This window comes from Geobacillus sp. C56-T3 (assembly GCF_000092445.1).
Classification (GTDB): Bacteria; Bacillota; Bacilli; order Bacillales; family Anoxybacillaceae; genus Geobacillus; species Geobacillus thermoleovorans.
In genome coordinates, this window is sequence record NC_014206.1 from 2,906,658 (window position 1) to 3,022,000 (window position 115,343).

Annotated in this window: 115 protein-coding genes, 3 pseudogenes and 1 riboswitch (2 of these 119 cut by a window edge); of the genes and pseudogenes, 44 read left to right on the top strand and 74 right to left on the bottom strand. The window is 50.1% G+C overall.

Annotated features, from left to right (window positions below; genetic code table 11):
• Together moaA and modB are read right to left on the bottom strand one after the other, a co-directional pair.
• A protein-coding gene (moaA, locus tag GC56T3_RS14335) for a GTP 3',8-cyclase MoaA (protein ID WP_013146099.1) crosses the window boundary here: on the bottom strand, positions 1–94 show its 5' end (the start). The gene continues 932 nt to the left of window position 1, outside the view; 94 of the gene's 1,026 nt are visible here — the first part of the coding sequence; its start codon is at positions 92–94; its stop codon lies beyond the left edge, outside the window.
• 53 nt (positions 95–147) lie between these two features.
• On the bottom strand, positions 148–810 hold the full coding sequence (gene modB / locus GC56T3_RS14340) for a molybdate ABC transporter permease subunit (protein WP_013146100.1): 663 nt from the start codon (positions 808–810) through the stop codon (positions 148–150).
• Positions 811–1,027: 217 nt separating this feature from the next.
• Between modB and GC56T3_RS14345 the strand changes: the two genes are divergently transcribed.
• The gene (locus tag GC56T3_RS14345) at positions 1,028–1,726 is read left to right on the top strand and encodes a Crp/Fnr family transcriptional regulator (protein WP_013146101.1); all 699 of its coding nucleotides are present in this window, start codon (positions 1,028–1,030) and stop codon (positions 1,724–1,726) included.
• Positions 1,727–1,877: 151 nt separating this feature from the next.
• On the opposite strand, the pseudogene GC56T3_RS14350 reads toward GC56T3_RS14345, so the two are convergent.
• The 5 genes and pseudogenes from GC56T3_RS14350 to GC56T3_RS14370 form a co-directional block, all read right to left on the bottom strand.
• Positions 1,878–2,564, bottom strand: a pseudogene (locus tag GC56T3_RS14350) (multicopper oxidase domain-containing protein); the annotation flags it as partial.
• Between the two features lie 243 nt (positions 2,565–2,807).
• Positions 2,808–3,983, bottom strand: coding sequence for a nitrate/nitrite transporter (locus GC56T3_RS14355; protein WP_013146103.1), 1,176 nt, complete (start codon positions 3,981–3,983; stop codon positions 2,808–2,810).
• A gap of 279 nt (positions 3,984–4,262) precedes the next feature.
• Entirely contained in the window at positions 4,263–5,342 is a 1,080-nt protein-coding gene (locus GC56T3_RS14360; protein WP_013146104.1) for an ABC transporter permease, read from the bottom strand.
• On the bottom strand, positions 5,329–6,285 hold the full coding sequence (locus tag GC56T3_RS14365; protein WP_013146105.1) for an ABC transporter ATP-binding protein: 957 nt from the start codon (positions 6,283–6,285) through the stop codon (positions 5,329–5,331). Before GC56T3_RS14365 ends, GC56T3_RS14360 begins: the two co-directional genes overlap by 14 nt.
• Before the next feature lie 2 nt (positions 6,286–6,287).
• On the bottom strand, positions 6,288–7,454 hold the full coding sequence (locus tag GC56T3_RS14370; RefSeq protein WP_013146106.1) for an NEW3 domain-containing protein: 1,167 nt from the start codon (positions 7,452–7,454) through the stop codon (positions 6,288–6,290).
• A 134-nt stretch (positions 7,455–7,588) separates the two neighbouring features.
• Here GC56T3_RS14370 and GC56T3_RS14375 point away from each other — a divergent pair, with 134 nt between their 5' ends.
• Together GC56T3_RS14375 and GC56T3_RS14380 are read left to right on the top strand one after the other, a co-directional pair.
• Entirely contained in the window at positions 7,589–8,170 is a 582-nt protein-coding gene (locus GC56T3_RS14375) for a sigma-70 family RNA polymerase sigma factor (RefSeq protein ID WP_013146107.1), read from the top strand.
• Positions 8,148–8,909, top strand: a complete 762-nt coding sequence (locus GC56T3_RS14380) for an anti-sigma factor (RefSeq protein WP_013146108.1) — start codon at positions 8,148–8,150, stop codon at positions 8,907–8,909. Before GC56T3_RS14375 ends, GC56T3_RS14380 begins: the two co-directional genes overlap by 23 nt.
• 419 nt (positions 8,910–9,328) lie before the next feature.
• Here the strand turns inward: GC56T3_RS14380 and GC56T3_RS14385 are convergent, their stop codons facing one another.
• The 8 genes from GC56T3_RS14385 to GC56T3_RS14420 all read right to left on the bottom strand — a co-directional run bounded on the left by GC56T3_RS14385 (position 9,329) and on the right by GC56T3_RS14420 (position 17,122).
• Complete coding sequence (locus tag GC56T3_RS14385; protein WP_013146109.1) at positions 9,329–10,447, bottom strand: TIGR04053 family radical SAM/SPASM domain-containing protein; 1,119 nt, start codon at positions 10,445–10,447, stop codon at positions 9,329–9,331.
• Positions 10,448–10,532: 85 nt separating this feature from the next.
• Complete coding sequence (locus GC56T3_RS14390; protein WP_013146110.1) at positions 10,533–10,901, bottom strand: hypothetical protein; 369 nt, start codon at positions 10,899–10,901, stop codon at positions 10,533–10,535.
• Positions 10,902–10,922: 21 nt separating this feature from the next.
• On the bottom strand, positions 10,923–11,576 hold the full coding sequence (locus GC56T3_RS14395; protein ID WP_041468528.1) for an ABC transporter ATP-binding protein: 654 nt from the start codon (positions 11,574–11,576) through the stop codon (positions 10,923–10,925).
• A gap of 25 nt (positions 11,577–11,601) precedes the next feature.
• Positions 11,602–13,584 carry a hypothetical protein gene (locus tag GC56T3_RS14400; RefSeq protein ID WP_013146112.1) on the bottom strand — a complete coding sequence of 661 codons (1,983 nt, stop codon included), beginning with the start codon at positions 13,582–13,584 and terminating at the stop codon, positions 11,602–11,604.
• 156 nt (positions 13,585–13,740) lie between these two features.
• The gene (locus GC56T3_RS14405) at positions 13,741–14,379 is read right to left on the bottom strand and encodes an ABC transporter ATP-binding protein (RefSeq protein WP_013146113.1); all 639 of its coding nucleotides are present in this window, start codon (positions 14,377–14,379) and stop codon (positions 13,741–13,743) included.
• Between the two features lie 15 nt (positions 14,380–14,394).
• Entirely contained in the window at positions 14,395–15,891 is a 1,497-nt protein-coding gene (locus GC56T3_RS14410; protein WP_013146114.1) for a hypothetical protein, read from the bottom strand.
• Entirely contained in the window at positions 15,884–16,663 is a 780-nt protein-coding gene (locus tag GC56T3_RS14415; RefSeq protein WP_013146115.1) for an ABC transporter permease, read from the bottom strand. The genes GC56T3_RS14410 and GC56T3_RS14415 overlap by 8 nt, the downstream gene beginning before the upstream one ends.
• Positions 16,664–16,744: 81 nt before the next feature.
• Positions 16,745–17,122, bottom strand: coding sequence for a hypothetical protein (locus tag GC56T3_RS14420; protein ID WP_013146116.1), 378 nt, complete (start codon positions 17,120–17,122; stop codon positions 16,745–16,747).
• 308 nt (positions 17,123–17,430) lie between these two features.
• Here GC56T3_RS14420 and GC56T3_RS14425 point away from each other — a divergent pair, with 308 nt between their 5' ends.
• On the top strand, positions 17,431–18,033 hold the full coding sequence (locus tag GC56T3_RS14425) for a response regulator transcription factor (protein WP_013146117.1): 603 nt from the start codon (positions 17,431–17,433) through the stop codon (positions 18,031–18,033).
• A gap of 9 nt (positions 18,034–18,042) precedes the next feature.
• Positions 18,043–18,306, top strand: a pseudogene (locus GC56T3_RS14430) (transcriptional regulator); the annotation flags it as partial.
• On the opposite strand, the gene GC56T3_RS14435 reads toward GC56T3_RS14430, so the two are convergent.
• The 3 genes from GC56T3_RS14435 to GC56T3_RS14445 all read right to left on the bottom strand — a co-directional run bounded on the left by GC56T3_RS14435 (position 18,288) and on the right by GC56T3_RS14445 (position 19,496).
• Complete coding sequence (locus GC56T3_RS14435) at positions 18,288–18,566, bottom strand: hypothetical protein (protein WP_041468532.1); 279 nt, start codon at positions 18,564–18,566, stop codon at positions 18,288–18,290. The pseudogene GC56T3_RS14430 and the gene GC56T3_RS14435 sit on opposite strands and share 19 nt — an antisense overlap.
• 10 nt (positions 18,567–18,576) lie before the next feature.
• Entirely contained in the window at positions 18,577–19,155 is a 579-nt protein-coding gene (locus tag GC56T3_RS14440; protein ID WP_227456659.1) for a molybdenum cofactor guanylyltransferase, read from the bottom strand.
• 107 nt (positions 19,156–19,262) lie between these two features.
• Entirely contained in the window at positions 19,263–19,496 is a 234-nt protein-coding gene (locus GC56T3_RS14445; RefSeq protein ID WP_013146119.1) for a DUF2249 domain-containing protein, read from the bottom strand.
• Between the two features lie 129 nt (positions 19,497–19,625).
• Here GC56T3_RS14445 and GC56T3_RS19735 point away from each other — a divergent pair, with 129 nt between their 5' ends.
• Both GC56T3_RS19735 and GC56T3_RS14450 read left to right on the top strand, forming a co-directional pair.
• A complete protein-coding gene (locus GC56T3_RS19735) occupies positions 19,626–19,793 on the top strand; it encodes a hypothetical protein (protein WP_013146120.1) in 168 nt (55 codons plus the stop codon).
• A gap of 456 nt (positions 19,794–20,249) precedes the next feature.
• Positions 20,250–21,212, top strand: a complete 963-nt coding sequence (locus GC56T3_RS14450) for a hypothetical protein (protein WP_013146121.1) — start codon at positions 20,250–20,252, stop codon at positions 21,210–21,212.
• 324 nt (positions 21,213–21,536) lie between these two features.
• Here the strand turns inward: GC56T3_RS14450 and GC56T3_RS14460 are convergent, their stop codons facing one another.
• A complete protein-coding gene (locus GC56T3_RS14460) occupies positions 21,537–23,900 on the bottom strand; it encodes a nitric-oxide reductase large subunit (RefSeq protein ID WP_013146122.1) in 2,364 nt (787 codons plus the stop codon).
• A gap of 367 nt (positions 23,901–24,267) precedes the next feature.
• On the opposite strand from GC56T3_RS14460, the gene GC56T3_RS14465 reads away from it, so the two are divergent.
• From GC56T3_RS14465 to GC56T3_RS14490, 6 genes are all read left to right on the top strand, one after another.
• Positions 24,268–24,960 (top strand): Crp/Fnr family transcriptional regulator, encoded by a 693-nt coding sequence (locus GC56T3_RS14465; RefSeq protein WP_013146123.1) that lies wholly within the window; start codon positions 24,268–24,270, stop codon positions 24,958–24,960.
• Positions 24,961–25,197: 237 nt separating this feature from the next.
• On the top strand, positions 25,198–25,437 hold the full coding sequence (locus tag GC56T3_RS14470; protein ID WP_013146124.1) for a DUF2249 domain-containing protein: 240 nt from the start codon (positions 25,198–25,200) through the stop codon (positions 25,435–25,437).
• Positions 25,434–25,643, top strand: coding sequence for a DUF2249 domain-containing protein (locus GC56T3_RS14475; RefSeq protein WP_013146125.1), 210 nt, complete (start codon positions 25,434–25,436; stop codon positions 25,641–25,643). Before GC56T3_RS14470 ends, GC56T3_RS14475 begins: the two co-directional genes overlap by 4 nt.
• The gene (locus tag GC56T3_RS14480) at positions 25,640–26,890 is read left to right on the top strand and encodes a hypothetical protein (protein ID WP_013146126.1); all 1,251 of its coding nucleotides are present in this window, start codon (positions 25,640–25,642) and stop codon (positions 26,888–26,890) included. The genes GC56T3_RS14475 and GC56T3_RS14480 overlap by 4 nt, the downstream gene beginning before the upstream one ends.
• A gap of 22 nt (positions 26,891–26,912) precedes the next feature.
• Positions 26,913–27,215, top strand: coding sequence for a metal-sulfur cluster assembly factor (locus GC56T3_RS14485; protein ID WP_013146127.1), 303 nt, complete (start codon positions 26,913–26,915; stop codon positions 27,213–27,215).
• 191 nt (positions 27,216–27,406) lie between these two features.
• Entirely contained in the window at positions 27,407–28,153 is a 747-nt protein-coding gene (locus GC56T3_RS14490) for a Fic family protein (protein WP_013146128.1), read from the top strand.
• Positions 28,154–28,252: 99 nt separating this feature from the next.
• Here the strand turns inward: GC56T3_RS14490 and GC56T3_RS14495 are convergent, their stop codons facing one another.
• From GC56T3_RS14495 to GC56T3_RS14510, 4 genes are all read right to left on the bottom strand, one after another.
• Positions 28,253–28,498 carry a hypothetical protein gene (locus GC56T3_RS14495; protein WP_013146129.1) on the bottom strand — a complete coding sequence of 82 codons (246 nt, stop codon included), beginning with the start codon at positions 28,496–28,498 and terminating at the stop codon, positions 28,253–28,255.
• A 239-nt stretch (positions 28,499–28,737) separates the two neighbouring features.
• Positions 28,738–30,867 (bottom strand): heavy metal translocating P-type ATPase, encoded by a 2,130-nt coding sequence (locus tag GC56T3_RS14500; RefSeq protein ID WP_041468536.1) that lies wholly within the window; start codon positions 30,865–30,867, stop codon positions 28,738–28,740.
• The gene (locus GC56T3_RS14505; protein WP_013146131.1) at positions 30,851–31,222 is read right to left on the bottom strand and encodes a metalloregulator ArsR/SmtB family transcription factor; all 372 of its coding nucleotides are present in this window, start codon (positions 31,220–31,222) and stop codon (positions 30,851–30,853) included. Before GC56T3_RS14505 ends, GC56T3_RS14500 begins: the two co-directional genes overlap by 17 nt.
• Before the next feature lie 201 nt (positions 31,223–31,423).
• Entirely contained in the window at positions 31,424–32,191 is a 768-nt protein-coding gene (locus GC56T3_RS14510; RefSeq protein WP_013146132.1) for an alpha/beta fold hydrolase, read from the bottom strand.
• 116 nt (positions 32,192–32,307) lie between these two features.
• On the opposite strand from GC56T3_RS14510, the gene GC56T3_RS14515 reads away from it, so the two are divergent.
• The 4 genes from GC56T3_RS14515 to GC56T3_RS14525 all read left to right on the top strand — a co-directional run bounded on the left by GC56T3_RS14515 (position 32,308) and on the right by GC56T3_RS14525 (position 34,861).
• On the top strand, positions 32,308–33,114 hold the full coding sequence (locus GC56T3_RS14515) for a Cof-type HAD-IIB family hydrolase (RefSeq protein ID WP_013146133.1): 807 nt from the start codon (positions 32,308–32,310) through the stop codon (positions 33,112–33,114).
• A gap of 328 nt (positions 33,115–33,442) precedes the next feature.
• Positions 33,443–33,595, top strand: coding sequence for a hypothetical protein (locus tag GC56T3_RS19740; protein ID WP_013146134.1), 153 nt, complete (start codon positions 33,443–33,445; stop codon positions 33,593–33,595).
• A gap of 2 nt (positions 33,596–33,597) precedes the next feature.
• A complete protein-coding gene (locus GC56T3_RS14520; RefSeq protein WP_013146135.1) occupies positions 33,598–33,798 on the top strand; it encodes a DUF3813 domain-containing protein in 201 nt (66 codons plus the stop codon).
• Positions 33,799–33,997: 199 nt separating this feature from the next.
• Positions 33,998–34,861: a DegV family protein gene (locus GC56T3_RS14525; RefSeq protein WP_013146136.1), complete on the top strand. Its 864-nt coding sequence runs from the start codon at positions 33,998–34,000 to the stop codon at positions 34,859–34,861.
• A 56-nt stretch (positions 34,862–34,917) separates the two neighbouring features.
• Here GC56T3_RS14525 and GC56T3_RS14530 read toward each other — a convergent pair whose 3' ends face one another.
• Complete coding sequence (locus tag GC56T3_RS14530) at positions 34,918–36,012, bottom strand: Fic family protein (RefSeq protein ID WP_013146137.1); 1,095 nt, start codon at positions 36,010–36,012, stop codon at positions 34,918–34,920.
• Between the two features lie 234 nt (positions 36,013–36,246).
• Between GC56T3_RS14530 and GC56T3_RS18895 the strand changes: the two genes are divergently transcribed.
• The 6 genes and pseudogenes from GC56T3_RS18895 to GC56T3_RS14555 all read left to right on the top strand — a co-directional run bounded on the left by GC56T3_RS18895 (position 36,247) and on the right by GC56T3_RS14555 (position 40,225).
• Positions 36,247–36,378, top strand: coding sequence for a DUF3941 domain-containing protein (locus tag GC56T3_RS18895; protein ID WP_013146138.1), 132 nt, complete (start codon positions 36,247–36,249; stop codon positions 36,376–36,378).
• A gap of 202 nt (positions 36,379–36,580) precedes the next feature.
• Positions 36,581–37,072, top strand: a complete 492-nt coding sequence (locus GC56T3_RS14535; RefSeq protein WP_013146140.1) for a YajQ family cyclic di-GMP-binding protein — start codon at positions 36,581–36,583, stop codon at positions 37,070–37,072.
• A 73-nt stretch (positions 37,073–37,145) separates the two neighbouring features.
• Positions 37,146–37,715: pseudogene (locus GC56T3_RS14540) on the top strand (peptidase M48 Ste24p); the annotation flags it as partial.
• A 135-nt stretch (positions 37,716–37,850) separates the two neighbouring features.
• A complete protein-coding gene (locus tag GC56T3_RS14545) occupies positions 37,851–38,576 on the top strand; it encodes an ABC transporter ATP-binding protein (RefSeq protein ID WP_013146142.1) in 726 nt (241 codons plus the stop codon).
• A gap of 152 nt (positions 38,577–38,728) precedes the next feature.
• Positions 38,729–39,361 carry an ABC transporter permease gene (locus tag GC56T3_RS14550; protein ID WP_369769995.1) on the top strand — a complete coding sequence of 211 codons (633 nt, stop codon included), beginning with the start codon at positions 38,729–38,731 and terminating at the stop codon, positions 39,359–39,361.
• A 360-nt stretch (positions 39,362–39,721) separates the two neighbouring features.
• Positions 39,722–40,225: a DUF1572 domain-containing protein gene (locus tag GC56T3_RS14555; protein WP_013146143.1), complete on the top strand. Its 504-nt coding sequence runs from the start codon at positions 39,722–39,724 to the stop codon at positions 40,223–40,225.
• 122 nt (positions 40,226–40,347) lie between these two features.
• Here the strand turns inward: GC56T3_RS14555 and GC56T3_RS14560 are convergent, their stop codons facing one another.
• Positions 40,348–40,668, bottom strand: a complete 321-nt coding sequence (locus GC56T3_RS14560) for a hypothetical protein (RefSeq protein ID WP_013146144.1) — start codon at positions 40,666–40,668, stop codon at positions 40,348–40,350.
• A 466-nt stretch (positions 40,669–41,134) separates the two neighbouring features.
• On the opposite strand from GC56T3_RS14560, the gene GC56T3_RS18900 reads away from it, so the two are divergent.
• The 3 genes from GC56T3_RS18900 (at position 41,135) to adh (ending at position 44,241) form a co-directional block, all read left to right on the top strand.
• Positions 41,135–41,467, top strand: a complete 333-nt coding sequence (locus tag GC56T3_RS18900; protein ID WP_227456660.1) for a hypothetical protein — start codon at positions 41,135–41,137, stop codon at positions 41,465–41,467.
• On the top strand, positions 41,421–42,431 hold the full coding sequence (adhP, locus tag GC56T3_RS14565; RefSeq protein WP_013146145.1) for an alcohol dehydrogenase AdhP: 1,011 nt from the start codon (positions 41,421–41,423) through the stop codon (positions 42,429–42,431). Before GC56T3_RS18900 ends, adhP begins: the two co-directional genes overlap by 47 nt.
• Positions 42,432–42,723: 292 nt before the next feature.
• Positions 42,724–44,241, top strand: a complete 1,518-nt coding sequence (gene adh, locus GC56T3_RS14570; RefSeq protein ID WP_013146146.1) for an aldehyde dehydrogenase — start codon at positions 42,724–42,726, stop codon at positions 44,239–44,241.
• A gap of 35 nt (positions 44,242–44,276) precedes the next feature.
• Here adh and GC56T3_RS14575 read toward each other — a convergent pair whose 3' ends face one another.
• The 3 genes from GC56T3_RS14575 to GC56T3_RS14585 are packed head-to-tail and all read right to left on the bottom strand — an operon-like array spanning position 44,277 to position 48,538.
• Positions 44,277–45,731: a sigma-54 dependent transcriptional regulator gene (locus GC56T3_RS14575; RefSeq protein WP_013146147.1), complete on the bottom strand. Its 1,455-nt coding sequence runs from the start codon at positions 45,729–45,731 to the stop codon at positions 44,277–44,279.
• Positions 45,732–45,743: 12 nt separating this feature from the next.
• Entirely contained in the window at positions 45,744–47,384 is a 1,641-nt protein-coding gene (locus GC56T3_RS14580; protein ID WP_013146148.1) for a GAF domain-containing sensor histidine kinase, read from the bottom strand.
• Positions 47,385–47,389: 5 nt separating this feature from the next.
• On the bottom strand, positions 47,390–48,538 hold the full coding sequence (locus GC56T3_RS14585) for an iron-containing alcohol dehydrogenase (RefSeq protein ID WP_013146149.1): 1,149 nt from the start codon (positions 48,536–48,538) through the stop codon (positions 47,390–47,392).
• A 251-nt stretch (positions 48,539–48,789) separates the two neighbouring features.
• On the opposite strand from GC56T3_RS14585, the gene GC56T3_RS18905 reads away from it, so the two are divergent.
• Positions 48,790–49,137: a DUF1572 family protein gene (locus tag GC56T3_RS18905; protein ID WP_083778791.1), complete on the top strand. Its 348-nt coding sequence runs from the start codon at positions 48,790–48,792 to the stop codon at positions 49,135–49,137.
• Here the strand turns inward: GC56T3_RS18905 and GC56T3_RS14590 are convergent.
• The 9 genes from GC56T3_RS14590 to GC56T3_RS19745 form a co-directional block, all read right to left on the bottom strand.
• A complete protein-coding gene (locus tag GC56T3_RS14590; protein WP_013146150.1) occupies positions 49,072–50,145 on the bottom strand; it encodes a PotD/PotF family extracellular solute-binding protein in 1,074 nt (357 codons plus the stop codon). The genes GC56T3_RS18905 and GC56T3_RS14590 overlap by 66 nt on opposite strands.
• A complete protein-coding gene (locus GC56T3_RS14595) occupies positions 50,146–50,949 on the bottom strand; it encodes an ABC transporter permease (RefSeq protein ID WP_013146151.1) in 804 nt (267 codons plus the stop codon).
• Complete coding sequence (locus GC56T3_RS14600) at positions 50,946–51,755, bottom strand: ABC transporter permease (RefSeq protein WP_013146152.1); 810 nt, start codon at positions 51,753–51,755, stop codon at positions 50,946–50,948. Before GC56T3_RS14600 ends, GC56T3_RS14595 begins: the two co-directional genes overlap by 4 nt.
• Positions 51,752–52,813 (bottom strand): ABC transporter ATP-binding protein, encoded by a 1,062-nt coding sequence (locus GC56T3_RS14605; RefSeq protein WP_013146153.1) that lies wholly within the window; start codon positions 52,811–52,813, stop codon positions 51,752–51,754. The genes GC56T3_RS14600 and GC56T3_RS14605 overlap by 4 nt, the downstream gene beginning before the upstream one ends.
• Positions 52,814–52,939: 126 nt before the next feature.
• Complete coding sequence (locus GC56T3_RS14610; protein ID WP_013146154.1) at positions 52,940–53,590, bottom strand: ABC transporter ATP-binding protein; 651 nt, start codon at positions 53,588–53,590, stop codon at positions 52,940–52,942.
• Positions 53,591–53,630: 40 nt separating this feature from the next.
• Positions 53,631–54,140: a stage II sporulation protein M gene (locus tag GC56T3_RS14615; RefSeq protein ID WP_013146155.1), complete on the bottom strand. Its 510-nt coding sequence runs from the start codon at positions 54,138–54,140 to the stop codon at positions 53,631–53,633.
• A gap of 13 nt (positions 54,141–54,153) precedes the next feature.
• Positions 54,154–55,542, bottom strand: coding sequence for a hypothetical protein (locus GC56T3_RS14620; protein ID WP_227456661.1), 1,389 nt, complete (start codon positions 55,540–55,542; stop codon positions 54,154–54,156).
• A gap of 298 nt (positions 55,543–55,840) precedes the next feature.
• Positions 55,841–56,071, bottom strand: coding sequence for an uberolysin/carnocyclin family circular bacteriocin (locus tag GC56T3_RS14625; RefSeq protein ID WP_013146157.1), 231 nt, complete (start codon positions 56,069–56,071; stop codon positions 55,841–55,843).
• Positions 56,072–56,100: 29 nt separating this feature from the next.
• Complete coding sequence (locus GC56T3_RS19745; protein WP_013146158.1) at positions 56,101–56,277, bottom strand: hypothetical protein; 177 nt, start codon at positions 56,275–56,277, stop codon at positions 56,101–56,103.
• Positions 56,278–56,576: 299 nt separating this feature from the next.
• On the opposite strand from GC56T3_RS19745, the gene GC56T3_RS14630 reads away from it, so the two are divergent.
• The 3 genes from GC56T3_RS14630 (at position 56,577) to metH (ending at position 62,498) form a co-directional block, all read left to right on the top strand.
• Complete coding sequence (locus tag GC56T3_RS14630; protein ID WP_013146159.1) at positions 56,577–56,960, top strand: zinc ribbon domain-containing protein; 384 nt, start codon at positions 56,577–56,579, stop codon at positions 56,958–56,960.
• A 113-nt stretch (positions 56,961–57,073) separates the two neighbouring features.
• A riboswitch (SAM riboswitch) is annotated at positions 57,074–57,176 on the top strand.
• A 71-nt stretch (positions 57,177–57,247) separates the two neighbouring features.
• Complete coding sequence (locus tag GC56T3_RS14635; protein WP_013146160.1) at positions 57,248–59,095, top strand: bifunctional homocysteine S-methyltransferase/methylenetetrahydrofolate reductase; 1,848 nt, start codon at positions 57,248–57,250, stop codon at positions 59,093–59,095.
• A complete protein-coding gene (gene metH, locus GC56T3_RS14640) occupies positions 59,088–62,498 on the top strand; it encodes a methionine synthase (RefSeq protein WP_013146161.1) in 3,411 nt (1,136 codons plus the stop codon). The genes GC56T3_RS14635 and metH overlap by 8 nt, the downstream gene beginning before the upstream one ends.
• Before the next feature lie 143 nt (positions 62,499–62,641).
• On the opposite strand, the gene GC56T3_RS14645 is transcribed toward metH, so the two are convergent.
• Together GC56T3_RS14645 and GC56T3_RS14650 are read right to left on the bottom strand one after the other, a co-directional pair.
• Positions 62,642–63,061, bottom strand: coding sequence for a PIN domain-containing protein (locus GC56T3_RS14645; protein WP_013146162.1), 420 nt, complete (start codon positions 63,059–63,061; stop codon positions 62,642–62,644).
• A 24-nt stretch (positions 63,062–63,085) separates the two neighbouring features.
• Positions 63,086–63,379 (bottom strand): AbrB/MazE/SpoVT family DNA-binding domain-containing protein, encoded by a 294-nt coding sequence (locus GC56T3_RS14650; protein ID WP_013146163.1) that lies wholly within the window; start codon positions 63,377–63,379, stop codon positions 63,086–63,088.
• Between the two features lie 230 nt (positions 63,380–63,609).
• Between GC56T3_RS14650 and GC56T3_RS14655 the strand changes: the two genes are divergently transcribed.
• Complete coding sequence (locus GC56T3_RS14655; RefSeq protein ID WP_013146164.1) at positions 63,610–64,473, top strand: SDR family oxidoreductase; 864 nt, start codon at positions 63,610–63,612, stop codon at positions 64,471–64,473.
• 173 nt (positions 64,474–64,646) lie between these two features.
• On the opposite strand, the gene GC56T3_RS14660 is transcribed toward GC56T3_RS14655, so the two are convergent.
• The 4 genes from GC56T3_RS14660 to GC56T3_RS14675 form a co-directional block, all read right to left on the bottom strand.
• Positions 64,647–65,957, bottom strand: coding sequence for a dihydrolipoamide acetyltransferase family protein (locus GC56T3_RS14660; protein WP_013146165.1), 1,311 nt, complete (start codon positions 65,955–65,957; stop codon positions 64,647–64,649).
• Between the two features lie 29 nt (positions 65,958–65,986).
• Positions 65,987–67,006 (bottom strand): alpha-ketoacid dehydrogenase subunit beta, encoded by a 1,020-nt coding sequence (locus GC56T3_RS14665; protein WP_011230214.1) that lies wholly within the window; start codon positions 67,004–67,006, stop codon positions 65,987–65,989.
• Between the two features lie 27 nt (positions 67,007–67,033).
• Positions 67,034–68,020 (bottom strand): thiamine pyrophosphate-dependent dehydrogenase E1 component subunit alpha, encoded by a 987-nt coding sequence (locus tag GC56T3_RS14670; protein WP_013146166.1) that lies wholly within the window; start codon positions 68,018–68,020, stop codon positions 67,034–67,036.
• Positions 68,021–68,220: 200 nt separating this feature from the next.
• Positions 68,221–70,152 (bottom strand): sigma-54-dependent Fis family transcriptional regulator, encoded by a 1,932-nt coding sequence (locus tag GC56T3_RS14675; protein WP_013146167.1) that lies wholly within the window; start codon positions 70,150–70,152, stop codon positions 68,221–68,223.
• A gap of 412 nt (positions 70,153–70,564) precedes the next feature.
• On the opposite strand from GC56T3_RS14675, the gene GC56T3_RS14680 reads away from it, so the two are divergent.
• Positions 70,565–72,232, top strand: coding sequence for an IS1634 family transposase (locus GC56T3_RS14680; RefSeq protein WP_041468282.1), 1,668 nt, complete (start codon positions 70,565–70,567; stop codon positions 72,230–72,232).
• Between the two features lie 204 nt (positions 72,233–72,436).
• On the opposite strand, the gene GC56T3_RS14685 is transcribed toward GC56T3_RS14680, so the two are convergent.
• The 7 genes from GC56T3_RS14685 to GC56T3_RS14715 form a co-directional block, all read right to left on the bottom strand.
• Positions 72,437–73,267 carry an alpha/beta hydrolase gene (locus GC56T3_RS14685; RefSeq protein WP_013146168.1) on the bottom strand — a complete coding sequence of 277 codons (831 nt, stop codon included), beginning with the start codon at positions 73,265–73,267 and terminating at the stop codon, positions 72,437–72,439.
• Positions 73,268–73,324: 57 nt separating this feature from the next.
• Entirely contained in the window at positions 73,325–73,870 is a 546-nt protein-coding gene (locus GC56T3_RS14690) for an MFS transporter (RefSeq protein WP_369769987.1), read from the bottom strand.
• 252 nt (positions 73,871–74,122) lie between these two features.
• On the bottom strand, positions 74,123–75,025 hold the full coding sequence (locus GC56T3_RS14695; protein WP_013146169.1) for an NAD(P)-dependent oxidoreductase: 903 nt from the start codon (positions 75,023–75,025) through the stop codon (positions 74,123–74,125).
• A gap of 27 nt (positions 75,026–75,052) precedes the next feature.
• A complete protein-coding gene (locus GC56T3_RS14700; RefSeq protein WP_013146170.1) occupies positions 75,053–75,778 on the bottom strand; it encodes a 4-carboxy-4-hydroxy-2-oxoadipate aldolase/oxaloacetate decarboxylase in 726 nt (241 codons plus the stop codon).
• Positions 75,778–76,506, bottom strand: coding sequence for a PIG-L deacetylase family protein (locus tag GC56T3_RS14705; protein ID WP_013146171.1), 729 nt, complete (start codon positions 76,504–76,506; stop codon positions 75,778–75,780). The genes GC56T3_RS14700 and GC56T3_RS14705 overlap by 1 nt, the downstream gene beginning before the upstream one ends.
• 49 nt (positions 76,507–76,555) lie before the next feature.
• Positions 76,556–77,461, bottom strand: a complete 906-nt coding sequence (locus tag GC56T3_RS14710) for a DUF6282 family protein (protein WP_013146172.1) — start codon at positions 77,459–77,461, stop codon at positions 76,556–76,558.
• 583 nt (positions 77,462–78,044) lie between these two features.
• A complete protein-coding gene (locus GC56T3_RS14715; protein WP_013146173.1) occupies positions 78,045–78,695 on the bottom strand; it encodes a GntR family transcriptional regulator in 651 nt (216 codons plus the stop codon).
• Positions 78,696–78,905: 210 nt separating this feature from the next.
• On the opposite strand from GC56T3_RS14715, the gene GC56T3_RS14720 reads away from it, so the two are divergent.
• Entirely contained in the window at positions 78,906–79,877 is a 972-nt protein-coding gene (locus GC56T3_RS14720; RefSeq protein ID WP_013146174.1) for a catechol 2,3-dioxygenase, read from the top strand.
• Positions 79,878–79,944: 67 nt separating this feature from the next.
• Here GC56T3_RS14720 and GC56T3_RS14725 read toward each other — a convergent pair whose 3' ends face one another.
• From GC56T3_RS14725 to GC56T3_RS14785, 13 genes are all read right to left on the bottom strand, one after another.
• Entirely contained in the window at positions 79,945–80,283 is a 339-nt protein-coding gene (locus GC56T3_RS14725) for an antibiotic biosynthesis monooxygenase (RefSeq protein ID WP_013146175.1), read from the bottom strand.
• Between the two features lie 35 nt (positions 80,284–80,318).
• A complete protein-coding gene (locus GC56T3_RS14730) occupies positions 80,319–80,687 on the bottom strand; it encodes a hypothetical protein (RefSeq protein ID WP_013146176.1) in 369 nt (122 codons plus the stop codon).
• A 4-nt stretch (positions 80,688–80,691) separates the two neighbouring features.
• Complete coding sequence (locus GC56T3_RS14735; protein ID WP_013146177.1) at positions 80,692–81,387, bottom strand: O-methyltransferase; 696 nt, start codon at positions 81,385–81,387, stop codon at positions 80,692–80,694.
• A 64-nt stretch (positions 81,388–81,451) separates the two neighbouring features.
• The gene (locus tag GC56T3_RS14740) at positions 81,452–82,723 is read right to left on the bottom strand and encodes a cell wall metabolism sensor histidine kinase WalK (RefSeq protein WP_013146178.1); all 1,272 of its coding nucleotides are present in this window, start codon (positions 82,721–82,723) and stop codon (positions 81,452–81,454) included.
• Between the two features lie 9 nt (positions 82,724–82,732).
• On the bottom strand, positions 82,733–83,410 hold the full coding sequence (locus GC56T3_RS14745) for a response regulator transcription factor (RefSeq protein ID WP_013146179.1): 678 nt from the start codon (positions 83,408–83,410) through the stop codon (positions 82,733–82,735).
• Positions 83,411–83,552: 142 nt separating this feature from the next.
• Entirely contained in the window at positions 83,553–84,722 is a 1,170-nt protein-coding gene (locus tag GC56T3_RS14750; RefSeq protein WP_013146180.1) for an ABC transporter permease, read from the bottom strand.
• Positions 84,700–85,404 (bottom strand): ABC transporter ATP-binding protein, encoded by a 705-nt coding sequence (locus GC56T3_RS14755; protein ID WP_013146181.1) that lies wholly within the window; start codon positions 85,402–85,404, stop codon positions 84,700–84,702. Before GC56T3_RS14755 ends, GC56T3_RS14750 begins: the two co-directional genes overlap by 23 nt.
• A 19-nt stretch (positions 85,405–85,423) precedes the next feature.
• A complete protein-coding gene (locus tag GC56T3_RS14760; RefSeq protein ID WP_033024830.1) occupies positions 85,424–86,389 on the bottom strand; it encodes an efflux RND transporter periplasmic adaptor subunit in 966 nt (321 codons plus the stop codon).
• 200 nt (positions 86,390–86,589) lie between these two features.
• Positions 86,590–87,609 (bottom strand): LacI family DNA-binding transcriptional regulator, encoded by a 1,020-nt coding sequence (locus tag GC56T3_RS14765; protein WP_013146183.1) that lies wholly within the window; start codon positions 87,607–87,609, stop codon positions 86,590–86,592.
• A gap of 18 nt (positions 87,610–87,627) precedes the next feature.
• Positions 87,628–89,163 carry an alpha-amylase family glycosyl hydrolase gene (locus GC56T3_RS14770; protein ID WP_013146184.1) on the bottom strand — a complete coding sequence of 512 codons (1,536 nt, stop codon included), beginning with the start codon at positions 89,161–89,163 and terminating at the stop codon, positions 87,628–87,630.
• Positions 89,164–89,235: 72 nt separating this feature from the next.
• Complete coding sequence (locus GC56T3_RS14775) at positions 89,236–90,078, bottom strand: sugar ABC transporter permease (RefSeq protein ID WP_013146185.1); 843 nt, start codon at positions 90,076–90,078, stop codon at positions 89,236–89,238.
• A complete protein-coding gene (locus tag GC56T3_RS14780) occupies positions 90,078–91,358 on the bottom strand; it encodes a carbohydrate ABC transporter permease (RefSeq protein ID WP_013146186.1) in 1,281 nt (426 codons plus the stop codon). The genes GC56T3_RS14775 and GC56T3_RS14780 overlap by 1 nt, the downstream gene beginning before the upstream one ends.
• A gap of 69 nt (positions 91,359–91,427) precedes the next feature.
• The gene (locus GC56T3_RS14785; RefSeq protein ID WP_013146187.1) at positions 91,428–92,699 is read right to left on the bottom strand and encodes an extracellular solute-binding protein; all 1,272 of its coding nucleotides are present in this window, start codon (positions 92,697–92,699) and stop codon (positions 91,428–91,430) included.
• Positions 92,700–92,951: 252 nt separating this feature from the next.
• On the opposite strand from GC56T3_RS14785, the gene GC56T3_RS14790 reads away from it, so the two are divergent.
• Positions 92,952–94,718 (top strand): alpha-glycosidase, encoded by a 1,767-nt coding sequence (locus tag GC56T3_RS14790; RefSeq protein ID WP_013146188.1) that lies wholly within the window; start codon positions 92,952–92,954, stop codon positions 94,716–94,718.
• Positions 94,719–94,778: 60 nt separating this feature from the next.
• Here GC56T3_RS14790 and GC56T3_RS14795 read toward each other — a convergent pair whose 3' ends face one another.
• On the bottom strand, positions 94,779–95,639 hold the full coding sequence (locus tag GC56T3_RS14795) for an AraC family transcriptional regulator (RefSeq protein WP_013146189.1): 861 nt from the start codon (positions 95,637–95,639) through the stop codon (positions 94,779–94,781).
• A 124-nt stretch (positions 95,640–95,763) separates the two neighbouring features.
• On the opposite strand from GC56T3_RS14795, the gene GC56T3_RS14800 reads away from it, so the two are divergent.
• Positions 95,764–97,116, top strand: coding sequence for an MATE family efflux transporter (locus GC56T3_RS14800; protein ID WP_013146190.1), 1,353 nt, complete (start codon positions 95,764–95,766; stop codon positions 97,114–97,116).
• 40 nt (positions 97,117–97,156) lie between these two features.
• Here GC56T3_RS14800 and asnB read toward each other — a convergent pair whose 3' ends face one another.
• Positions 97,157–99,004 (bottom strand): asparagine synthase (glutamine-hydrolyzing), encoded by a 1,848-nt coding sequence (asnB, locus tag GC56T3_RS14805; RefSeq protein WP_013146191.1) that lies wholly within the window; start codon positions 99,002–99,004, stop codon positions 97,157–97,159.
• Positions 99,005–99,246: 242 nt separating this feature from the next.
• Here asnB and GC56T3_RS14810 point away from each other — a divergent pair, with 242 nt between their 5' ends.
• A complete protein-coding gene (locus GC56T3_RS14810; RefSeq protein WP_013146192.1) occupies positions 99,247–99,795 on the top strand; it encodes a DUF2777 domain-containing protein in 549 nt (182 codons plus the stop codon).
• Between the two features lie 153 nt (positions 99,796–99,948).
• Here GC56T3_RS14810 and GC56T3_RS14815 read toward each other — a convergent pair whose 3' ends face one another.
• From GC56T3_RS14815 to GC56T3_RS14825, 3 genes are all read right to left on the bottom strand, one after another.
• Complete coding sequence (locus tag GC56T3_RS14815; RefSeq protein WP_013146193.1) at positions 99,949–102,792, bottom strand: EAL domain-containing protein; 2,844 nt, start codon at positions 102,790–102,792, stop codon at positions 99,949–99,951.
• Positions 102,793–102,915: 123 nt separating this feature from the next.
• Entirely contained in the window at positions 102,916–103,269 is a 354-nt protein-coding gene (locus GC56T3_RS14820; protein ID WP_013146194.1) for a YisL family protein, read from the bottom strand.
• Positions 103,270–103,413: 144 nt separating this feature from the next.
• Complete coding sequence (locus GC56T3_RS14825) at positions 103,414–104,316, bottom strand: fumarylacetoacetate hydrolase family protein (RefSeq protein ID WP_013146195.1); 903 nt, start codon at positions 104,314–104,316, stop codon at positions 103,414–103,416.
• 300 nt (positions 104,317–104,616) lie between these two features.
• On the opposite strand from GC56T3_RS14825, the gene GC56T3_RS14835 reads away from it, so the two are divergent.
• Complete coding sequence (locus GC56T3_RS14835) at positions 104,617–104,799, top strand: aspartyl-phosphate phosphatase Spo0E family protein (protein WP_020278948.1); 183 nt, start codon at positions 104,617–104,619, stop codon at positions 104,797–104,799.
• 10 nt (positions 104,800–104,809) lie between these two features.
• Here GC56T3_RS14835 and GC56T3_RS14840 read toward each other — a convergent pair whose 3' ends face one another.
• The 3 genes from GC56T3_RS14840 to GC56T3_RS14850 form a co-directional block, all read right to left on the bottom strand.
• Positions 104,810–105,976 carry a DUF418 domain-containing protein gene (locus tag GC56T3_RS14840; protein WP_013146197.1) on the bottom strand — a complete coding sequence of 389 codons (1,167 nt, stop codon included), beginning with the start codon at positions 105,974–105,976 and terminating at the stop codon, positions 104,810–104,812.
• A 137-nt stretch (positions 105,977–106,113) separates the two neighbouring features.
• Positions 106,114–107,709 (bottom strand): fatty acid--CoA ligase, encoded by a 1,596-nt coding sequence (locus GC56T3_RS14845; RefSeq protein WP_013146198.1) that lies wholly within the window; start codon positions 107,707–107,709, stop codon positions 106,114–106,116.
• Between the two features lie 212 nt (positions 107,710–107,921).
• On the bottom strand, positions 107,922–108,146 hold the full coding sequence (locus GC56T3_RS14850; RefSeq protein WP_013146199.1) for a spore germination protein: 225 nt from the start codon (positions 108,144–108,146) through the stop codon (positions 107,922–107,924).
• Positions 108,147–108,296: 150 nt separating this feature from the next.
• Between GC56T3_RS14850 and GC56T3_RS14855 the strand changes: the two genes are divergently transcribed.
• From GC56T3_RS14855 to GC56T3_RS14880, 7 genes are all read left to right on the top strand, one after another.
• Entirely contained in the window at positions 108,297–108,521 is a 225-nt protein-coding gene (locus GC56T3_RS14855) for a spore germination protein (RefSeq protein ID WP_013146200.1), read from the top strand.
• 70 nt (positions 108,522–108,591) lie between these two features.
• Positions 108,592–108,813, top strand: a complete 222-nt coding sequence (locus GC56T3_RS14860) for a spore germination protein (protein ID WP_011230193.1) — start codon at positions 108,592–108,594, stop codon at positions 108,811–108,813.
• Positions 108,814–108,828: 15 nt separating this feature from the next.
• A complete protein-coding gene (locus GC56T3_RS18915) occupies positions 108,829–109,041 on the top strand; it encodes a spore germination protein GerPB (protein WP_013146201.1) in 213 nt (70 codons plus the stop codon).
• Between the two features lie 83 nt (positions 109,042–109,124).
• The gene (locus tag GC56T3_RS14865; protein WP_011230191.1) at positions 109,125–109,721 is read left to right on the top strand and encodes a spore germination protein GerPC; all 597 of its coding nucleotides are present in this window, start codon (positions 109,125–109,127) and stop codon (positions 109,719–109,721) included.
• Between the two features lie 2 nt (positions 109,722–109,723).
• Complete coding sequence (locus tag GC56T3_RS14870; protein WP_013146202.1) at positions 109,724–109,915, top strand: hypothetical protein; 192 nt, start codon at positions 109,724–109,726, stop codon at positions 109,913–109,915.
• A complete protein-coding gene (locus tag GC56T3_RS14875) occupies positions 109,912–110,310 on the top strand; it encodes a spore germination protein GerPE (protein WP_013146203.1) in 399 nt (132 codons plus the stop codon). The genes GC56T3_RS14870 and GC56T3_RS14875 overlap by 4 nt, the downstream gene beginning before the upstream one ends.
• Positions 110,310–110,531: a spore germination protein gene (locus GC56T3_RS14880; protein WP_013146204.1), complete on the top strand. Its 222-nt coding sequence runs from the start codon at positions 110,310–110,312 to the stop codon at positions 110,529–110,531. The genes GC56T3_RS14875 and GC56T3_RS14880 overlap by 1 nt, the downstream gene beginning before the upstream one ends.
• A gap of 236 nt (positions 110,532–110,767) precedes the next feature.
• On the opposite strand, the gene GC56T3_RS14885 is transcribed toward GC56T3_RS14880, so the two are convergent.
• The 3 genes in view from GC56T3_RS14885 to addA are tightly spaced (at most 20 nt apart) and all read right to left on the bottom strand, a layout consistent with a single transcriptional unit that may run on beyond the window.
• Positions 110,768–114,112, bottom strand: coding sequence for an SbcC/MukB-like Walker B domain-containing protein (locus GC56T3_RS14885; RefSeq protein WP_013146205.1), 3,345 nt, complete (start codon positions 114,110–114,112; stop codon positions 110,768–110,770).
• Positions 114,109–115,287, bottom strand: a complete 1,179-nt coding sequence (locus GC56T3_RS14890) for an exonuclease SbcCD subunit D (RefSeq protein ID WP_013146206.1) — start codon at positions 115,285–115,287, stop codon at positions 114,109–114,111. Before GC56T3_RS14890 ends, GC56T3_RS14885 begins: the two co-directional genes overlap by 4 nt.
• A 20-nt stretch (positions 115,288–115,307) precedes the next feature.
• Positions 115,308–115,343, bottom strand: partial view of a helicase-exonuclease AddAB subunit AddA gene (gene addA / locus GC56T3_RS14895; protein ID WP_013146207.1) — the 3' portion only. The gene runs 3,693 nt beyond the window's last position; the window shows 36 of its 3,729 coding nt (coding positions 3,694–3,729); its start codon lies beyond the right edge, outside the window; its stop codon occupies positions 115,308–115,310.

Genomic DNA, 115,343 nt, shown 5'->3' on the forward strand with positions numbered 1-115,343 from the left:
AGCGAAAATTGCATTGGTCGGTGACCGACAACCGCAAATCGCGAAGCGGGCGGGCGAGGCGGTCGGTGATCTTCACCCGGTCGCGCTCTTCCATGTCGCTCCCTCCTTTCCCTTTCATGGGCCGCGTGATGTTAAACGGCCTGCTCCTTATCGCTGCCAACGGCCTAGTTTCGCCGCACAGGACAATAAACTAAACGACAATCCAATGGTGACCGCCACCCATGCCCACGCCAACTCCATCCGCCCCGACTCCATCGCCATATAGACAGCGGTGGGGATCGTTTGCGTTTTTCCCGGAATATTCCCGGCAAACATCAACGTCGCGCCAAACTCCCCGAGGCTACGGGCGAACGACAGCACCGCCCCGGACAACAAGGCGTTTCTAGCGAGCGGCAGCGAAATATGCCAAAACACTTGGCGCTCATTCGCCCCGTCGATGCGCGCCGCTCCTTCAATGGTTGGATCAACGGCTTCCAGACCCGCTTTGGCCGCCTGGTACATGAGCGGAAACGACACAACAACCGCCGCCATCACCGCCGCGCCGGGTGTAAACAGCACCGTTGTGTGAAACCACGTTTCCATCAACTGTCCGATTGGGCTATGCCGCCCAAACAGCACAACAAGCAAAAAACCGACAACCGACGGCGGCAGCACCAACGGCAGCATAAACACCGTCTCCATCGCCGTCTTCCCGCGGAACCGACGGCGCGCCATCCACCTTGCTGCCGCTGTTCCAAGGATTGCGACGATCAGGCCGGCGAGAAGCGATACGTTTATCGATAACCATACCGGTGACCAAAACTCTTCCATCGACGAACCTCTCTCTGTTCCGTCTCCCTTTTACCATACGAAAACAAACAGTAGAATGCTGTGATGCTACTCACATTGTAACATAGAAAAAGGAAAAACCAATTTAGAAAAAATTGTGACGCCTCGCACAAAAAACAGTAACCGGTGATTTTTTTCACTCTCTCTCGCTGTGATGATTTTTACAATAGAAATAGCTGAATGAATGGAGGTGCTATCGATGGAAGCTGCAGTGAATGGATATTTTCCCCATTTGCGTTCTTTGTTGCAATCGTCGAAAAAAGTGATTCCACTTCGCAAGCACTCCTTTTTGTTCCAAGAAGGGATGCCGGCCAATGAGCTGTACTTGATTCTTTCCGGCAAAGTGCAAGTGAGCAAAATTTGTCCGGACGGAAAAGAAATGTGCTTCCGCATTTGCGGAAGCGGGGAAATCGTTGGTGAATTGACGCTGTTTACGAACGATGCACGCTACTTGTTGACGGCCAAGGTAATAGAGCCAGGCGAAGCGGCAGTCATAAACAAAGAGGAACTGGAACAGCAGCTGCTGATCAATCCGCCCCTTACCCTTGAATATATGCGCTGGATCAGCAAGCATGTCCGGCGGACGCAGACGAAATTCCGCGATTTGATTATGAACGGAAAAAAAGGTGCGTTGTATTCTACGCTCATTCGCCTTTGCAACAGTTATGGCGTCTCGCTTGAGGATGGAAGCATTTTGATCGACGTCGCATTGAAAAACCAAGACTTAGCCAACTTTTGCGGCACGACGCGCGAAAGCGTCAACCGGATGCTCAATGCGTTAAAGCAAGACGGAATCATTTCCATGAAGCGTGGAAAAATTACCGTCCACGATTTGAACTATTTAAAAGCGGAAATTCAATGTGAAGATTGTCCGGAGGATATTTGCTGCATTGAGTGAGCAAAACGCCAAGGACAACAAAACGGATCGAGCCGTCTCAGGACACTGATGAAAAAAGCGCCCGGCCGTCCGTTGTTCTCGGCACGCCGGACGCTCTTTTTTTCTTGTCGGTTGTGATGCGAATCACTTCTGTTTCTTTTCACCGCCGTATCGTCGAGAAAACGACGTAGCTTGGCACCCCGTTTTGGAAATCATTCATATCGTTATATTTGTACCACTCGTTTTGGATCAGCACATATTCGCGGTCGACTTCCTTGTCGGTCGGATAACCGTTTTTCGGCTTGACAATGATCACGCCGTGCATGCCGTTGGCGATATGCTGCAACACCGGCTTCGTGCCGCAATGGTACATAAACACGCCGGGGTTGTTCGCCGGATACGTGAACGTTCCCGACTTGCCCGGCATCACGTCAACAAAGTCTTTCGACGGAGCGGCATGGACGGCGTGAAAATCCATGCTGTGTGGAATGGCAGGATCCATATTTTTCAGCGTAAAATGGATCGTATCCCCTTCATTGACGACAACGAGCGGCCCTGGCGCTTGGCCGTTGAACGTCCAAGCTTTATACGTTTTCCCTTTGTCGATTTCAATGTCAGTGACTTGCGCCGTCATTTCAACGCGGACATCATGCGGGCCGATCCGCTCCATTTTCAACGGCATTGGCGCTTGGTTGACGCCTTGGTGGGCGGCTAACACGTTTTCGGCAGACTGTTGCGCAGAGGCCGCTGCTCCGTTTTTCTTCTCCGCCTTTGCCTCTCCTCCTCCCCCATTGCTGCATGCGGCCAGAAGCGAAGCGGCTAACGCGACGGACAATAACGAAGACATCCTTTGTTTCATCGTTCTCCCCCCTTAGATGATTTGATTTACACCTTTAACGTACGGCATTTTCACTTCTTCCCTGGTGACTTGTATCACCAACAGACAGCCATGTTTGAATGATTTGTGAAATAATGAGCAATATATTTTAATCATGTAACAATAGTGAAACGCATACTCACATTGAATAACAGAAAAACACGCCCAAATAAAAAAAGATGCTAAAAGCGAACAAGCTTTCAGCCTCTCTATACGGTATTCCATTCAAGAAGCGAACCGCTTCGCCGGTTCGCCGGCTTTTTTGCCAAATACGAGCCGGTTCAGCAAGAAGCAAATAAGGGTAAACAAGCTAAGGAGCAGAAAACCGAGCACGTACGAACCTGTTGCATCTTTAATGATCCCCATGACAATCGGCGGAAAAAAGCCGCCAAGTCCGCCCCAGGCGCCGACAAGGCCGGTGACGGCGCCCGTTTCGGCTGGGAACAGCTGCGGCACGAGTTTGAACACCGCACCGTTGCCCAGCCCAGACATCACGGCCACAAACAAACAAGCCGCTGTCATCACCCAAATATTTTCCATTCCAAACGCGATCACCAACGCGCCGATTGTCATTCCAGCGTAGACGAACGTCAACACCCGTTCAGCGCCGATTTTATCGCCAAGATAGCCGCCGACTGGCCGCGCAAGCGTAGCGAGTACAGTAAACCCAGCCGCGCGCATCCCAGCATCCACCGGCGTCAACCCATACAAGTCAACGAGCAGCGACGGCAAGTAAATGCCGAAAGCGACAAACGCCCCGAACGTAACGAAGTAAAAGAGCGACAACGTCCACGTATGTTTATATTTCAATACCGACAGCGATTCACGCACCGTTTTTTGTTGTTTCGGTTTCGGCATATCCGGTGTGAAAAACCAAACGAGAACGAGCATGACGACAACCGGAATGATCATCCCCCAAAAAGCCCAAGGCACACCAAACGCTGCGGCAATCGATGGAACGGAAAACGCAGCAACCGCCGTGCCGAAGTTGCCCATCGCGTTAATCCCAAGCGCCGTCCCTTGCTTTTCCGGCGGAGTCAAGCGGGAAACGAACGTCACCGAAATGGCGAACGACGTTCCGGCCATGCCGATGAAAAACGCCCAAAACAGAAGCATCGCATACGAATCTGCAAACCCTGCGCCAACAAGCGGAATGACAAGAAACAAGAGCAGCAGCGAAAACAGCCTGCGCCCGCCGATCCGGTCCGTCCAAATGCCAAGCGGCAACCGCATCACCGAACCGAGCAAAACGGGAATGGCGACCAAAATGCTTTTTTGCGTCGATGTCAGCCCGTACATTTGTTGAAACGTACTCGCAAGCGGCGAAAACACGGCCCACACGGCGAATGAAAACATCATGGCGAACGTCGTAATCGGCAGCAGCGCCTTTTGTTTATTCATGAAAAGCCCCTCCCAAACTTTCAAAATTTGTGACGTTGTTTGTACTTCCATCATACGCAGGAGAAGGAAACGGATTTGTGAGGTTGATCACATTCTTGCCTGTTGTCACCATTTTGCCACAAGCGTTGTCACGGTTTTGTCACATCCAAAAAAAGAAAAAGCCCGTCCCCAAAAGGAACGGACACGATTTGGCAAAACGTTTTTCACATACGAACGATAAGAAACGCTGTTGGGCGCACACATCTCTTCCGCCCCGTCTACGGCAAACAACTTGTTTTCTCACCCACTCGCCCGTATCTCCTGCCTCATAAACAACCAATACGCGATCGCAAAGCAGATGAGAGTGGCGGCAATGAGCGCGGTCGCCTGCGGCCAAATGAGCAGCAAACTTTGCGAGAATGGCAAGGGGGCCGCAACAGCGCCGGCCGTTTGCTCCACCGTGACGATCCCTAGCGTTCGGACGTCCGGCGAAAGCAAGGCGGTTGTTGATTCATTGAACAAGTAGCTCGGCGACAATCTCATGAGACCAAGCACCAACTCTTGACGGCCGACCGCCTGCTCGACGGACGTAATGGCGTCAGACTGCAAAAACGATTTCGCAAATACTTCCACGATCATCGAGTAGAAAAGATTGAAAAACAACCAAACGGCCATCGACGACAACGCGGATGTCGCAGCCTGGCGGAAGACAACAGAAAACAAAATGCCGAGATTCAGCCAAAAGGCGATATACACAAGACATAACAACAAAAAGCAGACCATGCGGGCAAACTCTTCGAAAGTAGGCGGAATCCCCAAGACCAAAATGCCCAACGCCATCACGAGCAGGCCGAGCGAAAGAAACAAAACAGCATTCAACAACAGCGCAGCGACAAACTTGCCATTGATCACATAATCGCGCGGAATCGGCTGGGCCATGAGCCGGCTTAACGTCCCCCGATTCCGCTCCGAATTGATGGCGTCAAATCCAAGAGCGATGCCGAGCAGCGGCCCGAGAAAGCTGACAAACGTCAGAAACGAAGGCAACGTTCCGTCCGAGACGGTGAATAATTTTAGAAACAAGTAGGCGCCTTTCGCGATTTCCTTGGCCTCTTCCGAGGAATCCAACGCGTCCCGGATCGTCGTCATCGCCGTATATAGCGAGCCGAAGCAAGTGAGCAAGATGAGGGCGATTAAAATGATCATGCGCCAACTCGTCAAATAATCGGCCAGTTCTTTTTTGACAATGGCCGAAAAGGCGCTGTTTGCCCCTCTTGCCCGTTTCTTCTCATCAAGCGCACCCGCCTTCAGCCGTTCGCTCCATCTTTTCACATATGAAAGGACATCGTTTGCCCATCGCTCTTCCTTACTGGCCTTCACGTACATCCCTCCCTTCAAAATAGCGGTGATAAATCTCATCAAGTCCAAAATCTCGCCGGCTGAGATGGAACAGCGAAGATCCTGATTCGATGATCGTCTGGCTGATGGCGGCGCTCACATCCGTTTGGCAATACACATCCCATCCATTTTCCGTTTGCTCCACTTTGTTGACGCCCGGAATCGCCTCGATTTTGGACCGTAAGGAAGCGTCAAGCGGTGAAGCGACCACATGGATGACATAGGCATCCTGCAAAAACAGCTGTTGCGCCAGGCGCTCGATATTCCCTTCGGCCAACAACCGGCCGCCCACGAACAAGCCGACTCGGTCGCAAATTTGCTGCACATGGTGCAATTGGTGCGAGGACAATAGAACGGTGATGCCTTCATGGCGGCTCAAATTGCGGATCAGGCGAAGCAGCTCGCGCACTCCCTCAGGGTCGATGCCCAACGTCGGCTCATCCAAAATGATCACTTCCGGGCGCTTCATCAACACATCAGCCAAGCCGAGCCGCTGCCTCATTCCCCGCGAGTATTTCCCCGCTTTTTTATGGGCCGCATCAGTCAAATTCACCTTCTCGAGCAGCTCCCACGCCCGCTTTTCCGCCTCGGCGCGGGGAATGCCGTTTAACGCTGCCGTATACAACAAGTTCTCCAAGCCTGTCATGTGATGGTAAAAGCCGACATCATCCGGCAAGTACCCGACTTTCCGTTTCACCTCAATCGGGTTTCGCACCGGATCGATCCCGCATACCCTCACCGAACCGGACGTCGGTTCGGTGAACCCGAGCATCATCAAAATCGTCGTCGTCTTTCCCGCCCCGTTCGGGCCAAGAAGGCCAAAAATTTCCCCTTTTTGAATCGAAAGCGACAAATGGTCAACCGCCCGATGGTCCCCATACGTTTTGCACAAGTTGTCAAGCTCGATGACGGCGGGTGCTGCCATGCTTACCTCCTCCCGTATGTTTTGATCAAATAGTACAGCCCTCCGGCCACCCCAAGAATGATCAACACCGCCACCACGCCCCAAACGGTCGACGTTTTGACCGAGATGCGAAACGCCGCCTCCGCCGACGTTTCCGCCGTTTGCGCCTGGAAGTTGACGACATAATCCCCAGCGATCGCTTCATCCGACGCTTTCACTTTCGCCTTGACTGTTTTGGAATCGCCCGGGTTCAGCTGGGCGATCGTGCTTTGATCGAATTCCACTTCCCAATCAGGCGGAGCGTCAGCCGTCATATTGATGTTCAAAAGCGGAGCGCTTCCGGTGTTTTTGACGACAAGATCGATCACCCGTTCATGCCCCGCCGTCACATCGGTGCTTAAGTTTCCTGACGGCGTCGTCAGTTTGAGCGCATACGTGCCCGTAATGACCGCTTCTAACGTCAGCTCAGCCGACGTATCGCTCGTTTGCGCTTTGATCGGGATTTTGTACGTGCCCGCTTTCACATTTTCCGGCGGTTTGACCTCTACGGTAATGTCTCTTGATTCATTCGGCTCGAGTTTCACCGACGTAACGGAATTGCCTTCCGATTTGAACGTGACTTGCCAACCTTTTTCCGCCGCCGAACTTAACGCGTAATTTTGCGTCTTGGCGGTTCGGTTTTTCAGCGTGACATCATACGTGAAGCTCGAATCCGCGTGCCCCTCGAGGTTCGTTTGTTCCGACGTCAGTTCCGTTTTAAACGATCCTTGTTCCGTCACGCGGACAAGCAGCGGCAATTTCGATGAACCACTCTCCCCTTTCGCGACGAGCCAAAAGCGGTAATCCCCTTTGTCGGCATCCAGCGGCACGGTCACTTCCAACGTGACCTCTTCTTCTTTTCCGCCTCGGACGGACAGCTGCTCAATCGTTCTCCCCTCAGCGGTAATCGAAGTCGCCCATCCTTTCGGCAGGTGGTCAAACGAGAAGGTGACGTTTTCAATGTTGGAACCGTTGTTGATGACATTGACCGTATAGTCGATTGTTTCCCCCGGCGTCACGGAAAGCCCGGTGTATGGCGTGAAAAGAACAACACCGCTTGCCGCCGATGCCGGGCGGATCGGAAGAAGAAGCGAAAAGAGTGTCAAGATCATGGCGAACATCATGATGACCCTGCTTCGCACGACGTTCACTCCCTCCTTCTGTTTTCACTTCGTATACGCCAGAAATGGATCAATGGATTTGTTTTGCAGGAGAAAAATGAAATTGTAGAATAGATGCAGCAGGGGCAACAATTCCATCAAGCATGTGTCGGGAGGTGGGCAAGATGGAAGATCGACGGGAAGACATGGAACTGCTCGAGAAGATCGCCGAAGGCTCGCGCGCCGCCTTTGACCGTTTTTACGAAAAATACGCTCCGATGGTCTATCATATCGCTCTTCGAATCGTCGGCAACGAGGTGGAGGCGGAAGATGTCAGCCACGATGTGTTTCTCGAAATCTTGCAAAAACCGCACCAATTTGATCCAAAGCGGGGAAGCGTTCAAGCCTTTCTTGCCGTGAAAACGAAAAGCCGGTCGCTCGACCGCCTGCGCAAGAAACGGGATTTGCTAGTGAGCCGCCTTGAGGAAGCGGCTTTAAAAGAAAAGGGGGCGGAATTCTACTTTCTCCGCCAACTGGAACAACAAGTCATCCTCGATGCGTTAACCCATCTCCCCGAGGAGCAGCGGCAAGCGATCATTCACTTTTACTTTCACGGGGAAACCCAGCGGGAAATCGCCGCCGCGATGAACAAACCGTTAGGCTCCGTCAAGTCGCTCATCCGCTACGGCTTGCGCAATTTGCGGAAACAAAAAGAGCTGTTCCACTGGATGGAGGCTGGCAGAGGTGAAGAACAGCATGAAGCATAGCCATATTTCGGAAGCAAAAATCGTGGACTGGCTGTTAGGCATGCTGCCAGAGCAAGAAAAAGAAGACGTGTCCAACCATCTTAAGCACTGCCTTGAATGCCAACGCCTGCTTGAAGCGTGGAAAGACATTGGGCTTAAAGAGGCAGCCCAATATGAAGCACCGCCCCTTTCTCACAAAGAGCGAATTTGGGCCCAAGCGGAAGCGCAAAGACAAACAGCGCGCGCGCAGCGAAAGGTCCGCATCGCTTCGGGATTGATCGGCGCCGCTTTGGCCGTCTTCCTTTTCGCCTTGCGCCTTTCCGCTTCGAACGACGGGCCGACCGCTTCCCATGACGGATCGGATGAGCCATATCGATACCAGATTGTCGAACAACATACCGACATTCCAATCGAGCGAATCATCCATAATCCCAAAACGAAACAAATTCCGATTGAACCATCGGCGCTCTTTCAACAGATGGACGGCACGATTTGGCTCAATGACGATACGAAGGAAATGCTGATGGAAATTGAAGGATTGCTGCCGTTTGCGACTCGCGATTATCAATTGTGGATCATTTACACCAACAACGAGGTCAAAGGGGAACTGTTGACGATCCGCCACGGAGCGGCGCGCATTTTGATCACCGGCGAGGATGTCAAACAGTTCAAGCAAATTAAAGCGAGCCTCGAACCAAAGGGAGGAAGCGCGGCGCCGACCGGGCCGGAGACATTTATTGTCGATTTGGACCACGAATGATCTTTCAACATTGAACGCTCTCCCACCTACGCTTGAGCTTTGAGGTGGGAGATTCTTGGGAACACCCGCCCCACAGCAGGCTGTCCACCAAGCCATCCCCGTGCGTCCCACGGTTCTTTACACCTTCTGTTCTGTGGAAGCAAGAGGAAGAATGACGGCAAATCCCGATTCATCCCCCACTTACGCTCACGCGTGGAAGTGGGGGACTCGGTTCAGGATGATGAAAACGGGGAAGGTTCAGGCGGTTCCGCAACAGCAAGTGCCGCCAGCTCGGTTCAGGATGATAAAAACGGGGAAGGGCGCCTGCTCCTTCCCCGTATGTTTTGAACACACATCCAACATCCGCCGCATGCGCCCGGGCAACCGTCTCACGAACGCCGTAGCGCCGTCATTTTAAGCGGCCGTTTTTCACCGCCCTCTTACCGTTGGCTTCGCTCTTTTGTCCGCAGCGCCTTTGGAATGTAAACACAATACGGCTCGCTTTCCAAATAGTCTCCCGTCACCGCGTACGCCCGCGAGCGTGAGCCGCCGCACACATATCGGAACTCGCAGACGCCGCATTTTCCTTTATATTTGTCCGGATTGCGCAAGTCTTGGAAAATCGGCGAGTGTCGGTAAATGTCCGCCAGCGGCGTTTCCCGGACGTTCCCTGCTTTGACCGGCAGCAGCCCGCTTGGGTAGACATCGCCGATATGGGAGATAAAAACAAAGCCGTTGCCGTCGTTTACTCCTTTCGGCGCGCGGCCGAGCCCGTCGACTTGTCCGGTTAAGCCTTTGTTCAACACGTCTTCGTAACGGATGCCGCCTTTTGCCGTTTTTCCTTCGCGCATTTTCGCCTGCAGCACGACGCAGCGGTAATGCTGGCCCGCCGTCGTTTTGATATCAAACGGAACGCGCTTGCTCGTTTCATACAACCAGCGGAACACCCGCTCATGCTCGATGGGGGAAATCATATCCTCCTCCTTCCCCCTGCCTGTCGGCACAAGGAAAAAGACGCTCCAAAGGACGCATTTCAGCTTCTCCACCAACGCCGCCATCTCGTCAAGCACATGAACGTTGTATCGCGAAATGACGGTGTTGATTTGCACGGGAATGTCGAGCTCATGCAAGTATTGAATCGCACGGATCGTCAAATCAAACGAGCCGCTCACGCCGCGGAAATGGTCGTGAATCTCGGCGTTCGGCCCGTCAAGGCTAAACGCCCAGCGCGACAAGCCGACCTCTTTTGCTTTGCGGATCGCTTCTTTCGTCACGTTCGGCGTCGCGCTTGGCGTCATTGACACGCGCAATCCTTTATCGATCGCATATTTCGCTAAATCGTACACATCCGGGCGCATGAGCGGATCGCCGCCCGTAAAGACGAGCATCGGCTGATCCATCTCGTAAATCTCATCGATCAGTTTTTTCCCTTCCTCAAACGTCAACTCGCGCGGATCGCGATGGTATTGCGCTTCGGCGCGGCAATGAAGGCACTTGAGTTGACAAGCTCTCGTCAATTCCCAAATCACAATAAACGGATTTTCATTAAAATCGCGCATTGCGGCCCCCTCCTTGGCCTCCATTGTACCGCAACATTCAGGCGCGTTATGTGATATGGATCACATTTAGACCTCAGCGCTCATCTTATCTTTCGATTAGCTCAACTGGAACTCCGAAACTGTGGTCAGCCAAAATGGAGGAAACTGCATCCCGTTCCTCCTTTGTATGATAAACAATGCGGATGAGCGCTTCATCCGCTTGATCTCCGCACGGCGCCTCCACCTTCACGCTTACTCCCTTTCCTACGCGCTCCAAGCGAGCTGCGAGATCCCGATGCTGACTCAACGCCTCTCTCACTTCCGATCGGCTCGGCAGTTTTCCGCATTCAGGACGAGCAACGTCCTGTTTGCCTGGGAACGGGATAAGCGACAAACCAATCCCCCCTCCCGCTACTAAAAGTCCGCCGACCAACACAATGGCAACGCCAATGCCCCACCATCGTTTTTTCGTCATCTTGATTCGCCCCCTTTCTTCTCATCTGCCATGCCGCATTCCCTTTAGCGCATGCTCAGCATGGGCGGCTCGCATCATTTTCTCATCGTGGGTCGCGACAATAACCGTTCTCCCTTGCTTCGCCAATAATTGAAGCAGCTCAATGACGCGATCGCCATTGGCCTCATCAAGAGAAGCCGTCGGCTCATCCGCCAAAATGACTTGTGCGTCTTTATAGAGAGCGCGTGCGATCGCCAAGCGTCGCTTTTCGCCTCCACTTAGACGGGCGGCCAGTTCTCGTTCTCTTCCATCCAACCCTGTTTCCGATAACACTTTGCGCACCCGCTCCTCATCGCCGACAACTTTCGAACGAAACAAACTCGAAGTCATCGTGATATTAAACGCAACTGATTCTTCCTCCATAATTCCGTAATCTTGGAGAATGAATGCCGCATGGTGTTTCCAAAACAGCCGCCGCTGCTTCGCTCCCCAACTCGTTGTATCGACACCATCAATCAATACACGACCGTTTGTCGGCCGCAAAAGCAATCCAAGCACATGGAGAAGCGTCGTTTTGCCCGCTCCGCTTGGACCAACAAGCGCCGTCAAGGCTCCAGGGGAGCATACGACACTTTCGTTCTCCATAATCGTTCGCTCATTGATAATCATCGTCACTTGATCGGCCTCAATTCTCATGGCAGTCAAGCCTTCCTCCTTCTTTCTACAACTGACGCAGGGAGTTTTTCGCAAACACCCAAGCTGCCGCACCAATATGTACGAGCGGCAAAGCAAGCAGCACAAGCGCCCCCGTTAGACAAACCGGCAACCAGCCGTTTATTCCTTGCAACAGCATAATCAGCATGACCACGATTCCCCCTAACACCCACTCTTTCACGATTCGCCCGCGCGACACCGCCCACCAAGATGCCCCAGCAAGCCGAAGAGGAAAATCGCGTTTTGCTTTTAACACAGCCATAATAAACGCACTAATGGCGGAGGCAATAGCCAAGGCCGCTAAAAGACCAACAATCGATCCAATTCTAAGCCACACGAAATAGGCATAAAGCTGCGCGCGCAAAATTCCTTCCTCCGCCATATAGTTGACGCGGATCCGGTTCTGAAGGCCGCGTTCAGCTACGAGTTTCTGTGTTTCCTCTAGTCCGACAAAACTCAACTCCGACGAAGAAGCGACAGAGATCAAAAAGTTGTCATTGAATAATGAATGGACATGAGGGGCAACCAACAATAACACCTCCTTCGGCCGGGCAAACTCAAGCTGTCCGCCAAAGCGGACAAATGGAAAAGGGGACGATCCGGTCAAACGACACATCTTGACCTCATGCCATATGGCTTGAGCCTGTTGCTGGTTTCTTACATATAACGGGATGGAGAGTTCGACAAATTGTCTCACGTCCTTTGGAATCTGTTCCAGCGCAAGAGGAACCAAAGATAGCCCTTTGTTCTTTTTGCGAACGATATCCAACCATCGCTCATTCACGATAACCATGTAACGGTACGGCGCAATGGTCATGCCATCGATGGCGAAATCGTCTTCCGTCCACGCTTTCGATAACACTACGCGATCGTCGGCCTCCGCTTGTCGAACCATGTCCCCCACCGATGGTTGCAACATCTGAAACAACTGCTCGATTTCCGCTCCCCCCGCTCTTCCTGGACGGGACGGGAACACCAACACCGCTTGATCAGCCAACGACTTCCACATGATTTGTTCCTGTGCTGTTTTTCTAGCATTCGTATAAGCTGAAACCGCCGGTGAGACAGCGGAAAGGACGAAAGCAAATACAGCGAGTTTCAATACAGCCGAACTTCTGGCCAAACGCTTGACAGCAGGTTCGCGCATCGCCAACATCTCTGGATTCGGCCATGAGGCAACAGAAAAAATCAACGCGCAAGCCATTGTCAAAGAGATCACCATCGCCTCAGCCAAAAGCAACACTTTACTATAGTAAGGCACGAATCCCCATCCATAGACAAAGCCGACATAAAGAGCGGCCAAGACGTCCAATATAGCGGCGGCCAAAACCATAGCCAGCAAAAAGTGGCTGAAATCCTCGCATTGGATGCGCGACGTCGGAACTCCCGCCAACACACGCAACGCGCGCCCTTTCGCTTTGACCGCCAGCCAGTATAAAGCTAATGACACCATCAGCGCCGAAACAGCCAACAGCGCCACACCAAAATCGCTTTGCACGATCAAAAATTGGAGAATGGTCAACAGAGTCTCTTCGTTCCACTTCTGATCGACCCGATGCGACGCCAGCCAATGTTTCAACTCGTCTATATGATCGGTTTTCCCTGTCACCAAATAATCGCCATTGGCAAACGAATGGGCCAACGCGCGGCGATCGCGGATCTCCGCATCTGGCTCATGGCCAAAACGCTGAATTCTCTTTGGAAAATCCCCTTTCTCCCCCACTTGAACAAAGATCTGTCCCGACTGATCCCCCCGTAAATCTGGCGCGATTTTCATCAATCCTAGTTCCCATCGATCGCTCATCGCCCCCAACTGTTGAAACACATCTTCCTGACGCAAATCAGACTGGCTAAAATCCAATGTCACTTTCGCTTTCACATCCAGCTGTTCCGGAAAAAAGCGGTCATGGACATCCGAAACAACAATCGCTACGAAAGCTAAGAGAAGAAACTGCACAGCGGAAACAGCGACCACGATTTTTTTATGCATGAGCCTCATTCCTTCCCTAATCCATCATCCCCCGGAAGAGAAAGACCCCATCCCGCTCGGGAAGGGGTGAAAGAAAAGCTTCCAGTCAAACAGATTCATTATTTGCAAATTCTAATCGTAATAGGCGTCATCGGACCATGGAAAATTTAGAGCCTATTACTTCACTTTTTCAAGTTTAAAACGGTTGATTCTGTAAACTTCATCGCAAAGAACATCAACGTCCTCTTGATTGTGGCTAGTAAGCAAAATCGTTCTCCCTTCTTCCCTGAATTTCCGAAGCAAATTGCGGATATTTTCAACGCTGTCAGCATCTAGAGCATTGAATGGTTCATCTAAAATAAGTGTTTGTTGATCTTCCATAATGGCTTGAGCAATAGCAAGCTTTTGTTTCATTCCAAGTGAGTAATGTTTTACCTTTTGTGTCAATTCTGGATTTAAACCAACCATCCTCATCGTCTGCTTTATTTTGTCATCATTGATTTTGTTTCGAATGAGAGCTAATGCTTTTAGATTATCAAACCCTGTCTTTCCCGCTATATACCCAGGCCGATCAATGATAATTCCAAAATTACTGGGAAATCGTTTATTGGCACCCAGCTCTTCCCCGTCCACGATCACGCTGCCGTGATCAGGGAACATAAATCCGCATATTAGTTTAAATAATACGGACTTTCCTGAACCGTTAGGACCAATAATTCCATAAATTTTCCCCTTTTCCACTGCAAAATTCACGTTTTCAAAAATTGTTGCTCCTTTAAAAGATTTACTGACTTGACTCAGTAGGATATGCGACAACTTCCTCACTCCTTTTTAGAAATCAAGATCTTGTTTATGAAAGACATACAGCAAGAAAACAATCTCTAAAACATTCCATAAGGATAGAACTATGCTTATGCGATAAACCGAGTAATCTGCGAATAAATACGCCATGCTATTCAATCCGGATGGAACTATCCCCCAATTATTAAGACCCGGTAACATAAAGAATGAAAGTATGGCGAGCCCCACTAAACTATAAAACGTTTCTTTACTCAACCAAGAAATAAGAAACACAAATAGTACATAAAATGAAATTTGAAGATAGCCATTGACAAAAAAATGATAAAACACCTCAAGCAACGTGACCGAGCGATCAATCGAAACATAGAAGTCAAAAGAGAAACGCTTCAAAGAAGAAATGAATAAAGCAAGCAATGCTAAGGCGAATAAGTATAATCCAATATATAACATGATCTTATGATACCATCTCCAAAACCATCGGGTGATAGACTGATAACGCAAAAGCTTGTAATACCCCATTTCCGACAATTCCTTCTGCAAGTACAATTGGACCCAATAGATGAATCCAAAATACAGAACCCAATAACATAAAAACGACTTGAAATAGAACGCTTGATTGGAACCACCTATAAACATGAAAAGAAATTGGTCCCAAATAGTTTGTCCCACGTTTTCTCGCATTCCGGACCATAATGCCATGACAATCAAGGCAATAAAAGCGGCATATCTCCAGCTGTATCCTTTCACATTCAAATCCAGTCGATTGGCAATCGATATGAGCAGGATCATCCATCCTATGACCATCACAAAAGATCCCCATAGATTTCCGAACTGCGCAGCCCCCGAATGCAAAATCAAGTAATGGCACAAATTAAACAAGGAATGGGGAGGAAGAAGTTTAAATGACACTCCGCCATACACCCATATGAACACCGCGGCAAATACGACAATGCCCTTGTTTTTCCACTTTACATAAAGGATGGCCAAAACAAGGTGAATACAGCTGAAACTTAAAACAAGCAACGTCAAATGCAGCAACAATGCTGAAAAGGGACTGTCTATAAATTTTTGCAAGATTTGCGTTTCACTTAAAGATGCATCCAGCTTACTAAACGGACTCCAGCCAGCAAAAGAAGGAGCACCGATTGACAAAACTCCGCTCACTGCCCCCCAAACGATCATGGATATGCTGAGGCTTTGAATAAATCGAACTAATGTTGCATACACCCAACTTCGATAAGAACCAAATCGTATCAAAACCGTATAATCAAAATCAGATATAATAATCGAAATAGAACGATATAGAAAAACGGGTAAAATGAAATACAAAATAAGGTAAATATTACCGAAGAAGCTATGTAACAAATCCCATTTATTCAACAATAGTTTTGTTTGAAACGAAGCAACATACATATGCTCTTTCGCTCTTAATCCATATATGTAAATAACTGCTCCAAAGAGAATCCATTTGAATGTCAGTAATTCATTTACAAAATCCTTCCATTTATTCTTTACTGTCCTAGTCATGATGCTTATGCAACCTTTCCTTTAGATAGAACATCAATAGAATCACAACGAAACATAAGACGATAAATGGCACGAATACTGTCCATAACGGTTGCTGTTGTATACTAAAAGGAAAAATTGTATAAGTAGGGGAAAATTGATCATATCCAAAAACTTGCGTGATAAAATTTCCCAACAAGTAATAGACAAACGGAATGGAAAACCCTACAAAAGGCTTCTCTAAAATCATGACGAGCAACAATCCCATTGTCGCATACATCATTCCATTCAGCCCTACCCATAGTGAGTAAAGAATTCCATATGGCAACGTGCCAAGGGCAAGCAGCTGCTCAAACGTTGTATAAGGGATAGGATTGCCATCTGTTGGATATAAACGAACAATTCCTAAATAAGGTTCAATATACATAGAAAATACAAAAGGGACGAATACGATCAAAAAGGCGAGCAAAAAAGACAGGATCGCATTGACGATCAATTTGCTAAAGAAGTAAGTCGTCAAAGGGATGCGGATACGTACATATGGAATAAAATGATTTTTCTGTTCACTTGGAAAAGAAATCGCATACACGAGAACCATGATGATCGGAAAAAGCAGCGGCACAAAATTCGAATTCAAACGCAGAAAAAGATCCAATTGTCTATAGTAAAGGTAATGATCCTTTATCAACATAAATTGGATGGCAGGCAGGACCAACACTAATGCAGCCCAAACCATACATTGACGCCAGGTAAAGACTCTGATGAATTCAACTTTCACTTGATGGCCCAACATTTTTTACACCCTTTCCCAGGCTCGTTTTCATGTTTAAAGAGAATGGACCATCCAAACAGTTTAGCCCATTCTCATGATGAATCAATTGCTTCTCCACTCCCCTTTTACTCTTACATCTACCAATTGAGTAAGATCCGAACTAAACTCAACTCTCGCATCCTTGCCTGCTTTGATCGAATTAGGCAGTTTGAATGGGCCCCCAACCGTTGCGATACGGACCCAAGGTCCAGTTCCTCCGCTATAAGAATACACTCTTGCATCCAGTGCTTTTCCCAGTATCGATACTTTCAAATCTGCTGACGCGCCGGTAGTCGACTTCGTTTGTTGAGGAGTAAACGCATTATCATTGAAACCTGGGACAATCACGTCATAATCATCATACGTCGTTCCTGCCTGAGCTACGCCTCCTACAGCAAGAAGCCCCGTTGCTAAAGCAAGCACGGCAAATTTCTTCTTCATTGAGCATCATCCTCCTCATTATTTCAGAGATCACCGGCCGGCTTCACCCTTACTGTACCAAAATAACATTGAAAAAACATCCGTATTTTCCGCAAATTTCATTGCGGAAAATACCTATTTTTTGAAATTTCGTTTACAGAGATTGATCGATATTGTAAAATTTTAACGAATGAAGTTGAGAGAAATGGCCTTATGGATCAAAACAGCACATCACTCATCCCCTGTAAAACTCCATGTTTCACCGCAACGTGTGTTCCAACCAAATGCGTCGCTACTCGCTGCGTTTTACGGGGGGAGGGGGAGAGACAATGGTGAAAATCAACATTTTGATCATAGGGGATCATGGCCTTGTCATGGATGGCATCCATCAGCTTTTGGAACGCGAGCCCGACTTGGAAGTAGTGGGAGCCGTCTTCTCTCCAGCCGAACTAGAGAAGGAGATCGCTCACTTCCAGCCTGATATCATTGTCATCGATGCTACGAGCCAAAGAGAAAACTACCTCATTTGGACAAAGAACATCTCATCACGATTCCCTGCAAGCAAAGTGGTCATGTTATCGGGGGATGCCAGCGCAGAATATGTACAGGCCGTCCATGAGGCAGGCGCCTATGCTTTTGTATCCAAATGCGATTCTGCCGAAACCCTGATTCACGCCATTCGGGAAAGCTATCGCGGGGTGAAATCGTTCCCGACTGATCTTGCTTTCCATGATGGCTCGCCTCTGACCGACATGGAGTTGGCCGTTCTCGATCTCATTGCTAGAGACAAAACAAATCGCGAAATCGGCGAACAACTGAACATCAGCAAACGAACGGTGGAACACCATGTGTCTTCCATTTTGCGAAAACTTCACGTCAAATCGCGGGCGGGAGCAGTCGGAAAAGCGTTTAGGCTCGGATTGCTTGAGTAACCACGTTTGGACAAGTTTATTGACCCGCCATACGCCCAAAAAGTAAAGGAGTGGATGAAAACGAATAAAGTCTTTCGTTTGCTCGTAGAAGATCTAGAACAGGAAAAAGAGAAAGCGGTCAAACAAACCGAAAAACAAAAAGCCATCGAAATCGCGAAAAACTTGCTTGACGTTCTGCCTATTCACGAAGTCGCGAAACGAACGGGGCTGACCGTCGCCGAAGTAGCGGACCTGGCGAAGGAAATGGACCAAAATCAACCTCCAGTCCAATAACGCAAAAGAGCCGAGGCCGTGCGGTTCTTTTTTCTTCGCACTGTTGCCGTTTCATAAAATTCAAGGTCATCATCAAAAGATGCACTTGACCTTTTATTGACAGTTATTGTACAGGCGAAATCATTTTTCACTTGCGTATCATGAGCGTCTTCCTGCATCAAGTGCATTTTGTGGTGAAAAGCCGGGAAAAAGAACCATTTCGTGGTCAAGGATGGCCCTTCTGATTGAAAAAAAGTGTATGCTGTGTCTGCTTCGGCCACAATCCCCCCTTCACCGGTACTCTTCCTCCGTATTGACATTGCGCCATACGTCTCCATCCGCGGCAAGCTGCTCGACATCCACCCAGCGGACGCGGATGCGGTCAAGGAGCGAAATCATCCGCCGTTCGCCGGCGTCAAGCAGCTCGGCGATCGCGTCGCGAAGCCGACGGTGGTATAAAGCAACCAACGGTTCGGGACGGCTGCCATGGAGCGGGACGATGGCGTCAAACGTCGGATCGATATGGGAAGCAAGCCGTTCCGTCACTTCCCGCCGCATGTACGGCATGTCGCACGGCAGGACGAATACCCAGTCGGCTCGGCTCTGTCCCATGACGGTGTAAAGGCCGGCAAGCGGCCCACAGCCGCGGCAGCGCTCCACATCGAGCAGCACCGGGATGTCCGTTTGCCGGCGGAATTCATCGATAAGCGACGGGTGGCTGACGATGTACAATTCATCGGCGACGGATCGCAACGCCGCGACGGACCAAGTGAAAAACGGAGCTCCTTCGTGCAACGCAAACGCCTTCGGCCGCCCAAACCGGCGCGACTGGCCGCCGGCGAGCACCGCTCCGGCAATCGTTTGTTTCATCATGCTTCCCCTTTCCGGACATCCATCGTTTGTTTTTACCGTACCATACCAACCGGCGAAAAAAAAGATTTCCGCCTGCAGACGGAAATCCCAATGGAGCGGATGATTTATTTTTTGCCGATGGCCACCCGCCATACGTCCGGCCCTTCCTCTAAGTACTCCCATGTAAACTGATCCGGACGCTCCATCATGAATTGGTATTGCAGCGGAAGCGGGTCATGGTCATTCGTCAGCTCCATCACTTCCCCCGGCTTCAAACTGTCAAACAGCCGAAAAATTGCCGGATGGCGGTCGCGCGGCGGATAGTCCGGAGCGTGGATTTTGGCGGCAAATTGGTTCATAACATTGGCCTCCTTTGTAGTATAATGAATTATATACTTTATCATAACCGCTTGAACCTTGGGGGGGAGTGACGAGCGTCACAGCCCGAAGGTGAACATGTTCAATCCCCATGAAAGGAGAAATGGCGGTTGGAAGAGCTTGTTGGCTTTTGCGCGCAATGCGGCAAGCCGATCCATTGTCTGCATGGGTTTTTAAATGGCGTCGTCAGCCGAGAAACAGAGACGTTGTACTGCTTTCCGTGCCATGACAAGCAAAAGGAAAACGAACACACCACGCCGGACAAATGCCACAAGTGATTGAAAACGTTCACAAATGAAAGGGGGCTGACCCAAAAATCCACTAACAAGTGGACTTTTGGAGCCAGCTCTTTCTTTTTTAAATCGTACATTGATCATGAACGATTCCGATTAAATCCCTTGTTTCTCCTTATATTATAAAGAAAGGAAGTTCGATTTTCTTAAAAACAATGTCGCTGCCGGGATTAACATGACCGTACGGGCTAAAACGCACTCCTTTTCCTGGACGGATACAAAGCGACAATGACACAAAACGTTATTTTCAAATTTCTACGAATCATTTATAATATGAATGGGGAACGATTATCCTCATTTGTTCTGCGCTACAATCCCATCCCTTTCCTCAACCACTTACTCTACACGCTCGTTTCCCCAGTCCTCATAAAGAAAGAAGCGATTCATCATCACTCGCTTTTCCAGGAATGCTATATATCTTATTAGAAGGGAGGATTTCCCTTGGAAGCGATATTGAAACAAATTTTGGACAAGCTCCAAATTATCGAACATGAAGTAAGCGACGTCAAAACAAACATGGCAACGAAACAGGAACTCGAAGAAGTGAAGCAAAACTTCACAACAGAGCTTGAGGATATTAAAGCCAACATGGCAACGAAACAAGAACTTGAAGAAGTGAAGCATAGTTTCACAAAAGAGTTCGAAGACATTAGAGCCAACATGGCCACCAAACAGGAGCTCGAAAAAGTAAAACAAAGCTTCTCAAAAGAACTAGAAGATATTAAAGCTAACATGGCCACCAAACAAGAACTTGAAGAAGTGAAGCATAGTTTCACAAAAGAGATCGAAGACATCAAAGCCAACATGGCTACCAAGCAAGAACTTGAAGACATCAAAGCCAACATGGCTACCAAGCAAGAACTTGAAGATATCAAAGCCAACATGGCTACCAAGCAAGAACTTGAAGATATCAAAGCCAACATGGCTACCAAGCAAGAACTTGAAGATATCAAAGCCAACATGGCTACCAAGCAAGAACTTGAAGATATCAAAGCCAACATGGCTACCAAGCAAGAACTTGAAGATATCAAAGCCAACATGGCTACCAAGCAAGAACTTGAAGATATCAAAGCCAACATGGCTACCAAGCAAGAACTTGAAGATATCAAAGCCAACATGGCTACCAAGCAAGAACTTGAAGATATCAAAGCCAACATGGCTACCAAACAGGAGCTTGAGGACGTAAAGAACAACCTAATGAAAGAATTAGATCATGTCAAAGCCAATATGGTCACGAAGCAAGAGTTTGTTTTCATCCAACAAGCAGTGCTTGAAACAAATGAAATCGTTAAGAAAATAGAACAAAACATGGAAAAGCACGAACGGATTTTAGATCTTCTTTCTAGGCGTTCGATTGAACAAGAAGCGGCAATTTCCAGCATTCGTCTTATTAAGGCACCATAAGCAAGGAGAGAGCATCCCTCCCTACCTTTCTTAGGTGTGGCCGCCTTTTATAGTAAGGAAGAAACGTCTCCATCGGAATGCGCTTGACGATTTCGTAAACTACATGAGCCATATGATCCACTGGAATGATATCGATTGGCAACGTGGAGGGCCACGGTACACTCTTCAAAAATATGATGATATGTCTAAAAGAATCGCTCCTTTTTCGGTGATAGTGGTTTATGGTGACTCTATTCTGCCAGAAAACGAACGATTCTCTTCTATTTTCGTGTAAAAACGGGCTAATCCCAAAACACATTCGCATTTTGGGTCAGCCCGTTTTTGTTATTCTTCCTCCGCCAAATTCGCCACCGGCAGCTCTTCTCTCTCTCCATGCGTCGGTTTGCGCAAATGGAACATCGCTTTGATGGCAAAGACAAGCAAGGCGGCGACGCCGATTAAAAAGATCGTATCCGGAACGAAGCGGACAAGCAGCAAGTTTTGTACGACGTCTTGTTGCAAGAACGAAGGCGAACGCGACGCCCAATAGCCGTGTTCAAACGCTTCTTTGATTTGCAGCACCCCAACCGGGAGAAGCGTGATGAGAACCATGCCAGCCAGGCCGATGTTCAGCATCCAGCAAGAGAATTTCAGCCATTTGTCGTTCCATGCTTCCGGTTTGACGATGTTGCGCAGCGAGTAAAGAAGCACGGCGATCGCAAACATGCCATACACGCCCATCATCGCCGCATGGCCGTGGGTCGGCGTTAAGAATTGCCCGTGTTCAAAGTAGCTGACCGCCGGCAAATTGATGAGAAAGCCGAACACCCCGGCGCCGACCAAGTTCCAGATCGCTGTGGAGATCAAAAACCAGAATGTTGCTTTATACGGGAAGTTGACTCCGCCGTCGCGCATCATTTTGTATTGCTCGTACGCTTCCAAAATAAGGAGCGTGAGCGGAATCACTTCGAGCGCCGAGAACACGGCGCCAAGGGCGATCCAGATTTCCGGTGAACCGTTGTAGTAATAGTGGTGGCCGATGCCGATCACACCGCTGCCCAATAAAATCGTAAATTGGAAATAGAGAGCCCGGACCGTCGATTTTTTCGTCACGAGCCGCAGCTGGACGAGCAAAAACCCGATGACGACAACGGCGAACACTTCGAAAATGCCTTCGACCCATAAGTGGATGATCCACCAGCGCCAAAAGTCGGCCATCGTAAAGTTCGTATCCGGCTCGATAAAGAAGGCGAAGATGTAAAAGAACGGAACGGCGATGGCCGAATAAAACAGCAAGTGAATGAGCCCGCCTTTGTCGCTTTCTTGCTTCAGCCCGCGTTTGACGCCGCGGAAGACGATGAACAGCCAAAGCAGCATGCCCACGACTAAAATGATTTGCCAAACGCGGCCTAGCTCAATGTATTCCCAACCTTGGTGGCCAAACAGGAACCATTCGTTTCCTAAATAGCCGTTGACGCCGAGCCATTGGCCGATCATGCTGCCGCCGACAAGCACGACAAGCGCCCAGAAGAGCAGATCGACAAGCAGCCCTTGCTTTTTCGGCTCTTGCCCGCCGACAAGCGGCGCGATGAAAATCCCCATGCCAAGCCAAGCGGTGGCGATCCAGAAAATCGCCAGCTGCAAGTGATACCCTTTGGCGATGTTAAACGGCAATAGGTCATGGATCCATTTGATGCCAAAGAAGCTGTCCGGTTCCGTATAGTAGTGGGCGAGCAACGCCCCGAACATCGCTTGCACGAAAAAGAGCGCGGCGACGACAACGAAATATTTGTCCGCTTTCACTTGCGACGGAGTAAGCGGCTGCCGCCGCAAGTCGATGACCGGAAACTTCCCTTCTGCATACGCTTCTTGCATGCTTAACTGATAGCGGTGGAACACGTACAAAATGATCCCGATGAACAAAATCAAAATCGTGACGCTCGCGCCGCTCCACCATACCGCGGAAAATGACATCGTATTGCCGGCGTCTTCATAGTACGGCCAGTTGTTGGTGTATGTGATCTTGTCTCCAAGTCTTGGCGTGCTGGACAGCCAGGCGGTCCAGAAGAAAAAGTCGGCAATTTGTTGGATTTGATCGCCATCCGCCACCCAAGCACGGTTCGATTTTGGCATGTCACTTTCTTTGATCAATCCTTTTTTCAATCCCCAACCGTCGCCATTGGTGAACACGTCGCGGTAGTAGTCGCGCACTTTTTCCAACCCGTATACTTGCGCATCCGTCAGGACGAGAACATCCGTAACCGGATTGTAGCGGTTTTTCCGCATTTCTTTCATCACTTGTTCGCGGATGATCGTTTTCTCATCGGCGGTTAAATCGGCAAACGGTTTGTGATACCGCTCTTTTGCTTTGTAATCTTGCATGCCTTCCGTATAAATTTTCAACGCTTCCGCCGTATAGTCCGGCCCCATATACGACCCGTGTCCAAGCACGGTTCCGTAATCCATCAGCCCGTATTTTTGGAAGACGGCCTGCCCGCCGATGATCGTTTCTTTCGTCATCAACACTTGGCCGTCTTCACTGCGCACTTCCTTCGGCCTTGGCGCCATTTCTTTAAAAATCCAATACCCGCCGACAAGCAGGACGGTAAAGCTGATCAAAATGGTGAAAATGAGAATCGATTTGAGAAAACTGTTGGTCGTTTGCCGCCCCGGCCGCACGTTGGGGCGAACGGATCGATGAACTTCCATATGAGACAACCTCCTTCTCGTTTGTTCGCCCCCATTGTAGCGTGCTGAACCGAGGACGGTTTGTGAGCCGGGGCAAATGTCTGTTATGATTTATATCACAGCTTTATGGCGTGGGAATGTATACAATGAAGGCAGAAAAGGCCAAACGGAGCGGATGTTCAAAAAGAGAAAAGCATCGATGCTCTGTTGACAGCCGCCACACTTTTGTCACATTTCCAAAGGAGAGAACGCCATGAAGGCTGGTGAAAAACAACGGATTCGCTTGGTTTTTGAGAAATCGAAAGGAATGAAGTTATGGTGTTGCAAGGTTTCTCAATTTGAGAAACGCTGTTGGAGATCAGCACTTCCTTTTAAATCACCAGCCTTCATGGCGAACCATTGGATGAAAGACCGCTTAAAAGCTGTTCCGTTGTTTCGTGAACTGTCCGATTACGAGCTTGATTCGCTGGTTGCCATTTCCCACGTGCGCGTTTACAAGCCGCGGACGTTTGTCTTTATGCAAGGCGACCCGCTCGAGCGAGTCTACTTCATTCATTCCGGCACAGTGAAAATTTACAAAACAGATGTAAGCGGAAAAGAACAAATCATCTCGATTTTGCAGACGGGAGAAATGTTTCCGCATGCCGGCTTTTTCTTAAAAGGCACCTATCCGGCCCACGCCGAAGTGGTCGAGGAAGCGACATTGATCGCGATCCCGATCCACGATTTCGAACAAGTGCTGATGGCGAGCCCTGAACTTTGCATAAAACTGTTCCGCGTCATGGGCGAAAAAATCGTCGACTTGCAAAACCGGCTTGAGGCGCAAGTGCTCCATAATACGTACGAACAAATCGTGCTGCTTTTGTTGCGGTTGACGCGCACGAACGCCGTCAAGCAAGGGAAATGGCATCGGCTCACCGCCCATGTGACGAACCGCGAGCTGGCCAACATGATCGGCACCGCCCGGGAAACGGTGAGCCGCACGTTGAGCCAGCTGAAACGGAAAGGGCTGATTGACGTCGACGAACACGGCTTTTATTTGATTGACCGCGAAGGGCTCGAACAAGAAATCTTTTTCTAACTCCTTTTTCCCCATCGTCCGGCACCGGTCGGGATTCGCAATGGAGCTGATGGGGTTTCCTTTCAAACACTTGGGCAAGCCCATCTTTCTGAAACATGCTATTCCGCCCTTTCAAACGAAGACGAAACCTTTTTTCCAAAGTGGAATATGTCATGTTTCGGCCGAAAGATGTGAGCTATATCACAACATTCTGCAGTGAAAATGATTATCATGATAGTCAAAAAGGAGGGAAAGCGCATGGGTGTGACGATTGAACTCGATGTGCGCGAAGATTTGCGGCAGAAACGTGAGCCGTTTGAAAAAATTATGAACGCCATTAAGCCGCTCAAACCGGGCGATACGTTCATTTTGCACGCTCCATTCAAGCCGCTGCCGCTGTTTCCGATTATGAAAGCGAAAGGATTTACGTACGAGGCCGAACAAATCGAGAAAAAACATTGGAGAGTAACGTTTGTCAAACAGGGGGGAGACCGATGATCCTCGATAACCGCGGACTCGAGCCGCCGCAGCCGATGATGCGGACGCTAGCCGCCCTCGCGAAGCTGAATCCTGGGGAGACGCTGACGATCATTAACGACCGCCGCCCGATGTTTTTGTACGAGCAGCTTGATGAGCTCGGCTACCGGCACGAGACGGTCGCACGCGAAGACGGCAGTTTTGAAATCCGCATTACGAAAGGATGAGCAACGTGTTTCCTACTCGCACGGGGACGGAAACAGACGTCCGTCTTCCGTTCTCGTTTATCATGTTCGCCGTGTTGGCGTTCGCCGCGTCGCAGCTTATGTTGCTTGGAGCGATTCCCTCACTTAGCAGCGGCGCGTTCCGGTTGCCGTTCGTGTGGGCGGCGGCCCACCTGGCGTTGCTTGGCTTTGCGTTGATGACGTCCATGGGGGCGATGTATCAGCTCGTTCCGGTCGCCTTTTTGACGCCGATTTGGAGCGAGCGGCTCGGCTTTTGGCAATTTGCGGTGACAGCGGCCGGCATTGTCGCATTTGCCGTAAGCCTGGCGGCGGCGCCAAACCGGGCGTTTCTTCCCAGCTTGTTGCTTTTGCTTGGCATCATCTTATTCGTCTGGCAAATGGCGATGACGTTAAGAAAACAAGAAACGAAAAATATCATGACGCTCTTTGTCGCCACGTCACTGTTGTTTTTGCTGCTGACGGCGGCCGCCGGAGGGCTGCTGGCGTTTCACTTTTTCGCCGCCAAAGGCGCTAACAATCATGAAGTGGTGTTCGGCTTGCATGTGCTGTTCGGGCTGTGCGGCTGGTTCACACTGCTCATCATAGGCTTTTCGTACAAAATGGCGCCGATGTTCTCGCTCGCCCACGGCTTTTCGCTGCGGCCGGCGCGTTACGTCTATGCGCTGTACATCAGCGGGATTGCGGTGGCGTTCGCCAGCTTATTCTTGCGAAGCCACGCATGGCTTGCAGCCGGTGCAGCCTTGCTCATGAGCGGATTCGTTGTTTTCGCCTGGCATATCCGCGCCATTTTGCAAAAGCGGATGAAAAAAACGCTTGACCGCCCGTTCCGCTTTTCGCTTTCGGCCATCGTCATCGGCCTTGTGCTGCACGCAGCTGCCGTCATCGCCATCATAGCCGGCAACGGACGGTGGCTCGGCATCATCCTCTATCTTTCTGCGATCGGCTGGATCGGATTTAGCATTATCGGCTATTTGTTCAAAATCGTGCCGTTTTTATGGTGGACGCATCGCTACAGCGAAAAAGTCGGCCAACAAAACGTGCCGACGTTAAGGCAAATGATGAATGAGCGAGCCGTCACCGTCCAATGCCGCCTATGGCTCATCGCCCTCGCGCTGGCGGCTGTTGCGCTTGCTGTCGCGAGCGTGCCGCTGTTCGCCATCACTCAAGTGCTGTTGGCTGGATTAAGCGTTGCCTTTGCCGGAACGATTTTAACGGTCTTCCGAAAATAAGCGAATGAGGAGGAAAAGAACGATGGATGTCCGCGAACTTGCCATTCAACAGCTGAAAACAGTCCTTGATCCGGAGCTCGGCATTAACGTCGTCGATTTAGGGTTGATTTATGACTTAAAAATCGAAGATGGGCATATCAATGTCCTGATGACGCTCACGACCCCGGGCTGCCCGCTTCACGACTCGATCGCCGGCGGCGTCAAACGGGCGCTCGAGCAAATCGACGGCGTCCGCGACGTGCGCGTCCAAGTGACTTGGAATCCGCCATGGACGCCGGAGCGAATGAGCGAAGAAGCGCTCCGGCAGCTTGGACATTTTTCCTGAAACGGTCCACTTTTCCATCCCCTTTTAGCTGTTCGCCCGCGTTGGGCGGGCGGTTGTTTCATTGTCCTGCAACTGCTGAACACTCCCCGCCCTTTATTTTTGTATCATATAGAAAAAACGAGAGCCATCGCTTGGCTATTTAAAGGAAAAACGAATCGAGGCCGCGAATCATATACCAAGAGGTGAGAGCGATGTTTGCTAAAATCGACGAGCTGAAACAACGGTTGGATGCGTTGCGCCCTTTGCCTCCAGGGTTGGTGAAAAACTTGCGGGAATCATTTCGGATCGAATGGACATACCATTCTAACGCCATCGAAGGCAATACGTTAACCTTGTTAGAAACAAAGCTAGTCGTAGAAGAAGGGATTACCATTGGTGGAAAACGACTCAAGGAACATTTGGAAGCGATTAACCATGCGGAGGCGATTGACTTTATTGAAGAGTTAGTCGCAAACAAAGAACATTTGACCGAGCACGTGTTGAAACAGGTCCATTATTTAGTATTAAAGAGCATTGACAATGAAAATGCCGGGAAATATCGAACATACAATGTGCGCATTTCCGGCAGCTCGTACACCCCCCCTCACTTTTTGCATGTACAAGATGAAATGAATCGATTGTTTTCTTGGTATGAAACGAATCAATATGCTCTTCATCCAATCGAACTGGCGGCTCGTTTCCATTTTCAGCTCGTATCCATTCATCCATTTGCTGACGGAAACGGACGAACCGCCCGCTTAATGATGAATTTCATTTTAATGCAGCATGGCTATCCGCCCGCTATTGTGAAAGCAAACCCAGAACAGCGCCGGAAGTATTACGAAGCGCTGGAAAAAGCGAGCGTCGAAGGCGAGGTCACTCCGTTCATTCAACTGATCGCCGCATGTGTCGAAGAAAGTCTGCGCCATTACTTGCACGCTTTAGGCATGGAGGACTGACAAAACAGCACAAACACAAAACGACACGGAACGACGGGCATTTCCGTGTCGTTTGTTTTTCTCCTCCATGAGACCCGCCTCCGGTTGGCGTTTGATCGGCTATTCAAGCAACACGTTCCACAACCATGCCATCAAAGGAACGATGACAAAAAAGGCGAAGGCGATGTATCCGACATATCGAATCCACCGGGGAAATCCTCGCCAATCGAGGGCTTCCCGCTTCATCGCCCCTCCCGCGGCGATCCGATCCAACTCTTCGGTCGGCGAAAACACCAGGTCGTCCACCCGTTGAATCTCCTCTATCCGTTGCGTTTCATGCCTCTCTTCTTCTCGAGATCCCTTCATGACGCCCCCTCTTCCCCATGATTTTCACGAACAGACCAAAACGATGTTTCTATCTAACATCCAGCATCCTCAAACGTTCGACCTAATCAGCGGTTGATGTTTTCCTCTTCATTATACCGTCTCTCATCGTCAGAAAGCACCCATATTTTCCACGCCTTTCATGAGAGAGGACAAATGCACTCCTTCTAAGTTGGACGATGTATCGAAACGGTCTGTTCCTCGCTGCCCGGAGCCTCCGCTCATTCCTTCACCCGCAACAGGCGCATGCTGTTGAGTGTCACCATCAGCGTCGCGCCCATATCGGCGAACACCGCGAGCCAAAGGGTGAGCCAGCCCGGGACGGCGGCCACGAGTGCCAGCACTTTAAGCCCTAAGGCGACGGCGATGTTTTGCCGGATGACGGCAAGCGTTCTGCGCCCAAGGTGGACGGTGTACGGCAGCTGGCGCAAATCATCGGCCATGAGCACAACATCGGCCGTTTCCAAGGCGGCATCCGTCCCCGCCCCGCCCATCGCCACACCAATATCGGCCGCGGCCAAGGCAGGGGCGTCATTCACCCCGTCGCCGACCATGGCGGTCATGCCGCAACGTTCTTTCAGCTCGCGGATCGCCGCCAGCTTCTGTTCAGGAAGGAGCTCGGCGCGAATATCGGATACGCCCGCTTGACGGCCGATGGCCTGTGCGGTTTGCTCGTGGTCGCCCGTCACCATCACCACTTCCGCCACTCCAAGGCGCCGCAGCGCGGCGACCGTTTCCGGTGCGGACGGCCGCAGTTGATCGGCCGCGGCGATAAGACCCAACAGCCGATCGGCCGTGCCGACGTCCATCACGGTTTTTCCTTCGTCTCGGAAGGCAGAGATTTGCTTTTCCGCTTCATCGGGCAACTTCCCGATCAAACTGGTGAACAAGGCGGGGCTGCCGATATAGTACGTGTTCCCCGCAATCACCGCCTTCACTCCTTGGCCGGTGAGCGATTGAAACTCGACGGCCACATCAAGAAACGGTACTCCCTCTTCTTCCGCTTTGCGGACGATGGCAGAAGCCAAAGGGTGCTGCGACCGTTTTTCGATGGCGGCGGCGATGGCCAACAGCTGCTCACGTGTTCCTTCATACACGACGACATCGGTCACGGCTGGTTTCCCTTTCGTCAACGTCCCGGTTTTATCAAAGGCAACGGCACGCAGCCGGCCGATTTGTTCGAGATGCACGCCGCCTTTGATGAGCACGCCGCGCCGAGCCGCGTTTCCGATGGCCGTCACAATCGCCACCGGGGTGGAGATGACGAGCGCGCACGGGCAGCCGATGACAAGAACGGCAAGACCGCGGTAAATCCAATCAAGCCACTCCCCGCCCATCACGAGCGGCGGAACGATGGCGATCAGAAGCGCGGTCACGATAATAAACGGCGTATAATAGCGGGCAAACCGGTCGACGAACGCTTGCATCGGAGCCCGCTCCGCTTGCGCCTCTTCCACAAGATCAATCATTTTCGCCAATGTCGTCTCGTCCGCCCGTTTTGTCACTTCAACTTCGAGGAATCCTTCTCCATTCAGCGTCCCGGCAAACACTGCGTCTCCCACTGCTTTTTCCACCGGCAGACTTTCGCCGGTGATCGCCGCTTCATTCACTGTCGAGGCGCCGCTTATGACAATGCCGTCCAAAGCGATTTTTCCACCTGGTTTGACGATCATGACATCCCCGACGCGAACGTCTTCGACCGGAACGGTCATTTCCTCCGTGCCGCGCCGAATGATCGCTTCAACGGGCGCCATCTCCATCAACGAAGCGATCGACCGCCGCGCGTTCTCCATCGAATAGCGCTCGAGCGCTTCACTGATGGCGAATAAAATGACAACAGCCGCCCCTTCCTGCCATTCCCCGATCGCCGTTGCACCGAGAATGGCGATCGTCATTAATGTTTTCATATCAAACTGCCAGCGGACCAAATTCCGGAGCCCCGTCCAAAACAGTGAGTAGCCGCCGATCACGATCGCCGCCAAATACATAGCGACCGCCAGCATCCCCTTGTCTGCCGCATCCGCCGCAACGCCAAACAGAAGCAGTGCCACAGAGGCGAAGACATTTCGATTTTCTTTTCGCTTCCAAAACGGCTCCCGCCTGGCCGGGCGTTCGCGTTCTTCACGAATGGTCAACTGTTCAAACGCCCCCGCTTGTTCAAGTTCATCAATCGTCGCCTCGCCCCAAACGGTGAGCTTGGCGGCTCCGAAATTCACTTTCGCCTCTTTCACGCCGGGCAAAGATTTCACGTTTTGCTCAAACTTAGCTGCGCAGTTTGTGCACGTCAGTCCTTGCACGTGGTATGTTTTTGCCTCAAGCCGATCCAATGTTTGTTCATTCCCCACGACCATCCCCCTCTTTCTGATGGGCGAGCGCGACAAGCAGCAGCTCGCGGATATGGTCATCATCAAGTGAGTAAAAGGCAAGTTTTCCCTCTTTCCGGTATTTCACGATTCCTTGTTTGTACAAGATGCGCAAATGATGCGATGTCGTCGCCACCGTCGCCCCGATCACGTTGGCCAGATCGCAAACGCACAGCTCTCCCTCACTGCACAGCGCATACACGATCTTCGCCCGATTTTCGTCGGCAAGCGCCTTGAAAAACGGCACGATCGCGGCAATGTTTTCATCACGAAGCCGCCGCTGAACCCGCTCGACCTTCTCTTCGTCATAACAGTAAACGTCGCACACATCATGACGGTGCATTCCTTCTCGCTCCTTGTCAATATTCAAATATTCATTTGAATATAGAATAGCATATCTCCCCCTTATATTCAAATATTCATTTGAATAAAAAATGTGCTCAAACGAAAAATCCGCCTTTTTGTTTTTAAAAGGCGGATTCCCTCTTGTGAAGCACACTTTAGCTGACCGCAAACATGTTCGTTTCCTCATTGCCGATTTTGCTTACACATGCTCGCGAAACCAGCGCACCGTCTCCAAAAACGCTTCACGCGTCACTTTATGGCCGGCGTGCGGGTCGGCGATGAATTGGAGTCGGTCTTCGTTTCCTTCATAAAGTGGTTTAATTTGCTTGTAAAACTCATATGTATAAGCATACGGGACGACTTGGTCGGCTTTCCCGTGCCAGATGAACAGCGGCCGCCCGGCGAGTTTTTCCGGCTGCTTGGATAAATCGTAGCGGGCGAGCTTTTCTTTTTCGAGCGCAAGCAACGTCGGCGGCAGCGGAATGTCGATTTGGCGCCGCTTTCCTTCTTCAATCATCTCATCAAAAAAGGCGCTGTAGTTCGGGCAGCCCATAAGCGCCACCGCCGCCTTCACCCACGGATAGACGGCGAGCGCGCCGAACGTGACGATTCCGCCCATCGATGTCCCAGCGAGCCCAATCCGTTCTCGGTCAGCCAGCCCGCGGCTTACAAGGTCGTTTTTCATCTCCTCGATTTCGGTGATCGTGCGCACGACAATGTCCCAAAACGACAGCTGCAATTTTCGTTCGCTCAAGCCTTCGTCCCGTTCACCGTGAAACAGCGCGTCGGGAAGCACAGCGCGGTAGCCCGCCTCCGCAAGCAAGTAGCCGAAATGCAAATTATGTTCTTTGGCGCTCGTAAAGCCGTGGATAAAGAAAATCAGCGGCAGCCGTTCGCTCCGCTTTTCCGGCTTGACAACGTGAAGAACCGGCACGCCGGCCAACTGTTCCTGTTCAATGATCACCATGGTTGCACAAACCCCTTTTCTTTTTCCATCGCTGTATAGTTTACCATATGGACAGCGATTTTGGAAAAGAGTTACACTATGTAGTGTAAAGAATAACGAGGGCAAAGGAGTCGGACATGAAGCCGTATTTAATCGCGTTGGATTTGGATGGAACGTTGCTCAAAGAGGATAAAACGATTTCTCCATTTACCAAAGACGTCATCCGCCGCACCATCGACACCGGCCATTTTGTTGTCATCGCCACCGGCCGCCCGTACCGGGCAAGCTCCATGTACTACGAAGAACTTGGCCTTGCAACGCCGATCGTCAATTTCAACGGCGCGTTTGTCCACCATCCGCGCCAGCCGTCGTGGGGCATGCACCATTACCCGCTGCCGCTTGCGGTCGTCAAAGACATTGTTGAAATCAGCGAATCCTATGGAATCAAGAATATGATGGCCGAAGTGTTAGACAATGTTTATTTTCACCAACATGACGAAGTGTTGCTTGACATCGTCCGCCTTGGCAACCCGACCGTGGAAATCGGCGATTTGCGCCGCTCGCTCGGCAAAGATCCGACGAGCGTGCTCGTGTACACAGACGATGATCATATCGAGCGGATTCAATCACACTTAGCGAATGTGTACGCCAACGTCATCCACCAACGGCGTTGGAGCGAACCGTGGCATGTCATTGAAATCATCCGCCATGGCGTCCATAAGGCCGCGGGCTTAAAACAAGTCGCCGACTACTTCGGCATCCCAAGGGAGCGCGTCATTGCTTTTGGCGATGAAGACAACGACCTCGAGATGATCGACTGGGCCGGTCTCGGTGTTGCGATGGGCAACGCCATCGAACCGTTGAAAACTATTGCCGACGATGTGGCAAAAACCAATGAAGAAGACGGCGTCGGTGTATATTTGCAGGATTTGCTTCGTTTGTAGTTTCCATCGCGGCGGTTTCCGAGCCGCCTTTTTTGACGCCGTCCATTAAGATGGATGAAAAAGCGCGTTTCTCCAAAAAAGAACCGTTTCGATGCTGCTTCGTTGGCGAACGCTTTGCCGGAGCGTTTTCCTCGCTCTATCGCCAGCCTTATCTGCTTCCTACAATCTAAACGCTGGCTGATGCTCCTCTTTTCACCTTTCTCCAACCGCCTTGCCGTTTTGTAGAGCGACTTGTGTTGTAACGAATTTCCTTACTACTGTTCCCCCCGTGCGGTTACACTATACGTGACGCAACGCGCGTCTTCATATTTTAAAGGGGGAATCCGTCATGGGCAAACGAAACAAATCGAAGCGTTTCGTCCAACAAAGCATCGATGCGGTTGAACGGCATGACAAGCGAATCCCTTACCATTTAACGTACGCCGAGGCGGAAGCGCGCAAAGCGGAAAAAGCGATGGAAACGTCGCTTGGAGGAGCGTAGCGATGGGCAACCGCCTGTTCCAAGAGGCGCGCAAAGCGGTCGCGCAGGCGAAACAAGCGGCCAATGGCGAAATCGACATGAGCGTCGACCGCGCCATTGCCATCGCCAAAAACGCCTTGTCATCTGCCTATGCGCATTCCAACACGGCGGAAAAAGCGCAGTTGCGTCAATTTCAAGCCGAGCTGGACGAGCTCACCCACTAAACGGCTGCGGGCTTCCCGCAGCTGTTTCTTTCGCCCGTTGCCGATTTTCCATTGTATTCCGTCCGGAAAACCGCTACACTAAGCATAGATGTGAATCGTTATTCATTCTCCAAGACCACCGGCCGATGCGGACGAATGAAACGCCGTTCGTTTCAACAAGAATCCACTTGGATTTCTATAAGAAAGGGGAAACGGAAACATGCCCATTCAAATCATCACCGACAGCGGAGCGGATTTGCCGCAGTCGTACATTCGCGAGCATCAAATCGCCTTTTTGCCGCTTGTCGTTCATTGGAACGGCCAAGATTACGAAGACGGCATCACAATCGAGCCGAAGCAAGTATATGACGCCATGCGCCAAGGGCATACGGTGAAAACGGCACAGCCAAGCCCGCTGGCGATGAAGGAACTGTTTTTGCCATACGCCAAAGAAAACCGGCCATGCCTTTACATCGCCTTTTCATCGAAATTATCCGGTACATACCAAACGGCGATGGCCGTGCGCAGCGAACTGCTTGGTGAATATCCGGAATTTCGCCTGACAATCATCGACTCGAAATGCGCCTCTCTTGGCCAAGGGCTCGCCGTCATGAAGGCAGTCGAGCTGGCGAAACAAAACACACCGTACAACTTGCTTTGTGAAACGATCGAGGCGTATTGCCGCCATATGGAACACATTTTCACCGTTGACAACTTGGATTACTTGGCGCGCGGCGGCCGCATCAGCAAAACCGCCGCGGCCTTTGGGGGCTTGCTCAACATCAAGCCGCTTCTCCATGTCGAAGACGGGGCGCTTATTCCGCTTGAAAAACTGCGCGGGCGAAAAAAAGTGTTAAAGCGCATGGTCGAGTTGATGGGCGAGCGCGGCGACGATCTGCAAAAGCAAACGATCGGCATCAGCCATGCCGATGACGAAGAAACCGCCTTGGAGCTGAAACAAATGATCGAAGAAACGCACGGCTGCACGCGCTTTTTCCTCTCCGACATCGGCAGCGCCATCGGCGCACACGCCGGACCGGGTACGATTGCCCTCTTTTTTCTGAACAAATATATTGAGATCTGACGCCTTTCACGCCGGACGAAACACGGGCGCCTGCACAACACAGGCGCCTGTCCTCATCACCGAAGTTGATCAAGAAGGTTGTAGTAGTAGTACGTTTTGGACCGCATCCGGCCATCCGAGAAAATGAGTTGCTGTTCCTCAAACCGATTCAAATAGCGCCGAACCGTTGCTTCCGGCAAACCGGTCAACTCCGCCATCATGTTCGCGGTAAAAATCGGGTGCTGGAACATGACATTGACAACGGTTCGAATATTATGGCTGTTCACAAGCGCACTTGCCTTTTCCAAATCTTCTTCATACAAATCGTTTACTTTTTGAATCAATCGAACATTTTGTTTCGCTTGTAAATGGACGCATTGCAAGAAAAACTGAATCCATTGCGTCCAGTCGCCTTTGTAGCGGGTATCATTCAAATAGCGGTAATACTTGTGCTTATCCCGTTCAAGCACATCGCTGACAAAAAAGTTCGGGTAATCGATGACACCCTTACTATACAAATAGAGCGGAATCAAAATTCTTCCAATCCGACCGTTTCCGTCAAGAAACGGATGAATCGTTTCGAACTGCGCATGAATTATGGCTACTCTCACTAATTCATCATAATCATCGTTCGGTTCATGAATGTATTTCTCTAAATTTGACATATACTCATTGACAAGATGCGGCTCCGGAGGAATGTAAGTGGCGGTTTCAATCGTGCATCCTTCCGGACCGAGGAAATTTTGCACCCTTCGGAATTCCCCTGGCGACCGATGGGATCCGCGTACATCGTTTGACAACAAAATTCGATGCAACTGCTTAAACAACCGAGTCGAAATGGGGATCTCTTTCAGCGCATCCATCCCTGCCACTAATGCTTCATAATAGTTTAATGCTTCTCGCACATCGCTGTTCGCTTTTCTGCTTTGTGCTTCAGTCTCCATCACTTCATCCAATGTCACTTGTGTCCCTTCAATTTTCGTCGACTGCACCGCCTCCTTCAGCATGATCGGCCTGAGCAGAAATCGAGGGTGCAGCTTTGAATGCCGCAGCATCGTTTGATACTCAACCATCGCCTTATTCGCTTCGATCAATTCGCGAAGAAAACGCATTTGATTCACGACATCTTCGCTAAGAGGAAGCTTGAAGGGGACAAACGGTTTTCGTTTCATTTTTCATTCCCCTTTACGAACATTTTAGATAAAAAATGATCGTTAAACACCTATATTTACCCTATTACAAACATTTATCTCTATTTTTGTACTTAATTATACTCTGAAGCGAACCATTTGTTAAGAAAAATTCTCCATTTATCTTTCCACAAACTACCTTCCCCTATTTCCACATAGTTCATTTCCATTTGCCGCATACTAATGATGGACGATCGAAACAAGGGAGGGCTACCGATGCCAAACACGAGCGACAACGACAAAAAAGCGCGGGAGAACCAAGCGAAGCGCCATGAGAAAAACATGATGCGCGAGAAAAACCGCGAATCCGGGAAGTTCGCGTATTCGAAGAAGACGGATCATTTGTGAGCAAAATGACAAAAAGGCGGCCGAAACACCGCCTTTTTCACATTGTTCCCCCTGCACCAAGTCCCCGCTTTCAGCACGGCGCTACATGCCGGCCTCTTCCGGCTAAAAGACGAAACTAACCTTCTTGCCTCTTTGATCATTGTTGTCTTTCCTCCCACCTTTTTCTATAATGAAAGTACATCACACGCCCGGGAGGTTGCTTATGTCCAAAGAAAGTTCGTTTGATATCGTATCCAAAGTCGATTTGTCGGAAGTGGCAAACGCCATCAACATCGCCATGAAAGAAATCAAAACACGCTACGACTTCAAAGGAAGCAAAAGCGACATTTCACTGGAGAAAGACGAGCTCGTTCTCATCTCCGACGACGAGTTTAAGCTTGAGCAGCTGAAAGATGTGCTCATCGGCAAGCTCATTAAGCGCGGGGTGGCGACGAAAAACATCCAATACGGCAAAATCGAGCCGGCCGCAGGCGGCACGGTGCGCCAGCGTGCCAAGCTCGTCCAAGGGATCGACAAAGAGAATGCGAAAAAGATCAACACGATCATCAAAAACACTGGCTTGAAAGTGAAAAGCCAAGTGCAAGATGACCAAATTCGCGTCAGCGGCAAAAGCAAAGACGACTTGCAAAAGGTGATCGCCGCCATTCGCGAAGCCGATTTGCCGATTGACGTGCAGTTTGTGAACTACCGCTGAAACAGGCAGAAGCGCGCTGCCTGTTTTTTCATAAATAGAAGAGTGATGTTTATAGGGGGAGGAAGCCGTCCATGTCAAAAAGCGGGACGTTTTAACTGCGCAGCTGTTGCAGTTTGCCTTCATCATGGTGATTTCCTCCATCATCGCTGGCGTGTACGAAGCAGCCGCCCATTGGTTGGAAACACATCGCGCCGCAACGTTTTTGATCGGTTGGACGCTCATCGTTCTGTTGTATCCCGCTTTCCGTTCATGGCTTGTGCAGTGGATGGAAGTGCGCGCTGATCATCTCGGAGCGACGCTGCTTGATGGCGGCAACGACCAGATGGCCAACGCCTTAGCCATTCTTTCAAAAAATCAAGACCAAGCCATCGAGCAAGCACATCGCTACCACATCGATGCGAAGGAAAAAGACGATGAGGAGGAAGATGCATTTGCCGAGGACGGTTCTTTCACTTTCGAGAGAGAGGACTGGTTTTCACGCTTTTCCAAATTTCAACTATCCCCCCATCCGCCGATGTATTGGCGCATTCATTCGCTCCGCACGACCGAAACCGGATGGAGCACGCAAAAACTTCGATTATGGTGGCGCGACTGTTGGCGCGAATCGCTTCCTGATTTTGTGAAAGAGTGGCTGCATATATAGATGCAATGAAATCGTTTCACATATCTTTGACGGAAGACCGAACAACAACCTGGAAGCGGCGTTGTTCGTCCACCCGACAGCCGGGTGCAATGACCAGCAAAAGCGATAAATGTTAAATGGAAAGGGTAGAAAAAAATGATTGCCGTGCAAGACGTAAACAAAATCTATCCGCCAAACCGCCAAGTATTGCATCATGTTTCCCTTGAACTGGTTGAAGGGGATCGACTTATTCTTTTAGGGCCGAATGGAGCCGGAAAGACTACTTTAATAAGGTGCATCATCGGGCTTACTGCACCAGACAGCGGCAGCATCTATGTCAATGGAGTAGATGTTGTCCGCCATCCAGATGAAGCGCGCGAGTCGATTGCGGTCGTATTTGAAGAAGCTGACAACTCCTATTCCTATTTAACTGTTTTGGAAAATCTCTTATACTTCGGCTTGCTGAACAAATGGAGTCGTGCTGAAGCAAAACGAAGAGCCGAACGAATGATGGCCGTGTTGAATCTAACCCCATACGCTGAGCGTCTTACCCAAACCCTTTCACGTGGGATGAAACAAAAACTGGCATTTGCGATCGCCTTAATGAAAGGAGCGCCGTTTTTGTTCCTTGATGAGCCGACTCTTGGCCTTGATGTTGAGTCGCAGCATCATATCCGAACCATGTTAACGGACGAAAAACCATGGTGGAAAGCCGTTCTCATCACCACCCACGACATTCCTTTTGCCCACGCCGTTGGAAATAAGTTTGTCTTTATCCAAGGCGGAAAAATCGTTTGGAGCGGCACGAAAGAACATTTTTCAACTCCAGCCGACCTTGAAACTCATTTTTTGGCCGCTATTCGTTCCAACCTATCCGTCTAAGGAGGTGAGTCGGTTGTCCCCGCAAATTTTGAATGTAGTATTGGCTTCCTTTTTGAAAAAAAAAGGCAGAGTATCGTCGGTATTGGTTCGATTTTACCGTTGGGCTTATCATTAAATTTGTCTTTTTTCTCGGTACGCTGTACGCAAGCCCGATACAGACCGGAAAAGAAGCGACGGTCAAACTGTTCGGTTTCAGCCTTTGGTACTTAAGCGCTCATTTGATCTCGAAGCTCGGCAACACGGTGATCGAAGAAGCGTATCTCGGCACCGCCGAGCAAGTGCTTTCCACCAAGACTGCTCCATGGAAAATTTTGATCGGCGTGGTGATCGCTGAAGTCGCGTTATCGTCCATGTGGGTGACGCTCTTTTTCGTTTGTGCGGCTTTGATGATCGGATTTTCCGAAATTCTCTCGGGAATCGTATCCATGATAACGGAGATCGTCGTATTTGGCGGCGTAAGCCTCATCGGGATGACGGGAATCGGCGTGTTCATTTTAGGGCTGTCCCTTCGCTTAAAGCAAGTGGGAGCCGTTACCGAGGTGCTGCTTTATTATTTATTGATCTTCTCAGGATTTTTTCTATCTTCGAATGTATTGCCGACAGCGTTTCATATTCTCAACTACTTTTCTCCCCTTTCTTGGGCCGTGCAAGGAGTGAATGAAGGATGGCCCGTATTCTTTCCTGCTCTCGGCATTTCGCTATTATGGCTGGCCATGGGCTCATTGGTCTTGAAGCAACAATGGCATTGGGCGAGAAAAAACGGAAAAATCGGAAGCTACGTATAAAAGAGCGGACGTTATCCCTCACATTTCGCACCCTTTCGGCGAAAATCGAGAGGATGTTTTCGCGACCATGCCGAATGCATCTTCGACAATCAAGGAAAGCAAAGGAGGTTTCATAACACGGACGTCTTGCACGAAGGGGACTCTCTTTATTACGACGCCGCCTGCGAACATCAGTTGATCAACACGGGCAAAGAAGCGTGCCGCTATGATCTGATTATTCACTCGCCTGCTTCGAAAACATGACCCATAGTCATGTCCGCCCAAGGCGTTGCTTTTTTTGCTTTTGGCCGTCACATAGAAAGAAATCACAGCATCGACGGCGAATAAAAGAGATGGCATTTCTTTGACGGAGGTGTGTGAATGAACATCGGCCAAGAATATTTGCGAGTGGTGCGCGCACGCTTTGTTGACATGAAAAAGACCGCCGAACGGGCTATGGACCAATGTTCGGAGGAACAGCTGTTCCATTGCTTTCATGAGGAGGCAAACAGCATCGCCATCATTGTCAAACATATGAGCGGAAATATGGTGTCGCGCTGGACAAACTTTTTGTCGTCGGATGGGGAAAAACCGGACCGAAACCGCGATGATGAGTTTATTAACGACTTCCATACGCGCAAAGAAGTGCTGGCTTGCTGGGAAAAGGGGTGGTCTGCTTTCTTTCAGACGCTGAACGAACTGCAAGAAACGGATTTGTTGCGGACGGTCACGATCCGCGGCGAACCCCATTCCGTCATCGAAGCCATTGAGCGGCAAATGTACCATTATTCGTATCATATCGGACAAATCGTCTATATCGCGAAACAGCTGAACCGAAACAACTGGAAAACACTGACCATACCAAGAAATCGAAAAACAACATAAGCAGCTTCTGATTCGAATGATCATGCAAACGCCATCCGCCCCTCGGAACCGTCAGCCGATCAAGGCGGATGGCTTTTTGGCGGCCTGGCGTTTCTCTACAATCATATCGATCGGGATCGCATTCATCGTCTGGAAAGTTTCACAATACCGACCAACAAACAAACCATCCCCACTCCCCATGCCAATCCCGCCTTGCCAAGAAGGAGGGAGATTTCTTCGGATGCCTGCGCATGGGTAGGATCAAAAGAAATGGCTCTTAACGCAAAGTAGGCGGCAATAGAGAGCAGCAGAAAATGAGCAAAAATCCAATGGAATGCCAAACGACGCGTCCGATTCTTCCGCCAAAGGGAAACGACCGTCATGGTGGCGATCAACATCACGACGGAAAAACCGCCAATGAGTAAATCCATCACTTCCTCTTCCATCGGCAAATGTTTATGCATGTTTACAGCCCCTTTCATCAAGGTAAGGTGATATTTCTTCTATACTTCTCTTTCCATTCCTCCTCTTCCTTTTTAATATTGGCTCTTCACCACAAAATGCACTTGACAAAGAAAGATGTTCATAATAAAAAAAATCAAAATAACGTTTTTCCTTTTTACTCACATTTCGCACCCTGAATAAAAATTTGAAATAAGCCCGATTTGACCGAATAAAAATTAATTATTTTACAATTTTTGTATAAAAAATTATATTTATGCGAATATTCTGGTCGTTTTTTGTATATTATGCAAAGGTTGCGAAATATGAGTTTTTATACAATTTACCTCATTTGAGCAACATTACTTTCTTTTTTCACATATAAAGCAGCCGCCATGTTTCATATCCTAACGTACAATATTGTTCTGCAACAAAGAAACAAGTCATCAAGACTTTGTGAAAACTTTCTCATCAAAATATGACAATTTTTTGAACAAACTTGCCGAACATTCGGAGAAAATGGACGAAATCTTGGCACATTTCCCCTATAAAATCTCTTTAGGCGCTGGCGAAACACATTTATTTCTTCTCAACCGCTTATTCGCCAATCCTAAAGAAGAAGGCGGCCGTATTGCTTTTCAAACTCAGAAACTTGCTTGCTTGAAAAGTTCTTTCACTTTACCACCGGTCCCTTTTCCCCATCACTATTGCTTGGCACGATTTTTGCTTTTCATAGCAGGTGAAACAAAAAAACTTTATAAAGGAGATGGTGAGAATGAAAGCCGCCGTTGTTCACAAATTCAAACAAAAACTTCAAATTGAAGAAGTGGAGAAACCAAAACTAGGGTATGGCGAAGTGCTTGTGAAAATTGAAGCTTGTGGCGTCTGCCATACCGATTTGCATGCGGCCCATGGAGATTGGCCGGTAAAACCGAAACTTCCGCTTATTCCTGGTCATGAAGGAGTAGGAATCGTTGTTGAGGTCGGCGAGGGAGTGAAATCAATCAAAATTGGCGACCGTGTTGGCATTCCATGGTTATACTCGGCATGCGGTGAATGTGAATATTGTTTAAGCGGTCAAGAAACACTTTGTCCACATCAATTAAATGGTGGATACTCTGTCGATGGCAGTTATGCAGAATATTGCAAAGCCCCGGCCGATTATGTCGCACGAATTCCTAAAAATCTCGATCCTGTACAAGTTGCTCCTATTCTTTGTGCTGGAGTCACAACGTATAAAGCATTAAAAGTTTCAAATGCCAAGCCTGGTGAATGGGTCGCTATTTATGGAATCGGGGGATTGGGCCATATTGCTCTTCAATATGCCAAAGCAATGGGATTAAATGTCGTTGCTGTTGATATCAGTGATGAAAAGGCAGAGCTTGCAGCAAAGTTAGGAGCTGATATTACAATCAATGGCCTGCGTGAAGACCCCGTAGCAACAATTCGTGAAAAAGTAGGCGGAGTGCATGCAGCTATTAGCGTTGCTGTAACGAAAAAAGCTTTCGAACAAGCCTATCAATCCGTTCGACGCGGTGGTTGCCTTGTCATCGTTGGACTGCCTCACGATGAACTACCGATCCCTATTTTTGACACTGTATTAAATGGCGTTACAATAAAAGGTTCGATCGTCGGTACACGAAAAGATATGCAAGAAGCTTTAGATTTCGCCGCACGCGGAAAAGTTCGCCCCATTGTGGAAGCGGTACCATTAGAAAAAATTAACGAAGTATTTGAACGGATGGAAAAAGGCCAAATCAATGGCCGCATTGTTTTAACAATGTAACACAAAGCGGCAGAAGAACAATCCTAAATTTTCTAGGGGAACGGAGAAAAATGGCGATTTTTTCAGCATTGCCTGTTTTTAGTTTAGGCACAGATCGATATCATAAAGTTTCTCATTTTGAGAAATCGACCGGTTCAACCACCAGTGCCTAATAAATCACCTGCTTTCTAGTATTACGAAAAGTGCTATCCGATTATGTCAAACTCTTAGGGGAAGATTCCCCTTCCCCTAAGAGCATATCTGAAGGAAAATAGCTTAATTTAAACATCTTTATTACACAAGGAGGATGCAAATGATTTACAGCAAACCAGGCGAAAGAGACGCAAAAGTTCAATTCAAAGCAAGATACGATAACTATATTAACGGAGAATGGGTGCCGCCTATTTCAGGCCAATATTTCAAAAATATCACGCCCATAACAGGAGAAGTATTTTGTGAAGCAGCACGCTCGCAGGCTGAGGATATTGAATTGGCATTAGATGCCGCGCACGCGGCAAAAGAAGCTTGGGGAAAAACATCCCCGGCTGACAGAGCGTTGATTTTAAATAAAATCGCTGATCGCATGGAAGAAAACTTGGAAATGTTAGCGGTTGCCGAAACATGGGATAACGGCAAACCGATCCGTGAAACGTTAAACGCCGACCTACCCCTAGCCATCGATCATTTTCGTTATTTCGCTGGAGCCATACGCTCCCAAGAAGGAACAATCAGCCAAATTGATGACGATACGATCGCGTACCATTTTTATGAACCACTCGGCGTTGTCGGGCAAATTATCCCATGGAATTTTCCATTATTGATGGCAGCATGGAAAATTGCTCCTGCGCTTGCTGCCGGAAACTGCATTGTGCTAAAACCAGCTGAACAAACTCCGGCATCGATTATGGTGCTTATGGAGCTGATTGGCGATCTGTTGCCTCCTGGAGTGCTCAACGTTGTCAATGGGTTCGGATTAGAAGCTGGCAAACCATTAGCTTCTAGTTCACGTATCGCCAAAATCGCGTTTACCGGTGAAACAACGACAGGGCGGCTGATTATGCAATACGCTTCACAAAATATTATTCCTGTTACACTGGAATTGGGAGGCAAATCCCCAAACATCTTCTTTCCTGATGTAATGGAAAAAGACGATGACTTTTTAGATAAAGCGATTGAAGGATTTGTCATGTTCGCTTTAAACCAAGGCGAGGTTTGTACGTGCCCTTCTCGTGCTCTCATCCATGAGTCCATTTATGACGAATTTATGGAGCGCGCTCTTGAACGCGTGAAAAAGATTCGAACAGGAAATCCGCTTGATACAAGCACAATGATGGGAGCACAAGCTTCAGCAGAACAAATGGAAAAAATTCTTGCATACATTGATATTGGAAAACAAGAGGGCGCCGAATGCCTAATCGGCGGCGAAAAAAACATAATCCCTGGATTCGAAAACGGGTATTATATCAAGCCAACCGTATTTAAAGGACATAATAAAATGCGCATTTTCCAAGAAGAAATTTTCGGTCCAGTAGTCTCAGTAACAACGTTTAAAGATGAACAGGAGGCTTTGGAGATTGCTAATGATACGTTGTACGGCCTTGGTGCCGGGGTATGGACGAGAAACATCAACTTGGCTTATCGTTTCGGAAGAGGCATTCAGGCAGGAAGAGTTTGGACAAATTGCTATCATGCTTATCCGGCCCATGCTGCTTTTGGAGGATATAAACAATCTGGGATCGGTCGTGAAACCCATCATATGATGTTAGCGCACTATCAACAAACGAAAAATTTACTCGTTAGCTACAATCCAAAACCATTAGGATTTTTCTGATCAATCAAGCAACAAAAAGCTGATCCGAAAGCCATTTACGCTTTTGGATCAGCTCCTTTTTCTTTTAATAAATATCTTAATGTTCGTACGGTGATATTTAACCGTTCTGCTGCTTCTTTACGATTTCCTAACGTTTCTTTTAACATTTTCAGTACAAAAGATCGGCCGATTTTCGTTTCTAGTTCTTTCACTGAAGATAATACATGTTCAAGATCTAACCGATCACTGTTTCTCCATAGTGCTAGCACACCATTCATCCATTCTTGCAAATAGGCTTCTAAGTCTTCTACTCCATCTTTTGGACTTCGCACGCTATTCGATACTTGCCCTAAATGCAACGGAATCTTAAGCTTCTCCGGCAAATAGTCAAGGGTGATCACCTCTGTTTCTCCTTCCGCTAAAGTTACCGCCCTTTTAACAACATTAAACAATTCTCTCACATTCCCCGGCCAATGATACTGTTTCATCTGGGAAATACAGTCCTCTGAAAACGATAGAGGTGTATTTAGTTTTTTTAAAAAATAATCAATCAAAATTGGAAGATCTTCGAGCCGTTCTCGAAGCGGAGGAATGGTAAGTTTCACAACATCTAATCTGTATAATAAATCCTCTCTAAACGTCTTCTCCTCGACTGCTTTTGCCAGATTGACATGCGAAGCAGCAATAATGCGTGTATTCGTTTTGCGGATCGTTTCACCCCCGACGCGAATATACTCCCCTGTTTCCAGCACTCTTAACAGTTTTACTTGCGTTGCAAGAGACGCTTCTCCAATTTCATCTAAAAATAACGTGCCACGGTTAGCAATTTCAAAAATCCCCTTTTTTTCTTTTACCGCTCCTGTGAACGCCCCTTTTTCATGTCCGAACAATTCGCTTTCTAACAGTGTTTCCGAAACAGCGCCACAATTCACCCCAATAAAAGGCTGATCATAGCGCATGCTCGCGTTGTGGATAAAATGAGCGAGCACTTCTTTTCCAGTCCCAGTCTCTCCTTCAATCAACACATTCACATTTTTTTTCGCAATTTTATAAGCTAATTTAAGCAAATCATTCATCTCTTTATTTGTTCCAACGATGAAACCGAGCGTCTCAGCCAACTTATACATATCATCTTGGGATGAAAGAGGACCATCACTTAATAATTCATCGATTAATCGCTCTAACTGTTCAATATCGTCAAACGGTTTTTCAATATAGTCGTTTGCCCCATGTTTAATCGCTTCAACTGCTGTCTTTATTGTGCTATAGCCTGTCATTACAACCGCTTTGCAAGAAGGATATGAGCGTTTTAACTGTTTTAATAAATTTAAACCGTTTGCATCTGGAAGTTTCACATCGATGAAAGCAAGATCAAACTTGTATTGTTGAATCAACTGAAAAAAATCTTTCCCGCTAAATCCAAGCTTGACCTTGTTCCCTTTCCCTTCTAATAAATGTTGAAAAAACGTTCCTACTTCCCTTTCGTCATCAATAACTAAAATATTCCCCACTCATCTCCCCCCTTATTTCTTTTTTGGAAGTTTTAATATAAACTCACTTCCTTTACCAAGTTCGCTGACCACCTCAATCGTTCCACCGTGCGCCTCAGCAATCCCTAAACTAACAGACAGCCCAAGCCCGGTTCCCTTACCTGGCCTCTTCGTTGTAAAAAATGGATTAAAAATTTCCTGCAAATGTTGTTCTTCTATTCCTTTTCCGTTGTCACGGACCGATAGAACAACCCAATGTTCTCCGGCTTCAACGATCGACTTTGTTTCTATGACAATGATTTTCTCTGGAATATCCATCTCTTCAAGCGCATCTTTAGCGTTTATTAATAAATTTAAAATAACTTGGCTTATCTGTTGAAGGTTTCCTTCAATCAATTCAATGGAAGCGTCTAATCTTTTTTGAATACTAATATTTTGTTTGCAAATTTGATCACCAATTAACCCTAATACTTGTTCAACGGCATCATTTATAGAACAATCTTCAAACCTATATTCATCTTGTCTTGAAAATGTCAATAAATTTTGAATAATGGTTTTGCAGCGTTTCCCGCATGAATAAATATCAAATAGCAGTTTATATATACGATCATCTTTTGAAAAAGACCTCAACAACAGCTGGGCATTGCCAAGAATGGCGGTGAGAGGGTTATTCAATTCGTGCGCAATTCCAGCAGCCATTTCCCCAATTGCAGCTAACTTTCCTGATTGAACAAGTTGGGCTTCAATCTGCAATTTTTCAGTAATGTCATTAAGATACATAATCACAGCGTACATATTTTGTTTTTCATTCAAGACGGGATAAGAACGCAATTCGCATACCCTCTGCTGGATATGAATACGCCGATGAACAGATTTTTTTGTTTCTAAAATTTCCACGATCGGGCTTTCCTTTGGATTAATTGATAACAATTTACATATATCTTTTTTATACAAGTCAACTTGAAAAAACTCGTTAGCTGCATCATTATACCGTAAAATATTCCCTTCTAGGTCGACGAGGAATATCATTTCTGAAACAGCTCGGAATGTCTCTTCCCATTCTTTTTTACTGGTAAGTACCTCATTATAAAGACGGACATTTTCAATACAAACCGCCAGTTGGTCGCAAAATTGCTGAAAAAAGGACAGATCATCTTCATCATACACCACTTTTTCCTTGCTTCCTATACTCAGTACCCCGATCACCTTTCCTTTGCTAATAAGTGGGATCAATAATACACTGCGAACTCCTAAGGCGTTATATACAGCTGCTTCAACATACAAATCTTCGTCTTCTTCTATTTGATAAAAAATTTTTTCGAGCGATTGTACGACTTTCCAATAGAGCGACCTCTCTTTTGGCAAAACAAAACCAATAGGAAAATACAAAGAGTGAGCGGGATATACATTTGTTAACACTAATTTATGATTTTCACATAACGATAAGCTGATTCGTTCCACTGGAAAAATTGTTTTCAATTTATCCATACTATTTTTCATCATTTCATCCATTGATATATCAATATTGAAGCTTTTTGTAATATCATTAATAATCTCCAACTGCATATTTTTCTTTTTTAACTCTGTGACCATCTTTTTTAATTCTGTGTAATAACTTTTTTTCGAAGATTGAACTCCTGTTAAAAGGCTAATGAGTTGTTGCCGGTCATTCATTTTGTTTACCACGCCTTTCTGAATATTCCCTCAATTTCTTCTGCAGTGATATCACGAGGGTTGGTGATCATACATGCGTCATGAAAGGCGACCAAACTCATTTTCCGTATTTCTTCTTGTTTCACTCCTATATCAGATAATCGCTGCGGCACCCCAATATCCTCTGCCAATTGTTTTACATACTCAATCGCCTTTCTTCCCGCTTCCATATAGGACATGCCGCGAGTATCAATTCCGAGAAAATAAGCAATATCAGCAAATTTTTTCGGATTCGCCAACAGATTGAACTCCATCACATGCGGAAGCAATATAGAGTTTATATCCCCATGAAGAAGAGGATACCTTCCCCCGACAGCATGGGACATGGCATGAACAGCGCCTAAAATCGCGTTGGAAAAAGCCAATCCTGCCTGTAAACTCGCCATTGCCATATTTGCTTTTGCCTCTTGGTTGATTTTAGAGGCGACAGAAGGGCGTAAATATTTTCCTACTAAAGAAATAGCGTTTTGAGCTTGAACATCTGTAAGTGGTGTAGCTGCTAAGCTTACATAAGCCTCAATGCCATGCGTTAAAACATCTAATCCTGTTGAGGCTGTCAAATGAGCGCTTTTTGTCGATAATGTTTCTGGATCAATGATTGCAATATCAGGAATAAGAGATCGGGAAATGATCGTCATCTTTTTTTTCTCTTTTGTATCAACAATAACAGAAAATTGAGACACTTCTGATCCCGATCCTGCTGTTGTTGGAACCATCACTTGAGGAGGAAGGGGAAATTGAATTTTATCCACTCCCTCATATTCATGAATTTGTCCACCGTTTGTAGCAAGAATGGCGACAGCCTTTGCGGCATCAATAGAACTGCCTCCACCGATTCCAATGATAGAATCGCATTCATTTTCAAGATATGCTTCACAGCCTTTTGTCACTTCTTCATCCTTTGGATTTATTGTTACATCACAAAATGTCGCGTATTTTAATCCTACCTGCCTGCAACTCTTAATGACAACATCGAGCCAACCGGCTTCCGCAACACCTGGATCGCTGACAATCAACACATTTGTCGCACCAAGCCTTAGACAACTTTCCCCTACTTGATGAATGGAACCGTTGCCAAAAATCACTTCGGGCATCACGAACTTATGAATGTTCATCCTCGTGCCCCCTTATTGGCCATCTTCTTTTTATTGCTCAACAACTTTATGTTTTAAGCACTCATTCGACATCTGGATGAAAAATCCTCCTGATTTTCTGCACGAGAAGGAGAAATGAGAGATCAAGACGAAAATCCCTCTATGATTAATGACACACTTGGCAAACATGGTGAGCACTGCCTGCAAACAAAAATCCTGACACTGTCCGACCTTTATAGGACGCAACGCCCCGGATATGTTCGTTCTTCTCAATGTCGTTCCAATACAATCTCGTCTACATTCACCGACACATCATTTTAATACATCGCAACGGCTTTCTCACTTTTACCGTTACCGCACCACCTGTAGCACACCATTATTCATATCATATCAGACAAATCGTCTATATTACCAAACATCTGAACGCCGATCGCTGGGAGACACTGACCATCCCGAAAAAAAGAAGCCGCTCAGCCCTTCTGCCAAAAAAGCGAGCGCCAGTCCTCATGAATGAAGACGGCGCTCGCTTCGTTGGTAAAGGGGACATCGCTTGTTCACTTTTGCTGCATCTTAAACTCCAAAAACAGCTCGTTGTAGTAGGCGAGCATGTGTTTTCCTAAGTTTTCGTACACTTCGAGATGCCCTGCTGAATCCAAATCGGGGTAAAAGCGCCGATCGCCCGCGATGTCTTTTGGCAAATAGGCAAGCGCCTTTTTATTCGGCGTCGAATAGCCGACATACTCGGCGTTTTGCGCCGCGTGTTTCGGGTCGAGCATAAAATTGATAAACGCGTGCGCTCCTTCGATGTTTTTCGCTGTTTTCGGAATGACCATGTTGTCAAACCATAGGTTGGATCCTTCTTTCGGCACGACATAGTCGAGCTTGTCGTTTTCGGCGATGATTTCCGCCGCATCACCCGACCAAACGACGCCAATGGCTGCCTCTTCATTCGCGAGAAGCAGCTTGATTTCATCGCCGACAATCGCCTTCACATTCGGCATGAGTCGATCGAGTTTCCGCTTTGCTTCTTGCAAATGGGCTTTGTTCGTATCGTTAAGCGAATAGCCGAGGCTGTTTAACGCCATCCCCATCACTTCGCGCGCTCCGTCGACAAGCAAAATTTGATTGCGCAAGTCCGGGTTCCATAAGTCGTTCCAGCTTGTGATGGTCTTGCCGCCAAGCATATCGCGGTTGTAGACGATGCCGACCGTTCCCCAAAAATACGGCACTGAATACCGGTTGTGCGGGTCAAACGGCAAGTTGAGGAACCGCGGTTCGATATATTGTAAATTCGGCAGCTTGTCGTGATCGAGCGGCAACAGCAAGTTTTCCTCGATCATTTTGCTGATGGCGTAATCGGACGGAACGGCGACATCAAACGTCGCCCCGCCTTGGGCGATTTTCGCCATCATCGCCTCGTTGGAATCGAATGTTTGGTAAATCACCTTCCACCCTGTCTCTTTTTCAAACTCTCGAATGAGCGCAGGGTCGATGTAATCGCCCCAGTTGTAAACGGTCACCGTTTTGCCTCCGCCGTACCCTTCCGCTTCGTTCAACCGGTGGGTGATGAACATGAGGACGAACGCCGCGATGAACACGGCCGCAAACCCTTGGACAAGCCGTTTCACCTACTTTCGCCCCCCTATCCCGTACATTCGGCCGCCTTTTTGGCTGAGCACATAATAACCGATGACAAGCAGCATCGTAAATAAAAACAGCAGCGTCGACAGCGCATTGATCGATAAGGAAATGCCCTGGCGCGCCCGCGAATAAATTTCCACCGACAGCGTCGAGAACCCATTTCCCGTGACAAAAAACGTCACGGCGAAGTCATCGAGCGAATACGTAAGCGCCATGAAAAAGCCCGCCCATATGCTTGGCGCCAAAAACGGCAGCACGACGCTTGACAGCACTTGCCAAGGCCCTGCTCCTAAATCTCTAGCCGCATCAATCAGCGTCGGGCTCATTTCCTCGAGTTTCGGCAGCACCATCAACACGACAATCGGCACGCTAAAAGCAATGTGAGACAACAGCACGGACGTAAACCCGAGCTTGATGCCGGCCACCGTAAACAGCAACAAAAACGAAGCGCCGATGATGACATCCGGACTGACGATCAACACGTTGTTGAGAGCAAGAAGGGCGTTTTTCGTCCGCTGCCGCTTGACATAGTAAATGGCGAGCGCCCCGATGACCCCGAGTATGGTCGCGACTGCCGCCGACAGCAGCGCGATGACGATTGTATTCAAAACGATGATGAGCAAGCGGTCGTCGGACAGCACGTCGCGGTACCATTTGAACGTGAACGATTGAAAATCGTGCATCGTCCCGCCGCTGTTGAACGAATAATACATCAAATACACAATCGGCGTATACATCACGGCAAACACAACCAAAAGATACACGCGCCCCCACCAATGCGTTCGTTTCATCGGCTTCCCTCTTTCCTTCCGGTTCCTGTCAGGACGACGATAACCGCCATCGCGATCATTAACACAACCGCGATCGTCGCCCCCATTCCCCAGTTTTGGGTGACAAGAAAATGCTGTTCAATGGCGGTGCCGAGCGTAATGACGCGGTTGCCAGCGACAAGGCGCGTAATCATAAACAACGACAACGACGGGATGAACACCGCTTGGCAGCCGGCCTTCACCCCGCCAAGCGTGAGCGGGAAGACGACGCGGCGGAACGTTATCCAAGCCGAAGCGCCCAAATCGCGGGCGGCATCCATGAGTGACGGCGGCAATTCCTCTAACGCATTAAAAATCGGCAGCACCATAAACGGAATAAAAATGTACACCGATACAAACACAAAGCTGAAATCGGTAAACAACAGCTGACGCGCTCCAATGCCAAGCGTCTGCAAGAGGGCGTTGGCCAACCCGTACGTGCCGAGCAGCCCTAAAAACGCATACACCTTCAGCAGCAAATTCACCCACATCGGCAAAATAAGCAACAACAGCCATAACTGCTTGTGCCTCGTCTTTGTCAGCCAATAGGCGGTTGGATAGCCGATCAACAATGACACAAGGGTAATCAAAAACGCGTACCAAAACGAATACGCCATCATTTTCAAATAAATGGGCGTCAACACGTTTTCATAATTCGCCACCGTCCAATGTCCGTCTATATCCAAAAACGATTCATATAATAAAAAGACGATCGGAGCGATGACAAACAACACCAACCAAATGCCATAAGGGATTAAATACCAGTTTCGCCACGCCCGTTCCGTCATGCGCCCTCATCTTCCCTTTCGACTCGCATGACGTGAATCGCTTCCGGTTCAAAACGGAGGCCGACCGTTTCCCCGACTTCCGCCTTTTTCGTCGAATGGACAAGCCATTCGTTGCCGTTTTCATCATAGCCGCAAATTTCGTAATGGACGCCTCGGAATAAGAGCGAATCAACACGAATGACCATCTGGCCGTCTCCCGGCGCCACGAGTTCCAAATCTTCCGGGCGGATGACGACATCAACCGGTTCGTTCGGCGCAAAACCGCGGTCGACACACGCAAACCGCTTGCCGGCGAATTCGACGAGGAAATCTTCGATCATGCGCCCTGATAAAATGTTCGATTCCCCAATGAAATCGGCGACAAACCGGTTAATGGGTTCATCGTAAATCTCTTTTGGCGTCCCAAACTGCTGAATTTTCCCTTTATTCAGAACAAAAATGTAATCGGACATCGCCAGCGCTTCTTCTTGATCATGCGTGACAAAAATAAACGTAATGCCCAATCGGCGCTGCAGTTCGCGAAGTTCATACTGCATTTCCGTGCGCAGCTTCAAATCCAAGGCCGATAGCGGCTCATCCAAGAGCAACACTTCTGGCTCATTCACAATCGCCCGCGCAATCGCGACGCGCTGGCGCTGACCGCCGGACATCTCTTGAATGCGCCGGCGCTCATAGCCTTCCAAGTTGACAAACCGGAGCGCTTCGCTCACTTTTTGGCGGATGTCCGCTTCTTTCATTTTTTTAATGCGCAAACCAAAGGCGACATTTTCAAATACGTCCAAATGCGGGAACAAGGCGTAATCTTGAAAAACGGTATTGACTTGCCGCTTGTTCGGCGGGACGCTTTGAATCGGCTTTCCATGGAAATAAATCGTTCCTTGCGTCGGTTCGATAAACCCGGCAATCAGCCGCAAAATCGTCGTCTTCCCGCACCCCGACGGCCCAAGCAGCGTATAAAACTTCCCGCGCTCCATCGCAAAACTGACGTCATCCAATACGACCGCGCCGTCGTATTCCTTCGTCACTCGCTCGAAGCGGATGATCTCTTCTCCGTTCACTTCCAGCCCCCCGTCTTCTTTATGTTCACTATTGCTAATTAGAACACAGCAGGGATGAAAGTGCAACGGAAAAATGCCCGATCACGCCAATTAGAAACGAACTTTTTTCATCATAAGATCTCACAGTCATTTTTCCGTTTCGTTTCCGCCGCTTGGGCGTGCAAGCGACACGATGCGTGAATCGAGAAATCGCTCCTGATGAACGTGGGAAGCAATGAGATAAGCAGCCTGACGGTCGCATTGAATCCATTCGGCCAACCGATCGCGGCTTGACATGTCAAGAGAATTAAACGGCTCATCCAGCAAATACAATTCAGCGGGACGGGCTAAAGCAATCGCAATATGCAATTTTTGCCTTGTGCCCAATGAATACTGGTCAACTGGAAACGAGAGCATCTCCTCCATTCCCAGCAGGCGGCACAATTCTTCTGCTTTACGAACGTACTGTCGATCCAATTTCCATAAAAGGCGAAAACATTCAATGTTTTCATATCCCGTCAATTTCGAAAACATGACGGTCTCGGATGTAGCATAAGACAAATGAGCGCGCATGTCGGGAAGCTGAATCGGATTGCCTTTATAAAAGGCTTGATAATGCAACTCTCCTTTATCGAGCAATCCCGAAATAATATGCAAAAGAGTCGTTTTCCCCACTCCATTTGGTCCTGTGAGAAGCACGGTCTCCCCTGGGAAAATGGAAAATGAGAATTGCTGAAAAATCGTTGCCCCCCCATCATAGCGATACGTCAAGTTTTGCAATGAAAATAACGGTTCCATCTATTTCTTCCCCTTTTCCTGCTTTTTAGACCGTCTATTCTTATACATGAGACACTGTTGATTCCAACCATGCTGAGATGATGAGCAGCGCGACCGCCAGCACTAGCAAAAAGAGGATATCCCGTATATAGAGCGTTTCTTCTTCTCCTCTTGCTCTTTTTTTGACGATTTGAAGAAACCGCCATGTCTCGTACCCTAATGTACAAAACAAGATATGGCCGATGATTTCAGGAATCGCATGAGGAAAGACACCGGTCATCAACGGCTGCATGCCATATCCTGTGGCGACTCCTCTCACGATCACGCCTAGCATCGCTCCATTGTAACCGAGATAAAGGGTATTGGCCATTCCTAACGTCAGCCATCCGCCGACCATCAAAATGGCTCCAACCATCAAGTTGTGGCCTAAAGTGGTCCAAAACGCCATGGAAGTCGGATGAATGACAAGTCTTTGCGAAAAAATCCCCGCTCCCAACGCAAAGCAGACAACGTACACACCTAGCGACAATAGGAAATACGGCAAATGAGTGTGAATCGCTCGTTTGATCACCGCGAATGCCTCCTCACGTGCGCCGAGCATATTGAGAACTATTCCATAATACAAGGTAAAGCATCACGACAAACAAAACGCTGTAACATGCCCAACTCCAACCTTTCAAGAGCATAAAAAAGGCAGAAAGAAGCGATGAAAAAACGGTTATGTAAATCAATAAGCGATGAAACGAATGATTTCCGGCCGCAATCACCATATACCCTGCATAATCACGCGGAGATGTCAATGCCGCCTGCTCGCCGCTAGCTAAAACAAGACAAAACACTTCATAATCGGTGCGTAAAATCCGTTTGACAACAAACGAATAGGCGGGCATCATCACCACAGCCCCCATTGCCGCCCAAAGCCCTCCACGCACCCCCAATAATCCTATGTATTCGAGAAGCAGCAATCCTAATGCCATCATGCATGGGTAGACACCTAATCGCTCAAGCAACGTCGATTTCGCTTCGATTAACGGTACAAGAGGAGGCGGAGAAAGGAGCCGAAAAACGATGAGACGCTCCGTCTCGCTTTCAAACTGAAAAATGTCGCGAAAGACGTCGGTAATGGCTCGCAACGTCCCTGTCATGACCATATACATTTCAAACATAAACAAAAACAAAATGATCGACCCGTTATGAACGATCGGCAACAGAGCCAAATTCGCTCCCGCAACCAAAAACCATTCCCCCGGCAAAAATAGCGACCAAGGCGGTTTCGTCAACTCACGGGCTTGGCGTGTTAACAGACAAAGATCTTTATATAAAATTGCATTATTCGTGCTGCGAATTTTTAACGACTCAATGACACGTTGATGCCATGAATATAGCATGTACGCTGCCTTGTCAGAATGAGACGCACGAGTGAAAGGAAAGCAAATCAAAGCCAACAGAGCGAATCCAGCACCGATGAATGATAAAGTTGTACTTGAAAATGACCACCCTTCCCCCCAACTTGTCATGCGTTCATAAAACAGCTGTTGCCAATGAGCAACATAACCATCCATATACGCAAGATAAGAAAGCGACAGCCCATACATTCGAACCGCTTGGCGGGACAATTGCAGCAGCGGCACAATCGCCGCAAGCACGGCATAACCAATAGCGAATGATGCAATTCGAAAGAAAAAGGCAGAAAATGCGCCCATCGCTCTAAAAGTTGAGCCACGCACTATATGCGATGTCACATAAAGAAGCAACAACATCGTTTGTCCAAACCATACTAATGATGCGCCTGTGATCCCGAACATCACCATCAATCCAATTGAAGGAGGCAACCAAATCGGCAATAGCCGCAAAAGGGACACAGCATAGTGGATTTTGAGCAATCGCTGCCATACCTCGTCATCCCGCACCCCAGACAGACGCACATAATGATAATGATATTGACGTTGCAATGCCTCTTTGGATTCAAGCAAAACTCCTATTAAAGGACTGACAGACATAAAAAAGAGAAACGCCATGATCGCAGAAGGACGAAACATGATAAATGATCGAGTGCAAATGATCACAACCAATATCCCCGAAACAAGCCATTTCGCCGCTTCCACCAAGAACATGGTCATCTTCGGAGAAAAAGGCGATTTTTTCTGCAACGGCGCCAAACTACTTCGTTGTCGTTGTTGATATAACAGCCATACGAGTTTCACTTCTCTTCCCCCACATTGATTTACTCATTAGGAACGGCAGGGAGTTTTTCCCCTGCCGTTTTGCCTTTTACCATGCAATCGCCGCTGCTTTTCCTCGTTCAGCCACTATTTTTTTCACCGTCGCGACAAAAGCTGACCACCCAATTTCCAAAATGGCGTCGACTCCACCTGACAAAATAGCGGTGATCCCAAGAATAATAGAAATAAGCGTGGAGCCGGTCAGCACAATCGAAACAACCGTCGTAGCGACTGCCTGCGACACGCCGAGCGTCCCGGCAACAAGCGCTAGCAAACTCATAACCTATCACCTCCTTTCAAGAACATTCCTCATTTTATCTTCCGCAATAAACGGGAATACACCATCCCGTAGATCAAAACTGACGCAATCAACACCATTTTTTTCCATATTGGCGTCCCGGCCGCTTTTAAGCCAAAAGCAAGCACAATAAACACGACAAACGGCAGACTAATCAGAATAAAATACGGCCATGACCATTTTTTCACCCACTTCACTCCTGTCTGCGATGCGGTTTCTATTAAATTCCTTGTTAATATCATCCATTTTAATTATATACCTTGACTCTCACAAAAAAAAGAGAAACCGTTCGACGATTTTATCTTTTTTTAACACATTTCGACATATTTCGTGCTATTGGAATGAAACAGAGATGCTTTTAAGAGATTTGTACAAGGCAAGGGAGGAGATTCAATGATTCTTTTTTATTAGGGCATCCCATGTTCCCTACATCATCATATGGTATAATAATCCCAACCAACATGAAACGAATTAAGGAGGAATCCAGTTGAAAAGCATCAAACCCGGCCGCGGCCCGTCGATGCAAGGACTCTTCGGCAGCATCGCCGCTGTGTTGTTCGGCATCTTTTGGATGGTGATGGCATTCTCCATCACCGCGGACTCGCCGTTTCCCGCCGCCCGCTTTTTTCCGTTTTTCGGCCTTGTCGTCATCGCCATCGGCGTGTTTCAAGGGATTTACCATTACAAAAATGCGATGGGAAAACAACGCATGTCCTTATTGGACATTGTCGACAGCGAGGAAGAGCCCGACCCACTGAACGTCCGATTTGGAAGCCATAAACAGCCAAACAAGCATTGCCCTCATTGCGGCGGGCATGTGCAGCGCGATTTCCAATTTTGCCCCCAATGTGGAAAAGAGCTTCTCCGTTGATCCGAGAAATTCTTTTTTGAAATTTCCTTGCTTCACCGTATTGAATAATTTCGAAAAATACATTAAATTATATAGTAATCATCAAAACGCTGCCGAACAATTGCATACGGACATTCTTATCAAGAGAGGGGGAGGGACTGGCCCGGTGAACCCTCAGCAACCTGGCCCGCGGCCAAGGTGCTAAATCCAGACAGGCGGAAGCCTGGAAGATAAGAAGAAGCGAATGAAAAGTCTTCTTCTTATAGAAGGCTTTTTTCTTTTACTACGGAGAAACGGGGGAATCGAACGTGGGATTGCTGGATGAGTTGAAAGAGCGCATTCTCATCGCCGACGGGGCGATGGGAACGCTTTTATATTCGCACGGCATTGACCGTTGTTTTGAAGAATTGAATCTATCCAATCCAAATGAAATCGTCCATATTCATGAAGCGTATATCGCCGCGGGCGCCGACGTCATTCAGACGAATACATACGGCGCCAACTATGTGAAACTCGCCCGCTACGGCCTTGAAGATGAGGTGCCGGCCATCAACCGCGCGGCGGTGCGGCTCGCCAGGCAAGCGGCAAACGGACGGGCATACGTGCTCGGGACGATCGGAGGGCTGCGCACGTTAAACAAAAGCGTCGTCACGCTCGAAGAAGTGAAGCGGACGTTTCGCGAGCAGCTGTTTGTCCTGCTCGCTGAAGGGGTCGACGGCGTGCTGCTCGAGACGTATTACGATTTGGAAGAGTTGGAGACGGTGCTTGCCATCGCCCGCAAAGAGACCGACTTGCCGATTATCGCTCACGTCTCGCTCCATGAAGTCGGCGTCTTGCAAGATGGCACGCCGCTCGCGGACGCCCTTGCCCGCCTAGAGGCGCTCGGGGCCGATGTCGTCGGACTGAACTGTCGTCTCGGTCCATATCATATGCTTCGGTCGCTCGAGGAAGTGCCGCTGCCAAATCGAGCGTTTTTGTCGGCGTATCCGAACGCCAGCCTTCCGGATTACCGCGATGGGCGGCTTGTCTATGAGACGAACGCTGAATATTTCGAGGAAACGGCCAAAGCGTTCCGCGACCAAGGGGTGCGCTTGATCGGCGGGTGCTGCGGCACGACGCCGAAGCATATCGAAGCGATGGCAAAAGCGCTCTCCGACCGAACGCCGGTGACGGAAAAAACGGTGAAACGGCGCGCGGTATCTGTATCAGTGCAAGCGGAGCGGCCCGCCCCATCTCCCCTTCCCGAGCTTGCCCGCACGCGCCGCTCGGTCATTGTGGAGCTGGATCCGCCGAAAAAATTGGGGATTGACAAGTTTCTTGCTGGGGCGAAAGCGCTCCATGACGCCGGCATCGATGCGCTGACGTTGGCCGACAACTCGCTCGCCACGCCGCGCATCAGCAACGCCGCTGTCGCCACGATCATCAAGGAGCGGCTCGGCGTCCGCCCGCTCGTGCATATTACATGCCGCGATCGCAATTTGATCGGCTTGCAGTCGCATTTGATGGGCTTGCATACGCTCGGCATCACCGATGTGCTCGCCATTACCGGCGACCCGTCGAAAATCGGCGATTTTCCAGGGGCAACGTCCGTGTACGACTTATCATCGTTCGATTTGATCCGCTTGATCCGCCAGTTTAACGAAGGGCTGTCGTACTCGGGCAAACCGCTTGGGCAAAAAACGAACTTCTCGATCGGCGCTGCGTTCAACCCGAACGTCCGCCATTTGGACAAAGCGGTCGAGCGGATGGAGAAAAAAATCCAATGCGGCGCCCATTATTTCTTGACCCAGCCGATTTACTCGGAAGAGAAAATCGTTGAAGTGCACGAAGCGACCAAGCATCTTGACACGCCGATTTACATCGGCATTATGCCGCTTGTGAGCGCGCGCAACGCCGACTTTTTGCATCATGAAGTGCCGGGCATTACGCTCTCTGACGAGATTCGCGCCCGCATGGCCGCCTGCAGCGGCGACCCGGTGCAAGCAGCCAAGGAAGGCATCGCTATCGCCAAATCGCTCATTGACGCTGCGTTTGATTTGTTTAACGGCATTTATTTGATCACGCCGTTCTTGCGCTACGACATGACGGTCGAGCTTGTCCGCTACATTCACGAAAAAGAAGCGGCCGCCAAAGAAAGGAAGGTTGTTCATGGCTAACGTCACCTTAGAACAGCAACTGCAAAGAAAAATTCTTGTCATCGATGGCGCCATGGGCACGATGATCCAAAGCGCCAACCTATCGGCCGCCGACTTTGGCGGCGAGGCGTATGAAGGGTGCAACGAATATTTGACCCTCACCGCCCCGCATGTCATCCGCCGCATTCATGAAGCGTACCTAGAAGCCGGTGCTGATATCATTGAAACGAACACGTTCGGAGCGACACGCATCGTGCTTGACGAATATGGCCTCGGTCATTTGGCGCTTGAGCTGAACATCGAAGCGGCCAAACTCGCCAAACAAACGGCTGAGTCGTTCTCCACCCCGGACTGGCCGCGCTTTGTCGCCGGTTCGATGGGGCCGACGACGAAAACGTTGTCGGTGACAGGCGGCGCAACGTTTGAAGAACTCGTCGCCGCCTACGAAGAACAAGCGCGCGGACTGCTCTTAGGAGGCGTCGACCTTCTCCTACTCGAGACGTGCCAAGATACGCTGAATGTCAAAGCCGGTTTTCTCGGCATTTCGAAGGCGTTTGAAGCGGTCGGCCGCCGCGTGCCGCTCATGATTTCCGGCACGATCGAACCGATGGGCACGACGCTCGCCGGGCAGGCGATCGATGCGTTTTTCATCTCGGTGCGCCATATGAAGCCGATCGCCGTCGGCTTAAACTGCGCGACCGGCCCCGAGTTTATGACCGACCATTTGCGCACGCTCGCCTCGCTCGCTGACACGGCGGTCAGCTGCTACCCGAACGCCGGTCTGCCGGATGAGGAAGGCCACTATCATGAAACGCCGAATATGCTGGCAGAGAAAATCCGCCGCTTTGCCGAAAAGGGATGGATCAACATCGTCGGCGGGTGTTGCGGCACGACGCCGGATCATATCCGCGCCATTGCCGAAGCGGTGCGTGATCTCCCGCCGCGGGCGATTCCGTCTTCGTTTGATGTCCACGCCGTTTCCGGCATCGAGGCGCTCATCTATGATGAAACGATGCGTCCGCTCTTTGTCGGCGAGCGGACAAACGTGATCGGCTCGCGCAAATTCAAGCGCCTCATCGCCGAAGGGAAATACGAAGAAGCGGCGGAAATCGCCCGCGCCCAAGTGAAAAACGGCGCCCATGTCATCGACATTTGCCTCGCCGACCCAGACCGCGACGAACTCCATGACATGGAGCAGTTCGTCCGCGAAGTCGTGAAAAAAGTGAAAGTGCCGCTTGTCATCGATTCGACCGACGAGCGCGTCATTGAACGCGCCCTCACCTATTCGCAAGGAAAAGCGATCATTAACTCGATCAACTTGGAAGACGGCGAGGAGCGGTTTGCAAAAGTCGTGCCGCTGCTTCATCAATACGGCGCCGCCGTCGTCGTCGGCACGATCGATGAACAGGGAATGGCCGTCACCGCTGAGCGGAAACTTGAAATCGCCTTGCGTTCGTATGACTTGCTGGTGAACCGCTACGGCGTCCCCGAGCGCGACATCATTTTCGACCCGCTCGTCTTCCCGGTCGGCACCGGCGATGAGCAATACATCGGCGCGGCGAAAGAAACCATTGAGGGCATCCGCCTCATTAAAGAGCGGCTGCCTCATTGCTTGACGATGCTTGGCATCAGCAACGTCTCGTTCGGCTTGCCGCCGGCCGGACGCGAGGTGCTCAACTCCGTCTTTTTGTACCATTGCACGCAAGCCGGGCTCGATTACGCCATCGTCAACACCGAGAAATTGGAGCGGTTCGCCTCGATTCCGGAAGAGGAAGTGCGAATGGCTGAGGCGCTTCTTTTTGACACAAACGACGAAACATTAAACGCCTTTATCGAATTTTACCGAAGCAAAATCACCGCCGCCAAACCGGCGCAGACGAACTTGAGCTTGGAAGAGCGGCTCGCCCGCTACGTTATTGAAGGGTCGAAAGACGGGCTCATTCCCGATTTGGAAAAGGCGCTTGAGACCTACTCCGATCCGCTGTCCATCATCAACGGTCCGCTCATGGCCGGCATGGATGAAGTCGGGCGGCTGTTCAACAACAACCAGCTCATCGTCGCTGAAGTATTGCAAAGCGCGGAAGTGATGAAAGCAGCGGTCGCCTTTTTAGAGCCGTATATGGAAAAGAAAGAAGGAAGCACAAAAGGAAAAGTCATTCTCGCCACCGTCAAAGGCGATGTGCATGACATCGGCAAAAACTTGGTCGACATCATTTTAAGCAACAACGGCTACGAGGTGATCGACCTCGGCATTAAAGTCGCTCCGCAGCAACTCATTGAAGCGGTGCGCGAACATCAGCCGGACATCATCGGGTTGTCGGGCTTGCTTGTGAAATCGGCTCAACAGATGGTCGTCACCGCCCAAGACTTGCGCCAAGCGGGCATCTCGACCCCGATTTTAGTCGGCGGCGCCGCCTTGACGCGCAAATTTACGGAAAACAAAATCGCGCCCGAGTACGACGGCGTTGTCTTGTACGCGAAAGACGCCATGGACGGGCTCGCCCTTGCCAACCAAATCCAGCAGGGCGAGATTGACTACAAGAAAAAAGAAACGGCCGAAAGCGAGCCAACGCGGCAAACGACGGTGGTCACAGCGGTTAAATCGACCGTCTCGACCGACGTTCCCGTCTACATCCCGGCCGATCTCGAGCGCCACGTGCTGCGAAATGTGCCGCTTGACCACATTTTGCCGTACGTCAACTGGCAAATGGTGCTCGGCCACCACCTCGGCTTGAAAGGAAAAGTGAAACGGCTGCTGGAAGAGAAAGACGAAAAAGCGTTGGCGTTAAAAGCGGTCGTCGACGAACTGCTCGCCGAAGCGAAAGAGCGCCGCTGGATTCAGCCCGCCGGCGTCTACCGCTTCTTCCCGGCGCAAAGCGACGGCAACCGGGTTTACATTTACGATCCGACTGACGGCAAAACAGTGCTCGAGATGTTCGACTTTCCGCGCCAACCGCGGGCGCCGTATCTTTGCCTCGCCGATTATTTGAAATCGAAAGAAAGCGGCGAAATGGATTACGTCGGTTTGTTCGCCGTCACCGCCGGGCATGGCGTCCGCGAACTCGCCCAGCGCTGGAAGGAAGAAGGCGAATTTTTGAAAAGCCATGCCATCCAAGCGTTGGCGCTCGAGATTGCCGAAGGGTTCGCCGAACGAATCCATCAAATTATGCGCGACCGCTGGGGCTTCCCGGACGACCCGGATTTCACGATGGAAGAGCGCTTCGCCGCCAAATACCAGGGCCAGCGCTACTCGTTCGGCTACCCGGCCTGTCCGAACTTGGAAGACCAGGAGAAACTGTTCCGTCTCCTTCATCCGGAAGACATCGGCATCCGCCTCACCGACGGCTACATGATGGAGCCCGAGGCATCAGTTTCCGCGATCGTCTTCGCCCATCCAGAAGCGCGGTATTTCAATGTGTTATAAGCCGGAAACGAGCTGGACAATGTGCGGGCCAGCTCGTTTGCTTTTTTACGCACCTTGGCGTTTCCCGTTTTGCAGCAAAAAAGACGGGGGATTGGCGATCTGGGAAAATCGCGATGTTTGTTCACGTGCCAGCCATCATTGATTCAAATGATGGATTCAGGCATATAACATTCCCCGCCAAGCCGACGAAAATCTTTTTCGTTCCAGGTGATGATCCCTTGGATGGATGAAGTGTGCTGCGCCAGCGCCGAAAGATACGCATCAGCAAAATCGACGCTGCAGCGGGCGTAATCATCTAATGCCTTTTCAACAACTTCTTTGTCTGTCGTCTTAACACAGGAAGCCTCTATGATTTGCTTCAGCTTGCTTGCGATCTCTCCTTTCGTATACCCGTACCGTTTCGACTCAAGCACCCAGCAGCATTCCGCGACGACAAGAGGATGCAATAGGAACACAAACTCACCGTTGACCGCCTTTTCAAATACCCGATAGGCAACCGAAGATTGTTCTTCATCGTCATTGGCTAAAAAACGAATGATGATGTTCGTATCTAAAATATACACGTTTCATCCTCTTCTCCCTATCATCTACTCCTCGTTCTTTTCCCTTTTGGACATCCGTTCCTCTTTCGCCTGTTTGCGAATATCCGCCCATGCCATCGGACGGCTGTCTCCCCTAGGCGGCATGGTACCGAACAAAGATAGCAGTGCATCTTTCTTTTTCACCTTTAACGTCACCTCTTGATTTTCCCCATAAACAAACGCGACTTGGTCTCCCGGTTCTGCCCCAAGCACTTCTCTGATCTTCATCGGAATCGTCACTTGATGTTTCGAAGAAAGTGTGGAGTAATACGTGTACGTTTCATGTGAGGATGGCTTCATTACGATTCCTCCTTCCCTCTTTGATAATCATTTTATCTTTACTCAATCAAAAAGTAAAGATTATCTAATCCCTCAAGACTTCTATGGCAAGAAACGAAAAAACAGAAGAGAAAAACATGTTCCCCAAATTTCCAGATCTATTCAACAGCACGGTCCATCCCCTCTTCACACATAATTCCCCTCCTCCGTCCCATACTAACGATGACAATACATGCTAAGGAGGAACAAACATGGTCACAAAGCAACAAACGACGCTGCCCCCGCAGCACCAGACGCGCCAGCCCGGCCTGCAAACGGAGATGAACCCGCAGCCGGTCACCATCAAAGACACCTATAAAGGAAGCGGCAAGCTCGAAAACAGAGTCGCCATCATCAGCGGCGGCGACAGCGGCATCGGCCGGGCGGTCGCGGTCCATTTTGCCAAGGAAGGAGCCGATGTGGCGATCATCTATCTCAACGAACATGAAGACGCCGAAGAAACGAAACGGCTTGTCGAACAGGAAGGAAGACGGTGCCTGGCGATGGCGGGAGACATCGGGGATGAAGCGTTTTGCAAAGAAGCGGTGAAACAAACAATCGAAGCGTTCGGCAAGCTCGATATCGTCGTCAATAACGCCGCTGAACAGCACCCGCAGCCGAACTTTCTCAACATCACCGCCGCGCAGCTGGAAAAAACGTTTCGCACGAACGTATTCGGCTGCTTTTTCCTAACGAAAGCGGCGCTCCCGCACTTAAAGAACGGAAGCGCCATTATCAACACCGCTTCGGTCACCGCCTACGAAGGAAACGAACAGCTCATCGACTACTCGGCGACAAAAGGCGCAATCGTCACCCTCACCCGCTCGCTCGCCAAAGCGCTCGTCGGCCAAGGCATTCGCGTCAATGGCGTCGCCCCAGGCCCGATTTGGACGCCGCTCATCCCGTCGACGTTCAAAAGCGAGCAAGTCGCCACATTCGGCGCCAACACCCCGATGAAACGGCCCGGCCAACCGTGCGAAGTCGCCCCGTGCTACGTCTTTTTGGCGAGCGACGAATCGTCGTACATGACCGGGCAAATGCTTCATGTAAATGGCGGCAAGTTCATCAGCGATTGACCGCAGCCACCGCTGTTGCCAATCATTTTTAACAAAATCGCGTTACCTTTTCTCACAAAAATATGGCGTGATTGTAAAAAAACGAGTACGATAAAGCTACGATGTTCCTCTACTTCTTTACAAGGTGCCCCCTCTTCTCTCACCCCACCCCGGAATGGGGGCGGGGTTTTTTGTCACATAACAAGCAGCCAATCCGGTTCAGACAAGTACGTTTGACATTCATTTAAGGCGTGTTGAGCCATCATCCCATCAATAAGACGGTGATCGTAAGTAAGGGACAGCGGCATCACAGAAGCAATCTCAATCGAATCATCGACGACCACCGGTTTTTTCTCAACTTTCCCGATTCCTAAAAGACAAGACTGTGGATAATGAATAATCGGCGTGAACCACGAACCATTGGCCGAGCCGATGTTCGAAACCGTGCATGTCCCTCCGCTCATCTCCACCGCTTGAATCGTTCCCGCTCTCGCCTTCGCCGTCAATTCTTCAATTTCTTTCGCAATTTGGAACAACGATTTTTGATCCGCATCACGAATTACCGGGACGAGCAATCCACGGTCAGTGTCAACCGCAAACCCAATGTGAATGAATTCGTGAATAACGATTTCTTCTCGTTCCTCATCAAGCGAAGCGTTGAGCATTGGATACTTTTTCAACACCGCTGCCAGCGCTTTTACCACATAGGCTAAATAGGTCAGTTTTACCCCTTGTTGCTCGGCTAGCGGTTGGATCCGTCGGCGATGTTGAACAAGACGGGTCGCATCGGCCTCGCCAAAATGGGTGACTTGCGGAATGGTCCGCGTTGACCGCACCATCGCTTTGGCGATAGCCTTGCGGATGCCTGTCAGCGGCACTCGGCGCACTTTTTCCCGGCTTTCCTGCTTCTCTAAAATCTCAACACTGGCAGCAGCCTCATCTGTTGCTTTTTGCTGCCGAACCGACAATGCTGCTTCAATATCGCTTTTCAATATTCTTCCGTTCTTTCCGCTTGGAGTGATTTCCTCTAAAGACACGTTCTGCTCGCGGGCAAACTTTCGCACTGACGGGGCAGCCACGAATGTTTTTTGAGGAGTCCTTTGTTTTCCCGCGCTCGCCGCACGACGAATATCGTCTTCCGTGATTTTGCCATTCGCCCCCGTCGGTGTGACCGTACTCCAATCGACGCCAAGCTCCTTGGCCAGTTTTTTTACGCGTGGGGTGATCTTGATCTCTGTCTGCGGATCTCCGCCGTCCGGAGCAAACGTTTCGACGGCAATGACGGCCAGTACTTCGCCGACCTTGGCCGTATCCCCTCGTTTCTTTTTGATCTCTTTTACTGTTCCTGACTCGGGAGCGTGAATTTCTGAAACGGCCTTTTCTGTTTGCACTTCCACTAGCGTGGCTCCTTTTTCCACCGCATCTCCTTCGGAAACGTGCCAAAACGTAATGAAACTTTCATCATGGGAATCGGATAATTTGGGCAATGTCACTTCGACAACCATAAGCTGCCTCCCTTGGAACGAACTTTTCCTTATTCATTGACGAGTTGGATCGCCTCACGGAAAATTTTATCGGCATTTGGCAATACAAATTGTTCAAGCGGACGGCTATAAGGAATTGGCACATCCGGAACAGCAATCCGCTTCACCGGCGCCTCCAAATCATACAAACAATGTTCAGCGGCAATCGCGGCAATTTCCGCCGTCATCCCGTACGACAGATAGTCTTCATCAACAACAAGTAAGCGGTGTGTCTTTTTAACCGATTGAATGATCGTCTCTTTGTCCAATGGGACAAGAGAACGCAAATCGATCACTTCCGCTTGAATGCCTTGTTGTTCAAGTCTTTTGGCCGCTTCGAGCGCCTGATGCACTGTCATTTGAATACCGACAATGGTGATATCCGTTCCCTCACGCACAATATTTGCTTTCCCAAGCGGCACAGTATACGCCTCTTCCGGTACATGCCCGATCGAAGCATCAAGCTGATCCATCCAGCCGAGCCCTTGCAAGGTTTTATGGAACATAAAGACAACAGGGTTATCATCGCGAATAGCGGAAATCATCATCCCTTTTAAATCATATGGCGTCGACGGAGCGACGACTTTCATCCCAGGAAGATGGGCAAAGGTGGCGTACAACGTTTGCGAGTGCTGGGCGGCATCGCTGTAACCGCCTCCCACCGCCGTCATCAATACCATTGGCAGTTTCACCCTGCCGCCGGACATGTACGGAATTTTCGCCATATGGTTGTAAATTTGGTCCATACAAACCCCAAAAAAGTCGACAAACATCAGCTCCACGATCGGCCGCATTCCTTCCGCAGCGGCGCCGATGGCAGCACCGATGAACGCGGTCTCAGAAATCGGCGTATCGATGACCCGTTCCGGTCCAAACTTTTGGAACAATCCCTCTGTCGCTCCAAAAATCCCACCGTATACTCCGACATCTTCTCCCATCACAAAGACGTTCGGATCTCTCTCCATCTCAAGGCGAATCGCTTCAGCCAGCGCCTTATTTCCCGTTAACAGCCGCTGTTTTGTTTGTTGCATATGGCAAAACTCCTTTCTCCTATGAAATTAGACAAACACATCTTCCAATGCCTCTTCCGGCTTGGGATAATCGCTTTCTTTCGCAAACGCGTACGCCTGATCGACCTCAGATGTCGCTTTGTTTTCCAGCTGTGCAATCGTCTCCTCTGTTACCCCACATTCATTCAATAAATAGTTGCGAAGGCGAATAATGGGGTCTTTTTGGCGAAGCAACGTCACTTCATTTTTATCCCGGTATACTTCCGGATCGCCTTGGAAATGTCCTAAATAACGGTATGTTTCAATCTCAATAATCGACGGCCCTTGTCCAGTTCGTGCACGTTCAACCGCTTCTTTCGATACGTTGTACATATCAATCGGGTCGTTGTCTTTGACATAGTATCCTTTAATGCCATAGGCGGCTGCCCGTACATCATTCGAGGGAACCGCTGTAGACGCCGTTTTCGGCACAGAAATTCCATATTGATTGTTTTCAATGACAACAATGAATGGCAGTTTCCATAATGCCGCCATATTTAACGATTCATGAAATGCCCCTTGATTGGCGGCTCCTTCGCCGATAAACGCAACCGCCACCCAATCCGTCCCCCTTTTCTTGGCCGCCAGCGCCGCGCCAAGGGCATGAGGAATCCCAGCCCCAACGATCCCTCCGCAGGAAAATTTGACGTCAGGATCAAACAAATGCATATGGCCGCCCTTTCCTTTTCCTAGTCCAGTGGCTTTTCCGAAAATCTCTGCTGTCATCCGGTTCAAATCCACCCCTTTGGCAATCGCATGGTGATGCGGACGGTGAGGGGCAGTCACCGTATCTTCCTTTTTCAAGTGAACACACATCCCAGCTGCAGCCGGTTCTTGTCCAGTGGCCAAATGCATTTCCCCTGGCACCGGCCCCGCGCCGATATTAAACACAGGAGATTTCCCTTCGGCATACGCCTCCGCCATTTTGTCTTCATAGCAGCGAATTTTGTACATCGTTTCGTACATCCAAAGAAGATGATCCTTGGAAATGGCCAACTTCCTCTCCTCCTTCACTTGATTGGTACCGCTTTCATCATTTCTATAAAGCAAAAATCGTTCCAACGCTTGTTTCCTTTTCTTCGTCCGCCAAATTGTTTATCCAAAGCCGTCTTTTTGATCCAACCTAAACAAAAACAGCGACAAAGTGTTTCATTTTGTTTCACTTTGTCGCTACACTTTGATACAAAATGGGACAGTCAATACCGAATATTCCATTTATCCATTTGCCGGTAAAATGTGCTTCTCGATATGCCTAAATAACGGGCAGCTTTGGAAATGTTGCCGTTGCACTGCTTTAACGCCTCGATGATGGATTGCTTTTTTATCTCATTTCGGGAGATGTCTACGTTCTCCCTAACTTGAGGCAAGCGAAGAGGCCGAAAGATTTCTTCCGGCAAATCAGCCGCTGTCAATACCGGTTTTGTGCACTGATTCAGCACCCGCTCGATCATATTTTGCAACTCGCGAATATTTCCTGGCCAATCGTATTGCATAAGCGCCTCTAAGAAATCGGACCGTATCTCAGGAAACGGTTTATTTCGTTTGTGAGCCAGTCTTTCAATAAAATGACGGACGAGAAGCGGAATATCTTCTTTTCTTTTCCGAAGCGGCGGGAGAACAATCGGCATGACATTCAACCGGAAAAACAAGTCTTCGCGAAAGCTGCCTTTTTGCACTTCCTGACGAAGGTCTTTGTTGGTCGCTGCGATGATTCTTACATCAACAGGGATCACTTTGTGCCCGCCAATTCTCATCACTTCCTTTTCTTGAATAACGCGCAAAAGCAACACTTGCATTTCCAAGGACATTTCGCCAATCTCATCCAAAAAAAGCGTTCCCCCATTGGCAAGCTCAAACTTTCCGGCGCTTCCCCCTTTTTTCGCTCCTGTGAATGCCCCGTCCACATATCCGAACAACTCACTGCCAAGGAGATCACGCGGTATGCCTCCACAGTTAATGGCAATAAACGGTTTGTTTCTCCGCTTGCTCTCATTATGAATCGCCTGAGCCACCATCTCTTTTCCTGTTCCGCTTTCCCCTAATATTAACACGTTGGAATCTGTCGCTGCGGCGAGCCTCGCTTCGTTCATTTTCTCAATGAAACACGGGTGTTGCCCGATCATATCCGCAAACGTGATTTTCGCTTGGTTTCCCGATAGGTGGTTGACAAACTGGCGTACCTTTTCAATTTCTTTTACAATGATCATCGATCCGATTCGTTCTTTTTTCTCGTAAATTGGAATCTTGTCAACTAACACATGGTGCACCGCGTTTGAAGGCTTGACGCTTAGATGCAGCTCTTGATTTTGCAAATGAAGCGGGTGGTTCGAACAGATAGAGGGATCATTGAAAAGATCGTCGAGCTTTTTCTCTTCCAGTTGCAGTTGTGGTATACGGAACAGCTTTTTTAACTGGTTGTTCGCCTTTACGATCTTCCCATCGCGATCGATGATTAAAATACCTTCTTTCATATTGTTCGTTGTCGCTTCCAAAAACCGTTGCATCATCACGTTTTTTTCAGCATTCTCATGTAATTTTAGTTGGTACTCAATCGCCTTTACGGCTGATACAACCATTCCTAGCGTATGAGAGTGCACTTTTTCATAGGGTCCTGACATATTCAATACACCAATGATTCGGCCGTCGGGATCATGGATGGGGGCAGCGGAACACGTCCATGACTGGCATATTTTCGTGTAATGTTCCTCAGCAAACACTTGAATCGGACGATCAATGGCGATCGATGTGCCAATGGCGTTGGTCCCCATCACTTGCTCGCTCCAGTCCGCCCCCGCGATAAATCCGATTTCTTCCGCCCTCGCTAAAGGCTCGCGATCGCCAATCGACAAAAGCAACTGTCCGTTTTCATTGCACAGGATCACCAAAAATCCAGATCCTTTGACAATCGAATACAACCCTTCCATTAACGGCAATGACCAATCGATCAAGGAGCGGTACTTTTCATTGTCGATTTCTTTAATCCACCCGTACGTCCGAAACGGATCAACCATCGCTTTTTTCGACCGAAGCCAAGAGTCTCGAATCATGGGCGGCAAATCGGGATCGAGCTCGTTATGAAATACGAACTTTTCCCACATGATTTTCACTTGCTCGCTGGTCACGGCCATCTTATGTTCACCTCCGTGGTTGCTTTTGTTTTCTGTTTTCTCTTTCTCTCGCAGATTTCCTTTCTTGTATTTCGACGAAAGTGTAAAAAATGATCTTACATTCGTCCATGAGCATTTGTTAAAAATGACCAAAACTTTCGAGACAGGAGATAGGTACTGAACAGAGCTGTTGACCATGCCGCCTCGCACCAATTAGGCAGATATGGAGGCCTTTCTTCGTGCGTGAAACCTTTTATGTGTATATCCCGAGTTCGACAGTTTTGAGGTCATTTTAGGCAAATGGAAATGACCAAAATGCTGTTATATCAAGGGTTTCGTAATGCGGATCCTAGGAAAAAACGCCGAATTTCATAGGCACACGATTTATTAATTTTTTCTTTTAAAAATAAAGTTTATACGTTATAATATAGGCATGTACATACGACGAGTCACACGCAAAAACAAGGATGGAACAACCGTTGCTTATCTCCAGCTTGCTCACAATGAATGGGATCCAAAGGCCAAATATGCGAAAGCGAAGGTGATTTATTCGTTCGGGCGCGAAGACGAGGTGGATCGCGCCGTCCTGGAACGTCTGGCCAAAAGCATTTCGCGATTCCTTTCTCCTGAGCAGGCTTGGGAAGTCGAAACGTTGACAGGAGAAGCTTCCGATGACTTTCAATTCCAGTCATGCAAACACCTCGGCGGCGTTTGGCTCTTGGATCAGCTCTGGAGACAACTGGGGTTGGGAGAGATTCTCCACTCCTTGTTTACCTCCCGACATCACCAGATTTCGCTGGAACGGCTGATTTTTGCCATGGTGGCCAATCGCGCCCTTCATCCGTCAAGCAAGTTGGCGATGGAGGAGTGGGTGGAGAAAGACGTGTATATCCCTCACCTTCCTCAAGCCGCCAGCCACCAGTTGTACCGGGCGATGGATGAACTGCTGGCCGTGCAGCCGGAATTGGAACGTCAAGTGTTCCATGCCGTGGCCGATTTATTGAATTTGGAAGTCGACTTGATTTACTTCGATACGACTTCGTCGTACTTCGAAGTGGATCCCTCTGAAACACCGGAAGGAGAATCGCTTCGAAAACAAGGATTCTCGAAAGACAAACGCCCAGACTTGGTTCAAATCGTCATTGGGCTGGCTGTCACCCGGGAAGGAATCCCGATTCGCGCTTGGGTATGGCCTGGCAATACCATGGACATGACGGTCATCAAACAGGTGAAACAAGACTTGATTGGCTGGAAGCTTGGACGTGTGATCAGCGTCATGGACCGCGGCTTTTCCTCTGAAGAGAATTTGCGAATCTTGCAACAGGCCGGGGGACACTACATTGTCGGCGAAAAAATGCGATCCGGCAAAGCCGCCGTCGAAGAGGCCTTAAGCCGTCGCGGACGTTATCATGAAGTGGACGAGAATTTGCACATCAAAGAAATCATCGTCGGCGACGGAGAAGCGCGTCAGCGCTATGTTCTCGTGTACAATCCCAGCGAAGCCGAACGCCAACGCAAGGAGCGGGAAACGCTGCTCGAATCGCTGAAAGAGGAGTTAGAAGGGCTTCGCCAACTCCCAAACGAAGCCCATCATAAGGCGACCTGCCGGTTGCGTTCCCATCCGTCCTACGGAAAATACTTGCGCCAGTTGAAGGACGGAACCCTTCGCATCGACAAGCAAGCGGTTCGTGACGCGGAAAAGTACGACGGCAAATATCTCATCCGGACATCCGATGACACCTTGTCTGCCGAAGATGTCGCCATCGGGTATAAGCAGCTGGTGGATATTGAGCAGGCCTTCCGAACATTGAAGTCTACATTGGAATTGCGACCTATGTATCATCGCTTGGAAGACCGCATTCGGGCGCATGTGCTACTCAGTTGGCTTGCTCTCTTGTTAGTTCGGATCGTGGAGATCCGAACCCATGAATCGTGGCCGAAAGTAAGGGATGAATGTGAGCGTCTTATGCTTGGACATTTTTCTTCCAAAAACGGCGACCTTTATCAACGAACCGAACTGACGGCCAAACAGGCTCAATTCTTTGCGGCTCTAGGGCTGGAGCCTCCTCCGAAGATCCTAGGCATCCATCCTCGCGCCTAGATACACGCCCAAAGTGTGCCCAAATGTCTCTCGTCCCTTTTGCCTCAAGGGGCGAGAGGCATTTTGTTTGCCTAGTGACTGTCGAACTCGGGTATATACTGCAATAGAAAAGGTGTCCCGACCTTTTTGGGACACCCTCTTCCTTCATGAACAGACAAGCCTACTTTATCGCATAACATCCTTCATCGATTTAAAGATGCGATTTTATTTCAAACGCGCATCAAGAAAATCTAATACTTTTCTAATATTTTCTTCTGAATGAAATTCCGGCCCACCATGCCCCGCATTTTCAAACAGCTCGAGAATGACGTTTTCTTTTCCGATAACTGACTCCAATTTTTTAGCAAATTCAACAGATTGTAAATACGGAATGATATCATCTTTCATTCCATGCTGAATCAAAAATGGAGGACAATCTGGCGTAATATAGGTTTCTGGATTATGTTTGGCAACTAAATCTGGGATGAGAGTAATTTGTTGCCCCATCAATTTCGATTCAAATGAATCTGAGGAATTATGAATTTGACCTTCGATACCGATTTCAATAAATTGGTCATCCATAGTCAGAAAATTGATAGGCCCATACCAATCAACAACCGCTTGCACTCGGTCAGAGTATTCAACATATCCTATAGTAGGATTTTTAAACTCCGGAACATCCCCTGAAGTTCCAACTAATGCCGCTAAAGCCCCTCCTGCCGATCCGCCCCATACAGCGAATTTTTCTGAACAAAGCGAAAATTCATCAGCATGGGCACGCAAGAATCGAATCGCAGCTTTTACATCTTCAATATCGGCCGGAAACGTAGCTTCACCGCTCAAACGATAATTCACAGAAGCAATAGCATACCCTCGCTCCAATCCATGCAATGCAGCCTCGCAATCTGGGCCCTTTTTATCTCCGAAAGCAAATGCTCCTCCATGGATAGAAATAATGACTGGAAATGGCTTTTCCCCTTTCTCCGGTAAATAGATGTCTAACTTTTGTGATTCAGATAACGAAGCATATGGAATGTCAAAATACGTCTTTGTCATATTCATTCCCTCCCACAAATTGCAATAAGACTAAAAATTCTTTCCTTAGATACACCATTATTGAGCAATTGTCTTCGAAAATTCAAAATTCCTTTTGGCAGGGGCCGTTTCTTTTAACCCTAAAAATAGAATAAATGTAACAATTGTTGCTAACAACACGATCCATATAGGTGCAGCGATACCATAGCGATCAGCAAACATGCCGCCTAACGCTGGTCCTAACGTTCCCCCAATTACCTCTCCAACAAGATTCACAAGAGACATAGCCGTCGCTGCCGAAACAGGGGGAACAGATTCTCCAGTAATGGTAAAAAATGTTAAGGGAGCTAGGCATGATCCACAACTAAATGTAATAACAGCTAACACGATCATTCCGTGTATATTGTGGAAAAGCAAAAATGAGATGGGCAGCAACATTTGCACAAACATCACCGTTAACACAACAGGTTTACGACCAAAGCGATCTGAAAGCCACGGCATTAATGCTGACCAAACAAACTGGGCAATACCATAAATGCTGAAAATGGCTGCAGCTGCTGTTTGTGAAAACCCTCCTTCTTTCATTAAGTATAAAGGTCCAAAACCCCCATGTAAAGGCAACAATGGACATTGTCAAACCCAGCTGCGCATTGGTAAGCTGTAAATCATCAGCTATATTTGGGAAAATATACGTAATACCAAGTCGATCTAAAAAAATCAACCCCCATAACAATCCAAAAGATACCATAATGATATTTTCATATCGCCACCATTTCACTGCTCCGTGATTCATCGCTTTTCTCTCCCCTTTGAAAAATTCGCTTTTTGTGACCATGGCTTCACGCCATCAGTCAACTCTCTTTTATTTTCCTTTGCTTATGATTCTTTCTTCTCTTCCCCCTTGAGCATCGTCAGCAATTGATCATAACTTTTAGGCGGCTGGCCGTTCCATTGTTCACGTATTCTTTGATCGGCCAGCCATTGCAACTTTGCCTTCACCGCCTCAGACATCGTCGCATCAATGCCCAGCATGCCGAGCGTGGCCATCACTTCGCTCATTTCTGCCACCCGTCGCTCCGCATGAATAGCGGTGCGCGGCAGCAGCAAATCCGCTGTTTCTTGCAGCGGCCGTGCGGTTATCGATTCATTTAGAGAAGCCAGCACCGTCTCCTCAACCCCATATATTCGGCTTGCATGCAGCGTCTCAAGCAACAATGCCGAAACCCCTTTCATAAAAATGCTGCGAAACATTTTTATGGCTGACGAACTTCCAGGAGTTTCGCCAATGAATGTGACATTCATCCCCCATCCATTGGCTTCTTCTGCAAACCCGAGCGCCTTCGATCCGCTGACATAGATTGGCACTTTATGCTTTTTCAGAGGAACAGTGTCCATCACTGCCGCATCGATAAATGAGGCTCCTGTTTCGGCAATGCGTGCCGCCACTCGCTCCATTGTCATCGGAGAAGCCGCGTTCATATCAATGTAACAATGATCAGTATGCAAAAAGGGCTGAATGTTTTCCGCGATCATTTCCGCGACTTTCGCACTGGCCGTGCAAAAAAGATGTGTTGTGTTTTCGCAAAGTTCCTTCAAGGAATCCGTGAGCGGGATGCCGAGCGCCGCTGCCCGCTCGCGGATCATAGCTCCATATAAAGGATGGTCGCTGTTTATGTCATAGGCGAAAATAGAGGTGATCTTCTTTTCTTCCAGCAGCCCGCTTGACATGGCAAAAGCCGCTTCTCCAAATCCAATAAATCCAATCGATGGTGCTATCATTTTCCATCTCCCCATCGTTCAAAACGTTTATGTCGCCTTGATTCCAAAAGAATGCCGTTTTTGAAACGCTTCCTCGTTCTCGTAGTACACCACATTTTCTCTTTGCAATGTTGCTCGCAAATGGTAAAAATCTAAGCTCAACTCGCCTTTTTCAATTTTCTGCTTTGTTTCCGCTTCTTTGTCAACGCGTTTTTTTGCCGCCTCCAATGATGAAGCCGCCTCATCTTTGCGAATCACTACCACTCCATCATCGTCCGCCATGATGAGATCCCCTGGGTGGACGAGCACGCCAGCGCATACGGCGGGAGCGTTCACCCAACCGCCCCTCGCTTTTGTAGTGCCTTCCGGATGAACAGCTTTCGACCAAACTGGAAAGCCGAGTTCACGAATTTGTTTTACGTCGCGAATGCCAGCATCGATAATAAGCCCTTGTACGCCCCTCTTCATTAACGCACGCACAATAAGCTCACCAATCATCCCATGAATTCCTTCGCCAATCGTTGCGACGACAAGTACGTCTCCAGGCTGACACACTTCAATGGCGGCATGGATCATTAAATTATCTCCCGCGTAGCAAACGGCGGTCACTGCTGGCCCGCATATCGATATCCCCTGTTGAATCGGCTTCAGTTCAGGAGAAAGCAGCCCTTGCTTTCCTTGCGCTTCATACACGGTTGACACATCGTAATGTTTCAGTTCCTCGATGATTGACAAAGCTGGACGTTGAATGTTGCGAATGATGTATTTTTCCATCAGATAAGCTCACCCCCTACAAGAGGGAAAAAACGGCTAAACGCTTCCGCGTATTGATATTGTTGATTGCCCGAGCACCGGCGTGCATGGTTGCCGCGTAAAGCTGCTTTAGCTGCATAATAGTCAATTAAATGTTTTTGCGCCTTGAAACAATTCATCGCTGCATATTTTTGTTCATACGTATCGGTAATATCAACGATCACTTCCGGCTTGAAATCACTAATCTCCGATTGGTGCGGTTCAAAGCCAAACAGTTTCGGTTGCTTGATTTTCGGCAAATCGACATCGCGCACCCCAGCCGATGTCGCCAACACGGACGCTTCAAACACAAAACGGGAAACGGTTTCATGGTCGGGATTGAACGCATCACGCGGCCCATGTGTTAAAATCACATTCGGGCGAACCTCACGAATCTTTCTTACTAATTGCAACATCCGCTCCGGCGTGATGGTCATATGATAATCTTCGTAATCCCAAATCTCGTAATCCTTCACTCCCAAGCATTCTGCCGCGGCTTCGATTTCACTTCGGCGCACCGCTTTAACGTTTTCAAGCGTCTGTCCTTCCACCTTCCATAAATCGTTTGATTCACCACGCGCTCCATAGCTCAAAATCACAAGCGACACATTGGCTCCAGCCTTTACATATTTCGCAATCGTCCCGCCGCCCCGCCAAACAAAATCAGCAGCATGGGCGCTGACGACTAATAGGTTTGTGTGTTGATCCATGGCTTCTCCTCCTATCGAACACTTATTCTCTTTCTATAACCGGTTGCGCTTACACTTTCGAAGCGACTTCTTCCACGAGAATGGCTGTATTGATGACAGTCATTCGTTTGACTTCGTCCGGTGCAAAACCACCCTGCTCGATCAGTTGACGAACAAACTCGAGAAGCCCCTCATCGGGATAAACATTGCTTGGTTGCCCCAAATCGGTGGATAAAATGCAATGTTCGGGACCAACATACCGAATTTCCGCAAATACCGACTCCCACGTCGTCTTTCCTGATGCCGGTGTTGTAAAGCAATGTTCCATGATCGCTCCCATCTCAGCAAGCTCTTTTTGTTCCTCTTTGGACAAAGCGATCGATGGAAAGTTCGGATGGGTGATGACGATTTTCCGCACACCGACCGCACGAGCTTCTTTCACCAGTTCATAAATTTCCTGTTTGCCCACATGTCCCGTCGCCAAAATCAAATCGTATTTTGCCATCACTTCCAAACAGTCGTACACTTCTTTTTTCAAACGATGGTTTTCATCTAAAATTCGAATGGTTGGCAACGCCTTTCCTTGCGCCTCAAATTCTAGACGCAACTTCGCCCAATGTGGCAATTTCACAGGAGGGCTGTTGATGAAATGTTCTTGTTCGTTCGCAGCGTCAAACGTCGGCATCCACACGATTTTCGCTCCGTCTCTTGCCGCCATTTCCACCGCAACAGCGTTTAACCCTCCAACTGTATTGTTTAGGCAGATTGCTCCAACCGCTTGAAATCCGGGAAACTGGCGATTGACCAAAGCTGCTCGTTCAGCGGTGCAGAAATAATGGGACTTAATGCCGTATCCCTTCATGCCAAGCCGTTGAAGCCGTGCCGCCATCTCAAAATCATCCAGTTTTCTCGGCAACACGTCAGGTCCGGTATGAACATGAAGATCATATGCATCCTTCAGCAACTCTTCATACAAACAGCATCCCTCTTTCTTTAAACAATATTGTTAAACAATTTTGTTTATGATTGAATTATAAAATACTATTCTTCATCATGTCAACAAAATCATTCAAAAAATTCGTAAAAAAAAGCTGGTTTCAGCTTTGTCGCTGAATAAACCAGCATGTTCCTCCACTCTTACCAGACTTCTTTAACAATCTCTATACATGCTCATTAAAAAATTAACATTTGCCTTCTCCTGCAACGAACTGCCTTCCCCCATGGCTCAGCTCGCAGATTGAGCCTACAGGATCTTTGGAGGAAGTGCTGCAACGCTCAGGGTGTGCAGGATAACGGAGAGGTTAACTCTTCATGTTGCATGTATATCGTTGGAGGCCAGACCATTTCATCGTGGTAAACTACCTACCACTTACACTTCGCTGAGAAGTGGGGCTTCAAGCGACTTGTGCGTGTTCACCGAACAGCAAGCCACGCCCAAGAACCCTTTACGCTTCCCTTCGTTCCGAAGGTGTCCGTTCTAACCATATTCTAGGCTAAGCCAATCGAATTTCTCCTTCTTTTCCTTCGTTTCGAAGTGGGAGACTTCTTTCGGAAAGATGCTAAACTAAAAAGGCAAAGTGCTCTTCGATCGTTTTTCGGATATTGGCAATATGACGGCGAACAGCATTTTCCGCTTCCTCAGCATTTCGCTCTTTTAACGCGCGATAAATTTGCTGATGTTCTTTCGCTGAATTTTCCTTTCGTCCTGGAATCAAAATCGTCCGCAAATGGTAGCGAAGAAGTTGGCCTTTGATCAAGTTGACCATTTCCACCGCCTGTTGATTGTCGCTCGCTCGATAAATCATATCATGAAACCGTTTGTTAAGCTGTGAATATTCTTCAAAATCCCCCATATCTAAATATGTCTCCATCTTCTTACAAATATCTTCCATTTGTCGAAGGTCTTCTTCCGTCAACCGTTCCACCGCACTGCGGATGATCAGTCCTTCCAATGCCTCACGGATCTCAAAATAGTTGGAAACTTCTTTGACAGTAAATGATTTCACCGTTGCCCCTTTGTTTTCTTCCATGTCTACTAAATGTTCCTGCTCCAATTTAAATAACGCTTTTTTGACCGTATTTCGGCTGACGCCGATTTGCGCGGACAGCTCGCTTTCATTTAACTTTTGCGAAGGCAAAAACGTGCCGTTCATAATTCGTTCTTTAATATATTCATAAGCTACATCCATCGGTCTTTTGGCCATTGTCATCGCTCCATCTCCATTTTGTTTAACAATATGATTATACATTTATTTTCAATGATGAAATTGAATTCGTCAATGTTTCGCAAAACGTTTTCTCTGCGCACCATTTTGAAGCGGATGACAACTGAATATGAAAGCGCTTATTGACATAACTTTTTGTATTTTGTATAGTTGAATTGTTAAACAATAATGTTTAATTAGTGCGGAGGGGAGACCATGACAACAACAAAAAAGCTCGACTTCGATATCGCCCATCTTGGTCATGTAGAACTGTTGACGCCAAAATTCGAAGAAAGTGTTCATTTTTTTACTGATATTCTCGGAATGCAAGAAGTGTATCGAAACAGCCAGTCTGCATATTTGCGTTGTTGGGGGGATTACGAAGAGTATTCCTTAAAGTTGACAAAAGCTGAACATGCTGGAATCGGCCATACGGCATTGAGAACGATAAGCCTTGAAGCCTTGGAAAGAAAAGTGTACGCCATTGAAGAAACAGGACAAGGAATCGGATGGATTGACGGCGATGAAGGACACGGGAAAGCATACCGTTTTTACAGCCCGGACGGCCATGTGATGGAATTGTACTATGAGACTAATTTTTATGAGGCGCCCGATCATCTCAAGCCTTATTGGAAAAATCAGCCACAAAAATTCACTGGACATGGAGCCGCTGTCAAGACATTAGACCATATTAACTTTTTATCTTCCAATCCCGAAAAAGACGGGGAGTTTGCGGAAACGATCCTTGGTCTTCGTCTGACGGAACAAATCGTGATGAATGACGGCCGAAAAACAGGAATTTGGTATCGAGCCACGAACAAGTCGTATGATATTGTTTATACAAAAGATGCGACCGGATCAAGAGGACGGCTTCATCATATCGCTTTTGCTGTGGAAAGCATGGCCGATATCGTGAGAGCGGCCAATGTATTTGTAGATCACGGCGTTTACATCGAGCTTTCCCCAAGCAAGCATGCCATCAATCAAACGTATACGACATATGTGTACGAGCCCGGCGGCAATCGAATTGAAGTATGTTCCGGAGGCTATCTTGTCTTGGCTCCGGATTGGAAACCAATTACATGGACCGAAGAAGAGAGGAAACGAGGGCAGGCTTGGGGAAACAAAACAGTGGAAACATTCCATACGTACGGAACACCCAGCATTCCAAGCAACATAAAACCATAACCGCATTCAGCTCCTCTCAACGCCAATGCCATGAGCGAAAAGAGGAGCTCTTTTTCATTTCCCTTTTTCAATCTTCAGCCGACGCTGACTGTGCCGCTTGTTTCACCGCCTTCACCTCATAATGTCCGACTTCGACATTGAGGATGTACTCCGGCTTCGCTTCATTTCGTCTCTGTTTATGTCCGGCGATATGAGCGTCGCTTTTCTCCCATTTTTTCCAATGCTCCTCCGATTCCCATGTAATCAAAATGACGACTTCCTCATCACCGCGGCGCGCTTTCTTAACCAAAATTTTCAAATCAACAAACCCCTCTTGCTGTTCGATGATTCCAGGCTTTCGAAACCGCTCAGCCACTTGGTCGGCGAATCCTTCAGCCACTGTGATTTTACGCATTTGCACGAACATAAATCCTCTCCCTTTCTCTGTTGATGATGATGCGATTATTGTTCGCTGCTGTCCTCATCGTTGCGCTGTTCATCGATAGGGGCATCTCCGTCGCGGTTTTGAACTCCCCATATACTGCTCAGTTCTTCGTCATGAATATCAAACGACTGTATGAATTCATTGATCACCATCTCGATTGCTTTCAACTCTCCTGTCAGCACGGGATGAATCGATTGAAGCTCCGGCGATTGCAGTTGCTGTTTCAATGTCTCCCGTTTGACATAAAGCCGTGCTAAAAATTCGAGCGCCCGCCCGCGACGGAACGTTTTGGCGCCGCGATGCGGCCCTTTGTGCATATGCGCGCCTTTCCATGCGGGATGGCCTTCGAATGGATGTCCATGTCCATGAAAAAAATGTCCATGCATGCCGTCATCTTTCCTCCTTCGCCGCTTTCACTCTCGCCACCGTCACACCGTCCCCAATGGGGAGAAACAAGGCATCAAGCGCTGGATGCCGAGCAACGGTCTCATTGAACTGCCTCATGATTTCCCCGCGCCGTCCCAAGGCGCGCGGAGTGCCGATGCCGCTTCCTGCCATGGTGTTGTCCGCTGCGATGATCGCCCCTGGATTGGCGAGGCGGAGGCAATAATCGAGATAATGAACATAGTTTTCTTTGTCCGCATCAATGAAGAAGAAGTCGAAGCGCGAGCCTTGGGCAACAAGCGCTTCAAGGCTTTCCAAGGCTGGTCCGACCATATACACGACTTGGCTGCCGAAACCGGCTTTTTCCAGGTTCTGTTTTGCCAAGCGGGCATAGTCCTCCACAAGCTCAAGCGACGTCAACAATCCGCCCCGCCCAAGCCCGCGCGCGAGACAAACACCGCTGTAGCCTCCAAGCGCTCCGATTTCCAACACGTTTTTGGCGCCGGAGATGGCGACAAGCATCGTCAACAGCTTTCCTGTCGCCGGCGAAACAGAAATCGGCGGAAGGCCGTTTTCCTCCATTGAGCGTCGGATGCTGGCAAGCACTTCATCTTGCGGAGCAAACTGTTCATTCATGTAACGGTTTAATTGCCGAAACAACTCCCATCCTTCATGGCGATCGTGCGGATGCTTCGGTTCCATGCTTTCCCTCCTTCTGATCCTATTCGTATACAATTGTATACAAACATAAACAGAACGTCAATGTTTAATCCCCCGACCGCTTATATTTCCATCTCGCCGCCGGGAACATCACTTGAAACCGCGTTCCTTCGCCGAGTTTGCTTTCCACCTTCACCTTGCCATGGTGTTGATCAATAATCCATTTGGCGATCGCCAATCCAAGACCGGCTCCATCCGATTGCGAGCGCGCCTTGTCGCTTTGGTAAAAGCGGTCGAAAATGCGAGGGAGATCTTCAGTTGGAATGCCGATGCCGTCATCTTCAACTTCCACCACGACCGATGAGGAAAAACGATGGCATGCAAGGCGAATGTGTCCGCCTTCCGTCGTATATTTCAAGGCATTGTCAAGCAAAATGACGATCAATTGATGGATGCGTTCACGGTCGCCCACCCACTCAATAGGGATTTGCGCTTCGACGCTCATCGTTTTCTGTTGGTACGAAGCGATCTCGCTGTACTGTTCACCAATGTCGCGGACCAATTCATCCAGCCGAAACGCTTCTTTTTGCATTTCCAACTGATTCGAGTCTGAACGCGCCAAGGTGAGCAGTTGGGAAACGAGCCGCGACAAGCGGCGGCATTCTTTGGCGATCACAGAAATATCGACGCTTTTCTCTTCAATGGTTGCTTTCGGAGAACGAAAAAGCGCATCCGTTTTTGCCTGAATGACAGAAAGAGGCGTGCGCAATTCATGGGAGGCGTCGGAGACAAATTGCTGCTGTTTTTTCCACGCCGCTTGAATGGGAACGAGCGCCCGGCCAGCCAGAAAATAGCCTGCCGCGATGGCAAACAGAGCGCTCAGCATGCATCCTACTGCAATCATGAACATCAATTCGCCAAGCAGCTCGCGTTCAGAGTTCGTATTACGCAGCATTTGCACCGTTATCGGGCCAAACGCCGTATTCACTTCAACAGCCAACGTCCGAAAATAGAGATGGCCTACGTTCACCTCATACAGTTCATCAAGCCTTTCTGGGGGAGTGAGCGGCAGCCCGGTGAAAAAAGAAGCGTCGCGGGTCATGCCGACCATTTCTCCTTTCTCGTTCCAGATGACCACCAACAGCCGCGGGTCGCGCAACAGCGGATCATGAAAGAGCGGATCTCCTAACAGCGCATCATCCTTACGCCATGGCCCGCCCTGCCTAATCCGCTCCGCCAATCGTTCAAGCGGAACATCGGCCGCATGGTACAGACGCTCCTGCATATACACGTACAGCACGACGCCAAGCGCGCTAATCACGAAAAACACGACGAGCGAGTTGACGAATGTCAAACGCCAAAGGGTTTTGTGAAACATGGCACATTTTCACTCCTGCTCCCGCACCAGCATGTAGCCGATGCCGCGGACAGTTTGAATATCTGCATGATAGCCAAACGGCTCAAGCTTTTTCCGCAGCTGATGAACGAACACTTCGACAATGGAGATCGTCGTATCAGAGTCAAATCCCCAAATGCGGTCAAAAATTTGTTCCTTCGTTAAAATGACGCCTTGGTTATGAACGAGATATTCCAAAAGCTCGTACTGTTTGCTGGTCAATTTCAGCGGTTGACCGTCAACCACGACTCCTTTTTCTTTGCCAAACAATTCGATGCCGCGGTAGCGGATCGTCTGTTTCGTCGTCAGGGCGCCGCTGCGCCGCAAAAGAGCCCGCAGACGCGCCTTCAGTTCCGGAGACTGAAACGGCTTCACCAAGTAATCGTCCCCGCCAAAATCAAGTCCCTTCACCCGATCTTCAAGCGAGTCTCTCGCCGTCAGAAACAACACCGGCGTTTCGATTCCGTCTTCACGAAGACGACGGACGATGGAAAAACCATCGATGCCGGGAAGCATAACGTCCAAGATGATGGCGTCGTAAATGTTTTGCTGCGCTAAAAACAACCCTTCATCGCCGTCACATGCCCCATCAACCTCAAACTCATCCGCCAGCATCTCGATCATAGCCTCCCGCAAGTCGTGGTGATCCTCGACAACAAGCAGCTTCAACTATCTTCCCTCCTCTTTTTTAACCTATGGCTGTAAGGAACTTCCCTTCGCAGTGAAAGGCAACAGCTAAGCACCATACATGCCGTATCGGGAAAGGAAAAACAAAGCGCCGCATGATGCGAACGCTTTGTTTTTCTTTCTTTTATTCGTAGCGCAACGCTTGAATCGGGTCAAGCTTGGCCGCTTTGTTCGCTGGAAATACGCCAAACACCACTCCGACCAACAAAGAGAACAAAAAGGCGAGCAATGACACGGAAGGGGAATAGGAGATTGTCATCCCCATCACCGACTTCAGCACTTGGCCAACACCAAATCCAAGAACGACGCCAATGGCTCCACCGCATGAGCTGAGCACCACCGCCTCAACAAGAAATTGAAGCAAAATGTGGCGGCGTTTGGCGCCGACCGCTTTGCGGATGCCAATTTCTTTCGTCCGCTCGGACACCGAGACGAGCATGATGTTCATAATCCCGATGCCGCCGACAAGCAACGAGATGCCGGCGATGCCGCCAAGCATCAGCGTCATCGTATCGGCTACGGAACTGACCGTTTCCATCAAATCCTGCTGATTAAAGACGCTGTAGCTGTCTTCATTGTTTGGGAACAAATGGGCAAGAAGCCGTTTTGCTTCCACCATCACGAAGTTGACGTCTGAAGCCTTGTCTGCCTGGATATACACGGTTTGGATGTTCATCGTCTTTGTCAGGCGCTGGGCGGTCGACAGCGGCATCAAAATGACATCGTCCCCGCTTTGTCCAAGAGAACCGCCTTTGGACGCCAAAACGCCGACAACTTTAAACGATGTCCCATCGATTTGCACGTACTGGCCAACCGGATCCCCGAATCCAAACAACGTTTGCGCTATCGTCGCGCCGAGCACGACGATTTTTTGCCTGTACTCGATATCGATGTCTGATAAAAATCGGCCGCTGCTCACATTGACATCGCGAACCGCTTCATACGAAGCTGTCGTGCCGATTAACGATACTTGCGCTGAAGCAGTCCCTTGTTTGACATTCACTCTCCCAGACACGATAGGAGCGATGTCCTTTACACCGGAAAGTTCGCGAAACTTGTTCATGTCTTCAACCGTCAGCTTTACTTCATCGCTGTTCATGACGTTGACCGTCAATAAATTCGTTCCGAGCTGATTGATTTGGCTTGTCACTTGCTCACTTGAGCCTCGACCGATGGAGACGAGCACGATGACGGACGATACGCCGATGATCATGCCCAACATCGTCAAAAAGGAGCGCAACTTGTTGCCGCGAATGCTGCGCCACGCCATTTTAATGGATGGAAGAAGCCCCAACGAACTCACCTCTTTCTTCCAACAACTCGCCATCTTGAATGCGGACGATCCGCTTCGCTTCTCTGGCGACTTCCCAATCATGGGTGATGAGTACGATCGTATGCCCTTGCTCATTGAGCTGCTTCATGATGTGCATAATCTCTTTGCTTGTTTTGCTGTCAAGCGCGCCGGTCGGCTCGTCAGCGAGCAAAATCGGCGGATGGCCGACAAGAGCGCGGGCAATGGCGACGCGCTGTTGTTGGCCGCCTGACAGCTGGTTGGGCAAATGGTGGACTCGCTCCTGCAGCCCCACTTTTTCAAGGCATTCATAGGCAATGGCTCGCCTTTCTTTCACCTTCACTCCCCGATAAATGAGGGGAAGCTCAACGTTTTCCAGCGCCGTCAGTTTGGATAGAAGATTGAAATTTTGAAATACAAATCCGATTTTTTGATTGCGAATGACGGCGAGTTCATCCTCTTTCATCGTTCTGACTTCCTTCCCGTCGAGCCGGTAGCTGCCGGAATCCGGGCGATCAAGGCAGCCGATCATATTCATCAACGTCGACTTGCCCGAACCAGAGGGACCGACAATCGCAACAAAATCCCCTCGTTTGACTTGCAATGAAACCCCGCGCAGCGCATGCACCGTTTCTCCTCCTAAACGGTACGCTTTCGTCATCCCTTGAATATCAATCATCAACATACGATTCTCCTCCTTCCTCTCATGGCTGGCCACCTGTCCGACGGTTCATTCCGCCTCCTGGCATGCCGCCCATCCCTGGCATCCCGCCCATCATTCTTTCTTGCCGCCCTGGATTATTCGTACTGGAGGAAGTAGAAACGCTCGGCAGCTTCACGATTTGCCCTTCGCTCAATCCATCGGTAATTTCAATGTTGTCTTCATTGCTAATGCCGGTTTTCACCGTTTGGCGCACAGCCGTGCTGCTCCCGTCCGCCGACTGTTGGACGACAAGCACAAACTTTTCATCATTCATCGTGTGAACCGCTTCGATCGGAACATACAACACATTATCTTTCTTTTCGACTAAAATGCTTACTTCCGCTGTCATGCCGATTTTCACATTCGTCGGTTTATCGATGTGCACCGTCACATCGAAAGTCGACACACCGTTCGAAACCGTCCCTTCTTTGGCGATGGAGGTGACCTTTCCGGTATATGTCGCCTCAGGAAAAGCGTTGATCTTAATCGCAGCGGTTTGTCCGACCTTCACTTTTGGAATATCAAGCTCATCCACTTGCACTTTTACTTGCAAATCGCTGTAATTGGTGAGATGGGCGACGACTTGTCCGTCATTGACGCGGTCTCCTTCTTCCACGTCGAGCGAGGTGATCGTTCCAGCTGCTGGCGCTTCAATCGGATCGCTGCCATCAGTAAATGTAATGAGGTCTTCCCCCTTCGTCACGGTTTCCCCTTCGGAAACGAGCACTTCATCCACTTCTTTGCTGCCGTCAGCTTGAATGTCCGTGCTCGTTACGGACTCAACCGTTCCCGATCCACTCACTTTCACTTCCAACGTTCCTTTTTGCACTGAAGCGGTCGCCGTCTGAGCCATGGCGGGCTCGCTTTTGGCCTGCGTGAAGTACCATGCACCGCCGGCGCCGGCTGCAGCCACAATCGCGACCAACGCGATGATCCATTTTTTCACTTCGCATTCCCCTTTCTCCATTTCAAATAAGCATCGACACTCCGATTATCCAAAGGGTTGCTTAATTTTCCCTTAATTTTTTCGTTTCTTCCTTCCAAGCTTGAACATACACTGTCCATTATGCTTTTGCATGATGATCCCAAAAGAAACCGTGATCATGCCCGAAAACGAAAAAACGCCCGCCAATACGACGGACGTCTCTTTGCCAACACCGCTTCTTTCTAACGCTGTGCACACGACCCCCGCTCCACGAGCCGGTGCGGGATGATGATGCGTTTGATCGGTTCATTCGGGTTGGTGATTTTCTCAATTAAACTTTTCGCCGCTTCGTAGCCGAGCTGAAAAATGCCGATGTCAACCGACGTGAGCGGCGGACGCGACATTTCGGCGAGCAGCGTGTTGTTGAAGCTGACGATCGAAACATCTTCCGGGACGCCAAGCCCCATTTCATCAAGCGTTTTCAAGATGCCGAGCGCCATGAGATCATCGGCGACGACAAGCCCGGTCGGCGGCTCAGGCAACGAAAGAAGCTCCTTCATCGCCTCTTGGCCGCCTTCCTGCAAAAATTCTGCATGGACGACGTATTCCGGCCGGTACGGAAGCCCCGCCTCCTGCAAGGCCGCGGCGTAGCCGGTTTGGCGGTCGACGGTCACCAAATATTGTGGATTGCCGCCGACAAACGCGATGCGTTCGTGCCCGCGAGCGATCAACCAGTTTGCCGCATCTTTCCCCGCCTGGACGTTGTCGTTGTCGACATGGGTCACTTGTTCCGCTTTTTGGTGCGGTTTGCCGATGACGACGAACGGAAAGCCATGCTTTAACAAGTACTTCATGAGCTTATCGTTTTGCCGCGAGTAAAGCAAAATAACGCCGTCGACGCGCCGTCCTTGCAGCATCTCCACGACTCGCTCGTAAATGTCGTTCTCTTTCTCTCCGGTCGACATTTGCAAAGCATATCGCTTTTCATGGGCGGCTTTGCTGATGCCGCGGATGACTTCCGGGAAAAACGGGTTTTGCAGCGCTTGGTCAGCGGAGCTCGGCATGACGATGCCGATCACTTGCGTCATTTGGCTCGCGAGGCTGCGAGCAATAAAGTTCGGGTGATAGCCGAGCTCTTTCATCGCTTCGCGCACCCGCTGTTTCGTCTTCTCGCTGATGCGCGGGCTGTCGGCGATGACGCGCGAGACGGTTGACGGCGCAACGTTCGCTCGTTTCGCCACATCTTTAATCGTAACGGTCATAAGGTCCCTCCTTTCCCTCTATTCCGGCATCCGCTTCGCCCGTTTTTTCACCAAATACAAAAACAAAAGAAACAACACGTAAACCGATACGATGGCGGCGATAAACGGAACGTTGATCCCTGTTTTTTCCCGCAGTTTGTACACTTCCGCCGTTTCGCGGTCGAGCACAAGATCGTATCCGTCGCCATCGCCGCGGACGAGATCGTCCAATAAAAAGCCGCGCAGTTCCTTGTTTTTTGGCAGCTGGTCGTTCGTTAGGTGAACGTGCTGCGTTTCGCCCGTGTTGTTGATGGCGATAACCGTTGTTTCATCTTCATATTGCCGTTTCCACACCGCCATGCCGTCTTTTTCATACAGGAGCGTAAAATCGCCGCGCCGCAAAGACGACAGCTGTTGGCGGAGCGGGCCGATTTTTTTCAAGTAATCGATGATCTCCGGATCGGCGCGGAAATCCATCAGACGGCGGTTGTCCGGGTCTTCGCCGCCGTTCATGGCGATTTCGGTCCCGTAATACATGATCGGGATGCCAGGGGCGGTGAACAAATACGTCATCGCCAGCTTGATGCGTGAAATCGGGTTGTTGTGGTTGTCAATCGAAAGTTTCGTAAACCGCACGGTATCGTGATTGTCCAAAAACGACCCGAGCAAGTACGGGCGGTCGTAAAACGTTTTGTTGTATTCCCAGACGTCATACAGCGGGCGCAGTGACGCATCGCGCCTAGCAAGCGACTGCTTCACCGCGCCATACAGCGGATAATCGACAAAACCGTCGATGCCGTATTTGCCGTATTCCGCAATATAGCACGGATCGTCGCTCCACACTTCGCCAAGAAGGAAAAAGTCTTTTTTCACCGATTTGACTTCTTTCGCAAACTCCTGCCAAAACGATTTCGGCACGTGGCGCACTGTATCGAGCCGGTAGCCGTCAATGTCCGTTTCTTTGATCCACCATTTGGCCGCATCGATTAAATATTTCTTGACTTCTGGATTTTCCTGCGCTAAATCCGGCAGCCCATACACCCATCCGTTTTCTAGTTGTGTTTGATCATTCCAGTCGAAAATCTCTTTTTTCGGGTGAAACCAATCTTTTTTCGTTGGGTCATGTAACCATGGGTGATTGTAACCGACATGGTTGGCGACAAAGTCCAAGATGACTTTCATATGGCGCTTGTGCGCTTCTTTGACAAGCGTCTTCAAATCATCCAGCGTGCCGAAATGCGGATCGACGCGATAAAAATCTTTGATCCAATACCCGTGGTATCCGCCCGGCATGTTTTCGAAAATCGGCGTCAGCCAAATGGCCGTAAATCCCATCTCCTTGATGTAATCGAGTTTCGCCGTCACCCCTTTCAAGTCGCCGCCGAAATACCCTTTCGGATCGTTGACATTGACGCCCTTGTCATTCGTCGGATCCATATTGTTAAACCGGTCGACCATAATGAAATAAATGGCTTCATCTTGCCACGTCCGTTCTTCTTTCTCCGCCGCCTGCACCGGCCAGGCATAAAAAAGAAGGAACGGAAGGACGAGCAGCATAAAGAGCCGGTTTCCCATTTCCATTCCTCCCTTCCCGATTCATTTGCTCGTTCGGAAACGGGTAAGCCCCCTATTCTATGATAGCGGTTCTTACCCTTTTGTGCCACCAGCCGTTAAGCCAGAAATCAAATACCGCTGCAGGAACAAAAAGACGATGGCAATCGGGGCGGCGATCAAAATCGAGCCGGCGGCAAAGCGGGTGAAGTTGTTCGCGAACCGGTCGCTGATGAAGTTAAACAGCCCGACCGCCAGCGTAAATTTGTCCGGATCGCGCAAGACGATCGACGGCAGCAAAAAGTCGGTGAACGGCGCCATAAAGTTGAACAACGCGACAACGGCCAAAATCGGCTTGGCCAAAGGCAGCATAATGCGGAAAAAGACGCCGAAATGCCCGGCACCGTCGATGCGCGCCGCCTCATCCAGCTCGCGCGGAATCGTATCAAAGTAGCCTTTGACCAGCCACGCGTTAAACGGGATTTGCCCCCCGACGTAAATAAGAATGAGCCCCCACAGCGAATCGAGCAAATGGAGCATATTGAGCAAAATATAGATCGCCACCATCGCCATGAGCGACGGAAACATTTGCAACACTAAAAACAAATACAGCCCCGTTTTCCGCCCGACGAATTTGTAGCGCGAAAACGCATAGGCGATGAGCGCGGTAAACAAGACGGACAACACCGCATTGGCCGCCGCGACAAACAAGCTGTTTTTATACCAAAGCAAATAATCGCTGTTCGGACTGGTAAACAACCACTTATAGTGCTCAAACGACCACTTCTCCGGGATGAGCGACGCCGAATACAGGCTCGTTCCTGGATTGAGCGACATACTGATCGTCCAAAGGAGCGGATAGGCGATGACGACAAACATGAAGGCGATAAACAAATAAATAAGCGCTACTTCCACGCGCGATTTCCATTTGCGGTTCATCAAATGTTCCCCTCCTCTTTAAAGGAACGGGTGCGCCGGAACTGGTAAATGGCAAACCCGCTGACGATCAAGCCGATGATGAGCGAAATCGCCGCCGCCATGTTGTAGTTGTTCGTCGTGAACGTCAAATCGTACACCCATGAAATGAGGATGTCCGTTCCACCGGCGTTTTGCCCGCGCACCGCAGGCCCCCCGTCGTTGAACAAATAGATGATGTTAAAGTTGTTGAAGTTGCCGGCGTATTGCATAATCAACAGCGGTGCGGTCGCATACAGGACGTGCGGCAGCGTGATCGATTTGAACTTTTGCCAGCGCGTCGCTCCGTCGATGTCGGCCGCTTCGTACCAGTCGCGGGAAATGCTTTGCAAAACGCCGGTAAACAACGCAAATACGAACGGGAAGCCAAGCCACGTTTGAATCAAAATAAGCGCCACTTTTGTCCAAAACGGATCGGTCATCCACGGGACCGACAACCCAAACAAACTCAACACTTCGCGGTTGATGGCGCCGAATTTGTCGTTAAACATCGCCGCAAACACCAAAATCGTGACAAACGCTGGCACGGCCCACGGCAAAATCAACACCGTGCGGATGAACCGCTTAAACTTGATGCGTGGATCGTTGACAAGCAACGCCAAAAACAGTCCAAGGGCGATTTGCATCGTTGTCGCGACAACTGTCCAAACGATTGTCCACGCGAGGACGCTAAAAAACGTGCTTTTCCAAATTGGAATCGACACTAAGTTTTTGAAGTTTTCCAACCCAACCCAATTCAACAAATGGCGCGGCGGCGAGTGGTACAAGTTGTAGTCGGTAAATGCGAGCGACACCATAAACAACAGCGGCAGCACAACGATAAACAACAGCATCACAAGCCCGGGCGTCACAAAGATGTACGGAAACCCCCGATCCCACGCATGACGGCACGATTCGATCAGCGATGGGAATGGCTCGCCGCGCTGCCGACGGCGGGCGTCGTTGCGCGCATCAATGATGTTCGCAATGTGCAACGCGACCGCAAAAGCGATGATGATGACCGAAACCAATCCTTGAATCAAGAGAAAAATCGAATGATCAAGCATCGGGATTTCGCCAAGCGTGACGAGTCCCCACAGCCCGATGTTCAAAAAGTTATAAAACGTCATCAAAAAGGCCGCTTCAATGATGACAAACAAAATTCCTTTGACATACCGGCGGTTGTACAATTGCCCAAGGCCGGCAAACAACAGCGACAGCGCCATCGCCACCGCCGGCCGATGGCGGACGTTTGCTTCCGGCATTCCAATCCCCCCTATCGTATGGATAAGAATGGTGGATAGGGCCGAGCCTATCCACCACGATATCACGCGTTATTTTCCAGCACCGCTGGCGGCGATTTTATCTTGAATCGTTTTCACTGCCTCACCGAGCACCGCTTTCGGGTTGTCGCCTTTCGCGATAAATTGCAAGGCATTGCCCATCGGCTCCCACACTTGCGACATTTCCGGCACGTTCGGCATCGGCTCGCCGTATTGGATTTGCTCCGCAAAGCCGGCGATCAACGGATCGTTCGTAATTTTCTCATTTGTCAACGCTTTTTCATTCGCCGGCATTTCACCTGCCACTTCATAGTAATGGAGCGAATTTTCTTCGTTCGTCACAAATTTCATGAAATCGACCGCCCATTCTTTGTTTTGTGAATAGGCTGATAACATCCATGTTTTCACGCCGACGAACGATTTCGGATGCTCGCCGTTGTCTAAGACCGGCAGCGGTGCGGTCGCTAATTTGTCGCCCAACGCTTCTTTATACGACGCGATGTTCCATGGTCCGGTGATGGCAACCGCCACATTCCCTTTCGTAAACAGCCCGTTCATAATATCGCCGGTGATTTCTTTCGGAATGTAGCCGTTTTTAAACCACGATTGGACGAGCTCGGCTCCTTTGACGGCTCCATCATTCGCGAGCCCAATGTCGCTTATGTCGTATTTGCCGTTTTCATTTTTAAACACATAGCCGCCATAGCCGGCGAAGAACGGATAAACGAAATAGAAATTCGCCGCTTCCATTAAAAAGCCGTATTGATCTTTCGCCGCATTCGTTTTTTCCTTGGCGATCTTCATCAAGTCATCCATCGTTTTCGGCGCTTCCGGCACTAAATTTTTATTGTAGAACACGCCGTATGTTTCAACGACCATCGGCACGCCATACGTCTTTCCGTCATAGGTGACCGCGTTGATGGCCGTCGGACTGTACTCGCCTTTCGCATCGCCAAGGTCGACTGGATCGGCCAATCCTTGCAGCACAATGTCGCCGATGCGGTCATGCGGCTGGTAGAACACATCCGGCCCTTTGCCAGCCGGTCCGTCGAGCGCTAGTTTTTTCGTTTGATCGAGCATGTTGACCCCAACCATCTCGATTTTGATTCCGGTTTTTTCTGTGTACTTTTGGAAAATATCTTTTAATGCTTGTTTCTGCTTTTCGTCGTCGTTCACCCAAACGACCAGTTTGTCCGGTTTTTCCGCCTTTTCGGTCGTTCCTTGACTTTCTTTCGGCTGTTGAACGTCCCGTTTCGGTCCGCAGGCAGCGAGCACGCCCACGAGCAGCACAGCCATGAGAAACAAAGACAATGTTTTCTTCATGCTCTCCCTCCTCTTTTGATCGACTCTTTTTCAGTGCAACCATAGCGAAACCGTTTGCGCATTAAAATCGCAATCACTCCAATGAAAACGATTGCACCTTTCAACTCTATTATATCGTCTATTTTTCATTTTACAAGCTTATTTTCTATGAAATTTGACTTTTTTTTTACATTGGCGTACGCTTTGTTTAACGGAAGTCTATTATGCAAACGATTGCTTTTACCCAAATTGGATTCAAGAGGGGGAACGATGATGCAAAAAGAAGCCATTCACCACCGCCCGACTGACAACTTCGCCTATGCCTATGATGGCGAAACGCTTCATCTTCGGCTTCGGACAAAAAAAGATGATGTTGATCGGGTGGAGCTGTTGCACGGCGACCCGTACGAGTGGCAAGACGGCGCCTGGCAGTTTCAAACGATACCGATGCAGAAAACGGGAAGCGACGAACGATTTGACTATTGGTTCGCCGAGGTCAGACCGCCATATCGGCGGCTGCGCTATGGGTTTGTGCTTCGAGCTGGGGGCGAACAACTGGTCTATACGGAAAAAGGATTTTACCATGAAGCTCCGAGTGACGACACCGCTTACTACTTTTGCTTTCCCTTTCTTCATCGGGTCGACCTGTTCCAAGCGCCGGGCTGGGTAAAAGACACCGTATGGTATCAAATTTTCCCTGAGCGGTTCGCCAACGGCAACCCGGCCATCAGTCCGAAAGGGGCGCGGCCGTGGGGAAGCGAAGACCCAACGCCGACAAGTTTTTTTGGGGGGGATTTGCAAGGAATTATCGACCATCTCGATTACTTGGCTGACCTTGGCATCACCGGCCTTTACTTGACGCCGATTTTCCGCGCGCCGTCGAACCATAAATACGACACCGCTGATTATTTTGAAATCGACCCGCACTTTGGGGACAAAGAGACGTTGAAAACACTTGTCAAGCGCTGCCATGAAAAAGGGATCCGCGTCATGCTCGATGCAGTCTTCAACCATTGCGGCTATGAGTTTGCCCCGTTTCAAGATGTGCTGAAAAACGGCGCAGCCTCTCGGTATAAAGATTGGTTCCATATTCGCGAGTTTCCGCTCCAAACCGAGCCGCGCCCGAACTACGACACATTTGCGTTCGTGCCGCACATGCCGAAACTCAACACCGCTCATCCGGAAGTGAAGCGCTACTTGCTTGATGTCGCAACATACTGGATTCGCGAGTTTGATATTGACGGCTGGCGGCTCGATGTGGCGAACGAAATCGATCATCAATTTTGGCGCGAATTCCGGCAGGCAGTGAAGGCGCTAAAGCCCGATGTGTACATTCTCGGCGAGATTTGGCATGATGCCATGCCGTGGCTGCGCGGCGACCAATTTGACGCCGTCATGAACTACCCGTTCACGGACGGAGCGCTTCGCTTTTTCGCGAAAGAGGAAATCAGCGCCCGCCAGTTTGCCGATATCATGGTCCGGTTGCTTCATTCGTATCCGAAACAGGTGAACGAAGCGGCGTTTAACTTGCTTGGCAGCCATGATACACCAAGGCTGCTTACGGTTTGCGGCGGCGACGTCCGCAAAGCGAAGTTGTTGTTTTTGTTCCAGCTGACGTTCACCGGTTCGCCGTGCATTTACTATGGCGATGAGATCGGCATGACGGGCGGAAACGATCCGGAGTGCCGGAAATGTATGGTGTGGGATCCGGAGCACCAAAACCGCGAACTGTTGGCGCATGTCAAGCGGCTGATTGCGCTAAGGAAGCAGCACCGGGCGCTCCGGCGCGGAGATGTCTCCTTTCTTTCCGCCGACGACAACCCTAACCATCTCGTGTATGAAAAAATTGACGGCTCTGAAACCGTGCTCGTCATCATCAACCGAAGCAATGATGCCGCCGACATTCCGCTCCCGCTCGACCTTCGCGGAAAATGGCTTGTTGACCTCTTGACCGGAGAGCGGTTTGCGGCCGAGGCGGAAACGCTTTGCGCCTCTTTGCCTCCGTATGGGTTTGTGCTCTATAAAGTTGAAAGCTGGTAAGATGGCGCAGCCATGTGTTGCTTTGATCACAAACCGGTGCAGCGGTTCGCTGCGCCGGTTTTATGTACGCCTAGCCATGCGCCGGTATTCGGTCGGGGTCATCCCTTCCATCTTTTTGAATACACGCGAAAAATACGCGCCATCATCAATGCCGATCCGCTTGGCAACCGCCTCGACTGTTTCATTCGTTTCCGCAAGCCATTGCTTGGCTTTCGACAGGCGGTAATACGTCAAATAACGGCTAAATCCCATGCCCATCGTTTTTTGCATACAGCGGGTGATGTAATCGGGATGAAAACGGAGCCCTTTCGCAAGCATTTCGAGCGTAATCGGCTCGTTGAAATGTCGTTCGATGTACGCCACCGCCGCCGCACTGACTTGTTCCGCTGCACTTGGGACGGACAGCTCCTGCTTTTGCAAGTGCCAAAGAAATTCCACAAACAAAAGCAGCTGTCGGAGCGGCCGGTCCATATCCCGCTCCACGTTCGGCTCGACAAGTTGGGCGAGCAGCTGTTCGGCGCGCTCCCGTTGTTTCAGCTCCCCATATTGACGGATCGAAAGCCGGTATTGGATTGGCTCAGTGTACGTCGCCTCTTTTTCCATCACCGTTTGCCGGCTCGCCGGGCAGTCCGGAGCAACCGTGTAGTCCGGCAGCAAAAAGTGCAGCCAAACAAGCTCCGTTTTCTCTTCACACGGGCGGTGTCCGTAATGTTCGCGGCCGGGGATCAACAGCAAATATTGCCCGCTGCCGATGGCAAACTCGCGCCCGTTTTCCGTCATATACAAACAGCCTTGTTTCACATACAGCAAGTCAAATACGGTAAACGTGCGGCGAAAATGCCGTTTTCCTTTTGGAAATACGCTTTCCGCCCCTTTAATAAACACCGGCAGCGGTGGCAGCGAAAACGTAACATAATGCATTGTCCCCTCTCTCCTTGTCGGAAATGTGCAAGTGAAATCGCTTCTTTCTCTTTCCATTATGCAGCAAACTAGCTAAACTGAGTATATCGTTCAAGTCGGAATTTGAAAAAGGAGTTGTCTCAATATGCGCCAAGAGGCAAAAACATGGTCACTGTTCTCATTAACGTGGCCGATTTTTATTGAAACGTTGCTTTATATGGTCATGGGCAACGCTGATACACTTATGCTCAGCCAGTACTCGGATCATGCGGTCGCCGCCGTCGGGGTGGCGAACCAAATCATCGCGTTAACGATCGTGCTGTTCAACTTCGTTGCCTTGGCGACCGCCGTCCTTGTCGCCCAATATTTAGGTGCCCGGCGGGAACAAGAGGCCATTGAAGTGTCGCTCGTTTCCCTTGCTGCCAACTTGCTGTTTGGTCTGTTGGTAAGTGCCATTCTTGCCGCGTTTAGCCGGCCGATTTTGCGGCTGATGGGGCTGCCGGCTGAGCTGTTTGACGAGGGGAGCAGCTATTTGGCGATTGTCGGCGGGTTTTTGTTCATCCAAGCGCTGATGATGACGGTCGGCGCCATCTTAAAAAGCTACGGCTTTACACGTGATACGATGTATGTCACGATCGGCATGAATGTACTCAATGTCATCGGAAACTACTTCCTTATTTTCGGCTCATTTGCTCTTCCTCCTCTTGGGGCGGAAGGAGCTGCTATTTCAACAGCAGCCAGCCGGTTGGCCGGCTTTGTTGTGCTCGTTGCCTTATTGCGCAAACGAACAGGTATTGCACTCGCGCCGCGTGCCTTTTGCGCCCTGCCGTTTCGCCACTTTCGTTCGCTATTGAAAATCGGTGTGCCGTCAGCCGGCGAGCACCTTTCCTACAATACAGCGCAAATGGTGATCACCTATTTGATTACGTGGCTGGGCGCCGAGGCGCTAACGGTACGAGTGTATACGCAAAACATTATGATGTTCGTCTTTTTGTTCGGCATCGCCATCAGCCAAGGAACGCAAATTCTCGTCGGACACTTCGTCGGGGCCGGGCGATACGAGGAAGCCTACGCCCGCTGCTTGAAAAGTTTGTACAGCGCCATCGTCATCTCAGTGCTGCTGGCCGCAACCGCCTATTGGTTTGCCGAACCGTTGCTGTCGCTCTTTACCGATGACCGCTCAATGATTGTTCTTGGCCGCAAACTGTTGCTGTTAACGATCATCCTTGAACCGGGGCGCTCATTTAATTTAGTGATTATCAGCTCGCTTCGTGCCGCTGGCGATGTGCAATTCCCTGTCTATATGGGCATTTTGTCGATGTGGGGCGTCGGCGTGACCATTGCTTACGTATTTGGCATCGCCCTCGGATTTGGCCTCGTCGGCATTTGGCTGTCGTTCATCGCCGACGAATGGCTGCGCGGACTGTTGATGCTTTGGCGCTGGCGGTCGCGCGTCTGGATGAAAAAAACGATGGTGCCACAAGCAAAAATGGCGTAGCGCCGCCAAATCGAATAAGAGCTGCGCGTAGGCGCAGCTCTTATTCTTTAATGCGAATGCCGTAATGATCAAACCAAACGTGCACTTGGCCAAGGTAAGCGAGCAGCTGCGGACCGGTCATGAGCTGCCCAAACCACGGCACTTGGAACGACTTCCCTTCTGTTTCAATGAGCGCCAGCAATTTTTCCCGGTCGAAAAACTCGTGCAAAACCGAAGAGCGATCATGGAGCAACTGCTCAAGCCATTGCTTGACAAGTTTCGTATATAGAGGATGGTGCGTTTTCGGATATGGGCTTTTTTTCCGGTAGAGCACCTCTTCGGGAAGCAATCCCTCGAGCGCTTTTCGCAAAAGGCCTTTTTCTCGGCCGCCGTACATTTTCATATCCCACGGAATGTTCCAAACGTATTCGACAATGCGATGGTCAGCGAACGGCACACGCACTTCCAAGCTTGCTCCCATGCTCATCCGGTCTTTTCGGTCAAGCAGTGTCGTCATAAACCAAATCATATTTAAGTAAAACAGCTCACGCCGCTTCGCATCCTCGGCGCTTTCCCCCTCGAGACGCGGCACTTCAGCAAGCGTTTGTTCATAACGCATTTGCACATAGTCGTCAAGGCGAAGCTTTTGCCGCCATTCTTCCTTTAACAACCCGATGCGCGCCTCAATCGAGCGCATCCATGGGAATCCTTTCCGCGCCAAATCGTCCGGCCGATGAAACCATGGATAGCCGCCGAAAATTTCATCGGCGCACTCCCCTGATAAGCTGACGACAAACCGTTCGCGAATTTGTTTGCAAAACCAAAGAAGCGAAGAATCGACATCGGCCATGCCCGGAACGTCGCGGACGATGACGGCTTCATGCAAATGGCGGAACAGTTCTTCTTGCGTGATCACGCAGCGATGATGAACCGTTTGAAATTGGTTTGACACCTGTTCGATAAATGGCGCATCCGTGTTTGGTTGAAAATCGTTGGCTTTGAAATACTGGTCGTTTCCTTCATAATCGATCGAGTAGGTGTGCAGCGGCCCTTTTCCATCTGCCGCGAAGGCATTGGCGGCAATCCCTGTAATGGCGCTTGAATCGACTCCACCGGATAGAAATGTGCAGACCGGCACATCGGAAACGAGTTGGCGCGTGACCGCATCCGTCAATAGAAAGCGCAGCTTTTCGACCGTTTCCTCGAACGAATCGCGGTGGACGTCGCTTTCGACATTCCAATACCGCCAAATGCGAAGCCCGCTGCGAGAGAACGTGAGCGCATGTGCCGGGCGCAGCTCTCGAATGCCGTCAAACACGCCGTGCCCCGGTGTGCGCGACGGTCCGAGGCCGAACACTTCGGCGAGTCCTTCATAATTGACTTCTGCCTTTACATCGGGATGGGCCAAAATGGCTTTCACTTCCGAGCCGAACAGCAGCCCCCCGCCATCTTCTCGATAAAACAAAGGTTTTACTCCGAGCCGGTCGCGCGCTATAAATAACAGCTCGCGCTCCTCGTCCCAAACGGCGAAGGCAAAAATGCCGTTGAGCCAATCGACGCATTTCTCCTTCCATTCCATATATGCGGCAAGCAACACTTCTGTATCGGAATGACCATCAAATCGATAGCCTTGGCGCAACAGTTCCTTGCGAATGTCTTCCGTATTATACAGCTCGCCGTTATAGACGATCGTATAACGATGTCCGTTTTTTTGCCGGACCATCGGTTGTTTGCCGCCAGCCGGATCCACGACGACAAGCCGTTTATGGCCGAAGGCGACATGAGTGTCCAGCCACGTATTTGTATCATCCGGTCCACGTTTGGCGAGCGTCTCTGTCATGCTGTCAATGACCGTCCGCTCGCGGCGCAAATTGCGCCCGAAATGGACCCAGCCAGTAATGCCACACATACAAACCAATCCTTTCTTTTTATCAAAGATGGCAAGTTCTCACCCGTTTCCATCATTTCGTCCGTTCTTTTTCACGATCGTTTCCAGCGATCGCTCCTTTGATTCACGATGGTTCTCCACGTCGGCATGATTCCATTTTATGCACCCCCCGTCATTTCGATGAATTGTCCGACGTCGGTCGCCGCATGAATAAATCAGCAAAAAAATGGAAAAACAGAGGAGTACAAGGAGGATGAGAGACATTGAACATCGAGGAACGACTGCAATGCATTGTGGAACAGCCGCGGGCTTATGTGTATGGAACAGTGGAGTTCGTCAACGATGAATGGATCTTCTTCGACGAAGAAGAAGAGGAAGCCTCTTTAGTAGAAGAAATTGCCGAGCAAGGCATCGAATGGTTTCACTGTGGGCATTGGCTGTCCGGGCAATGGCAGGATCAGGGCGCGGTCGCCACGGATCTTGGCGTCTTTCCCCTCGAAAACGGAGATCGCATCCGTTTCCGCAAACGGCTGACTTATGCCTATCAACAATGGCTCGCCGCGCTTTCGGATTCAACCTTTTTCCAGTTTGTTCAATGGCTGAACAGCCTCGGATTTTCGCTGTATGACTGCTTATATTGCTACAACGGCCTATTGTTTGCCAAATCGTCTGGCGTGAATTTCATCATTTACGACAACACCGAACAAATTGGCAGCATCCACCATTATTACGAGCGCGGACGGGCGTCAAGCGACCGTTTTGAAATCACATTAAACAGCGGTGAGCGAGCCATTTGCGCCCAAATCGGCTGAATCGCCTGTTGATCCTCACGTCGTCGAAGTCCAACGGCGAGCTGTCAATGTTTTTTTACCGGCCATCCTTCCGCCCGAAGCGAAGCCTAGCAGCCGTTTTGCTTCAGGCGGAGTGCCGACGGACGACAGCTGTCAACCGACGCGGGCGGGGGATCACTTTTGCTTTTCCGTCACATACCGCATCACTTCTTCAGCGAGAAGCGGCGGACAAAACACGTATCCTTGCGCATACGTGCATTGCAAATCGCGAAGCCGGTTGAGCTGTTCCGGCGTTTCCACCCCTTCGGCGATCGTCTCAAGCCCCAACCCGTGTGCCATCGTAATCATCGCCTTGACAATGGCCTCATCGGAAGCGTTGGCATGCAATTGTTCAATAAAGGCACGGTCAATTTTCAATATTGTCGCTGGCAACCGCTTTAAATAATGGAACGAGGAATATCCGCTGCCGAAATCGTCGACGGCGATGCCGACGCCAAGCTTCCTCAACTCCTCCATTGTCCGCATCGTGCTGGACAGATAACGGAGCATCGAATGTTCGGTCAATTCGAGATGCAAACAGGACGGAGACAAGCGTGACTGCTTAAGCGCTTGTTTTACATTGTCTACAAACCGCTCGTGTTGAAACTGGACAGGGGAGACGTTGACAAAAATGGCAAGTCGGTTATTTCCCGTCATTTCCTGCCATTGTTTCGTCTGTCTGCAGGCGGTTTTCAGCACCCAGCGCCCAATCTCATGAATCAACCCAGTCTCTTCCGCCAAAGGGATGAATTCATCCGGCCGCACAAGCCCAAGCTTCGGATGGCGCCAGCGAATCAGCGCCTCCGTCGCCTTCACCACACCCGTATGTACGTCGACAATTGGTTGGTAGCAAAGAAATAATTCATTCTCTTCGATCGCCCTGCGCAAATGTCCGCCCATTTCCAATCGGTGCATTGCTTCTTCGTTCATTTGCGCGCAGTAGCGCTCCACCCGGTTGCCGCCGCCTTTTTTCGCCATATTGACCGCCATATCGGCGTGCCTAAGGAGCGCATGTTCGTCCTCTCCGTCATCTGGAAACATCGCTAGACCAACGCTTGCTGTAACGAAAAATTCCTTTCCGTCGTACACAATCGGCCGCGCCACTTCGCGCACGATGCGGAGCGCCGCTTCCGTCGCCGCCTGGGCCTCTGTTTTGAGCGGAAAAAGCAAGCAAAACTTGTCGCCATGAAATCGGCCAAGCTCCGCACTAGGCGGCAAGACGCGGCGAATGCGCTCGACAAGCTGGCGCAAAATGTCATCTCCGGCGTAATGGCCGACGCTGTCGTTAATCCATTTAAACCGGTCCAAATCGATCAAAGCAACCGCCATCTTTCGCTGCTTCTGCTTGGCTTTATCCAGCTGTTCGGAAAACAATTCCATCCACTTTGTCCGGTTGGGCAAGTTCGTATCGATGTCGTAATATGCTAAATAAGAGATTTTCTCTTCCGCCTTTTTTTGCTCGGTAATGTTGTGTCCGATTCCGTAAATGCCGACCTTTTTGCCATCCACAATGATGGGAATGTTTTTCATTTGAAACAAAAGCCGTTCTCCCGATTTCGCCGGAATTTCCAAGTTATACGTTTGGATATTCCCCTGCAGCGCTCGGTAAAAATAGCGAGTGACGCGGGGAATATCATTCGGATGAATATACTTGAGCGAATTCGTATACAAAATCTCTTCTTTCTTGTAACCGAGCACTTGCTCAAAAGCGGGGTTGACGCTTGTCAAACGGCCGTGCAAATCTGTGGAATAGACAATGTCCGTGTTATGCTCAAACAACGATTTGTAGCGTTGCTCCGACATTTGCAGGCGGACGTGCAGCCGCTCCATGTCGCGGGATGATGTTGACATGAGCTGCGCCAATGTCATCATCCCTTCTGGCGGCGATGACCACGGTGACAGTAGGCCGCTCTCCGCCGAGGCCGCTGTTTCCGCCAGCGAAATGGCCGCAAATGCGGCCGGCCGCACCGCCGTATACGCATCTTTCACCAACACCTCGACGGCCGGAAACAGCGCTGCCTGTCCAAACGCCGCAGCCACGCCGTCAAACAGCGGGCGCGTATACCCACCGAGCGCCGCACTGTAGTAAAGCAGCATTCCTTCTGCTGGTTGCTTGGCCGTTTGCATCGCCACATCACGCGCGCTCCAGTAAAGGGACGCGGCATGAATATAAGCAAATCGCACCTTTTCTCCGTTATGGACATGTCCCCTTACTGCAACCGAGCCATCCTGGTTGACAGCGACAATCGGCAGACAGACATCGCGTCCGTTCCGTTCGATAAGAAACGGAAATTCCACCCCAGAAAACGGAAGGCGTTCGACAAACTCTTTTCCTAAATACCGTTCCAAATAGCTCGACGCTTTTTGTCCGTTTAGCTCGTCAATCTGTTGATCGCGGCTTTTCGTGATGGAAAACGCCAAGCCAATCGGCTCCCATAAAAACGGTGCGGCACAGTGGCCGCGAAGCGCTGTTCCACTGAAAGAGACGGCGATTCCTCCGCGCTCAAGCCGACCGTCGGGCGAAAATAACACGCTGTCCTCGGGAAGCGCGCAGCCGATGATAACCATTCGTTCGTTTGCAAGCGGCAAATGGCGAAGCAAAGGCGGCAAAGCCGAGCGGTGATTCGTAAACAACAAAAGCAACGTCGTATCGTGACGAACGACCGCCTCCGCGATCAACGCCGCCAATCCATCCGGGCGGTCAAACTCATCAGCTGGCAGCGCCAACGACGAAACGGTTGAAGACGTCATCGACGCGACGCCAACAGCGAGATTCGCCTCCCCGGCCATTGGCAGCGGCCCTGCCATCCCAACCATATGGGCGTGCGGCCAACGACGGGCTAACGCGGCGGCCGCATGGCGCACTGCTTCCTCATCATTGCCCGCGATTTGGACAAACAACGGCTCATCCAAGGAAGAACTATGCTCCCTGAGCAAATGATCCAGCTCCTCGGCGCGGCGGCAGCAGAACCAACGCATAAACGATCATGCCCCCTCCGCTGACCAATAAGGTCAAAAAATTCAAAAAATGATATTTCTTTTACCATACCATATTTTCATCTTCAACAAAAGCGGCAACCAATAGAAGGCTGCCGCTTCGCTTTAGAATAAGTCAAAACCAAGTGGCAGCAGCAGGCCAAGGAACAGCGTCACCACAAGGGCAATGACCCATTGCGTCCATCTTGCCGCCGCGCTTTTTCCTTTTTTTACAGCTGCTAAAACCATTTCCATCGCTCCGATCACCCACAGCCCGGCAAGCGCTTTTAGCCAATAAAGCGCGGATATCGAAGCAATGCTATGCAGCAAAAGCCCCCCCGTCACGATCGTGAGAATGTAAAACAGCCGCAACACCATTTGCACGATCTTGGCTTTGCCCGCCCCTTGCCGCTCCATCGACACCGCAAGGAAAAACAAAACAATCGTGATGAGCCAGCTCGTAATATGGGCATGCGTCAACGTCCATCCCTCCAACCATTCCTTGTTCCTTCCCATCATAGCACGGCGGGCTTACGGTTGACAAACTTCACGAAAACGAAAGACGCCCTTTCTTTCAAAAGGACGCCTTTTGAGCATCAATGGGAGCTTCCTCACTTTCACCGTTTACTCTCCCACTTTGTTGCGCAACGTGCCGATGCCTTCCACCGTCACCTCAATGACATCACCCGTCTGCAAAAAGCGCGGCGGGTTCATCCCTTTGCCGACTCCAGCCGGCGTTCCTGTCGCAATGATGTCGCCCGGCTCAAGCGTAATGCCTTTTGAGATCGTCTCGATGATCGATTCAATGGAAAAAATCAATTGTTTCGTGTTCGCTTGCTGGCGCACTTCGCCGTTGACCCGTGTCTCGATGCGCAAATCGTTTGGATTTGGCACAAATTTGCTTGGCACGATCCATGGCCCCATCGGGCAAAATGTATCCAAGCTTTTGCCGAGAAAATATTGTTGGTGCCGCTCCTGCAAATCTCTTGCTGTCACATCGTTGATGATCGTGTATCCAAATACGTAATCAAGCGCGTCTTCGCGGCGGATCGCCCGCCCTTGTCTGCCGATGACCACCGCCAGCTCCCCTTCATAGTCCATTTCATCCGTGACATCGGCATGGCGCAAAATCGTTTCCTCATGACCGATGACCGTTGTCGGCGCTTTCGTGAAGACGATCAAATGCTCCGGCACATCGGCGCCGCCGAGCTCCAGCGCGTGATCAACATAGTTTTTGCCGATGCAAAAAATGTTTTTCGCCGGCCGTGGGATCGGGGCCAAAAGACGGACATCACTGAGGCGATAAACGTACTCCGGTGCCGGGTGGCGCAGCGCCCAGTCAACTACTTCTTGTGCTCGGGTGAAAAACGCCTCCCCTTGGGCAATCGCCTCAAGCATCGTCGTCGGCATCGTCTCCGTTCCATCCATCGTCCGTTCGGCGCGGCGCAAATGAACCGCCCGGTCGTCTCCTTGCGGCACGGCTCCAACAAACGTTTCTCCATCGAAAAGTGCGGTGATCAGTTTCATCGTGCCTCTCTCCCTTTCTTTGTTATGCAGCGGACGCTTCGTGAACTCTTCTCTTCCACCCGCCTTCGCCATTTTGGCGCGTTGAGGATGGTATTCGCCATCGAGGCGAAAAAGTCCTGCTTTTGTAGAATTTTGTCTAAATTAGGAAATTTATCACTTATTTTCCCGAATCGCTTCCTTTTTTCGTCGGGATATGTATAATAATGTTTAGTTTCCACTAGGGCGTCGATTGCGACTTTCGTCATGCAACAAACGTCTTGCATCGACGGGCATGCCTCAACCAACATTTCAAACGAATTGATGGTGAAGGAAATGGTTCTGTTGCAAATTGAAGAAAAACGACAACAAATGATCGAATTGGCGCTCACGTATGGGTTCACGGCCAAAGAGACGATCGAATGCAGCCAAGAGCTTGACCAATTGATCAATCAATATTTGCAGCAAACAAGGATGTTGGAATCGCCTTCCCCGTCCGTTCAGTAAGCGGGGGTTTTTATTGCCCCGGCCGGCGGCGAAACGGCGGCCGCGTTCCGTATGTTCCCCACCTCCACATCCACTCAATTGGGCCATAATGAAAACGCGCAAACCAAAAGCGGCTTATCCACACTTGAGTTGCATACAAGGCAAACGCAATCAACATCTCCTGCCATGCGCTTGTGCGTCCATACCACCCAAGCCCATAACCATAAAACAGCGACGTACAAACGAGCGATTGCGCGAGGTAATGGGTGAGCGACATTTTCCCGACGTCTTGCCACCACCGCCAAGCGCGCTGCCAACTTGGTTTCCGGCAGACAAACACGGCAGCCGCCGCGTAAAACACCGCCAAAGCGGCGCCTCCGAAGCTGTCTTGGATGTACATGGTCAAGTCGTTGGCCGCAGCCCAATACGGAATGGTTTTCAACGTTAAACCAAAACATAGCGCCCACCTCATCAGGCGGCGCAGCTTCGCAGGCGAGTGACGGTCGGCTTCAAGCCAACGTTGGTCGGCGGCATAGCCGCCAAGCAAACAAAACGGCAGCACGGTCAACACCGTAAGCAAAAGCCCTCCATCGCCGTTGATATACATCCAGTCGTTCCACCGCTGCCAAAACACGTCGGAAAACGTACCATTTCGATAGTTGTGAAGCGCTGCGGCCGCCGCTCTCTCATGACCTTCAACTGGTTTCATTCCTCCTATCCACATGCTTAAGGCCATTAGCAGCACCATAAGGCCGTGAAAAAGAAAAAAGACGGCAACAGCCGCCGTCCGCCACCAACGAGGCGGGGCGGCGAAAAAGAAAAGCATGATGAACCCGGCGAGGGCGTAGGGGATTAAAATATCGCCAAACCAAAGGCCAAACGCATGAGCAATGCCGATCCCAAGCAAAAGAAAGAAGCGGCGCAACAGAATCGGAATCGGCCGCTCCCCGCGGCTTTGGAGCCGGCGGAACATCATCACGGCGCCAAAGCCGAATAAAAAGGCAAACAGCGGATACGCGCTCGCTTCAAACAACACATCCACGACGGCAACGAAAACTCGGTCAAAATCACTGTCCTTGACGCCGTCGTCGTATAACGCCGGCGAGGAAACATAACGCATGTTGACAAGCAAAATGCCAAGCAAAGCGAATCCACGCAGCACATCGGCCGCGGCGATTCGCTCGGGCGATCTGATCATCGCTTTCTCCCTTCTTTCTACCGCCTAGCCGTCTGCGCAATCGGCGACGCTTTATCGCCTTGCCGGCACGCCCGCCGCCTTATCCATTTCATTCGACGCGCTCTCCTCTGCCCGTCTGAAGGCGCATGCCTGTATCATCAGTTGACATAGCGGCCCGATTTTCCAATTGCATCCCAATATTGGCGGCGCAAGTGTACTTTCTGAATTTTTCCGGAGGCTGTTTTCGGCAGCTCATCGACAAACGTAACGCCTGTAATGGCTTTGAAATGAGCCAGTTTTTCCCGAGAAAAGGCGATCAGCTCTTCCTCTGTCACATTGTGCCCTGGGCGGACGACGACAAACGCATGCGGCGTTTCTCCCCATTTTTCGTGCGGCGCGGCAATGACGGCTGCCTCAAGCACAGCAGGGTGTTCATAAAGCGCACCTTCGACTTCAATCGACGAAATATTTTCCCCTCCGCTAATAATAATATCCTTTTTCCGGTCAACGATATCAATATGCCCGTATTCATCGACGGTCGCCATATCGCCGGTATACAGCCAGCCGTCGCGGATCGTTGCGGCGGTTGCTTCTTCGTTTTTCCAATATCCTTTCATGACGCCATGGCTGCGGACGATCACCTCACCGATCGTCCGACCATTATGAGGCACTTCGTCGCCGTTTTCATCGACCACTTTCACTTCACAGCCGATCATCGGATAGCCGGCTTTTGCCTTGATCCGCTGCTTTTGCTCCACAGGCAGTCCGTCAAGCTGCGGACGAATGAGCGAAATCGTGCTGAGCGGAGATGATTCGGTCATGCCGTACACCTGGATAAACTCCCAGCCGAGCTTTTCCTCAACGCGTGCGACAAATGCCGGCGGCGGCGCAGAACCGGCGATGACGACCCGCACGCCTTCCGGGACATCTGGTTGATATTGCTCATAATATTGCAGCAATATATTGAGCACAGTCGGAGCCATATGCATAACCGTCACCTGATGTTCCTTGACAAGATCAAAAATGACTTTCGGATCGACTTTACGCAAACCGATTTGCGTTGCCCCGTTGGCGGTGTAATAAAACGGCGCCCCCCAACCGTTGACGTGGAACATCGGCAGCACGTGCAAATACGTATCGCGGTCGGACACACGCAAATGGTGCATCGTCACAAGCGCATGCAAATAGTTGTTCCGATGCGTCAGCATGACTCCTTTTGGGTTGCCTGTCGTCCCGCTTGTATATAGCAAGCTGCATATATCATTCTCATCGATCATCGGGCGCGGAACCGGCGCTGACGACTGGGCGGCGAGCCATTCATCGTAAACGGTTTCATCAATCGCCGCCTCTGTTTTATGGTGGACAATGATCTCCTCGACCGTTTCAAGCTTGTTTTTGACTGGTGCAATCAGCCCATACAGCTCCTGATCCACAAACAACACTTTCGTTTCGCTGTGATTCAAAATAAAAACGTAATCATCCGGTTTCAGCCGCGTATTCAGCGGCACCATCACCCCTCCCACTTCAAACACACCGTAAAACCCTTCGAGCATCTCGAGCGTGTTGGGCGCCAAGTACGCCACACGGTCGCCTTTGCGAACGCCAAGCCCCCGCAGCCCGTTGGCGAGTCTCGACACCCGTTCGCCAAGCTCACGATACGTCACCGTCCGCCCCAAACAAATCATGGCTGTCTTGTCCCCATAGAGAGCCACGGCGCGATCGAAAAAGTGATGGAGCACGAGCGGCGCATTCATTCTCCCATCCCCCTGTTTTATGTTTTAGAAAATTCACAATTGTATTATATAACAAAGATGGCATAAAGAAAAAGAGGGCCGTCCCAAAAGTCGTAAAATGACTTTTGAAGCCAGCCCTCTTTCTTGGCTAGTCCGCTCCATTGCGCCAAAAAAGAACCCAGTTTCTTCTTTTTTCCCAAAAACGAATGCTAGGCGAATCGTCTCGACAACCGCTAGTTATTTCCTTTCACCCCGGCGTCGGAGACGTCCGGATCGACCGTATTCGTGACGCTGCAAAACGTATTCGTTTGCAAGAAATCGCCAGTATTGCCGCCGCCGGCGCCTGAGTTTGACTTCGTGGTGCTTTTCGGAGCGATTTGCAGCACATCGCCCATGTTGACAGTGCCATTGCCGCTTACGTTCGTCACTTTGAGCCCACCAATGACGATTGCTGGCATCCCCTTTCCCCTTCCTTTCTGCCCGTTCCCTTTCTTTATCATACGCGGGAGCTGCTTTCCTCAATTGGACTCTCACCCCGCATTGAACCGTTTTTTCTCCGTTTTCATACAATAACGATAGCGACACGACGAAAAAGGAGGGGGCTCTTCATGCCTTCATTTATCAGCGGTCCAATTAAAATCACCCATGTCAGCGGCGACGGCACGGTGAATTTCGGCGACGTCTTGCAAATCACACCAAAGAGCACGTTGAAATCCAATACCGGCTCAGGCGGCGGCAACAACGGGGACTTCCTGCAGACGAATACGTTCGTCAGCTTTACCAACACCGGCGATCCGGATATGATAGACGCGAACAACGCCGCGAACAATTAGGGCGAACGTCAGCCGGCTTGCGCCCATACACTAGTATCAACGAAGAAAACAAGGAAGGGAGCATGCCCACATGCCGGCTTTTGTCGGAGTCGTCAAACTGAACAGCATCGGAAGCAGCGGCGTGTTCCATATTGGCGATGTGTTTGCGATTTCCCCGCAAAGCGTGACGAAAACGTTCGCTGGCGCCGGTTCGTTTAACACCGGCGACGGGCTTCATATCTATAACTATTACAGCAATACGAATACGAATGACGCCGATGTCGCCGATGAAAATGTCGTCGGAAACGTTTGAAGGAGGAGAAGGAGGGTGCACGTTTACATCAGCCAAAGCATCTGCATCCACCAGTTGCGGATCGGCTCGGTCACCAATTCATCCGTTTTGCAAATCGGCAGCGCCGGAAGCATTCAAGCGCTCTCAACGCTTGCCAACACCGGCGGATTCACCGGTCCGGCCCCACAGGCGACCGTGCCGCCCGGTGCATCCGCTCCTCTCGTTCCTCTCCATTCAGCCACCCGCTAAATTCAGCGAAAAAAAGTGATGAGAGCGAAAGGCCGTCCATATATTGAAGTAAGAGGGCTCTTTGGAGAGGATGATGGTGCACAATGAGCATTTACGAGTATTTCGTCAAGCTGCACCGCTATTTATTATGGCAAACAAAAAAAATACGGGCTCTGGAACGCCGTCTCCACGCACTCGAAGCCCGGCTTCGGGAAATGGAGGCTCAACCGCGCACATCGATCGAACGAATTGAATATAAATTTGACCAGCTCAAAGTGGAAACGCTCGAAGGAACGCTAAACATCGGGATCGCTCCGTCCGGAGCCGGCGGTACAATTGAAGACTTTGCCGTCGAACCGGTCAAAACCGTAATTCCAAAGCCGGAACCGGTGCTGATGCGCCCGATTCAAGAAAAAGTAGCCGCCTATCTCAACGGGGAAGCGTCGGAAACGTTAAAACGCCTTGAGCAGCAATACGGCCGCCGCCTCGACGATACGTACCGCCAGTTCATTTTGCAAGACATCGCCCGGCAAACAGACGAACGCATCCGCTTCTATTTGCAAGAGAAAGCCAACCATGGCTACGTTCCGTCCGGCGACCGCGATGAAGCAGTCGAAAATGAAATTTTTCAAAAAGTGAAAGCCGATATCGAACAATCGCTCGATGCGTTTTTGAAACATTTGCCTTCAAAGGAGGGATAGACGTGAATTATACAGTGATCAATCGTCATCTGCATGTTGGCGACATCCGCCTCGTGGCCGTCGCCAGTGCCTCGCTGTTTTTAATCGGCGACGCCGATGCGATTCACTTGTCATCCGCGTTTGACACACCACCGGAATCGCTTATCATCGGCCCGTTCGTCCCGCTCGTGCCGGCTCGAGGGGATACGCCGTGAAACGAACGTCAGTTGTGCAAACGTTCCATGCCGAAACGCTCATCATTAGCTCTGTGCTGCAAATCGGCGACTCAGAGCGAATTTCCGCCCGCACGCACGCCTTAGCCGTGCAGCGGCAATATGAACTGTTTTTTGGCCCAGAAGGAGAACAAATATTCCCTGTTTTTGCGAAGCCGATCCCGCGCTGGACTTCTCCATCGCCGACAGCTGCACGCCAAACGCTCCATGAGTCCCCGGTCATTTCCGTTCAGTCTGTGCGCGTGCTCGCCATTTCTTCGTCCGCCATCGTCCATATCGGCTCGACCTCGATAGCGGAGGCAGAGGCAAGAATGAAACATATCCGCCAGCTGGCCGGCTCTGAGTCGAGCGCGCCAACAAGAGGGAGGGATTCATAATGCCTTCGTTTGTCGGCCCGATTAAAATCAACAGCGTCAGCAGCGGGGCTGTCGTGCAAATGGGCGACTGTCTGTACATCGCGCCGAAAGTCGCCACGAAAACGCAAGCCGGATCCGGCGGGTTCAACACCGGCGATTTTGTCATGACGAACAACGCAATCAGCTTTACAAACGCGTTTGATCCCGATGTATCCGACCAAAACGTGGCCGCCAACAACTGAACATGGCAGAAAACGAATCCCCTCGCTTTTCATTTGCCAACATCAACCTCATCAGCCGAACGCTGCCGAAACCAAAAAGAGAAGGTGTCCCAAAAGGATCCGGACACCTTTGCTTATTTGCCTCTATAATTATCTAAAAAACCATACATTGTGCTTGATCGAAAGGAAACCAACCTTTTGCGACCGCATATATCCATTATTCCCCAAAAGTCTGTTCAGCTCAACGGGCGAGCCATTCACATCATTTCCAGCCAGACACGCGTGCCGCGGCCGGACGGTTCAGCCGGTTCGACGATGAGCCGTCGCGGCAGACGGTGGCGAATTTCTTGTACATGACTGATGACACCGACCGCCAGCCGCTCGGTATGCAGCTTTTCCAAGGCGGAAATGACCGTCTCAAGCAGCTCAGCATCGAGGGTGCCAAACCCTTCGTCCAAGAAGAAAAAGCGGAGCGGATACTCGCCGCGCAGCTGAATTTGCGCCGATAACGCCAACGCCAACGACAGTGACGTCAAAAATGTCTCCCCACCCGAGAGCGTCGATACCGGCCGTCTAACGCCGCCATTGGCATCATCACGGATCAGAAACCCGCCTTGCGAATCCAATTCGAGCGAATACCGGTGCCGTGTCAGCCGCTGCAGCCGTTCCGAAGCCATGGCGGTGACTTGCTCGAGCTGCTCTTCAGCCATAAATTCGACAAAGCTGTTGCCGCGAAGCAGCGCCTGCAGCTGTTTATACCGCTCGATGCGCCGGCTGAGCTCCGCCTGCTTCTCCTCCAGTTCAACAAAGCGGCTATGTTTTTTTCTCAACTCTTCCACCTTCGCTTGAGCCGCCCCAAGCTGTTGCGTCATCGCCTCCACTTGCTCCTTCAACTCGGCGTATACACGCTGCATCGTCTCCCATTGTTCAGCGCTCACTGCCGCTCCCCCGATGGCGGCGTCCAGCTGGGCGAGGCGATGTTCGGCTTGCTCGATTTGGCGCCAATAGCGGCGGATTGTCTCATCCCATTCATCCCGTTGCGCTTTTTCCGCCTTCGCTTGCTTGACTTGTTCGGCATCGGTAAACATCGTGTCCGAAATCGCGCTGCAGAAGCGGGCGCGCGCCTCTTCTTCGCGGCGGACGCCTTCTTCCCACGCCTGCTTGGCTGCTTTTGTTTCGCTTTCAAGCATTTGATATTCCCGCTGGGCTCGCTGCCAGGCCTCATACGCCTGTTGCTCGCCGTTTTGCAGCTGACGCCATTCGGCCTCCGCCTTCTGAAGCTTCACGGCCGCAGGACCTTCCCCCGCCTTCTCGCCCCGTTGCCGCTCATATTCGTTCCATTGCTGCTGTTTGGCACTAATCAGCGAGTCAAGACGCACCCGCTCCGTCTCAAGCCGGCTCCGCTCTTTGGCCGCTTCCTCTTTCGCCCGCTGTTTTTCCTCTAAAAACAGCACGCTGTCCTCCAGCCGTTTTTGCACGTCGCGCCGCACGTTTTCCCGTTCACACAGCTGTTCATACACCGCATCGATCGTCTCAAGCGAAAGGAAAGGATACATCTGCCGCCATTGCTGTTCAAGTTGCCGCCGCTCTTCCTCCAGCCGCTGCTTTTCAACTTGCAGCGCTTCGATGTCCGCCGCTATCCATTGGCACGCTTTCTCCGCTTCGCGCCGCGCTGACTCGGCTTCATTCCATTGGGCAAGCACCCGGTAGACCGCTTCTTTCAATTCAATGACATCTTGCGCAAGCGCCCGCACTTCCACAGTGAGGTCGACGGCCTCCTCCACCGAGCGGCTTTCGGCAAACAGAGACGGCGCTTCATGGCCTGCCGCCAGCTCGGCGAGCTGCTCGAGCTGCGCCTTGAACGAAATGATCATTTGCCAATCTTGTTCATACCGTTGCCGCTCTGCCTCAAGCTCGGACAGACGCTCAAGTTGGACATCGTGCGGTGCGGCGGCCGGATGCGGATGCTCGCGTGATCCGCACACTGGACACGGCTCGCCGGGACAGAGCCGCTCAGCCAAGGCGGAGGCGAGTTGCGCCGTCCGCGCTTCTTCGGCTCGCTGTCGCTCCGCCTCCATGGTTTTCTGCAACGTATACAATTGTTTTTCAGCGTCCTGCTGCCGCCAGCAGACGAAACGATACGTCCGCTCCACACGCCGGAACAGCTCTTGAAGCCGGGAGCCGACAGCGGCTGATCGGCGTTCCCGCTCCAACTTTTCCTCTTTCGCCCGACGCCAAACGGCCTCCTTTTGCTGAAGTTGGGCATCGACGCGAGCGATGGCTGACGCCGCTTGCTCAATATGCTGCTTCTGCCTGTACGCCCGCTCTGCCTCATCTTTTCCATCCAGCGCCTCTTCATGCTGTTTCAGTTCTTCTTTCAACTCCCGCTGCCGCTTCGCGCCGCGCTCATACCAGACTAACGCCTCTTCAAACCGGCGTGCAGCTGCCTTCTCCTGGGCAATGAGTCGCTTCCTCTCTTCACGAAGAGCTGCGAGCTCCTGTCCAAGCACTTCCATTTGCTGCTCAAGCTGCGCCGCCTGCCGCAGCCGTTCCATCTGGACGAGCAATTCCGGTTCGCGCTGCGCCTTTTCTTGGCGCGCCCGTTCATAACGCCGCGCCGCTTCTTCATAGCTCAATTGGGCTTCTTCTAACCGACGCGCCAGTCCTTCATACCGACGAAACGCCTCTGCCCGCAAGCGACATGCCTGCTCGCACTGCTCCCAATACGGCCAGATGCGCTCTGCTTGCTCGGCGCGCTCCTTTTTCGCCTCAAGCTCGCGGATGGCGGATTCATGTTGGCGCAGCGCGGCGAGCTCTTGTTCGACCGCTTCTTTTTCTTGCTGCCATGCCCATCGTTGTTTTGTTCGTTCCACATCTGCTTCGACTTCCTCAAGCTCTTTTTTTCGCTTGGCAAACAGCCCCGCGAGCTCCCGCACATCCGCCTCTGCCTGCTCGAGCGCTGCTTTTGAAGCATCGCCAAGCCCCGCTTTTTCCGCTTCGATTTTTTCCCATTCTTGCCGAGCGGCGGCAAGCCGGTCTTTCAACTTTTTATTCAACTGATCGCCATACCGCTCAAGATGGAAGAGGCGCTGCAGCATTTGCCGCCGCTCCGACCCTTTGAGCGATAAAAATTCGGCAAATTTTCCTTGCGGCAAGACGACCGCCCGGGTGAAATCCTCCATCGTCAAGCCGAGCAATTGCTCGATCGCCTTGTCCACCTCCGACAGTTTATCGGCGAGCACGACCGGCTCGGACCGATGCTCGATTAGGCGGCAAACGGCGCTGCGCGTCCGCCATTCGTCCACTTTTTTTAAGCTTCGTTCGACTGTATACCGTTTCGCTCCTGCCGCATTTTCCAGCTCAAACGTAAACGAGACAAACAACTCTTGCTCCGCGTGGTTGATGATCGCCTGCGTGCGGTTGGCCGCCCGCTCGACGCTGCCGAACAAGGCGAGCGTCATGGCGTCTAAAATCGTTGATTTGCCGCTTCCAGTCGGCCCGAAAATGCCGAACACACCGCCCTCACACAGTGCGGTGAAATCGATCGTCTGCTTTTCACGAAAGCTATGAAGCCCGGCGATCGTCAGCGAGATCGGCTTCATTCTCCCTCCCCTTCCTTCTCTTCTTCCGCCGCCAGCTCCAAAAAGAGGCGGACGAGCTCTTCATCCGGCGTTTGTCCCCCAGTCTGCCGTTCGTAAAAGCGGTGAAACATTTCTTCAAGTGAAAGCGGCTCGCGGCTCATTTCCATCATCTCTTCCGCCCGATTGGGAAGCACCGGGCGAATGTGGACAAATCCGGGATGAAGCTTACGCAGCCGATCAATTTCTTCCATTGTCAACGACTCGGTCACATGGATCTCCAAATCGATCCAGCTTGATCGGTCTCTTCCTTCCTCACACCAGCGGTATACTTGAGCGAGCCCCTCTGTCGCCTTCCAACGGATGAGCGGTTTGCCGGCAGCGAGCGGTATCTCCGCCACCTTGGCCTTCCTGCCTGGATGCACGTCAACGACCGTGACCGATTTGGCTTGACCGGCTTCGGAAAAGCTGTACGCCAACGGCGAGCCGGAATAGCGCGCCGCCGTCTTTGCCTGCTTGACATCCTGCGGCCGGTGCAGATGGCCAAGCGCCACATATTGTGCGGCTTTCGGCAAGCTCTCAGCCGCCACCGTATAAGCGCCGCCGACTTCAATCGGCCGCTCGGAATCGGACGTACGTCCGCCGGCAACGTAAAGATGGCTCATCGCGATATTGACGGTCTCCGCCGTGAACGAGGCGGCCATCGCCGCTAATAGGGCGCGGATGCGGTCATCGTACCGATCGCGCATCGTCGTCTCCTTACAGTCGGATGACAACAGCTCGGCGAGGCGCGATTCGGACGGATAGGCCAACGGAGCAAGCATCATCGTTTCGCCGCACGATGGAACGTCAATCCGGCAAACAGCCGCTTGCGGGCGGCCGAAAAGAAAAATGTTGTGCGCACACATCAACGTCCGGGCAGCGCTGATCCGGTCGGGGTGGTCGTGGTTGCCGCTGATGACTGCCACCGGGCGGCGTCCTTTGTCGGACAGGCGGGCGAGGCTTTCATAAAACAGTTGTTCCGCAGCCGCCGGCGGATTGACGGAGTCGAATACGTCGCCGGCCACAAGGATGATGTCAATTTGTTCTTTCTTGACAATCTCCACAAGCTCATCAACAAATGCCTCTTGCTCGGCCATCCGACTCCGTCCCTCAAGCGTTCGCCCCAAATGCCAGTCCGCGGTATGCAAAATCCGCATTCTCTCTTTCCCCCCTTGCATCACTCAACAGCCACAACAAACCCGCCGTCAAACGA

Coding starts and splice junctions, on each gene's coding strand:
- modB (WP_013146100.1), bottom strand. CDS start 810: ATGGAAGAGTTTTGGTCACCGGTATGGTTATCGATAAACGTATCGCTT.
- GC56T3_RS14345 (WP_013146101.1), top strand. CDS start 1,028: ATGGAAGCTGCAGTGAATGGATATTTTCCCCATTTGCGTTCTTTGTTG.
- GC56T3_RS14355 (WP_013146103.1), bottom strand. CDS start 3,983: ATGAATAAACAAAAGGCGCTGCTGCCGATTACGACGTTCGCCATGATG.
- GC56T3_RS14365 (WP_013146105.1), bottom strand. CDS start 6,285: ATGGCAGCACCCGCCGTCATCGAGCTTGACAACTTGTGCAAAACGTAT.
- GC56T3_RS14375 (WP_013146107.1), top strand. CDS start 7,589: ATGGAAGATCGACGGGAAGACATGGAACTGCTCGAGAAGATCGCCGAA.
- GC56T3_RS14385 (WP_013146109.1), bottom strand. CDS start 10,447: ATGCGCGATTTTAATGAAAATCCGTTTATTGTGATTTGGGAATTGACG.
- GC56T3_RS14390 (WP_013146110.1), bottom strand. CDS start 10,901: ATGACGAAAAAACGATGGTGGGGCATTGGCGTTGCCATTGTGTTGGTC.
- GC56T3_RS14395 (WP_041468528.1), bottom strand. CDS start 11,576: ATGAGAATTGAGGCCGATCAAGTGACGATGATTATCAATGAGCGAACG.
- GC56T3_RS14400 (WP_013146112.1), bottom strand. CDS start 13,584: ATGCATAAAAAAATCGTGGTCGCTGTTTCCGCTGTGCAGTTTCTTCTC.
- GC56T3_RS14410 (WP_013146114.1), bottom strand. CDS start 15,891: ATGACTAGGACAGTAAAGAATAAATGGAAGGATTTTGTAAATGAATTA.
- GC56T3_RS14415 (WP_013146115.1), bottom strand. CDS start 16,663: ATGTTGGGCCATCAAGTGAAAGTTGAATTCATCAGAGTCTTTACCTGG.
- GC56T3_RS14420 (WP_013146116.1), bottom strand. CDS start 17,122: ATGAAGAAGAAATTTGCCGTGCTTGCTTTAGCAACGGGGCTTCTTGCT.
- GC56T3_RS14425 (WP_013146117.1), top strand. CDS start 17,431: ATGGTGAAAATCAACATTTTGATCATAGGGGATCATGGCCTTGTCATG.
- GC56T3_RS14440 (WP_227456659.1), bottom strand. CDS start 19,155: ATGAAACAAACGATTGCCGGAGCGGTGCTCGCCGGCGGCCAGTCGCGC.
- GC56T3_RS14445 (WP_013146119.1), bottom strand. CDS start 19,496: ATGAACCAATTTGCCGCCAAAATCCACGCTCCGGACTATCCGCCGCGC.
- GC56T3_RS14460 (WP_013146122.1), bottom strand. CDS start 23,900: ATGGAAGTTCATCGATCCGTTCGCCCCAACGTGCGGCCGGGGCGGCAA.
- GC56T3_RS14465 (WP_013146123.1), top strand. CDS start 24,268: ATGGCGAACCATTGGATGAAAGACCGCTTAAAAGCTGTTCCGTTGTTT.
- GC56T3_RS14470 (WP_013146124.1), top strand. CDS start 25,198: ATGGGTGTGACGATTGAACTCGATGTGCGCGAAGATTTGCGGCAGAAA.
- GC56T3_RS14475 (WP_013146125.1), top strand. CDS start 25,434: ATGATCCTCGATAACCGCGGACTCGAGCCGCCGCAGCCGATGATGCGG.
- GC56T3_RS14480 (WP_013146126.1), top strand. CDS start 25,640: ATGAGCAACGTGTTTCCTACTCGCACGGGGACGGAAACAGACGTCCGT.
- GC56T3_RS14485 (WP_013146127.1), top strand. CDS start 26,913: ATGGATGTCCGCGAACTTGCCATTCAACAGCTGAAAACAGTCCTTGAT.
- GC56T3_RS14490 (WP_013146128.1), top strand. CDS start 27,407: ATGTTTGCTAAAATCGACGAGCTGAAACAACGGTTGGATGCGTTGCGC.
- GC56T3_RS14495 (WP_013146129.1), bottom strand. CDS start 28,498: ATGAAGGGATCTCGAGAAGAAGAGAGGCATGAAACGCAACGGATAGAG.
- GC56T3_RS14500 (WP_041468536.1), bottom strand. CDS start 30,867: ATGGTCGTGGGGAATGAACAAACATTGGATCGGCTTGAGGCAAAAACA.
- GC56T3_RS14505 (WP_013146131.1), bottom strand. CDS start 31,222: ATGCACCGTCATGATGTGTGCGACGTTTACTGTTATGACGAAGAGAAG.
- GC56T3_RS14510 (WP_013146132.1), bottom strand. CDS start 32,191: ATGGTGATCATTGAACAGGAACAGTTGGCCGGCGTGCCGGTTCTTCAC.
- GC56T3_RS14515 (WP_013146133.1), top strand. CDS start 32,308: ATGAAGCCGTATTTAATCGCGTTGGATTTGGATGGAACGTTGCTCAAA.
- GC56T3_RS19740 (WP_013146134.1), top strand. CDS start 33,443: ATGGGCAAACGAAACAAATCGAAGCGTTTCGTCCAACAAAGCATCGAT.
- GC56T3_RS14520 (WP_013146135.1), top strand. CDS start 33,598: ATGGGCAACCGCCTGTTCCAAGAGGCGCGCAAAGCGGTCGCGCAGGCG.
- GC56T3_RS14525 (WP_013146136.1), top strand. CDS start 33,998: ATGCCCATTCAAATCATCACCGACAGCGGAGCGGATTTGCCGCAGTCG.
- GC56T3_RS14530 (WP_013146137.1), bottom strand. CDS start 36,012: ATGAAACGAAAACCGTTTGTCCCCTTCAAGCTTCCTCTTAGCGAAGAT.
- GC56T3_RS18895 (WP_013146138.1), top strand. CDS start 36,247: ATGCCAAACACGAGCGACAACGACAAAAAAGCGCGGGAGAACCAAGCG.
- GC56T3_RS14535 (WP_013146140.1), top strand. CDS start 36,581: ATGTCCAAAGAAAGTTCGTTTGATATCGTATCCAAAGTCGATTTGTCG.
- GC56T3_RS14545 (WP_013146142.1), top strand. CDS start 37,851: ATGATTGCCGTGCAAGACGTAAACAAAATCTATCCGCCAAACCGCCAA.
- GC56T3_RS14555 (WP_013146143.1), top strand. CDS start 39,722: ATGAACATCGGCCAAGAATATTTGCGAGTGGTGCGCGCACGCTTTGTT.
- GC56T3_RS14560 (WP_013146144.1), bottom strand. CDS start 40,668: ATGCATAAACATTTGCCGATGGAAGAGGAAGTGATGGATTTACTCATT.
- adhP (WP_013146145.1), top strand. CDS start 41,421: ATGAAAGCCGCCGTTGTTCACAAATTCAAACAAAAACTTCAAATTGAA.
- adh (WP_013146146.1), top strand. CDS start 42,724: ATGATTTACAGCAAACCAGGCGAAAGAGACGCAAAAGTTCAATTCAAA.
- GC56T3_RS14580 (WP_013146148.1), bottom strand. CDS start 47,384: ATGAATGACCGGCAACAACTCATTAGCCTTTTAACAGGAGTTCAATCT.
- GC56T3_RS14585 (WP_013146149.1), bottom strand. CDS start 48,538: ATGAACATTCATAAGTTCGTGATGCCCGAAGTGATTTTTGGCAACGGT.
- GC56T3_RS18905 (WP_083778791.1), top strand. CDS start 48,790: ATGTCGTTCCAATACAATCTCGTCTACATTCACCGACACATCATTTTA.
- GC56T3_RS14595 (WP_013146151.1), bottom strand. CDS start 50,949: ATGAAACGAACGCATTGGTGGGGGCGCGTGTATCTTTTGGTTGTGTTT.
- GC56T3_RS14600 (WP_013146152.1), bottom strand. CDS start 51,755: ATGACGGAACGGGCGTGGCGAAACTGGTATTTAATCCCTTATGGCATT.
- GC56T3_RS14610 (WP_013146154.1), bottom strand. CDS start 53,590: ATGGAACCGTTATTTTCATTGCAAAACTTGACGTATCGCTATGATGGG.
- GC56T3_RS14625 (WP_013146157.1), bottom strand. CDS start 56,071: ATGAGTTTGCTAGCGCTTGTTGCCGGGACGCTCGGCGTGTCGCAGGCA.
- metH (WP_013146161.1), top strand. CDS start 59,088: ATGGCTAACGTCACCTTAGAACAGCAACTGCAAAGAAAAATTCTTGTC.
- GC56T3_RS14650 (WP_013146163.1), bottom strand. CDS start 63,379: ATGAAGCCATCCTCACATGAAACGTACACGTATTACTCCACACTTTCT.
- GC56T3_RS14655 (WP_013146164.1), top strand. CDS start 63,610: ATGGTCACAAAGCAACAAACGACGCTGCCCCCGCAGCACCAGACGCGC.
- GC56T3_RS14660 (WP_013146165.1), bottom strand. CDS start 65,957: ATGGTTGTCGAAGTGACATTGCCCAAATTATCCGATTCCCATGATGAA.
- GC56T3_RS14665 (WP_011230214.1), bottom strand. CDS start 67,006: ATGCAACAAACAAAACAGCGGCTGTTAACGGGAAATAAGGCGCTGGCT.
- GC56T3_RS14675 (WP_013146167.1), bottom strand. CDS start 70,152: ATGGCCGTGACCAGCGAGCAAGTGAAAATCATGTGGGAAAAGTTCGTA.
- GC56T3_RS14680 (WP_041468282.1), top strand. CDS start 70,565: ATGTACATACGACGAGTCACACGCAAAAACAAGGATGGAACAACCGTT.
- GC56T3_RS14685 (WP_013146168.1), bottom strand. CDS start 73,267: ATGACAAAGACGTATTTTGACATTCCATATGCTTCGTTATCTGAATCA.
- GC56T3_RS14695 (WP_013146169.1), bottom strand. CDS start 75,025: ATGATAGCACCATCGATTGGATTTATTGGATTTGGAGAAGCGGCTTTT.
- GC56T3_RS14700 (WP_013146170.1), bottom strand. CDS start 75,778: ATGGAAAAATACATCATTCGCAACATTCAACGTCCAGCTTTGTCAATC.
- GC56T3_RS14705 (WP_013146171.1), bottom strand. CDS start 76,506: ATGGATCAACACACAAACCTATTAGTCGTCAGCGCCCATGCTGCTGAT.
- GC56T3_RS14715 (WP_013146173.1), bottom strand. CDS start 78,695: ATGACAATGGCCAAAAGACCGATGGATGTAGCTTATGAATATATTAAA.
- GC56T3_RS14720 (WP_013146174.1), top strand. CDS start 78,906: ATGACAACAACAAAAAAGCTCGACTTCGATATCGCCCATCTTGGTCAT.
- GC56T3_RS14725 (WP_013146175.1), bottom strand. CDS start 80,283: ATGTTCGTGCAAATGCGTAAAATCACAGTGGCTGAAGGATTCGCCGAC.
- GC56T3_RS14730 (WP_013146176.1), bottom strand. CDS start 80,687: ATGCATGGACATTTTTTTCATGGACATGGACATCCATTCGAAGGCCAT.
- GC56T3_RS14735 (WP_013146177.1), bottom strand. CDS start 81,387: ATGGAACCGAAGCATCCGCACGATCGCCATGAAGGATGGGAGTTGTTT.
- GC56T3_RS14740 (WP_013146178.1), bottom strand. CDS start 82,723: ATGTTTCACAAAACCCTTTGGCGTTTGACATTCGTCAACTCGCTCGTC.
- GC56T3_RS14755 (WP_013146181.1), bottom strand. CDS start 85,404: ATGTTGATGATTGATATTCAAGGGATGACGAAAGCGTACCGTTTAGGA.
- GC56T3_RS14760 (WP_033024830.1), bottom strand. CDS start 86,389: ATGGAGAAAGGGGAATGCGAAGTGAAAAAATGGATCATCGCGTTGGTC.
- GC56T3_RS14765 (WP_013146183.1), bottom strand. CDS start 87,609: ATGACCGTTACGATTAAAGATGTGGCGAAACGAGCGAACGTTGCGCCG.
- GC56T3_RS14770 (WP_013146184.1), bottom strand. CDS start 89,163: ATGGGAAACCGGCTCTTTATGCTGCTCGTCCTTCCGTTCCTTCTTTTT.
- GC56T3_RS14775 (WP_013146185.1), bottom strand. CDS start 90,078: ATGAACCGCAAATGGAAATCGCGCGTGGAAGTAGCGCTTATTTATTTG.
- GC56T3_RS14780 (WP_013146186.1), bottom strand. CDS start 91,358: ATGCCGGAAGCAAACGTCCGCCATCGGCCGGCGGTGGCGATGGCGCTG.
- GC56T3_RS14785 (WP_013146187.1), bottom strand. CDS start 92,699: ATGAAGAAAACATTGTCTTTGTTTCTCATGGCTGTGCTGCTCGTGGGC.
- GC56T3_RS14790 (WP_013146188.1), top strand. CDS start 92,952: ATGCAAAAAGAAGCCATTCACCACCGCCCGACTGACAACTTCGCCTAT.
- GC56T3_RS14795 (WP_013146189.1), bottom strand. CDS start 95,639: ATGCATTATGTTACGTTTTCGCTGCCACCGCTGCCGGTGTTTATTAAA.
- GC56T3_RS14800 (WP_013146190.1), top strand. CDS start 95,764: ATGCGCCAAGAGGCAAAAACATGGTCACTGTTCTCATTAACGTGGCCG.
- asnB (WP_013146191.1), bottom strand. CDS start 99,004: ATGTGTGGCATTACTGGCTGGGTCCATTTCGGGCGCAATTTGCGCCGC.
- GC56T3_RS14815 (WP_013146193.1), bottom strand. CDS start 102,792: ATGCGTTGGTTCTGCTGCCGCCGCGCCGAGGAGCTGGATCATTTGCTC.
- GC56T3_RS14825 (WP_013146195.1), bottom strand. CDS start 104,316: ATGAAACTGATCACCGCACTTTTCGATGGAGAAACGTTTGTTGGAGCC.
- GC56T3_RS14835 (WP_020278948.1), top strand. CDS start 104,617: ATGGTGAAGGAAATGGTTCTGTTGCAAATTGAAGAAAAACGACAACAA.
- GC56T3_RS14840 (WP_013146197.1), bottom strand. CDS start 105,976: ATGATCAGATCGCCCGAGCGAATCGCCGCGGCCGATGTGCTGCGTGGA.
- GC56T3_RS14845 (WP_013146198.1), bottom strand. CDS start 107,709: ATGAATGCGCCGCTCGTGCTCCATCACTTTTTCGATCGCGCCGTGGCT.
- GC56T3_RS14850 (WP_013146199.1), bottom strand. CDS start 108,146: ATGCCAGCAATCGTCATTGGTGGGCTCAAAGTGACGAACGTAAGCGGC.
- GC56T3_RS14855 (WP_013146200.1), top strand. CDS start 108,297: ATGCCTTCATTTATCAGCGGTCCAATTAAAATCACCCATGTCAGCGGC.
- GC56T3_RS14860 (WP_011230193.1), top strand. CDS start 108,592: ATGCCGGCTTTTGTCGGAGTCGTCAAACTGAACAGCATCGGAAGCAGC.
- GC56T3_RS14865 (WP_011230191.1), top strand. CDS start 109,125: ATGAGCATTTACGAGTATTTCGTCAAGCTGCACCGCTATTTATTATGG.
- GC56T3_RS14880 (WP_013146204.1), top strand. CDS start 110,310: ATGCCTTCGTTTGTCGGCCCGATTAAAATCAACAGCGTCAGCAGCGGG.
- GC56T3_RS14885 (WP_013146205.1), bottom strand. CDS start 114,112: ATGAAGCCGATCTCGCTGACGATCGCCGGGCTTCATAGCTTTCGTGAA.
- GC56T3_RS14890 (WP_013146206.1), bottom strand. CDS start 115,287: ATGCGGATTTTGCATACCGCGGACTGGCATTTGGGGCGAACGCTTGAG.